We start from the raw sequence: 114,755 nt of genomic DNA on the forward strand, positions 1-114,755 counted from the left end.
GGGTGCTCCCGCCGCCTTCGCCGGTTCAACCCCGTTGCCGCCGCAGCGCCCGCTGCCCTCGGAAACGTGTGCCGCGCGAACAGGGCCGGCGTCCGCGACGCCCGCCCCGGTGTGCGGCGTGTGCAGAGTGTGCAGGCCCTCACGCCGGCACGTGCCAGCTCTCCTTCGTCCGGTCCCGCCCCATGAGGAGTTCCAGCCCCTCGGCGGGCGATTCCCCTTCGAAGAGAACGGCATGCACCCGCTCGGTGATCGGCATCTCCACCCCCACCTCCCGGGCGAGCTGCACGGCGGCGCGGGCGGTGGGCACGCCCTCGACGGTCCCGAGCGTCCGCAGCGCGGCCTCGGCCGCCTCCCCTCGCCCGATGGCCAGGCCAAGGCGGCGGTTGCGGCTGAGGTCGCCGGTGCAGGTCAGCACCAGGTCACCGACGCCGGAGAGCCCGGCGAAGGTGAGCGGGCTGGCCCCCAGGGCGACGCCCAGGCGGCCGATCTCCGCCATGCCCCGGGTGATGAGCGCGGCCCGGGCGTTCTCGCCGGCGCCCAGGCCGTCGCTGATCCCCACCCCGATGGCGATCACGTTCTTCAGCGCGCCGCCCAGCTCCACCCCGAGGACGTCGTCGTGGGTGTAGACCCTGAGGCGCGGGCCCATGAAAGCGTGCTGCCAGGCGGCGGCCACCGCGGGGTCGCCGGCGGCCACCACGGTGGCGGCGGGGAGGCGGCGGGCGACCTCGACGGCGAAGTTCGGGCCGGAGAGGACGGCGAGGCGGCCCTCCACCTCGGGGAGCTCGTCGAGGATGACCTGGCTCATCCGCAGGTGGGTCTCCGGCTCCAGGCCCTTGGTGATCGACAGTACGAGGGCCCCGGGCGGCAGGTGCGCCCGGATCGCCCGGCACGTGTCCCGCAGGCCCCGGCTGGCGCTGCCCAGGATGACGAGGTCGGCGTGGTCGAGGGCCTCCTCGGGGGTGGGGAACGCCTCGACGCCGTCCGGCAGCGGAGCGCCCGGCAGGTGGCGCGGGTTCGTGCGGGTGCGGCGGAAGACGTCCACGTCTTCCGGGCGCCGCAGCCAGAGCCGGACCGCGTGACCGTTCTCGGCGAGGGGGACGGCCAGCGCGGTGCCCCACTGGCCGGCGGGGACGATGGCGACGCGCATCGGCAAGGAAGGGATCAACTCCCGGGTGAATGCGAAGTCGGCAAGGGGATGGGGGGCCCGGGGGCGGGGCCGGTCAGGCGGCTCGCTCGCCGAAGCGGCGCTCGGTACCGGCGAGAAGCCGCTGGACGTTGCCACGGTGCCGCCACAAGACGATGGCGCCGGCAATGGCGGCCGTCAGCTTGTGCGGCAGCGGTGCGGTCGCCGCGATCCACGACGCCAGCGCCAGGGTACCGGCGATGGAGCCCAGGGAGACGTAGCGGGTCGGCACGATGAAGGCGGCGGCCACGAGCACCGCCACTCCCACCGCGGCGGGGTGGAGCACGAGGAGCGCGCCCGCGCCGGTGGCGACCGACTTGCCGCCCCGGAAGCCGAGCCACGCCGGCCAGGAGTGTCCCAGGACGGCGCCCAGGCCGGCGGCGGCGTAGCCCCACTCCCCGCCCAGGCGGAGGCCCAGGTAGGCGGCGAGGAAGCCCTTCAGGGCGTCCAGCGCCACGGTGAGGAGGGCCGGGCCGAGCCCCAGCGTGCGGGCGACGTTGGTCGCCCCGGTGGCGCCGCTGCCGTGCCGGCGGACGTCCACGCCGCGGAGGCGGCCCAGGAGGTAGCCGAAGGGAACCGAGCCGAGGAGGTAACCCAGGACGCCGGCGTACAGCCAGACGGTGTGCAACGCTCGTTCCTCCCGGTGTTCCGGATCGTCTGCTGATTCGCCAGTGACAGGCGCGTTCCTGCCGGACCACGCGGGCGCCCGGCGCGGGTGCCGCGGACCGGCCTGCGTCCGCAAGTAGTATAGTCGGTTCGTGAGGGTGCCGGAAGAGGGCCGAGCGAGCACGAACGCAGCGCCCCTGTCGGCCGGTGGCTAGTCGCTGTGAAGCTCCGAGGCCGTGCGGGCGCCCGCGCCGCGGGCGGCGGCCACCCCGGCTGCGCCCGCCGTGGCCGCGGGCGGGGTGGAGCGCCAGAAGTCGAGGAAGAAGACGGTGAACACGCCCGCCATGGCCCCCAGCACGCCGGCCAGGGCCACGTTCAGGGCCTTGCGCGGCGCCACGGGCCGGCGGGGCGGGATCGCCTCGCCGGCGACGGTGAGGGTCGTCTCCGCGATCCGGGCCGCCTCGCTGATGCGGCTCTCCTGGTACTTCTGGGTGAAGGCCTTGATGGCTTGCTTCGAGATGTCGACCTGCGTCTGGAGCTGCTCCTGAGCAGTCTGCTTCTCCGCCAGCTCGGCCCGCAGGGTTTCCAGCTCTTTCTCGGTGCGGGCGATGGCCTCCTGGAGCGCCGCCTGCTCGGCCCGCAGCTGGGCGAGGGCGACCTCCTTCGCCGACAGGACCTTGGCGGCCTCGACCCAGGCCGGGTTGATCTCCTCCGAGTCGAGCTTCAGGCCGCTCAGCCGGGCGATGTCGGTCCGGCCCAGCTCGGCGGCGAGCTGCTGGAGGTACGGGTCGTCCACGATGCGCCGCGTGGTGGTGAGCTTGGGGACGAGGGCGGCGACCTGCGCCCGGGCCTGGTCGACCTCGGCGGCGGCGGCGCGGATGCCGACGGCCAGGTCGGTCTGGCGGGCCTTGTACCGGGCCAGGAGGTCGACCTTGGCCTCGACCTCCTTCGACAGCTCGTCCACCCCGCGCGGCTGCTGGAGGAAGGCCTTGAGCCGGTCCAGGGCCTGCTGGAGGTTCTGCTGCTCGGCCTCGATCTGATCCCGGATGAACTCTGTCGAGCGCTCAAACCGCCCCCGGGTCAGGACGTTGACGTGCTCCAGGTAGCGCTGCACCAGGGTGTTGGCGATGCGCGCCGCGCGTTCGGGGTCCGTGTCCCGCACGGCGATCTGGATGAGGTTCGTGTCTTTCGGGACGGTGGCCTTGATCTTGCCGGCCAGGTCGGCCTTCGTCATGTTGAGTTTCAGGTCGTCGATGACCCGGGCCAGCACGGCGGAGTTCGTCACCTGCTGGCGGAAGGTCTCCAGGGTCATCTCCGGGTAGGGTGCCAGGCGTTCCAGGACCGACTGCACGCCCTGCCCGCTGGGCGGCCACTCACCCGGCGGGAGATTGACGAGGAAGGTGGGCGGAGCGCTCCTGGACGGGAGGTTAACCAGGAGGGTGGTCGTCGCCTCGTAGGTGGGCGCGAGGACGAAGAAGCTCACCACCCCGCTGACGAGCATGGCGACGGCCGTGATGGCGGCGATGAGCCACTTGCCCTGCCAGAGGACCTCGATCAGGTGCCGGAGGTCGATCTCGTCTTCCATCCGCGGGGCTTCATCCTTTCTCCACGGGGCGCTCACGGCCCGCGCCCCCCGGGGGCGCGGCGCCCCGTGCGCATCGGGATCGTAGATCAGGGCTTCATTCGCTTCAGTGGGTCGGAATTCCTGGTCGGGCAGGGAATGGCTCAGACCGGAGCGGGCCGGGTCGGACTGCCCTGACCATGCGCGGATGCCATGAGTGCCTGCGGAATCCTGTGGCGCCACGGGAAATCCCCGTCTCAGAGAGCCCGAGTGGGGGAGCGCATTCCGCCAGACGGAACAAAACGCACATCTTGACCCTTGGAAGCTGACTTTGCGTGTCAAGATCTGCGGCCCGGGGCCCGCGCAAGGCATCGAACACCGAAGGTTTGGCGGCTGGGTGGGCCCAGGTTGACCATAATCTGGCGCTATGTCGACGCCGTCGGGGCCGTGAGCGGCGCAAAACGCAAAAGGTGATAGGGGAAGGTGGATCTTACCTGTCAGCTCATGCGTCTGGCGGCGACGAGCATCAAGGACAGCCAGCCCTCACCCGGACGCCACGGCCCCGTTGCGGGGGAGGCCGCGGAGTCCCTACAATGCACGGCAGATGAGGCTGTCCAGTTCCGCCGGCCGCCGGACGCCGGCGTGTTGGAGGTCGTGAACCGTGCCCCTGTACGAGTTCCGCTGCGATACCTGCGCCGAGACCTTCACCCGGCTGATCTCGTGGGACCGCCGGGGCGACGTCCGCTGCCCCCACTGCGGCGGTGCCGTGCGGCAGCTGCTGAGCACGTTCAGCACGGCCGGGACCCAGTCCGGGGGCGAGTCCCCCGGAGGCGGGTGCTGTGGTGGGTCGTGCGGCTGAAGCGTCTCCTGAACCGGGCCGGTCGGCCCGGTTTTCCACTTCCGCCGGCACCTGAGGCTACTGACCTGCCCGGCGCCGCAACGACCTCGACGGCTATGCGGGCCCTCCCCACCGGGCCCGCCTTTTCGCGCGACCGGCAGGATTCTCGCATTCGATGACGAATGAAGGTCGCGTAGACTTTCTTAACCTAAGTAAGTTAGAGGTGCCAGCGCCTGTGCCACTCTCCGGCAAGCCCCGTCTCATACGTGAGATCAACCGCACGCTGATCCTCGACGTCCTCCGCACCGAGGGGCCGCTCTCCCGGGCGGCGCTGGCGGCCCGGACCGGCGTCAGCGCGCCGGCCATCTCCCGGGTGGTGGCGGACCTCCTGGAGAGCGGCTGGATCCGCGAGGTGGGGACCGGGGAATCCACCGGGGGCAGGCGGCCGGTCCTCCTGGCGGTGAACCCGGAGGCCGGGTTTCTCGTGGGGCTCGACGTTCGCCGCCAGGCGCTGCTCGGGGCGGTCACCAACCTGGAGGGACGGGTCGTCGTGCGCGACCGGGAGCCCGTCCGCCGCAGGGGACCGGCCCTGCTGGACCAGGTGGTCGCCTTCGCCCGGATGCTGGTGGAGCGGGCGGGGATCCCCCGTGAGCGCCTCCTCGGCGTGGGGGCCGCCGTCACCGGCGTGTCCCGGGACGACGGGACCGTCACGCACAGCCCGGGTCTGGACTGGGCGGACGTGCCGCTCGGCGCCACGCTCGCCGCAGCCCTGGGCTGCCCGGCCTACGTCGAGAACGACGTCAACGCCCTCCTCCTCGGTGAACAGTGGCAGGGCGCGGCCGTGGGCGCGCGGGATGCCGCGGCCATCCTGGTCGGCACGGGCGGGGTGGGCGCCGCGGTGCTGGTCGGGGGCCACCTGTACACCGGCCGGAGCGGCGAGGCCGGGGAGATCGGCTCCTGGCTCGTGGGTCCGCCGGCCACGGCCGAGCCTCTGGAGGACGTCGCTGCGGTCATGGCCTGGGTCCGGCGCTGGGGCGCCGCGGACCTAGACCCGGTGGAGGAACGGTCGGTCGAGGCGCTGCTCGCGGCCCTGCAGGCAGGCGATCCGAAGGCGCGGGCCATCCTCGACGGCGTGCTACCTTACCTGGCCCAGGCGACGGCCAACCTCGTCACGCTGCTCAACCCGGAACTGGTCGTCCTGGGGGGCGAGGTGCTGGCGGTTGCCGACCGGGTCGTCCCGCAGCTCCAGGCAGCCGTGGATCGCCACTGCCCGTCCCCGGCGCCCGTGGTCCCGGCGCGGCTGGGCGACCTGTCCGCACTCCTGGGCGTCGTGCGGGGCTTCCTGGATCGGCAGCGCAATTCGGTCACATTCGTCCGGCACGAAGGGAGAAGGACTCTGTGAGTGAACTCGAACGCGACATCCGGGCCCAGCCGGCCGCGTTCCGGGAGCTGATCCGGAGCGGCCCGGATCGTTGGGAAAGGGCCCTCACGGCCCTGCGGGGGGCGGGCGGCCCGGGGCCGAGGCGGATCGTGCTGTGCGGGATGGGAAGCTCGTACTTCGCCAGCGTGGGCGCAGCGGCGGCGCTCCGGCGCTGGGGGCTTCCCGCCGCGGCCGCGCTCGCCTCCGAGCTCCTCTACGACGGCGGCCCGGACCCCGAGCCCGGCGACTGGCTGGTGGCGGTCTCCCAGTCCGGCGAGTCCGTCGAGGTGGTCCGGCTCCTGGAGCGCCTCGCCTCCCGGGACGTCACGGTCCTCGCGGTGACGAGCCGGGACGGGAACCCCGTCGCCGGGATGTCCCGTGCGGTCCTCACCCTGGAGACGCCGCCCGACCACGGCGTGGCCGTCAAGTCCTTCGGCGCCAGCCTCCTCACCCTCCTCTACCTGGGCAATCGCCTGGCGGGCCGGCCCCCCGCGGAGTGGCTCGAGCCTGCCCGCGACGCCGTCGAGGCGCTCGACTCCCTCATGCCCAGCGCCGCCGAGTGGCTGGCCCTGGGCCGGGCGATGGACCCCCGCCTCCACGCCATGGTCACCCTGGCCCGGGGGCCGGTTGCCGCCGCGGCCCGGGAGGCGGCGCTCCTCGGGAACGAGGTGGCGAAGTTCCCGGCCTGGTTCGAGGAAGCCGGGGAGTTCCGCCACGGGATCATCGAACTGGCCGGTCCCCACACCCTGGCGTGCCTGCTGGTCCCCAGCGGGCCGACCGGCCACCTCCAGGTGAGCCTCGCCCGGGAGCTGGCCCGGACCGGCGCGCCGGTCCTCGCCACGGCGCCGCCGCGCCTGGCCGATGCCCTCCGCGACGCCGGAGCCCGCGCCATCCCCGTTCCCGACGTTCCGGAGGACTACGCGGCCCTCCCGCACCTGCTGCCCTTCCAGTGGCTCACCGTGGGCTGGGCGGAGGCACGCGGCTTCGTCCCGGGACGCTTCCGCTACATCCCCAGCGTGATCCGGAGCGAGGGGCCGGAACCCGGACCCTCCCCGGATCCGGGAGGGGGCGAGGGCCGCTGACGCGTGCGGGGCGCCAGCAGCCCGCCGGCCGCCCCTCCCGGGGGCGCGCCGGGTCCGCCACCCGTCGGACCGGCAGGAAGCCACGCCCGGACACACGGAAGGAGGAGACCCGTGAAACGCACGCTCACCGCCGTGCTCCTGTCCGCCGCCGTCCTGTCCCTGGCGGCGTGCGGCGGGAAGAAGGAGGCCGCGCCCCCCGCCGGCGCCCCCCAGGCGAGCGCGCCGGCCGCCGGGGCCGGCGGCACCCGGGAGACCGTCACGCTGCGGATGCTGGCCATGAAGCAGGCCGCGTACAGCGACGCCAGCGTCCAGGCGATGGTCAAGAAGTTCGAGGAGAAGAACCCCGGGATCAAGGTCGACGTGACGTTCGTGCCCTACGAGGCGCTCCACGACAAGATCGTCACGGACCAGGCCTCCGGGGCCGGCGAGTTCGACGTCGTCCTGGTCGACGAGATCTGGCCCGCCGAATTCGCCGCCGCCGGCTTCATCCGGGACCTCTCCGACCGTCTCACCCCCGAGATGAAGGAAGGCATCGTCCCCGCGGTGGCCAGGATCCTCGAGGTGAACGGAAAGACCTATGGGATCCCGTGGATCCTCGACACGAAGTTCCTCTTCTACAACAAGGACATGCTGGCCAAGGCCGGCTTCTCCGCCCCGCCCAAGACGTGGGACGAGCTGCTGGAGCAGGCCCGGGCGATCAAGCAGAAGGGCATCGTCGAGTACCCCATCATCTGGAGCTGGGGCCAGGCGGAGGCCGTCATCTGCGACTACACGCCCCTCGTCTACAGCTGGGGCGGCGAGATCCTGGCGCCGGACGGCTCGCCCCGCTTCCAGTCGGGCCCGGCCCTCGAGGCCGTCAAGTGGATGGTCAAGACCCTTGACGAGAAGCTCACCAACCCGAACTCCACCTCGGCCCTCGAAGAGGACGTGCGCCAGGTGTTCTCCCAGGGCCAGGCCGCCTTCGCCCTGAACTGGACCTACATGTACGCCCTGGCCAACGACCCGAAGGAGTCGAAGGTGGCCGGCCAGGTGGGCATCGCCCCGTTCCCTGCCGGCCCGGCGGGCGCCTACGGGGTGTCCGGGTCGATGGGCCTCTCGATCACCAAGTCCTCCAAGCACCCCGACGAGGCCTGGAAGCTCATCGAGTTCCTCACGAGCTTCGAGAACCAGAAAGAGTACGCGTCCGAGTCCCTGCCCATCTGGAAGAAGGCCTTCGACAACCCGGACCAGATCAAGGCGCCCCGGGAGCTCGTCGAGGCGGCCAAGACCCAGTTCGCCTCCATCCGGGGCCGCCCGGAGTTCGTCCCCTGGTACAACAACTTCTCCCTCAAGGCCCAGGTGGCGCTCCAGAACATCCTCCTGAAGCAGAAGACCCCGGAGGCGGCGCTGTCCGAGCTCGCCGGCCAGGTCGAGTCGCTCCGGAAGTCCTGACGGCTCGGGTGCCCACGGGCGCCGCGGGGAACCGGGCCGGGGCGCGGCACCGAGGACGCCGCGCCCCGGCGGCGGCTCCCGGCCGGACACCTGCGGAGGGATGGAGATGAAGAGGACCCCGGCGCATCGCCTGCGGGGTGCCGGCGAGAGCGGCACCTTGCTGCTGGTGCTGTTCCTCCTGCCGGCGATGGTGGTCACCTTCGGGCTCATCGTGGTCCCGCTGGCCGACTCCTTCTGGACCAGCCTGCACCGCCTCAACCTCACCGCGGCGGACCGGCCGTTCGTCGGCTTCGGCAATTACGTCGAAGCCATCCGGGACGCGGGGTTCCGTCAGGCCCTGGCGCGCACCCTGTACTTCACCGTGGTGTCCACCCTGCTGGAGCTGGTGCTCGGGCTGGCGGTCGCCCTCCTGCTCAACCAGGACTTCCGAGGGCGCGGGCTCCTGCGCGCCCTGGTCCTGATCCCCTGGGCGCTGCCCACCATGGTGAACGGCATGATGTGGCGCTGGATCTACCACCCGCAGTACGGGGCGCTCAACGCCCTGCTCACCCAGACCGGGCTTCTCGACAGCTACCGCAACTGGCTGGGCTCGCCCGCCCTCGCCATGAACATGGTCATCCTGGCCGACGTGTGGAAGATGACCCCGCTGGTGGCCATCATCCTCCTGGCGAACCTGCAGACGATCCCCGGCGAACTCCTCGAGGCGGCGAGCATCGACGGAGCGGGCGCCTGGCAACGCTTCTGGCACGTGACCCTCCCGTGGCTGCGGCCGGGCATCCTCATCGTCCTGGTCCTCCGGACCATGGAGGCCTTCAAGGTGTTCGACATCATCTACATCATGACCCGGGGCGGCCCGGCCAACGGCACCCAGACGGTGGCCTACTACGCCTACACGGAGGCGTTCAGCAGTCTCCAGTTCGGCCGCGGCGCCGCGCTGAGCTTCCTCATCGCGCTGGCGGTCGGCCTCATGGCCGTCCTCTACTTCCGGCTGCTGGGAGAGGAGGGCGCGGGCGCGTGAGAAAACTCGTGGCCCGTCTCGCGCTGTACCTCGCGGCCCTGGCCGTGGCGGCGTTCGTGCTCGCGCCGTTTGCCTGGCTGGTGATCTCGAGCATCGCCAGCGGCGCCGACCTTCTCTCCCGGCCGCTACGCTGGTGGCCCGAGCACGCCAGCTTCGAGCGGTACTGGACCATCTTCACCAGCACCGACACGGGCGCGCCGGCCTACACCTTCCGGCACGCGATCTGGAACAGCACCCGGGTGGCGGCTTACGCCACCCTCGTCTCCCTGGGCGTGGGCATCCCGGCCGCCTACGCCCTCGCCCGGTTCCGCTTCCGGAGCCGGCGGGCGCTCACGCTTCTCTTCCTGGGCTCCTACATGCTGCCCCCCATCGCCCTCGTCGTGGCCCTGTACCTCCTCCTGGGCCAGCTCCGGCTCCGGGACACGGTCGGGGGGCTGGCGCTGGTGTACAGTTCGTTCATCACGCCCTACGTGATCTGGATCATGCGCGGCTACTTCCTGGCCATTCCACCCGAGCTCGAGGAGGCGGCGCGCGTCGACGGCTGCAGCCGCTTCGGCGCCTTCCTCCGCGTCGCCCTTCCCCTGGCCAGGCCCGGGATCGTGACGACCGTCATCTTCGCCGTGCTCACGGCGTGGGACGAGTTCCTCTACGCCCTCATCCTCACCTCCAGCGTCCGGGCCAAGCCGATTCCCGTCGCCATCGCCGAGTTCAGCGGGCAGCACATGATCGACTACGGCATGATCGCCGCCGGCGGCGTTCTGGCCGCCCTGCCGCCGGTCCTCCTCTCCCTCGTGCTTCAGCGGCACATCATCCGCGGTCTCACGGCGGGGGCAGTCAAGGGATGACGCACTTCACCATCCATGTCCTCGGAAACGTCGGGGTCGACCTCAGCATGGGGCCCGTCGGCCGGTTGCCCACCTGGGGCACGGAGATCCTCGCCGGGGAATCGGTGTACCGGCCGGGCGGAGCCGCGGTGAACGTCGCCCTCGCCCTGGCGGGACTGAGCCGCGCCCGGCGGGGGCTGTCGCTGGCGGAACTGGAGCGGTCTGCCGGACCGGCCGCTACGTCCGACGGCTCGACCCCGCCGGAAGCCCCGGTCCGCGTGTACTGCACCCTGGGCGACGACCGGGACGGCAAGGCCCTGCGGGACCAGCTCCTGCGTGCCGGCATTCCCGCCACCGGCCTGGAGCTCGTGGCCGGGGAGAGGACCAGCCTCGGCCTCGCCCTCGTGCGGGCCGACGGCGAGCGGGCCTTCGTGACCGACCTCGGCGCCCTGCGGCGCGTCGACAAGGCGTGGGCCCTCTCACGCCTCGGCGACGCCAGCGGGCCGGGCTGGCTCCTGGCGACGGGCATGACGCTCTTTCCCGGCCTTCCGCCCGACGCGCTGGCGGAGGTGTTCCGGACGGCCCGGGCGCGCGGCCTGATGACGGCGCTCGACACCGGGTGGGACGTCGACGACTGGCCCCCGGCGCGGGTCGAGGCCTGGCGGGAGGTGCTGCCCGCCGTGGACCTGTTTCTTCCCAACGAGTCCGAGGCGGCGCGGCTCAGCGGACAGGACAACCCCGCCCTGGCCGCCAGGGCCCTCCAGAAGCGGAGCGGCGGCACCGTCATCGTGAAGACCGGAACCGCCGGCGCCTGGGTCGCCACGCCGCACGGGGCCTGGATGGCGCCGACGGAGCCGCTCGCGGTTCCGGATACCACCGGCGCGGGGGACGTCTTCGACGCCGGCGTCCTCTACGGGCTCTCGCTGGGATGGCCGGTGGACCGGGCCGTCCGCTTGGGCCACCGCCTCGCCGGCACCGTCCTGCAGAACCGGCGCTCGTACTTTCCGTCGTTGGCGGAGGTGCTGGCCTGAGGCACTCGGTTCGGGCGTCGCCCGCCCGGCCGGCCCTGTTTCTGGTCGTGGGGGACTTCCGGCTCACGGTCAGGCCTGCTTGGCCCTGCGACGCTTCACCTGCACCTTGGAACCCTCTCGCTCCTCCGCCGCCGGCGGACGGAGGGCGAGGCGGGACTCCCGCTCCCGGTAGTACCACCGGATCGGCGTGCCCCGGAAGTCGAACGCCGCCCGCACCCGGTTCTCGAGGTACCGGGCGTACGAGAAGTGCATGAGCTCCCTGTCGTTGAGGAACAGGACGATCCCCGGCGGCCGGGTGCGGGGCTGGGTCGCGTAGTAGATCTTGAGCTGGCGGCCCTTCTCGCTCGGCGGCGGGGTGAGGAGGACGGCCTCCCGGATGCACTCGTTGAGGGGGCCCGTCGGCACCCGGCGGCCGTGGTTCTCCCAGACCATCCGGATCTGCGGGAGGAGCTTCGGGAGCCGGGCCCGGGTGAGGGCGGAAAGGAACGCCACCTCGACGTAGTCCATGAACCGGAGCTGGTAGCGCACGGAATCGGTGTACTCCTGCATCGTCCGGTCGGTCTTCTCGACCAGGTCCCACTTGTTCACCACGACGATGGCGCCCTTGCCCTGCTCCCGCGTGTAGTCGGCGATCTTCTGGTCCTGGTCGGTGACCCCCTCCCGGGCGTCGACGAGGAGGAGCACGACGTCGGACCGGTCGATCGCCCGGAGCGACCGCAGCACGCTGTAACGCTCGACCGGGGCCTCCACCTTGCTGCGCCGGCGCATGCCGGCGGTGTCGATGAAGAGGAAGCGGTCCCCGTCCCGCTCCACCAGGACGTCGATGGGGTCCCGGGTCGTCCCCGCCACCTCCGAGACGATCACCCGCTCCTCGCCGGCCAGGGCGTTCACCAGGGTCGACTTCCCGACGTTGGGCCGGCCCACCACCGCCACCTTGATGAGGGAGGGGTCCTCCTCCGCCTCCTCCCCGGCCCCCGGCGGCGGCAGCAGCCGGACGACCCGGTCCAGGAGGTCGCCGGTGCCGGTGCCGTGCAGCGCGCTGATCGTGACGAGGTCGCCGAGGCCGAGCTCGTAGAACTCGCCCGCCGCGTCCTCGTGCTTGAGGTTCTCCACCTTGTTGACGGCCAGGATGACGGGCTTCCGGGCGCGGCGGAGGCGCTGGGCGACCTCGTGGTCGTCGGGCTGCACGCCCTGGCGGACGTCGACGAGGAACACCACGACGTCCGCCTCACGGATCGCCAGCTCGGCCTGGCGGACGACCGCTTCCTCCAGCTCGCCCTCCGGGCCGGACTGCAGCCCCCCGGTGTCGACCACGGTGAAGCGCCGCCCCGCCCACTGGGCGTCTCCGTAGATCCGGTCCCGGGTGATGCCGGGCTGGTCCTCGATGATCGCCCGCCGCTCGCCGATGAGGCGGTTGAAGAGGGTCGACTTGCCCACGTTCGGCCGGCCCACGATCGCCACGATGGGCTTCACGCACACACCTCCCGGCGACTGCGAAGCTAGTCTCCCCCGCGATGGACGGGGGAAGCGGGCGGTTCAAAGGCCCTGGCACGGACCAGGGCCTGACAGGAGGGCGGAGGCCGCACCGGTCAGGGCTGCGCCTGCCGCTTGAGGAGATAGACGTCCCGTTCCAACCGTGCGGTCTTGTCCATCAGGTACTCGATGCTGCCGTTCACGCCGCCCACCTGAGACCGGAACTCACCGACCGCGGCCACGACCTCACCGATCCTGCGCTCCACCTCGTCGAATCGCTGCTCCACCCGCTGGTCGAGGGCGTCCACCCGCTGTGCGAGAACGTCCATCCGCTGTGCGAGCCGGTCAATCTGCTGTTCGAGGCCGTCCATCCGCTGTTCGAGCCGGTCAACCCGCTGTTCGAGCCGGTCGAGCCTTTGCTCGACCCCGGCCAGCCGCTCTTCGACACGATCGAGCCTCTGCTCGACCCCGGCCAGCCGGTGGTCCAGCGCCTCAAGCCGGGCAGCGTGCAGGCGCTGCCCCTCCAGTATCGCCTCCAACATGCCCCGGAGCTCCGCGTCCACGGCCATCCCCCCGCCACGGTCATACCTCATTTTACCAGCCAGCGATCGCCGGCGCAAGTGCACCGGCGCCCCGGCGAGGGGGCGGGGCCTGGGGACGCGCGGTTCAAGCTTCGCCGCGTGGCCGCCACCCGGTACCGGTACGCGAGGGAGGCGGCGACCGCGCCGAGCACGGGCCCGAGCCGGTACACCCGGTGGTCCGCCCAGAAACCGGCGGCATGGACGGGGCCGAAGGTGCGGGCCGGATTCATCGAGCCACGCCGGCCAGCCCGACCTTGCCACCCGTGGCGGCGTCGGTGAAGATGGAGAGGGCACCGATGAAGACAGCGCGAAGGTGCCGATGAACGCCGCGACGAGCCCCCGGGCGCGCAGGGGAACCACGCTCGTTCGGGGGAGTCGGGGGATCGGGCCCGTCGGCCGGCCGGCGCAGAGGCCAGCGGCGACCGGCCGCCGCCACGCCCCCAGCACGACCGCCAAGGAGGCCCGTACCGTGTCTGCCACCACCCTCACCCTCCTCCTCCCCGGCCCGCTGCGCGCCGTGGCTGAAGACCTGGTCGCGGCCTACCGGCAGGCGCGCCGGGCAGAGGTGACTTTCCGCTTCGGCCCCTTCACCCCGGCGGGCGACCTGGTCCGCCGCATCCGGGCCGGGGAGACGGCGGACGTGGTCGTGGCGGACTCCGTCGACTACCTTCGCGAACTGGAGGAGGCAGGCGACATCGACGCCGCCTGGGCAGTCGCCGGCAGCCGGCTGGCGGTGCTCGTGCGGCCGGGGCTGCCTTTGACTCTGGTGACGGGCCGGCGCCAGGTCCCGGGAGAAACGCCGCCCTGGCCCGACCCTCTCGACTACGGCGAGGTGTGCCCGGCGGACCTCGTCCGGCGCGACCTCCGGGTCGTCCTGCCGGACCCCGCCGCCGACCCGTGCGGCGAGTATGCCGTGGGCATGTTCGAACGGGCCGCCCTCGTGGAGGCGGCCCGTGAGAAGGTACAGGCGGGTCACTGGGCCTTCGCTCCGGGCACGGTGGAGTTGCCCGGCTATCTCGTCCGCGGCGAGGCGGACGTGGGGATCACGTACGAGTCCGCCGCCCGGGACCTCCTCGGCCGGGGCGTGCGGGCGCTGCGGCTCCCCCCGGAGCTCACGATGGAGGACGAGATCGTCTTCGCCGCCGCTACCCTCCGCCGCGGGCCGGCCCCCGACCTGGCCGAGGACTTCGCCGGCTTCCTCCTGGGCCCGGACGGACAGGCCGTCCTCCAGCGCGCCGGCTTCCTCCCCCCGCCGGCGTGGGCGGTGTAGGCCAGGCGCCGCCGTCCGGTCAGCCCCGGAGGCGGGAGGCGGCCGTCCCGGGCGCGGCCGCCCGAGCCGGGTCGGAGCGGGCGGCACGGGCGCGGACGTCGGTCACGAAGAGGACGCTCACGAGGATGAGGACGAGGCCGCCGACCATGCCGGGCGTGATCGGCTCGCCGAGGAAGATCGCCCCCCAGAGGATGCCGGAGACGGGAACGAGGTAGGTGACGCTGAGCGTCCGGGTCGGCCCGACCCGGGCGATCAGGGGGAAGTAGATGAGGTAGGCGACCGCGGTGCACAGGAAGGAGAGGCCGAGGATCGAGTAGACCGCGGCCGGGCCCGGCCAGGCGTCGGGCAGGGTGGCACCCGCCAGCGGCAGGAGCACCGTCGCCGCTCCGAGTTGCTGGCCCACGGCCAGGACGAGCGGCGGCACGTCCCGGGACATGCGCGCCGCGTACACGCTCCCGAAGGCGTAGAAGACGGCCGCCAGGAGCGACGCCCCGACGGCCAGGACGACCTTCAGCGTGAGGGGCACCGGGCTCCAGCCCATGAGCGTGGCGACCCCCACCACCCCCAGGCCGAGGCCCAGGATCCGGCGCGGCGGGAACGCCTCTCCGAGCCGCAAGGCAGAGACGATGGCGGTCCAGATGGGCGTGGTGGAGTTCAGGATGGCCGCCAGCCCGGCCGGGATGTGGAGCTCCGAGGCGGCGATGAGCGTGAAGGGCACCGCGGCGTTCAGCGTCCCCAGGACGAGGAACTGCTTCCACCGGGACCGCAGCGCCCCGACCGGGAGCCGCAGTGCCACGACGCAGGCGAGAAGCGCCAGCCCGGCCAGGAGCACCCGCAGCTCCATCAGGAGCGCCGGCCCCACCGCCGGCGCAGCCACGCGGATGAAGAGGAAGGACGCCCCCCAGATCGCCCCGAGGAGCACGAGCCCGGCCAGATCCCGCAGCGACATCCGGTTCGTACCTTTCCCGCTGGATTGGGGCGGCGGCGTTGGCAGCCGGCCCCTTCTTGAGGATAGGTGCCGGCTGCTGTTGAGTCAACCGGAATTCTCGTGCGACGGAAGGATCGGGTACCAGGCCGCCCCGCCCCCTCAGAGCCCCGTCACCTCCCGCCACCGCCGGTACGTCTCCTCCGCCGCCTCGCCGCCGCCGGGCTCGTACGCCTGCGGCGGGAAGGAAGACCGCACGACGGCAGGGTAATCGGCCGGAGAGCCCAGGTGGCCGAGGGCAGTGAGCTGCACCAGCAGGTTGCCGATCGCGGTCGCCTCCGCCGGCCCGGCCCAGACGGTGCGGCCGGTGATGTCGGCGGTCAGGCGGCAGAGAAGGGAATTCCGGGACCCGCCCCCCACGACGTGCACGGCGGTGAGCCGGCGGCCAAGGAGCTCCTCGAGCCGGTCGAGGACCCAGCGGTACTTGCAGGCGAGGCTCACCAGGGTCGACCGCACCATCCCGCCCACCGTCTCCGGCGCCGCCTGGCCTGTGCGCTGACAGGCCTCCCGGATCCGGGCGGGCATGTCACCGGGGCGCAGGAACGCAGGGTCGTCGGGGTCGAAGAGCGCGGGCGCCCCGGCCGCCTCCCCGGCCAGGCGGGTGAGCGCCTCGTACGTGTACTCCTCGCCGCCCCGGGCCAGGGCCCGCTGGATCTGCTGGACCAGCCACAGGCCCATGACGTTCTTCAGCACCCGGTACGAGCCACCCAGGCCGCCCTCGTTGGTCACGTTGATCCGCAGCGCGGCCTCCGTGACGGCCGGGCGGGAAGCCACGACCCCCACGAGAGACCACGTGCCGGAGCTGACGTAGGCGACGTGCTCGCCCTCGCCGGGTACGGCGGCCACGGCGGAGGCCGTGTCGTGCGTGGCCGGGACCACCACCCGGGCCTCTCCACACCCCGTCTCCTCGGCGACGGCCGGCGCCAGCGGCCCCAGGTCGGTGCCGGGCGGACACAGGTCGGGCAGGAAGTGGGTCGGGATGCCGAGCCGGCCCAGGAGGTCGCGGTCCCAGGTACCCGTCTCCACCGAGACGCACTGGGTGGTGGTCGCGTTCGTCCACTCGTTGGCCATGGAGCCGGTGAGCCAGTAGTGGAGGAGATCGGGGATCATGAGGAGGCGGTCCGCCGCCTGCAGGGCGGGCGCGCCGCCCCGGGTCATCGCCAGGAGCTGGTACAGGGTGTTGATCTCCATGAACTGGATGCCCGTGCGGCGGAAGATCTCCTCCCGGCCGACGGCCGCTTCGGCAACCGCCACCATCCCCCCCGTGCGCGCGTCCCGGTAGTGGAAGGGCAGGCCGATCAGCGCCCCGGTGCGATCGACCAGGGCGAAGTCGACTCCCCAGGTGTCCACTCCCACGCTCCGCACCGGCGAGCCGTCCTCGCGGGCCGCGCGCCGGAGCCCCTCCAGGATGGACTGGTAGAGGCCGGGCAGGTTCCAGTGCAGGCCGGTGGGGAGCCGGAGCGGCGCGTTGGGGAACCGGTGCACCTCCCGCACGGTGAGCCGCTCGCCGTCGAAGGCGCCCAGGACGACCCGGCCGCTCTCCGCACCCAGGTCGACCGCCGCCGCCCGGATCGGTTCCGTCACCTGTGGTCACCCCGCCGGCCAGGCCATGGTGGTCATGAGGGTGAGTGCCGTCTGGCTCGTGTCCATCCGGCTGGCCTGGACCACGACGGGCCGGTCGGACTCGACGAGCAGGGCGTAGGGCACCCCGCGGGGGATGGACTCCCCCGCGGGCGTGCGGATCCGGTCGAGCCGGACGTGAAGGGTCCGCTCCGCGGGCACCGTGACCGTGAAGCCCCGCAGGGGTTCGCGGTCCTCGAAGTAGACCGTGAGCGTGAGGCGGGCGTCGTCCGCGCCGGTGTTCAGGACGCAGACCGCCTCGTGGCTCTCCAGGTCTCCCTGGCTGCGGTCCGGAAGAAACCCGTCGGGGATGAGCCAGACGTGCCGGCCATGTGCGCGGGAGGCGCCGGGCCTCCCGCCGGAAGCCGCTGCAGGCACGGTATCCCTCACCTCCCTAGCCGCCCCAGCCGGTGCCGGGACCGGCGCGCTCCGCTTCCAGGCGCTGCTGGATCCCGCTGCGGAGGTAGGCGGCGAGCGGGTCGGGGTCCAGCCCCATCTCCTGCCGGACCCGGGCGAGAAGCGGGCGGACGTCGGTCTCGAAGGCGTCCCGGAGCACGCCGGCGGCACCCAGGACGTCTCCCTCGGCCTGGGCCCGGGCGAGCGCCTGCCGGTCGACCAGCAGCGCCTTGGCGTAAGCCGCCTGGATGTTCATCACGGTGCGGATCATGGCCGGGATCTTGGGCTCGATGTTGTGGCTCTGATCGACCATGAAGGCGACCCGCCGCGCCGTCTCGGCCGTGGCCGGGTCGTGGGCGGCGTCCACCAGCTCGTTGTAGATGAGGAAGAGCTGGAACGGGTCGACGCTCCCGGCGATGAGGTCGTCGTCGGCGTACTTCCGGTCGTTGAAGTGGAAGCCGCCGAGCCGGCCCTCGTGCAGCAGGAGGGCGACGATGTGCGGGATGTTCGTGCCCTGCGGGTGGTGGCCGGTGTCCACCAGCACCTGCGCCTGGGGGCCAAGCGCCTGCGCCACGGTCAGCGCGGTCCCCCAGTCGGGCAGGTCGGTGTGGTACCAGGCCGGCTCGAAGAACTTGTACTCGATCAGCATGCGCATGCCGGGGGGCATGGCCCGGTAGACCTCGGCCAGCGACTCCTCGAGCCACACCCGGCGCCGGCGGATGTGCCCCTGGCCGGGATAGTTCGTGCCGTCGGCGAACCAGAGGCTCAGGAGGTCGGAGCCGACCTGCCCGGCGATCGCCACGCACTCGAGCATGTGCTCGACGGCCTTGCGCCGCACGGCGGGATCGTGGTGGGTGACGCTGCCCAGCCTGTACTCGTCGTCCTGGAAGAGGTTCGGGTTGACCGCCCCGATCGCCACGCCCTGCTCCCGGGCGAAGGCGGCCAGAGCGGCATAGTCGTCCGTCCTGTCCCAGGGGATGTGGATGGCCACCGTGGGGCAGACGCCGGTGAACCGGTGCACGGTGGCGGCGTCGGCGATGCGCTCCTCCACCGTCCGGGCGGCCCCCGGCGCCCGGAACACCTTGAACCGGGTGCCGGAGTTGCCGTAGCCCCACGAGGGCGTCTCGATGCGCTGGGCCTTGAGGGCGGCCTTCACGGCCTCCACGTCGACGCCGCGGGCCGCCTGGACCTCCGCCCAGACGGCGTACTCCTTCTCCAGCAGCTTCGGGTCCATGAGAGGGCCCCCTTCCGGGTTGCCGCAGCCCTAGCGGGTGTACGCGGCGGTGACCCCGCCGTCGACCGTGAGGATGCACCCGGTGGTCTTGGCCGACCGCTCCGACGCGAGGAACGCCACGGCCTCGGCCACGTCCTCGGGGTAGACGCTGCGCTTGAGCACGGTGCGGTTCCGGTAGAACTCCTCCAGTTCCTCGGGCTTGATCCCGTAGGTGCGGGCGCGCTCCTCCCGCCAGGCGGAGTTCCAGATCTGCGAGTTCTGCAGCACCGCGTCCGGGGCCACGGTGTTCACCCGGATCCCGGCGCTCCCGCCCTCCTCGGCCAGGCAGCGGGCCAGGTGCACCTCGGCCGCCTTGGCGGCGCTGTAGGCGCTGGCGTTGCGGCCCCCCACGAGGGCGTTCTTGGAGGCCACGAAGACGATGCTCCCGCCCAGGCCCTGCGGCCGCAGGATCCGGAACGCCTCCCGGGAGACGAGGAAGTAGCCGGTCGCCAGCACGCCCATGTTGCGGTTCCACTCGGCCAGCGAGGTCTCCTCGATCGGGTTCGAGGTGGAGATGCCGGCGTTGGAGACCACAACGTCGACCCCGCCGTAGGCCAGGACCGTCTCCTCGTACGCCCGGACCACGGCCTCCTCCGACGTCACGTCGACCTGCACCGGCACCGCCCGGCCGAAGCCGAACTCCCGGGTGATCTCCTCGGCGACCTTCCGGGCGCCCTCCCCGTTGAGGTCGGCGATGACCACGTGGGCGCCGTCCTGGGCCAGCCGCCGGGCCACGGCGCGACCGATGCCGCTCGCCGCCCCCGTCACGAAGGCGACGCGGCGGGAGAACTCCCGCTCGGGCGGCGCCAGGGTGAGCTTGTACAGCTCCAGGGGCCAGTACTCGACCGCGAACGCCTCCCGGGGGGTGAGGGAGACGAAGCCGCCGAGCGCCTCCGCCCCACGGATCACGGCGATGGCCCGGTGGTAGAGCTGGGCGCTGATGTCCGCGGCCAGCGCGTCCTTGCCGGTGGTCACCATGCCGACGCCGGGGATCAGGATGACCCGGGGGTACGGGTTCACCGTCTCCGGATCGACCGGGACGGTTTCGCCCGCCCCAGGGGCCTCCTCGTGGGAAGCTGCCGGCTGCTGGCTCGCCCGCACGTAGTCACGGTACTCGGAGGCATAGCGCTCGAGGCCCGCGCGCAGGGCGGCTAGGAGGCCCTCGGCGTCCCCGGCGTGCGGGGTCCAGTCGACCCACAGGGGAACCCGCCGGGTGTGCACCAGGTGGTCCGGGCAGGCGGCGCCGATCTGCGACAGCCGAGCGCCGTCCCGGGAGCAGACGAACTCGAGCACGTCAGGCGACTCGTCGACCTTCAGGATCACCCGCTGCTGGCTGCCGACGATGCCCCGCAGGACCGGCAGCACCCGGGTGAGGAGGGCCCGGCGCTCCTCCGGCCCGAGCGGCCCGACGGCCGGACCGCCGAAGGCCGGCCGGTCCCCGAGGCGCGCCACGATGTACCGCTCCGCCCGCTGGATGACCTCGATCGTGTTCCGGTAGCTCTCCTCGTGCGTGTCGCCCCACGTGATGAGGCCGTGCTTCTCCAGGATCACGAGCCGGGCCCGGGGATTCGCCGCCACCGCCTGGGCCACCCGCTTCGCCAGGGCGAACCCCGGCCGCAGGTAAGGCACCCAGACCAGCTCGTCGCCGAAGATCTCGCGGGCCGCCGCCTCCCCGCCCACGGCAGTGGCCAGGCTGATGATCGCGTCGGGGTGGGTGTGGTCGACGTGCCGGAAGGGCAGGAAGGCGTGCATCAGGGTCTCGATGGACTGGCGGGGGTACCCGGTGCCGGCCACGCAGTGGGCGAGGTAACCGACCATCTCCTCGTCGGACATCGCGTCCCGCTCCAGGAGCGGGAGGACGTCATCCAGGTAGATGGGGGTGAAGCCCTTGCGGGTCACCGTGGCCAGGTCGGAGCCGCTGCCCTTCACCCACATGACCGGGCGCCGGCGCCCCCGGAAGTCGGCCATCTCCACCTTGGCCGACGTGTTCCCGCCGCCCCAGTTGCACACCGCCCGGTCCCGCCCGAAGAGGTTCGAGCGGTAGACCAGGAGCTCGAGGTCGTCACGTCCGGTGGCTTCGTCGTGTCGCCAGAGGCTTTCCACCATGAATGCTGTCACCTTTCTTCATACCAGCAGGACTTCGATCCCCCGCTCCCGCAGGCCCGACACGAACTCGGCCGGCGCCTGCTCCTCCGTCACGACCTTGTGCACCGAGTCGAGGGAGCAGATGAGGGAGAAGCCGACGTAGCCGATCTTCGAGGCATCGGCCAGCACGATCACCTCCCGCCCGGCCTCGACCATGAGCTTCTTCAGCTCCACCTCGAGCTCGTTCGAATCGGTGAGCCCGTGCTCCAGGTCGATGCCCTTGCAGGAGAGGAAGACCTTGTCGACGTGGTAGTTGCGCAGGGCCCGCTCGGCCAGGGGGCCGACGAAGGAGAGGGAGCGCTCGCGCACCATGCCCCCGAGGCCGATCACAGTGAGGCGGTCCCGCGTCACCAGCTCCTGGGCGACGGGGATCGAGTTCGTCAGGACGGTCACCCGCAGGTTCGGGAACTGGCGTGCCATCTGGAGGGCCGTGGTGCTCGCGTCGAGGATGCAGGTATCCCCGTCCTCCAGGAGCTGGACCGCGCGGGCCCCGATCCGGGTCTTCGCCTCGACGTTCTTGATGGACCGCTCGAGCACCGGGGCCTCGTAGCCCGTGCCACGCAGGCTGACCGCCCCGCCGTGGGTGCGCCGGAGGAGCCCCTCCCGCGCCAGCTGGTCCAGGTCGCGGCGAATGGTCTCCTCGGTCACGCCGAAGAGGCTCGCCAGTTCGGCGACCCGCACGCTGCCGCGGGTCTCGACCAGGCGCACGATCTGGCTCTTGCGGTCCAACGCCAGCACGGGGATCACGCTCCGGGAAGGGGATGGGGCCGGGCCCCGGGGCCGGCGGACGGCCGCGGCGTCCGGGGCCCGGCAGACGTGCAAACGGGGGTGGTCAAGAGAGGCGGATCCGTGCGAGGGAGGCGGATCCGTGAGGGTTAGAAGTTGTAGTTGCCGATGTTCTCCTTCGTGAAGATCGTGGGCGGGCCGAGCAGGACCTCGTCGCCCTTGACGTCCTTCTCGCCCAGACGGCCGGCCTTGATCTTGCCTTCCTTCAGCTCGCCCTTGACGAGCAGGTCGGCGGCGTAGACGGTGAGGTACCCGAGGTCGACGGGGCTCCACAGCACGAAGGAGGGGACCACGCCGCCCTCGACGTAGGGCCGCATGGCGTTCGGGGTGGCGAGGCCGGTGATGCCGATCTTCCCGGCCATGCCGGCCTGCTTGATCGCCTCGGCGGCGCCGGGCAGGGCCACCGAGGTGATGGCGAAGATGCCCTTGAGGTTCGGGTAGGCCTTAAGGAGGTCCTGGGTCACCTGGAAGGCGAGCTGCTGGTCCTCCTCGGAGGGCTTCACGTCGACGATCTTCAGGTTCGGGTACTTCTCCTGGACGTGCTTGCGCATCCACTCCATCCAGGCGTTCTGGTTGGCGGCGGTGAGCGACCCCGTCACGATCGCGGTCTCGCCGCTGTCACCGACCTGCTGGACCATGACGTCGACGAGCGTGCGGCCGATGGCCTCCTGGGTCGCCTGGTTGACGAAGAACTCACGGGCCTGCTTGGCGGCGTCGGCGTCAAAGGTGAGGACACGGATGCCCTGCTGCTTGGCCTTCTCGAGCACCGGGGCGATCGCCTGGGGGTCGTTCGGGGAGACGGCGATCACGTCGACCTTCTGGGTGATGAAGTTGTCGATCAGCTCGATCTGCTTGGTGACGTCCGCCTGGGCCGGACCGTTGTAGATGAGCTTGATGCCGAGCTCCTGGGCCGCCTCCTGGGCGCCCTTCTCCACGGCGTTGAAGTAGTCGATGCCGGCCACCTTCGGAATCATCGCCACGGTGATCTGCTTCTTCTCGCCCGATCCCTGCGCCTGCTGGCCGGACTGCGGTGCGGCCTGCGCGGCGGGCGCCTGGCCGGAGGACTGGGGCGAGGAGCCGCAGCCGGCGAGCAGGCCCAGAACCAGGGTGAGCGCGGCCGCCCGGATCAGAAGCTTGCGGGTCAAGTGCGGGTACCCCCTCTGTCAGGACTGGGTTGGTCGGAGTTTGCGAGAGGAAACGGGGACACGGGTCCGTGAACCCGTCCGATCACCCCCTCCTGCGGTGGGCCCGCCCCGGGTGCGGGCCGCCGCGCCCGAGTCCGGCGGGTGGAGACCGGCGCGCTACCGGTTCCGCCACACCGTCTGGTTGATGAGGATGGCCAGGATCAGTGCCGCCCCGAGGGCCACGGTCCGCCACACGGACGGGATCCCGGCCAGGTCGAGACCGTTGCTGATGATGCCGATGAGCAGGAGCCCGAGGACGGTGCCGGCGATGCTGCCCTCGCCGCCCGTGATCTTCGTGCCGCCGAGCACCACGGCCGTCACCACGTCGAGCTCCAGGCCGGTGCCGGCGTCGGCCCGCGCGGTCGCGGTGCGGGCCACCAGGATGAGCGCCGCCAGGGCAGAGAGCAGGCCGGACAGGGTGTAGATCCAGACCTTCACCCTCGCCACCTGGATGCCGGAGTAACGGGCGGCCGTCTCGTTGAGGCCGAGCGCGAACACCCGGCGGCCGAAGACGGTGCGGGTGAGGAGAACGTGGAAGACCACCGCCAGGACCAGGAGCACCAGCACCTGCACGGGTACGGGGCCCACGTACCCCTGGCCGATCTCCAGGAACGGGCGAGGGAAGCCCGACACCGGCCGGGCCTGGCTGAGGGCCAAGGCGAGGCCCCGGTACCCGGTCATGGTGGCCACCGTCACCACGAGCGGCGGGATGCCGAGGCGGGTGATGAAGAGCGCGTTGAGAAGGCCTGCCGCTGCCCCGGCCACGAGCGCCAGGAGGGCGGCGACCCAGATGTCGACCCCGGCCCGCCAGAGGATGCCCATCACGAGGCCGCTCAGGCCCAGGATGGAACCCACCGAGAGGTCGATCCCGCCCGTGATGATGATGAGCGTCATGGGCAGGGCGATGATGCCTGTCTCGACCAGGTAGCGCAGGACGTTCATCAAGTTGGCGGCCGTGAGGAAGTGCGGGGACAGGACCGACATCCCGGCCCCTGCGGCCACGAGCAGGATCGCCAGGAACGTCTCCCTCGGCCACGGGCGCCGGCGCGCCGGCGCGGCCTGCGGCGCGGCCCCGCCGCCGGGCCGCCTCTGCTGGGGGGTCCCGGACTCCGCCGGGTCGGCCATCGCCATCCTCGCGGTGAGCTTCATACTGCCGCCCTCCTCTGCCCGGCCTGGAGCCGCAGGCTCCGGACGCGCGCCAGGTGGTCCACCACCACGGCGACCAGGATGAGGGCGGCCACCACCACCCGCTCCCAGAACGCCGAGATCCGCAGGAGCACCATGGCGTTGGCGATCACCCCCATGAGCACCGCGCCCAGGACGGTGCCGGCCACGGTCCCGCTGCCCCCGGCGATGTTCGTCCCACCGATCACGGCCGCCGCGATGGCGTTCAGCTCCAGACCGAGCCCCGCGGTGGTCTGCACCACCCCGAACCGGGCGGCGAAGAGGGCGGCCGCCAGGCCGGTGAGCAGGCCAGAGGCGGTGTACACGAAGCCGAGGGTGAGCCGCACGGGCACCCCGGAGAGGCGTGCCGCCTGCGGGTTGCTCCCGGCCGCGTAGATGCCGCGGCCGAAGGCCGTCCGGTTCAGGAAGAGCCCGACCAGAACGGCCACGGCCAGCAGGATCCAGATCGGGATGGGCAGCCCCAGGACCCGCCCCTGCCCCAGAACGGTGAAGTTCCTGGGGAGGTTGTAGATCCACTTGCCGCCGGTGATCCCCATCACCAGCCCCCGGTAGACGCTCATCGTCCCGAGGGTGACGATGATCGGCGGCAGACCCGCCCGCGCCACCAGCAGCCCGTTCAGGAGGCCGGCGGCGCCGCCCGTCAGGGCCGCGGCCACCGTCGCGGCCGGCCACCCGAGCCCCTTCTGCGCCACGTAGCCGGCCGCCATGGCGGCCAGGGCCAGGATGGACCCGGCCGAGATGTCGATCCCGCCGGTCAGGATCACCAGGGTCATGCCGATCGCCACGATGGCCAGCACCGAGATGTTCAGCAGGATGTCCGTGAGGTTGCGGACCTCCAGGAAGGCGGGCGACGCGAGGCTCAGCGCCGTCCCGCCAAGGACCAGGACAGCGAGAAGCCCTGCGCCCCGGGAACCCCCGAGCCGGACCACCCACGTGCCCCGTGCGGCCATTCCGTTCCCCTCCCTACGCGCGGATGCCGGCGGAGACATGCGGTCCCGGCTCGCTTCCGGCCGGACGCACCCGGGCAGCGGCGCTGCCCGCCAGGGCGGCCGCCATGATGCGTTCCTGCGTGGCGCCGGCCCGGTCGAACTCGGCCACCAGGCGGCCGTCGCTCATCACGAGGATGCGGTCGGACATGCCGAGGATCTCCGGCAGGTCGGAGGAGATCATGAGGATGGCCAGACCCTGCCGCGCGAGGGCGTTCATCTGCACGTAGATCTCCGCCTTGGCGCCCACGTCCACGCCCCGGGTGGGCTCGTCCAGGATCAGCACCCGGGGCCGCCCGGCCAGCCATTTCCCCAGCACGACCTTCTGCTGATTGCCGCCCGACAGGGCCAGCGTGGGCTGCTCGGGGCCGGTGCACCGCACCGCGAGCCGGTCGATCAGGCCCGCGGCGAGGTCCGTCTCCGCCGGCTTCCGGACGAAGCCTCGCCGCGCCAGACGGTCCAGGGTCGCCATGGTCATGTTCTCCCGGATCGACATCGGCAGGATCAGGCCCTGCAGGTGGCGGTCCTCGGGCACGTACGCGACACCGGCGGCGATCGCGTCGGCCGGGGTGCGGAAGTGCACGGGCCGGCCGTCGAGGAGGATCTGCCCTTGCTCCGGCCTCGTCACGCCGAAGATCGCCCGGGCCAGCTCGGTGCGCCCCGCCCCGATCAGACCGGCCACGCCCACGATCTCGCCAGCCCGCACCTGGAAGGAAACGTCGCGGAACTCACCGAGGCGGCTGAGGCCGCGGACCTCCAGGACGACCTCGCCCGGCGGAACGTGCTCCTTCGGGAACAGCTGGTCGAGGGGGCGTCCCACCATGAGCCGGATGAGCTCGTCCCGGGGCAGCCCGGCCGCCGGGCGGGTGGCCACGTAGCGGCCGTCGCGCAGGACGGTGATGCGGTCGGCGATCTCGTACACCTCGTCGATCCGGTGGCTGATGAAGACGATGGACACGCCGGCCTCGCGCAGGCGCCGCACGATGCGGAAGATCTGCTCCACGTCCTGGGGGGACAGGGAGCCCGTCGGTTCGTCCATGATGAGGACCCGCACGTCGACCGTGAGGGCCCGTGCGATCTCGACGAGCTGGCGGTGCGCGATGCCCAGGTCGCCGACCCGGGCGTCCAGGTCGACCGACGCCTGCAGCGCGTCCAGGATCTCCCGCGCCTTGCGGCGCATCAGCCGCCAGTCGATCCAGCCCAGCGGTCCGCGGCGGGGGTACCGGCCCACGAAGAGGTTCTCGAACACGCTCAGGTCCGGGAACAGAGTGGGCTCCTGGTACACGATGGAGATCCCCAGCGCCCGGGCCTCCTCCGGGCCGCTGAACCGCACGGCCCGGCCTTCGTACCGGTACTCGCCGGCGTCCGGCTCGTACACGCCGGCCAGGATCTTCATGAGGGTGGACTTGCCCGCCCCGTTCTCTCCCACGAGGGCGTGGACTTCGCCGGGGTAGAGCGTGAACTCGACGTCCTCCAGCGCCGCCACAGGGCCGAATCGCTTGGCCACCCCGCGTAGCTCCAGTCGGTACCCCTCAGGCATCCGCTCGTTCCCCGCTTTCCGACTCACCCGGGGGTGAGCGTTTGGATTCTGCTGGAATCCAGTTGTGTTTTATTGGGTTCGTGTTTGACATTCTGCGTTTTGTGTGGTGTTCCTGCTGGGGTTTCAATCGTTTTTGGGGAAGACCAAATTATGAATGAGAGAACAAGAACATGACTCCGCGTGGGCGCGTAGGGGTCCTGATGCCGTGCTCCGGGGGATCCCAACCGTGGGTGCCTGCCGGCGAGTTCACGAGCCGCTGTGGCTCGACAACCGCCCCCCCGCAGCGTGCGCGGGCTCGCATGGATAGCCGTAGTCGCCCCCACCTGCCGGTCCAGGCGGTACGGCCGGTGACGCCGGCGTGTGTGTTCTGGTGGACGGCACGAGTCGCAAATCTTGCCAGGCAAGCCGGTGGCTTACCTGTCAAGATTTGCGTTTCTGCCCCCGGCCGCGGGGGATCGAAGGGGTCTCAGGTACCCTCGGAGGGGGTTGCAGGTGACAGAATGCAATTATTATGTCACACTGATCGCCTCCACGGAGCGGAGTGAAGGCAGAGGGTCGCAGAACTTGACAGGCAAGCCCAGTACTTTCCTGTCAAGATTTGCGTTTTGCTCCCTGGCCGGGTGGACCCGCGGCCGCGGGAAGCCACGCCGCGGGGTCCACCGCCGGTGCATGCCGGAGCCGCCATACCGGCGCCGCCATACCGGCACCATACCGGCGCCGGCTTTGACACGGAGCCGGGGCGGAGTTATACTAACGTCACAAGGCGAACACCAGTTCGACATGACCCCGGCCCGGCCTGCGCCGGGCCGGCTGCACCGGGGCATTGGAGGAACTGACATGGCGGAGGCGCGCGGGCAGTGGACCGGCTACATCGAGCTGCGGGGGCTGTACGCGGCCGTGCACCGGGGGCAGCGCGGGGGCATCGGCCCGGACACGCCGCTGGTCGTGCTGCGGGATGGGGCGGCGGCCGACGGCTGCCCGCGCGCCTACCGCCTCGGCCTGCGGCCGGGGATGCCGCGGCGGGAGGTGCTGCACCACGTCCCGGGCGCCGCCCTGGTCGACTTCGGGGAGGCCGAGTACGGCCCCGCCGGCCGGGCGCTGTGGTCGGCCTGCGCCCGGTACAGCCCGCTCGTCGAGCCCGCGGGGCCGGACCGGGCCTTCGTGGGGCTGACGGCGCCGGCCGGGGTGCCGCCCCGGGAGGAGGTGGTCTCGCTCCTGCACCACGCCGTCCGGGCCGTGGCGAGGGCGGCAGGCGTTCCTCCTGCCGAGATCGAGGGGATGGCCGGGCTCGCCCGCTCCAAGCTGGTGGCCCGGGCGGCGCTCCACGCCGCCGGGGAGAGGCGGCCGGTCGTGGCGGTGCCGGCGGGGCAGGAGGCGGAGTTCCTGTCGCCCTTGCCCGTGGAGGTTCTCTGGAAAGCCCCGCCAGAGGCGATGGACCGCCTGCACGCCCTGGGGGTGAAGCGGGTCGGGGAGATCGCCGAGTTCGGGGAGGCGGCGCTGTGGCCGCACTTCGGCCCCCTCGCGCGGGACCTGGTGCGCTGGGCCCGGGGAGAGGACGGCGAGCCGGTGCGGGCCCTCTGGCCGGAGCGGGCGCATACCTGGCGGCGCGCCTTCCCCGAAGGCGTGGGGTCCGAAGCACTGGTGCCGGCGCTGGGGCTGGCGGCAGACGCACTTTCGGCCCGGCTGCAGGCCGCCGGCGAGGCCTGCCGGGCCGTGCGCCTGCGCCTGGAGCCCGCCGAAGGGGTCGCCCGCGCCGGGGAGCGCCGTCTGGCCCGGCCACAGGCGCGGGCGGAGTCGCTGAGGCAGACCCTGCTGGCCCTCTTCCGGGAACTCACGGCGCCGGACGCCGGGACCCCCTCCCGCACCTGGATCGCGCTGCAGGCCCAGGTGGCGGACCTGGCGCCCGCGGGGCACCGGCAGCTCGACCTGTGGGGGCAGGCGGGGCGGGACGAGGAGGCCCGCCGCCGCCTCGCCGAGGCCGTCGCCGCAGGAGGGGAGCGCTTCCCGGTCCGGGTCCTGCGCCGGGGGATGCCGGTGACGGGAATCGAGCTGCGGCGCGAGCACATGCTGCACCTGTACGACCCCATGCGCTGGACGCCGGGGGAGCGGGCCACGTGGGAGCGTGCGGCGCGGTGACCCGGCTGGTCCGGCGGCCGATCCCAACCCCCGAGCGGGACCCCGCGGGGGTGCCGCGGGCCTTCGTGTGGCGCGGGCGGCGCCTGGCGATCGCCGCCGTCCTGGACTCCTGGCGGGATGCCGGAATCTGGTGGGAAGGAGAGGCCGAGAAAACGTTCTGGCGCGTGCAGGTGGCGGACGGGGGGATCTACGAACTCTGGGAGGACTCCACTGGCCGGTGGGCGGTGTACCGGGTCTGGGACTGACCGGGTGGCCGGAGGAGGCCGGTGGTCGGAGGAGGAGCCTACATGGGACGGGTGCGGGTCGGGACCTGCGCGTGGTCGGATCACGAGGCGTTCTATCCGCCGGGGCTGCCGGCGCGCGAGCGGCTGTCGTACTACGCCCGGTTCTTCCGGCTGGTGGAGGTCGACAGCACGTTCTACGCGCTCCAGCCGGCCCGCAACTTCGCCCTGTGGGCCGATCGCACCCCGGAAGACTTCCTCTTCAACGTCAAGGCGTACGGGGCCCTCACGCGCCACCACCGCCAGCCCCGCCCCGGGGAAGAGGACCTGGGTCAGGTGTTCCGCCGTTTCTCGGAGTCCCTGGCCCCGCTCCGGGCGGCCGGCAAGCTCCGGGCCGTGCACCTCCAGTTCCCGCCCTGGTTCACGGCCACCCGGGAGAGCGAGTCGTACCTGCGCTACTGCCGCGAGGCGCTCCCCCACGACCTGCTGGCGGTGGAGTTCCGGCACCGGAGCTGGTTCCACCAGGGGCGGGCGGAAGAGACGCTCCGCTTCCTCCGGGAGCACGAGATGGTCCACGTCGTCTGCGACGAGCCCCAGGTGGGCTGGGGCTGCGTGCCGCTCGTGCCGGCGGTGACCCACCCCGGGCTCAGCATCCTCCGCCTGCACGGGCGCAACGCCGCCACGTGGTACAAGTCGGGCAAGACCAGCGCCGAGCGGTTCGACTACCTCTACTCCCGGACGGAGCTCGCCGGCCTGCTCGGCGTGGTGCGCCGGCTCGAGGCGGACGCCGGCGAGGTACACGTCCTGATGAACAACAACCGCAGCAACTACGCGGTCCGCAACGCCCTGGACATGCTGGAGCTCCTGGGCGAGCCGGTGCCGCCGCGGGACGAGAGCGGCTCGCCGGTCATGGCCTAGCGCGCGGGCAGAGCCGGCGCACGGACGGTGCAATCGAGGTGAGAGCGGTGCAGGGATTCGTCCATCTGCACTGTCACTCCCCCTTTTCCTTCCTGGACGGGGCCTCCCGCATCGGCGCCCTGATCGAGGAGGCGGCCGCGCTGGGGATGCCGGCCATCGCCCTGACCGACCACGACAACGTCTCCGGGGCGGTCGAGTGGCAGCGCAGGGCGCAGGCCGCGGGGATCCGGCCGATCCAGGGCGCCGAGCTCACCCTGGAGGGCGGGCACCACCTCACGCTCCTGGCGACCGGCCCCGAGGGGTACCGTAACCTCAACCGGCTCCTGACGGCGGCCCACCTGGGCTACGTGCCCGGGCCGGGAACCGGCCTGCCGCACCGCCCGCCGGACTGGGACGAGCGCCGGCGCAGCCCCCGCTGCCCCATGGAATACCTGGAGCGGTACTCGAGCGGGCTCATCGCGCTCTCCGGGTGCCGGCGCGGGGAGATCCCGTCCCTGATCCTGCGCGGGCGGCTGGCCGAGGCAGAGGCGGCCGCGCGCCGCTACCTGGCGATCTTCGGCCGGGGCAACTTCTACCTGGAGCTGCAGGCCACCCGGCTGCCCGGGGACCGCGCCCTCCACGGCGCCCTGCGGGACCTGGGCGAGCACCTGGGCATCCCGCTGGTGGCGACGGCGAACGTGCACTACCGCCTGCGCGAGGAGTTCCCCGTCCACGACCTCCTCACGTGCGTGCGCACGCGCACGCGGCTCGACGAGGTGCACCCGGAGCGCCGCCTCAACGCCGAGAACTACCTGAAGCCGCCGGCGGAGATGATCGCCGCGTTCCGGGACTACCCCGGGGCGACGGCGAACACGCTCGCCATCGCCGAGCGCTGCGAGCCCGTCCTCGACCTGGGGCGGCGCCGGCACCCGGCCTTCCCCGTGCCCGGGGGGAAGCCGGCGATGCAGTACCTGCGCGAGCTCACCTACGCCGGGGCGCGCCGCCGCTACGGCCGGGTGGAGGGCGAGGTGGCCGCCCGGCTGGAGCACGAGCTGGGGATCATCGAGCGCCTGGGGTTTGCGGACTACTTCCTCCTGGTGTGGGACGTGTGCCGCCACGCGCGGGAAGAGGGGATCCGCTACGCCGGCCGCGGCTCGGCGGCCGACTCCGTGGTGGCGTACTGCCTCGAGATCACGGACGTCGACGCCCTGCGGCGCGGCCTCCTCTTCGAGCGGTTCCTGAGCACCGAGCGCGCGGAGACGCCCGACATCGACGTGGACTTCGACGCCCGCCACCGGGACCGGGTCGCGGCGTACGTCTTCGAGCGGTACGGAGCGGACCGGGTGGCCGCGGTGGCCACGTACAACACCTTCCAGGCCCGGTCGGCCGTCCGGGACCTGGGCAAGGCGATGGGCCTGCCCGCCGGGACCGTCGACCGCCTGGCGCGGCGCCTGCCCCTGTTCGCCGGCGCCGGCGACATCGAGCGGGTGGCGGCCTGCCTGCCGGAGCTGCGCCGGTCGGGAATCCCCTGGGAGCGGCTCGGCGCCCTGGTGAAGGCGGCGGCCGCGGTCGCCGGGCTGCCCCGCCACCTGGGCACCCACCTGGGAGGCCTGGTCATCAGCCGGGAGCCGCTCGTCGCCGTCAGCCCGCTCGGGTGGGCGGCCAAGGGCGTGCCCGTGGTCCAGTTCGACAAGCGGGACGTCGAGGACCTCGGGCTGATCAAGCTGGACCTCCTCTCCCTGCGGACCCTGTCGGCGGTGGAGGACGCGCTCGGCCACCTGGAGCGGGCCGGCCGGCCACTCGACTACGAGCGGCTGCCCCTGGACGACCCCGAGACCTACCGGATGCTGCGCGCCGGCGACACCGTCGGCGTCTTCCAGCTGGAGTCCCCGGCCCAGCGGGCGCTCCAGGCCCGCCTGGGTGCGGAGCACCTGGAGGACATCGTGGCCAGCGTGGCGATCATCCGCCCGGGGCCCATCAAGGGCAACATGGTCGAGCCCTTCCTGGCCCGCCGCCACGGAAGGGAGCCGGTCACGTACCTGCACCCGTCCCTGGAGCCGATCCTCCGCAAGACGTACGGCGTGGTGCTCTTCCAGGAGCAGGTGATCGAGATCGCGGCCGCCGTCGCCGGCTTCACGCCCGGCGAGGCGGACCAGCTGCGCCGGGTCATGACCCACGCCCGCGACCGGGAGGAGATGCGGACGATCGGGCAGCGGTTCGTCGAGAAGGCCGTGGCCCGGGGGGTCGACCCGGCGGTGGCCGAAACCATCTTCTCCTACATCCGGGGCTACGCCAGCTACGGCTTCTGCGAGGCCCACGCGGCCGCCTTCGCCACGACCGCGTACAAGACGGCGTACCTGGTCCGGCACCACCCCGCCGAGTTCTTCGCCGCGGTGCTGACGAACCAGCCGATGGGGTACTATCCGCCGCGGGTGATCGTCGAGGAGGCGAAGCGGCGCGGGGTGGCCGTGCTGCCGCCGGACGTGAACCGGAGCCGGTGGGAGTGGACGGTGGAAGCGTGGCCGGAGAGCCCCGCCGGCGCGATGCGCTGCGGCCTGGGCCAGGTACGGGGCCTCTCCCGGGCCGTGGCCGATGCCGTGATCCGCGAACGAGAGGCGGGCGGACCGTACCGGAGCCTGGCGGACCTCTGCGCCCGGACCCCGGCGCCGCGCGACGAGCTCGAGGCGCTCATCCTGGCCGGAGCGCTCGACAGCCTGAACCCCAACCGCCGGCGCCTCCTCTGGGAGCTCCCCGGGACGCTGGCCGCCGCCCGGGCGGCGGGCGGCGGCCGGCTCCCCCTCCCCGGCGTGCCCCCGGGCGGCACCGCCGCCGCGGTCCCCGACTTCTCCCCCTGGGAGCGCTTCGTGAAGGAGTACGAGGTCCTCGACGTGATGATCGGGCGCCACGCCATGGCGCTGCACCGGCCCAGGCTGGAGGCGCGGGGGTACCGGACCGCCGCGGCGGTCCGCTCACTTGAGACGGGAACGCCCGTGCGCGTCGCCGGGCTCGCCATCCGCCCGCACCGCCCGCCGACCCGCTCGGGCCGGATCACCGTGTTCCTGTCGCTCGAGGACGAGACGGGCTTCGTCGACGTCACCGTGTGGGAGGACGTGTACCTGCGGTACGGGCACGTGATCTTCCAGGAGCCCATCCCGCCGCTGGCCGTTCAGGGCCGGGTGGAGCGCCGCGGGCAGGGGGTGTCGGTCATCGCCTCGCAGGTCTGGGAACTGGAGACGTAGCGTCGCCTACACCGTGCCGGGGGCCTCGCCGGAAGGCGCCGGGCGGTTGAGCCCCTGCACCACCTGCGCGGCGTGCTGCCCGCAGGCGGTCCGCTGCTGCAACACGGGCTCATACGAAGGGCCGCGCGGCTCCGGCCGGGCGGAACGCCTGACGTCATGCCGCCGGCCCGCGTCCTCCCAGAGGAACTCGCCCGGGACCACGAGGAGCCGGTCGGTCTTCTCCAGCACCGCCCGGTCGAAAGATGTCCGCGGGAAAGCTTCTGCCAGGGCAACCGGGGCAGGGGGCCAGCCGGCCGTCCCGTCGCCGGCCGCCGTCGCGGCCTCGCCCTGCGGCGCCGGCACCTCCAGGAGACGCCCGGCCTGCGGCAGGTGGCGGCGCACCTCGGCCAGGAGGCGGCGGGCCGCTGCAGCCAGGATCCCGCTGTACCACAGGTACTGGCCGCTCTCCACGAGCCAGCGGGCGAGGGGGCGCTCCGGCTTCTCGATGAAGTCCAGCACGCGGTGCACCCCCACGCCGCGGAACTGCGCGATCCGCGGGCCGCAGTGGAGGTACCCCAGGCCGGTCTCGGCACGGGTCGGCCGGACGCCGATGGCCACCAGGTGCTCCCCGGCCAGCGCGGCGTGGGCCGCGCCCACGACAGCCGCCCGGAAGGCGTCGCCGTCCTCAATCCGGTGGCCGGCCGGGACCGCCACCACCACGCACCCGGGGTGGACCCGCTCGAGGTGGAGCCCGGCCAGGGCCAGCGTGGCGGCCGTTCCCCGGGGCCGGGCCTCGACGAGGAAGTGCTGCGGCGGCACCTCCGGCAGTTCGGCCCGCACCCGGTCGTACAGCCCGGCCCCCGTACAGACGTAGATGTGCGCCGGGTCCACGAGCCGCGCCATGCGCGCGTAGGCCTGGCGCAGGAGCGTCTCCCCGCCACCGGGAGCAACCAGCCACGCGGGCGGGTGGGCCCCGTCGCCCGGCCGGGACCGCCCTGCGGTCTCCCCGGCCAGAAGAAGGATCCGCGCCCGCCCGTTCGCCAGCATCCCCATATCCCCCTACTGGCCCAGGATGGTCCGATCATGACGTTGCCCCGACGCACCGGCTCCCGGGTCTCTTTCTCTTGCCGGCGGACGCCCCGTGCGAGACGGGACGGCAGGCCCCGCCCGCTCGCCGGACACGCCCGCCGCGCACGAAGGCGCCTGCGATGGGTTCGCCTCGCATCCGGTCGTTGGTCCGTGTGGCGTCGAGGAAGTTTTTGCTTGGTTGAATTCGTCAAGGGGAGTCAGCGCCCCTGCCAGTCCACGCCCTTGTAACGCCGTTGTAACATAACCGGCGTGCGGGCTCTCGTCCCGCTCGCGCCCGGCGTGCCGGGTACGGGGTGCTAGCGGGTCCGCTCCGCCGCCCGCGGCCCCTCCACGCTGTAGTACCCCGGCTCGGCGGCGCCCAGGGTGAAGCGCAGGCGGCTCGGCCGGCGGCGGAGCCGGCGCAGCCGGCCGCCGGTGGCGAGATCCGCCAGCTCGGCCGGCGTCCCCGCCGTCACCACGGGGGTGCCGCCGATGCGCTCCCGGATCATGCCGGCCGTGTAGTCGTCGATGGTGCGGCCGTCCCCGTCGCGCATCGACACCGCCGGGAGGACGACCAGATCGCCCAGGCCTCCGGGCCGGCCGGCCGCCTCCAGGAGCGCCATGGTCATGTCCCAGCCCGTGAGGAGGCCGGCGCAGGTGACGGTGTGCCCGTAGAACTCGTTGCGGACGACCAGGACCTCCACGTCCAGCCCCTCGACCTGCCGCAGGTGCCCGGCGGCGCGCTCGAGGAGCGGCCCTGCCAGCACGCCCGTCACGACGGTGACGCGGCGGGGCGCCGGGAGCTGGTCCGGCAGGCGAGGCACCACCGACCCGAGCTCCTCGAGGAACAGCCGCACCATGCCCACGCCGTTCTCGAGCTGGTCGTAATTTCCATAGAACGAGGCCGGCGGCACCTCCTCGCCGGCGAGGAGGTACCACTCGTCGGAGGGGTACACGACCGGGAACCCCCACTCCGGCTGGAGCCGGCGGTGCCAGGCCTCGACCTGCCGCAGGAGCCGCCGGGCCTCGTCGGGGGTGTAGGTGCGCAGCGGGTAGAGCTTGTCCCGGTAGCGCGTCAGGCCGACGGGCACCACGGAGATCGACAGGAGGGCCTCCGGGCCCAGGGTGACGAGGTCGGCGATCGACCGGTCGAGGTGCTCGCCGTCGTTCACCCCCGGGCACAGGACCATCTGGGTGTGGTACGAGATCCCGTGCCGGGCCAGTTCCCGCAGCTTGTCCATGATCCCCCGCGCCTTGTCGGTCCCCATGACGAAGGCGCGGAGGTCGTCGTCCGTGGCGTGGACGGAGATGTAGAGGGGCGACAGCCGCTGCCGGATGATGCGCTCCCACTGGTCCGCCGGCATGTCCGTGAGGGTGATGAAGTTGCCGTGCAGGAAGCTCAGGCGGAAGTCGTCGTCCATCAGGTTGAGGCTCGGACGCAGGCCCCGCGGCTGCTGGAAGACGAAGCAGAAGATGCACTTGTTCCGGCACGTGTAGATGCCGTCGAACGTCGGCTTGCCGCCGAAGTCGACCCCCAGGTCCTCGTCGGCGTCCTTGACCACCCGGGCCGTGACGGTGCTGCCGTCCGGGCGCTCGAAGGTGAGGGTGACCTCCTCCTCCGCGGAGAGGAAGCGGTAGTCGAGGATGTCCCGGACCGGCTCCCCGCCGATGTGGGTCAGCTTGTCGCCGGGCCGGACGCCGGCGGCGTCGGCCGGGCTTCCGGGCCGGACGGACTGGACGACGGGACGGGCGATGCGGGCCACTCCGCTCCCTCCTCGCTGCGAATCCCATTATCGGCAACGGCCCCCGGACCGTCAACGGACCGCAGGGAAGCGGGCCGGCACCGGGCGACCACCGGCCCGACCAGCGCCCGGAACCGGGGCAGCGCCAGCCATGCCCCCAGGCCGACCAGGGGCCGGCCGGGCCAGACCAGGCCCAGCCGCCGCGAGAGGAAGCCGCCGATCCGCATCAGGACGTTCGCACACGGGAGGGCCGGGTGCAGCAGGAGTCCGTCCGGCGCCGCGCCGAAGGCGGCCGCGAAGTCGGCGAGGGCGCGGGCGAGCCGCTCCTTGCCCGCCTCCAGCCCGACCGAGTAGACCGCGTGCCCGGCGGCGTCGACGCCCATGAAGAGGAAGGTCCCGATCGATCCGTGCGCCAGCTGGTCGAAGTGCGGCTGGGCGAGGATCTGCCGGTAGGTCGGGCGCGGCGGCAGCCGGCCGAGGTGGAGGTTCGCGGCGGTCACTGACGTGTGGGCGCCGCCGAAGCAATAGTAGACGTGGATCATGCGCCGGCGCCGCCGTCCCCCCGGCCCCGGCGCACCGCCTCCGCCGCGGCCCGCCCGGCGAGACGGGCGTACGCGCTGACGGCCCGGCGCGCGCCGGCGAGCCCCAGCGCCGCCAGCACGGCCCCGGCCCACGGCGGCTCGTGCACGGCGACGAGGCGGTACGCGGACGGCGGGATGCCGCACACCCGGGCCATGCCGGCAAAGGCCCGCTCCACCACCGCCGGTGCCGCCCCGGTGGCGCAGGAGTAGACCCGCGTCCCGGCCGGGTCCACCCCCTCCAGCCGCATCCCCGCCTGCGGGCGGAGGAGGTCGGCGGTGCGCTCCTGCCCGGCCAGGTCCGGCAACAGGGAAGCCGGCGAGGCGGGGGCGTCGCCGGCCGGGCACAGGTGCAGCGCGGCCGCGATCCGGGCGGGAAGCGGGCGGACGGCGTGGTAGATGACCACCAACCTATCCCTCCGCATACAGGTTGTCTCAAAACTTCTACCGAAAGGCCCCCATCTCGGCAGGGTCGTTTCCTCCGGGCGCCGAATAGTTGCGTTCAGACCGCGCCGGGGTTCCGGAACCGTTCCCCGGAATCGGCAGTCCAAGTGCTTGGGACCGCGAAAGGGCCGGTGATCCGCCAGTCATGCCAGCCATGCGGTATCCGTTTCCGGGTCTGCCGCCACCCGGCCCGGGCCGAGTCCTGGCGCAGTAGGTCAGGGCGAAGGGTGTCCCGTCGTTCGCCATGGCCACTCGTTCCCGGCGAGGCCCGAACAGCAAGAGACGGAAAGGGCCCGCCGGGGTGCGGTCAGACGCAGTTTGCGCCGCCGTCCAACCGAATAACCAGGCCGGGCCGACAGGCACCCTAGCCGGAGGAAGTCAACGCTTCCTGCGGGAGGGCTTTTATGTTGCGCGCCGACCTCAGCGTGCCACAGTACCTGTACCTGGGTGTCGTGGCCGCCTACCTCCTGATGTTCGTCCTGTTCCTGCGGCTCCTGGTTTGGAAACGCTATGCCGATCGCTACTACTGGCGGCGCCGCCCCCCGCTGAGCGTCGAGGGGGTGCGCGCCCTCGCCCGGTCGGCCGGCCGGGACCTCCCGTATTTCAGCATCCTGGTCCCCGCCCGCAACGAGGCGGACGTGATCGAGCGCACGGTCGACCACATGGCCCGGCTCGACTATCCGCCCGACCGCTTCGAGATCATCGTCATCACGGATGAGAAGGAGTCCGAAGCTGCGGACCGGATCCGTCCGGACACGGTCGCCGCAGCGGCCCGGTTCCTGCGGTCGGCGCTGAGGCCTGCCGCCGGCGGGCCGGCTCCCGCCGAGCCCTCCCGTCCCGGGGGGCCGTCCCGGGCCGGCGCTACCGCTCCGACCCGAACCGAACCCAAGGTGATCGCCCTCGCCGCACGGAAGGCCGTGGGCGCGCGCCCCGCCCCCGTGGCGGCCGCCGCCCGCCCGGGGCCGGGGGCCGGCACGGGCGTGGCGGTCTTGCCGCGACCAGCGGCCGTCGCCGCGACGCTCCCGGCCGCCGAGCCGGAGGCGGCGGTAGCGGCGGCGCCCGCGGCGGTGCCGGAGCCGGCGGCCCCGCTTCCCGAACCGGCGCCGGCGGGGCCGCTGCCCCACGTCGAACCGGTGTCCCCGTCAGCCGCCGGGGTCCCGCTGTCGCCGGCCGCCGAGGGCCTGGTGCTCGGCCTCCTGGGCCGGCTTGCCGGGGAAGGCGGGGACGAGATCCGCCGGCGGTACCTGCGCGAAGGCGAGCCGGGCGCGCTGCGGCGGCTGCCCCAGCCCGTCGTCCGGTACCTGGTCTGGGAGGCGGCGCACCGGCTCTGGGCCGGGCGCGGCCGGACCGCCGGCCCCGGGGCGGAGGAACTGCTCCGGCGCCGCCTCCCGGGGGCGACCCGCGAGGAGATCCTGGCGGCCCACGCGGCCCTGCTCGGACGGGCGATCCCCGCCGTGGTGGCGCTCGCCCAGCTTCGCGACGAGCCGCACCGCCGCCGGCTGGTCGACCGCATGGCAGCCCACGCCGCCCGGGCCAACCACACGCTGACGCGGGAGATCCTGCGCGGCATGAGCGAGGCGCTGGCGGCCGACATCCTCGGCCGTCTCGCCCGTCTCGCCCACGGTCCGGACGGGCAGCTCGAGCGCCTGCTGGAGGAGACGTACCGGGAGATCTACCCGACGACGCAGGACATCCTCCAGCGCAAGGTGGCCGAGTTCGCCCGGCGCCGCGACGTGCCGCGCCTCAAGCACGTCGACGTGCCGGTCGACTTCGACGGCGAGCTCGGCGGGCGGCGGCTGGGCCGCCCCGTGCCCTCGACGAAGGGCCGGGCGCTCAACTGGGGGCTCGGCTTCGTGGATCCCCGCACGCGCTGGTGCGGCTTCTACGACGCCGAGTCCCGCCCTGACCCCCGGGTGCTGCTGTACGTCGCCCGGCGGTGGCTGGAGGACCTCGGCCCGGCCCGGCCGGGCTGGCGGCCCCCCCGGGTCGAGCGCCCGGTGCGGATCTTCCAGGGACCGGTTTTCCAGGTCCGCAACTTCTTCGAGATGGGGCCGTTCTGCAAGATCGCCTCGCTGTACCAGGCGATCGCCCACGACTGGTACCTGCCGTCGCTCTTCCGGCGCCTGCCGTTCGTCGGGGGCACGAACCTGTTCGTCGACGTCGACCTGCTCCGCCAGATCGGCGGCTACGACGCCCGCACGCTGACGGAGGACCTCGAGCTGGGCACGCGGGCCTACCTCCGGGCCGGGGCGTGGCCGGAGTACCTGCCGCTGCCGTCCTCGGAGCAGACCCCGCCCACCTTCAGGAGCTTCTTCCGCCAGCGCCTCCGCTGGGCGACCGGCCACCTGCAGGTCATGGCGAAGCTGCAGAGCGACAGCAGCGCCGACCCCGCCCGCCGGCGCGAGCTGCTCCAGGAACTCTGGCGCAAGGGACAGTTCGAGTGGGTGTTCTACCAGACCGCCACCCTGGTTCCGCCGATCGCCACCGTGCTGTACTGGGCCGGCTGGCTCGACCCGAGCGTGCTGTGGGCGCCCGCGCGCTCCGCCCTGTACGTCCTCTCCCTGATCTACGTGGCGTTCACCGTCTACGCCTACTTCCGCTACCTGCCGTACCTGGACCGCTCCCTTCCCGGCCTGCACCGCCTGCGGCAGCAGGCCGCCGCGGTGGCGAGCCTCCTGCTGCTGCCCCTCGCCGCCTTCCTCTTCCCCGTGCCGTACTCGACCGCGCTTGCCCTGTACGCCGCCGGCCGGGGACCGAGGGAGTGGGTGAAGACGCCGCGCACGCGGGAGTGACACCGCAGGAGCGACACCGCCCGGACCGAGCCCGTCCCACCGCCGGACCCGCAGGACGGCCGATGGGCACGCGAGCTCCCGGCCGCCCGCGGCGCCGTCCCCCCGTCCTCCGTGTGAGGCTCTCCGTCTCACGCGCCGCCGGGGGGACGAGCTCGCTTCCGGGCGGCCGGGCGCGCCGGCCCGCGGTCCCGCCTTGAGGGGGGAAACTCGAACCGGACCTCCGCGCCGTCGAGGACGAGGTAGGCGTCAAACGGCTTTCCGCCCCGGGACCGGAAGCCGGTCAGGAGCGGCGTGCGGCCTTCCCGGAGGATCACTCCGGCCACGTCCGGGCCGATCGGCCGCCCGCAGAGAAAGCCGGGGACGCGCAGGCCGCAGCCCCCGGCACACCGCCAGTCGCGCCCGTCCCGCCGCACAGGGCCGCCGCACCGGGGGCACGAGCCCGCGACCAGGCCGGGGGCCGCCGGGAGCTCGCCGGGGATCGGAGTCGCCTGCGCGGGGGGCCGCCGCGTCCCACGGGCGGCGCGGGCGGGCGAACTGCCGGCGGGATCGGCTTCGCGGGCAGCGGTGTTCGCATCGCCGGCGCGACGGGTCGGGGAGGAGCCCCCGCGCACCGCCCGGCGGACGCGCTCGACCACTCCGACGGCGAGGTCACGCATCTCGTCCAGCAGCCGCGCCGGCTCGTAGGTGCCGGCCTGGATGTCGGCGATGCGCTTCTCCCACTCCCCGGTGAGCTCGGCGGAGAGGAGCACGGCGGCCTGCACGTGCTCGGCCAGGTCCACCAGGCGCTCGCCCTTCTCGGTCGGGAACAGCACCTTCCCCCGGGCCCGGACGTACCCCACCTCCTTGAGCCGCTCGATGATCGCCGCCCGGGTGGCCGGGGTCCCGAGTCCGTGGCCCTTCATCGCCTCCCGGAGCGCCTCGTCCTCCAGTTCCCTCCCCGCCCCCTCCATGGCGGCCAGGAGGGTCGCCTCGGTGTACCGCCGGGGCGGCTGGGTCTCCTTGCGCACCGACTCGGCGGCCTCGACGCGGACGGGGTCGCCCGGGGACACGCGGGGCAGGGGAGGCGGCTCGGCGGCGGCGTCCTGGGGCGCGGCGGACGTCCGGCCGCGGCGCCGGCTGCGGGCTGCCGGGGCGTCCGCCCCGTCGCCGGCCGGGCCGGGGCCCGTGGCCGGACCCGGGTCGCCGGCGTCCGCGGCGGGGCCGGCGCCGGCGTCGCCTGCCGGCGGCGGCAGCCCCGGGGCGTCGGGGTCGGCGAGGCGCCAGCCCGGGTCGACCAGCCGCCGGCCCCGGGTGACGAACCGGTCGGGGCCGGCGGCCGTGACCACCCGGCCCTCCCGGTAGACCGCATCCGGGTACAGCTGGGCGAGCAGGCGGCGGGCGACGAGGTCGAAGACGCGGGCCGCCGCGCCGCTCAGGGCGGGGACCGCTTCCCCGGTCGGGATGATGGCGTGGTGGTCCGTGACCCGCGCCTCGTTGACGACGCGCCCCGTCCAGATGCGCTGCAGGTCGCCGCCGGCGGCCAGGGGCGCGTAGGCGGGGACGGCGCTGAGCGCCGCCACCACCCGCCCCAGCGTGCGGGCGACGTCCCGGGTGAGGTACCGGCTGTCGGTGCGCGGGTAGGTGATGAGGCGGGCCTCGTACAGCTCCTGGGCGGCCCTGAGCGTGGCAGCGGCGGTCATCCCCCAGCGCCGGTTGGCCTCGCGCTGCAGGCTCGTGAGGTCGAACAGCGGGGGCGGCTTCTGGGGGACGTCCTTCTCCTCGGCCTCCTCGACCGTCCCCGTCCCGGCCGCCAGGACCCGCTGCCGGATGGACTCGGCCTCCTCCGCCGACCGCAACCGGTCGCCGTCCGGACCGCTCCACTTGCCGGCGTACACCTCCCCGCCGGGCGTGCGGAAGGTGGCATACACCTCCCAGTACGGCTCGGGCCGGAAGGCACGGATCTCCCGCTCCCGCCGGACGAGGAGCGCCAGCGTGGGCGTCTGCACCCGGCCGACGGAGAAGAGTTCCCCGAACGCCGTCGTGAACGCCCGGGAGGCGTTCATCCCGACCAGCCAGTCGCCCCGGGCCCGGCACAGGGCCGACTCGTACAGCCGGTCGTACTCCTCCGCCGGGCGGAGGTCCTGAAACCCCTTGCGGATGGCCTCCCGGGTGAGGGACGACACCCACAGCCGCCGCACCGGCAACCGGTGCGGGAGCAGGGAGGCGATGTAGCGGAAGATCAGCTCGCCTTCCCGGCCGGCGTCGCAGGCGTTGACGAGCTCGCTGGCCCGGGCGGAGAGGCGGGCGAGCACCTGGAACTGCGACCGGGTCTTGTCCGCCACCTTCAGCCGCCACTCCGACGGCAGGATCGGCAGGGTGTCCAGGCTCCAGCGCCGCCAGCGGGCCTCGTACTCCTCCGGCTCGGCCAGCTCCACGAGGTGGCCGAGGGCCCAGGACAGGAGGAAGTCCGGGCTCTCCATGTAGCTGCCCGCGCTGCGGAATCCGCCCAGCGCCTGGGCGATGGCCCAAGCCGCGCTGGGCTTCTCCGCGATGATGAGGGGCTTCTTCTCTGGCATACTCAGGAAATTCGGCGCCGGAGTCCGGTCCCCTTCCCGTCTCCCTCGAATGTGGCTGCCCCGGACACGGCTCCCCTTGACACGCGGGGGCCGGGTTGGCACACTCTAACCAGGAGTTTAGATCAGTCTAATCCCGGGATTCGACGCATCACATTTCGGCAGCCCACCCCGGGACTCAGGAGGGGACGGCCTCGAGCGCGGCGCCCGGCAGGCGCGGAGCGGCCGCACCCCTCCGGAAAAGGGGGGCGAAGGCCCAGTGGCCAGCCAGGGGGGCAAAGAGCCGGTGAGCGCGATGCCGGCCGGGCAAGCGGTGCGGCCCGCCGACGTGAAGACCGTGACCACCGCCCTCGACGTGCTGCAGGGGGAGGGGCCCAAGGGGGGCCTCGCCCGCCTCCTGCCGTTCCTGGGGCCGGCGTTCGTGGCGGCGGTGGCGTACGTGGACCCGGGGAACTTCGCCACGAACATCCAGTCCGGCGCCCGCTACGGCTACCTCCTCCTGTGGGTCATCGTGGCCAGCAACCTGATGGCGATGCTGGTCCAGGCCCTCTCCGCCAAGCTCGGCATCGCCACCGGCCGCAACCTGGCGGAGCTCTGCCGGGACCACCTGCCGCGGCCGGTCGTCTGGGGCATGTGGGTCCTCATGGAAGGCGTGGCCATGGCGACCGACCTGGCCGAGTTCCTGGGGGCCGCCCTCGGCTTCCAGCTCCTGTTCGGGATCCCGCTCATCTGGGGCGCGGTCCTCACGGCGATCGCCACGTTCGGGATCCTTGCGCTCGAACGGTACGGCTTCCGCCCCCTGGAGGCGGTCATCTCGGCCCTCCTGGGGGTGGTGGCCGCCGCGTACGTGATCGAGACGATCCTCGACCGGCCCGACTGGGGCCGCATCGCCTACCACGCCGTGGTACCGGCCTTCGCCGGCACGGACAGCGTCCTCCTGGCGGCGGGCATCCTCGGCGCCACCGTGATGCCGCACGTGGTGTTCTTGCACTCCGGCCTCACACAGGGTAGGGTGGTGACACAGAGGCCCGACCTGATGAAGCGGCTCTTCCGCTTCGAGCTGGTGGACGTGATCACCGCCATGGGCACGGCCGGCCTCGTGAACGCCGCCATGCTGATCATGGCCGCCGCGACGTTCCACCGGGAGGGGCTCGTGGGGGTCGGCAGCATCGAGGAGGCCCACGAGACGCTGGCGCCGCTCCTCGGCCCGGCGTCGAGCTGGGTGTTCGCCGTCTCGCTCCTGGCCTCCGGACTCTCGTCGTCCATCGTCGGCACCATGTCCGGGCAGGTCATCATGCAGGGGTTCCTGCACTGGCACATCCCGGTCTGGGTGCGCCGGGTCGTGACGATGGCGCCCTCGTTCGTCGTGATCCTGATGGGCCTCGACCCGACCTACACGCTGGTGCTCAGCCAGGTGGTGCTGAGCTTCGGGCTCCCGTTCGCGATCGTGCCACTGGTCTGGTTCACGGCCCGGAAGGACATCATGGGGCCGCTGGTGAACGGCCGCCTGACGACCTTCGCCGCCGGCGTGGTCGCCGCCCTCATCGTGAGCCTGAACGTGTATCTTCTGTACCGCACGCTCTCTGGAGGCTGAACGATGTTCCAGCACCTCCTCGTCCCCCTCGACGGCTCGGCACTCGCCGAGTGCGTCCTGCCGCCCGTGCGGGCGCTGGCCGCCCGCCTGGGCGCGGCCGTCACCCTCCTGCACGTGCTCGAGCGCAACGCCCCGGCCCAGGTGCACGGCGACCGCCACCTGGCGGCCGCCGCCGAGGCGCGGGCGTACCTCGACGCGGTGGCGGCCGGGCTGGGCCAGGAGGGCGTGCGGGCGAGCGTCCACGTACACGAGGTGGCGGAAGGCCGGGTCGCCCGGAGCATCGCCGACCACGCCCGGGAGTTCGGGTGCGACCTGATCGTGCTGGCCACCCACGGCCGCGGGGGCGTGCGGGGGTTCTTCCTCGGCAGCATCGCCCAGCAGGTGGCAGGCAGCGGCGCCGCCCCGGTGTTCCTCGTCCACCCCGATGCGGTCCCCGACCCGCTCTGCTGCCGCCACCTGACCGTTCCGCTCGACGGCGCCCCGGACCACGAGCGGTGCCTCCCCGTGGCGATCGGGCTGGCACGGGCCTTCGGCGCCTCGCTCCACCTCGTGACCGTCGTCCCGAGGCGCTCCGACCTGACCGCCGAGGAGGCCGCCGCCGGCCGCCTCCTGCCGGCCTCGACGCAGCTCCGCCTGGAGGTGCGCCGGCAGGAGGCGGCCCGCTACCTGGCCGACCTCCGCCGGCGCCTCGAGCCCGAGGGGGTCCCCGTGACGGTCGAGGTGCGGCGGGGGGAGCCGGCCGCCCAGATCCTCGCGGCCCTGCGCGCCGCCGGCACCGACCTCGTCGTCTTCGGCACCCACGCCACGAAGGGCTGGGAGGCGTTCTGGGCGGGCAGCGTCACGCCCCGCGTCCTGCCCCAGTGGCGCCGCCCGGCCCTGCTGGTTCCCGTCTGAGCCGGTGGGTACGGGTCCGCACGCCTCGACATAATGTGGGGCAAGGGGGTGAACCCTTTGTCCTTCGGCGTCTTCGGCGGCTTGCCGGGTGCCCTGGGAGGGTTCCCGAGGGGTCTTGGCGGGGTGGGCGGCTTCCCTGTGGGCTTCGGCGGGCTGCCCTTCGGCCTGTTCGGTCCGGGCGGCTTCCCGGTGACGGCCGGCGGCTTTCCGTTCGGGTTCGGCGGCTTTCCCTTCGGATTCGGCGGCTTTCCGGTAGGCTTCGGCGGGTTCCCGCTGGGGTTCGGCGGCTTCCCGTCCGGGTTCGGGGGCCTGCCCTTCGGGATCCCCGGCACCGCCGGATTCCCCCTGGGCTTTGGGGGCACGGCCAGCGCGCCGTTCTGAGAGGCCTGCCCGGGCGCGCCGGGTGGGCGTGCGACGTGAGCCAACCGGGCCGCCGGGGGGTCGCCAGCGGCGCCGGGATCGCGCGACAGCCGCCGGGTCACTGCCCGGCGGCTGTCCGTGTCCTCGCGTGTCGGTTCGGGCTCATCCCTGCCCCTCGGCACCCTCATCCGCCGGTGCCTCTTCGGGGGCGGCGGGTACGGGCTCCTCCGTGGCGCGCGCCCCGGCGCCGCCGGCCTCGCCGCCCTGCGGGGCCTTCTGGCCCGCCTGCAGGCGCTCCTGCAGCGGGGTCTGGTCGACGTCGCGCAGCGACAGGCTGATCCGCCGCCCCTCCGGGTTCACCTGGGTGACCCGGACGAGCACGGGCTGGCCCGGACGCACGACCTCGTCGGGGCTGGCCACCCGCCAGTTGGCAAGCTGGGAGATGTGGATGAGTCCGTCGACGCCCGGCTCCAGCTCGACGAAGGCGCCGAAGCTGGCGAGGCGGGCAACCCGGCCCTCGACGATCGAGCCCTCCGGGTACTTCTCCGCCACCGTGTCCCACGGGTCGGGCAGGACCTGCTTCAGGCCCAGGGAGACCTTGCCCTTCTCGCGGTCCAGGCGCAGGACCTTCACCTTGATCTCCTGCCCCTCCTGCAGCACCTCGGACGGGTGCTTCACCCGGCCGTACGACATCTCGGAGACGTGCAGGAGGCCGTCCACCCCGCCCAGGTCGACGAAGGCGCCGAAGTCCGTCAGGCTCTTGACGGTACCCGTCCGGATCTGCCCCTCCTCGACCGACGCCCAGAAGGCCTGGCGGGCGCGCTCCCGCTCCTCCTCCAGGACCTTCTTGCGGCTCAGGATCACCCGGTTCTTGTGCCGGTCGAGCTCGATGATCTTCACCCGGATGATCTGGCCCACGTACTTGGACAGGTCGTTGACGTACCCGCGCTCCACCTGCGAGGCCGGCAGGAAGGCCCGCAGGCCGAGGTCGACCTCGAGACCGCCCTTCACGGCGCGGACGACCTGGGCCTCGACGATCTCGTCGCCCTTGTACCAGGCCTCCACGTTCCGCCAGGCCTCGATCTCGTCGGCCCGCCGCTTGGACAGGCGGAGCTGGCCCTCGCCGTGGGCGTCGACGGAGAGGACCATCACCTTGATCTCGTCGCCGGGCCGGACCACCTGCTCGCAGGACTCGATCGGCCGGTGGGTCAGCTCGTGCTTCGAGATGGTCCCCTCGGACTTGTAGCCCACATCGACCAGCACCTGGTCGGGGGTGACCTGGACGACGCGGCCGGTGACGATGTCACCTTCCTTCAGGACGGTCAGGGCAGCCTCCAGCTGCTGCTCCGCGCTGCCCTCCGGGGCGGCGCCCGCCGCCGCACGGACCTCGCCCTCCGGCCGGGCTCCCGCCTGCCCAGGAGCCGCCTCGGCGCCGCTCCCGGCCGGTCCGGCCCCGGCGGCCGCCTGCCCGGGCGACCCATCGCCCTGGTGCTTCTTCTGCTCGTCGTCCCGGTTCCATTCCTGCACTGCAAGAGACCTCCTCGGGGTGGCTGCTGGGTACCCGGCCGGCAGGGCCCGCGTGTCAGGATGCACGGGGCCGGCCGACCTTTGACGGCCGCAGGTGCTCGGTGACCAGAAGCCGGTCCACTTCCTGCATGAGGCGGTCGCTCAGGGCGGCCAGTTCCGCCTGACCGGGCCTGTCGCCCCACCCGTCGGGGTGGACGGGCTTGCCAATCCGCACCGTGACCGGTCCAAACCATCGGTATGGGCTTGAGATGCCCACGGGCACCGCCGGGGCGCCGGACTTCCACAGGAGGTAGGCCAGACCCGGCTCCGCCTTGCCCAGGCGCCTGTCCCTCACGCGGGTCCCCTCCGGAAAGATCCCCAGGATCTCCCCCCGCTCCAGCGCCTGGAGCGCCTGCCGGATCGCGTGCCGGTCCGGAAGTCCCCGCTTGATGGGGATTCCCCCCACCAGCCGGAGCACCGCCCCGACGAAGCGGTTGTGAAACAGCTCCTCCTTGGCCAGAAACCGGACGGGCCGCCGGACGGAGATCGCCAGGATGGGGATGTCATGCCAGGACGCGTGGTTGGCGTACAGGATGATGCCGCCCGCGGCCGGCACGTTCTCCGCCCCGTCGAGCCGCCAGCGGTAGAAGAGACGGTAGTAGAGGGAGAACACCACCCAGCCGAGCCAGTACACGACCCTAGCGGCAGTGGTCAAGGACCCGGGTCACCACCTCGTCCACCGTGAGGCCGGTGGTGTCGATCACGATGGCATCCGGCACCTGCACCAGCGGGCTGTGCGGGCGGGTGGAGTCCAGGTGGTCCCGCCGGGCGATCTCCGCCTCGACCTCCTGAAGGGAGGCGTGCACGCCCGCCTCCGCCAGTTCCCGCTGCCGGCGCCGGGCCCGCTCGGCCAGGCTGGCCGTGATGAAGATCTTGCGGTCGGCCCACGGCAGCACCCGGCTGCCGATGTCCCGCCCGTCCATGACCACTCCGCCCTGCCGGGCCAGCGCCCGCTGGAGCTCCAGCATGCGGTCCCGGACCGCCGGCACCGCGGCCACCGCCGACACCGCCCGGGACACCTCCGGCCGGCGGATCTCCGCGGTCACGTCCTCGCCGTCCAGGCGCACCCGGACGCCCTCAGCCCCCGGCTCCAGCACCAGGTCGATGTCCCGCACCAGCCGGGCGAGCGCCTCCGCATCACCCGGGTCGACCCCCTCCCGGAGCGCCTTGAGCGTCACCGCCCGGTACATGGCCCCGGTGTCGACGTACAGGTAGCCGAGGCGGGCCGCCACCAGCCGGGCGACGGTGCTCTTCCCGGCTCCCGCCGGCCCGTCGATGGCGATCACCAGGCGCCTCCCGGCCCCGGGTCCGGTCAACGGCGATCCCCGCTCCAGTCGGGCCGCAGGACCACGGCCCGGCGGAGGTACACGTGGCGGATGGCCTCCGGGGGCCGATCCGTGTTGACGTGGATCAAGACCCGAATACACATAGGTAGGCTGCCCGGCACGGGGATCTCCGTGGCACACAGCATCGGGACCAGGTGCCATCCCCGCTTCCGGGCGGCCTCCGCCGGGAAGGTCGCGTTGAGTTCCGAGGTGACGGTGAAGAAAACGCTGGCGATGTCGTCAGGGCTGATCTCGTTCTGGCGGGCCATCTCCTCCAGCAATTCTTCCGTCGCCCGGATGATTTCCTCACTATCGTTCCGCTCGACCGTCGTGGCCCCGCGAATCCCGCGGATCATGAACGACAAAGCACCTCAATTCCGCAAGGGCGGCTCCCTCTCGAATTAGCTTAGCAGGGTGGCAACCGCCCGTCAAAGGGCTCTCGCGCCCCTGTGCACCCCTGCGGCTCTCGCCCCCATCTGCGGCCTCGGGCCACAGGCTTCCTCGGGGCCGGTACCCCTCCTGTCGCCTGCGGAGGTCAGCGGGGCGCCGGGCCGGAGTCATCGTGGTTCCCAGCGTTCGCCAGACCCCCGCCGCCCGCGTGAGCATCCGGGCCAAGCGTGGCGATGCCCATCGCCGCGAAGTCCTCGTCGAACGCGAACGCGGCCCGGCAGACGTGCAGGCGAACGACCTCGAAACTGACACGGTCGACGAGGCTCACACCACGCCGGCCAGAGGCGATGGTCGCCGCGAGCGCGCGCTCGTGAAGCGCCTCGTCGACCCAGACGACGGTGACGAGCGGCAGGAGGGCGTCCCGCAGCGCGCGGACCGCCTCGAGGCCAAGGCGTCGCTGGACCAGGGCGACGGTCTCCACGAGCACGTAGTTGTGGGTGAGCAACGGTTCGCGCCGGTGCCGCAGCTCGAGCCACGTGGCACGAGCCCGGGCGTGGTTGGCGTCGTCGCGGTCGAGCAGCGCGTAAAGCGCCGAGGTGTCGACGAAGACGCTCACGACGAGAAGGCCTCGTCCAGATGGAGGTCATGCTCGACGGAGACGTTCCGCTGCCCTGAGGCAAACCGGCCGATCACGGCCAGCGCCCGGGCGTCCAGCTCCCCCTCGTCGGCAGCACCCGCCTGCTGCATGTATCGCTCGACGGCCTCGCGGACGATCTCCGCCATCGAAACGCCCCTGTGGGCGGCCAGGCGGCGCAGGCGAGCCGCCTGCTCCTCGGTCAACTGGATCTGTGTGCGCACCATGGCGAATCACCAACATCATGATAACATGCACTGCATCTTGATGGCCACCGCCCCCGAATCCCGCCCCGCGCGGAAAGCCCTGTAGCCTTCCGGTCGCCGGGCGCGTACAATATCGGAAACGATCCCGCAGGCGCGCGGGGGGTGACGCAGCCTTGTACGTGCCTGACATCACCGAGACCTGGCTTTCCCTGATCTCCGAACGGGCCGCCGGCGAGCACCTCCAGGTCGACTTCACCTTCATCCAGCGCTACGGCCACCTGTGCCCGGTCTGCGGCCAGGAGCCCCGCAGGCGGGAGCCTTACCCGGGCGTGGTCCTCGAGACGTACCACGACGCGGCCCGGCGGCTCGTCATCCCCTTCTGGGCGTGCCAACCGTGCTCCCGGCTCCTCCGGGACGGGGACGAGACCGGGCGCGATCTGCTGGCCCTGCGCGTCCGGCACCGGCTCGAAGAGTTCCTCGTGTGAACGGTACGCCCGGTGGGCGCCCCGCCGATGCGGCGGGCCCACCGGGCGCCTCACAGCGGCCGCATCCCGTCCCTGCCGGCCCCCCCGGCGGTGCCGACGAGCACGCGCAGGCGAGAGCCCGGCGAGCCGGCGCGGTCCGCGGGGCCGGCGCCGCCCGTGTCGGGGGCCAGCGCTTCCTCGAGCACGCCGTCGACCTCGACCCGCTGCCCCGGGTCGAACGCCCACGAGTACAGCGCCTCGAAGGACCAGACGGGGAGGTCGGCGTCCGGCGCCAGGCCCGCGGGGGCGCCGCCGGCCCACTCGAGATCACGGAGCCGGTACAGGGCCGGCGTGAAGCAGCCGTCAGCCGCATCGGCGACGGTGCCCCGGACCCGCACCCGCCCGAGCGCGCGGCCCGGGCCAGGCACCGGCGGGGGCGGACCGGCGGGGTCGCGGACCGCCTTCAGGCTGAACTCCCGCCCCCGGTAGTACCCGTAGTGCCAGCGCCGCTCGATGAGGTACAGGGCCTCCGCCGGGCTGTGCGGGTGGTGGACCGTCATGCGGCGGAGCCAGCGGGCCCGGTGTTCCGGCGGGACGCGGGTGACGTGCGGCAAGCACCCGCCCACGATGGCCTCCCGGGCGCGAAGGGCCTGCTCGCGCCCGTAGATCGCGAGGTCCATGTCGGAGGTCGCCGGGTCGTGGACGCCGAGGAGCAGCGAGCCCGTGATCCCGAGGCGCTCCGGGGGAATCCCGGCCGCCCGGGCCAGGAGGTCCGTGAACTCCAGGAGCGTCTCCTCCAGCGCGTCCCGGGGCCCGCGGCGGCGGATCCCGGCGAGCCCTTCAGCCGGCCGGAAGTAGGCGCCGACCCGCCCGGCCGGCACCACCGGGAGCGGGCTGCCCCGCCCCGGCCGGACGTAGTGGGGGTAGTGCTCGGCGAGCCAGCGGGTCGTCTCCACGACCGCCCCGCCGTGGGGGTAATCCATGGGCTTGGCCCCCCGGCCCGGATCGCCGGGGACCGGGACGTACTGGAGGAAGCACGCCGCCCCGCCGGGCGGGTGCTCGTAGCCGTAGACGGTGAAGTACAGCCCGTCGACGCTGCGGATGAGGTCCCGGTCCCACGGCCGCCACACGGGCGTCACCTCTCGCTGCCTCCGGCGACGCCGGCCCGGGCGAGCCACCGCTCGACGTAGTCCCGGACGAAGGCCATGGCCTCCAGTTCGGGCGGGTCGCCCGTCTTGCGGACGATCAGCGCCAGGCGCTCCAGCTCCGCCACGACCTCGGCGGGCGGCAGGACGTGCAGCCGCGTGGCCAGGATCGTCGCTTCCAGGAGGGCGTGACGGGCCCGGTTGAACCCGATGAAGTCCCGGAGGCGTCCCTCGGCGACCACACGGCACAAGATCTCCGCACGGTCGGGCGTCCCGTCGATCGACTCCACCTCCACCTCCCAGTACCGGCACGCCCCGGCCAGGATGGCCCCGTGCACCCGCCGGGCCGGCACGAACGGGGGGCGGACGTCGCCCAGCGCCGCGTGGGCGAAAAGGCAGGCGTCGTCCGTGCTGTTCACCACCGCCTGGCGGGTGGCCACGAGGTTGCGGTAGGTCGTCGTGTCCCGGAACGGCCGGAGGACCATGGCGTCCCCCCGCGGCACCACCCCCATGGGGGCGACGTTGATGCACCCGGCGGGGCTCCGGGTGGTCACGATGCACTCGAGGATCATCCTGCCGCCTCCCGCGGGGCCGTGTCGTCGGGCGCCGCCGCGCCCTCCTCCCCGGGCGTGAGATACCCGAACCGCAGGGGCTGCTCCTGCCGGTACCGCTTCCCGAGCCGCAGGGCGATCGCCGCCCGCTCCAGCTCCCGGCCCAGGTAGAAGGCGTGGCCGGCGTCGCTCACGTTGAGCTCCCGGAAGATGGCCGCCGGGTCGGTCCCGCGCACGAAGGTGCGGGCGTTGAAGGCGTAGATGTACAGCCCGTCCGTGAAGATGCGGAAGTTCGGGTCGCGCACCTGGGCGTGGAAGGCCCGGATCTCGTCCTCCGTGTAGTCGGCCGGGCGGCGGTCCTTCAGCGCCAGGAGCGAGTCGTCCAGGTGCTTGGGCAGGACCCCCCGGCGGTGGCTGAAGTGCATGAGCCGCCGGGCGCGGTCGAGCTCCCGCACGCACCCCCGCGCCCACGGGATCACCTCGGTGGTGAGGATGTGGCCGATCCCCAGCTCCTGCGCGAAGCCCATGATCACGGCGTTCACGCCGGTGCTGTCGGCGTCGAGGAGCTCCGTCAGGTGGTGCGCCCCCAGCATCATGGGGGCGTCGGGGAAGCGGCGTCGGCACTCGACGTAGCGGTGGAGGGACGCGGCGAAGCCGAAGTTGATGGGAGCCAGGAGGGGATCGAGGATGAAGGGGATGTCCCAGTCCCGGAGGCGCTCCACGGCGCGGGCGAGCCCGTCCAGGGCCGGGTCTGCGGGCGGGTCGGAGTCCGGGACCACGACCACGGTGGCGCCGCGCAGGTCCCGCGCCAGGTGAACGGTCGACGGCGTCACGCTGAGCACGTACTCCGCCCCCGCCGCCACGCCCTCGCGCATCTCCCACGGGTCAAAGGTGTCGACGCTCACCCGGAAGCCCCGCTCGCGGAGGGACGAGACGGCGCGGCCGATCCCGTCCCACCGCCGTCCGGGCACGCAGCCCAGGTCGACCACGTCCGCCCCGCTGGCCCGGTAGTACTCCGCCTGCGCGAGCAGGCGCTCCCAGGGTAACTCGGGGGCCGACTGGACCTCGGCGAAGAGGAGCGCGCTGTACTCGCCGTAACCCACGAGGCGCCTCCGGCGGCCGAAGAACTCGGGCAGGTCCTTGAGGTCGGCCGGCCCCCGCTCGACCGGCACCCCGAGGCGGGCGGACAGCGCGCCCACGTCGCCCCGGCACAGCCCCGGGATGAGGACACGGTCCGTCCCCGGCGGCACCGTGAGGCGGGGTGCCATCCACTCGGTGGTCATCAGGGAGGCGACGGTGATGGGAAGGACCTGCACCTCCCACTCGGCCTCCCCCGCGAGGTCGGCCAGGGTGGCCCGGAGGGCGCGCTCGGCCAGGGTGCCGGTCACGCAGAGGATCCGCTGCATCCCGTCCCCTCCCCTCACCGCATGACGGTCCCGCCGTTCACCACGATGGCCTGCCCGGTGATGAACCGCGCCCCCGGCGAGGCGAGGAACACCGCGGCCTCCGCCACGTCCTCGGGGGTCCCCCAGCGCCCCAGCGGGGTCGAGCGGGCGATCCGGCTGTACGTGTCCCGGTCCATCTCCTGCCCGAACCGGGTCTCGATCCACCCCGGGGCCAGCACGTTCACCCGCACGTGCGGGGCCAGGCTCCGGGCCAGCGACCGGCTGAAGGCCCAGACCGCCCCCTTGGCGGCGGCGTAGAGCTCCGCCTCCGGCCCGGCCATCCCCGCCTCGACGTGGTCCCAGCCCATGTTCAGGATGAGGCCCTCACCCTGGCGGCGCATCACCGGTGCCACGGCCCGGCAGCAGAGGAAGGTGCCCCGCACGTCGGTGCGCCAGAGCATCTCCAGCTTGTCGAGCTCCGGCAGGCGGGGGGCGTCGCCGGTGAGGATGTCCGCCCCGGCGTTGTTCACCCAGACGTCGATCCTCCCCCAGCGTGCGAGGGCCGCCGCCACCAGGCGATGGGCGTCCGCCGGCTCGCCCACGTCGGCCCGGACCGCCACCGCGTCGGCCCCGGCGGCCCGGGCTGCGTCCACCACCTCCGCGGCTGCCGCCTCCGACCGGCGGTAGTTCACCGCCACGGCGGCGCCCGCCCGGGCGAACGCCAGGGCGATCGCCCGGCCGATTCCGCTCGACGCCCCGGTGACGACGGCCACCTGCCCCTTCAGGATCATGGCCTCACCCCATCCGCCGCGCATCGACGGGGTCCCGCGCCGCCCCGTCCTTCACGAGGCGGGTCCCCGCGCCGCCGCCCCCCTCGAGCAGGGCGATCACCTCCCGGGGTCGCCTCCCGTTCACCAGCCACGCCTCCACGTGGGGCGGGAGGACCACCGGCAGCGCCGGGTCGACCAGCCCCCGCCGCGCCGCCTCCCCCGCGCTCATCGCCGCCCCCGGCCCGTCCGTGGACTTGACCAGCACGAGGGCCGGCGTGCCCGTCGCCCCGGCCAGCCAGGCCGCCAGCGAGTCGGAGGTGACCCGCCACGAGTTCTCCAGGGGATCGACCCCCCAGAGCACGGCGGAGGGCAGCAGGACCGGCAGCCGGCCCGCCGCGGCGGCGGCGCGGGCGTCGCCGACCGAAGGCACCGCCACCGCGCCCGCCGCCCGGTCGGCCAGGAGGAGGCCGTACTGGTCCATCGCCAGGAGCGCCATCCGGTGCGCGGCGACCTCGCCGAGCCCGTGGCGGCCGTCCGCCTCCCGGACGGCGTCGGCGAAGGGCCCCCCGCCCGGCACCACGAGGAGCGCCACCCGGGTGGCCAGCGCGGCCAGGGCGGCCACGAGCTCCCGCACGGTGCGGGGGTCGGCGGCCAGGCTGCCGCCGACCTTCACCACCGCCCGGAAGGAGCCGTCGGGCGCGCCCGGGGCGGTCACGGCCCCGTCACCGCCCGATCCGGGCGCCTCGCACCGCCCGCCAGGTGCTGCGCCAGGAGCGCCGCCACCGCCGCGGCGGGTGCCGCCTGTCCCCGGGCGAGGGCCCCGCCCTCCGGCGCTTGCTCCCCCGCGGCGAGGAGGTCGTCGAGGTCCCGGTACGGCAGGCCGAGCCAGCCCGCGACGTCCCGGGCCAGGAAGCGCCCCAGGCCCGTCCCGATTACCGGCAGCGGGCCTGCCGCGCCGTCACGGCCGGCAAGCCGGGAGAGCACCTGCAGGACGGCCGCGGCGATGCGGTGCGCCTGGGCCTGCGCGAGGAACCGGGCGGCGACGAGGACCTGGGCCTCCGCAAGCGTCTCCAGGTCGGCGCACACCGCCCGGGCCAGACGGGCGAGGCAGCTGCGCCGGTCGCGCCCCCGGCCGTCGGGGGTCTCCCCCGCGTACGCCTCCGGGGCCAGGTGCCCCAGGGCGACGTGCACGTCCCCCGTCACGGCGAACGTCTCGGCGGCGAGCCGGGCCCAGCGCCCGCCGATCGGCACGGCGTCCGCCAGGGTCGCCACCGGCGTGCGCAGCACCCCCGTGTAGACGAGCTCGCCGGTCGCCAGCCGGGAGGGGTCGTCCCACCCCGCCGCCGCCACCCGCCCGCCCACGATGGGAATGATGTCCGCGGTGGTGCTGCCCACGTCCACCAGGAGGCACGCGGGGACCTGTCCGGCCAGCCAGGCGGCGGTCGCCACCCAGTTGGCGGCCGCCGCCTCCAGGGGGCGCCCGCGCGCCTCGGGGGGCGAGCAGAAGCGGCCCCGGGTCGTCCAGACGTGGATCGGAGCGCCGGGGCCGAGCGCCTCCTCCACCGCCGCCAGGACCGCCAGCACGCCTTCGCGCCGGGTGGGGAACACGTCGGCGAGCTCCGCGGTCATGGTCACCGCGTGGGCGTCCGCCCGGCCGAGCTCGGCCGCCAAGCCGGCGAGGACCGCCGGCAGGCGGCCGGGATCGCGCCACAGAGCGAAGGGCACGGAGACGCTCCGCTCGACCCGGACCGAGCCCGGCCGGCCCGGTCCCGCCGGGTCGACGGCCAGGCGGGCCGCCTTGACGTTCGCCCCGCCGATGTCCCAGCCGATCAGCGCGGTCACGGCTCCACGTCCCCCACGGGCGAGCCGGCGGGCGCGCGCCGCACCCGGAGGCGGCCGTCCTTCCGGAAGGCGACGGACCCCGCCAGCGCCGGCGGCGCCGCGGGCAGCTCGCCCCTGGCAGCCCCCACCAGGAGGTCCGCCAGGTTCCAGGGGAGTACCTCCCGCAGCCCCACGACGGCCGTCGTCAGTCGGGGGTTGACCTCGATCACGTACGCCTCCCCCCCGCTCAGCACCAGGTCCACGCCCACGTACCCGCCGAGCCCCGGGATGGCCTCCGCGGCCCGGCAGGCCACCGCCAGCGCCCGCTCCGCCAGCGGGTGCGCCAGCGGCACCCGCCCGCCCAGGTACACGTACCGACCGGCGGAGACGCGGACGTGCTGGGCGTTCAGGCTGAGCGCCACGGCCCGCCCCCGGGAGACGAGGAGCGAAGCACTCGCGTGCTTGCCGCGGATGTGCGGCTGCACCACGTAGCCCGCCTCGCCCTCCCACCGCCCGGCCTCCCGGACCAGCCGCACGCCCTCGGCCCCGCAGCCGTCGCGCGGCTTGACCACGACCGGGAGCGACCAGCCCGGGGGTGGCAGCGGGTCGCCTGGCGCCAGCTCCAGGCACGGTGGAACCGGCAACTTGGCGTCCGCGAGTCGCTGGAAGGTGAGGAGCTTGTCCCCTGCCAGAGCCGCCGCGGCGGCGCTCGAGCCGAGGTTCAGCTTTCCGGCCCTTTCGATCACCGCCGTGAGATCGGCCAGTACGCCGGCCGTCTCCGGCGCCACCACCAGAGCGGCATCAGCCCAGAGGATCCGCTCCGCCAGCTCCTCGCGGAGCTGCCCGGGTTCGATCGCCTCGATGCGGGCCCCGGGCGCCGCGGAACGCAGGCGGCGGGCGGAGTCCCGGTCCGTGCGGCAGTCGACGAGGCTCAGCAGCTCGTATCCCTCCGACCGGGCAAAGTCGGCCAGGAGTGCGGTGAGCATGGCGAGACCCTCGGCCAGGAGCCCCGCCTCCAGCGGCCCTCCCGGCAGCCCCCCGCCCGTCGCGTACTCCGCCAGGAGCACCCGCAACCGGACCCGACCTCCTCCGGGCGGCGCTAGCCCTCCGCCCCTGCGGTCTCCTCAACGGCGTTCAGCGTACCCTCGGCCAGCTTGCGTACCTCCTCGGCGACCACGGCGAATCCCCGCCCTTGTGCTCCCGCCCGGGCCGCCTCGATGGTAGCGTTCAGCGCCAGGAGGTGGATCTGGCGGGCGATACCCTGGACGAAGCCACTCACCCGGGTGATTTGCTGCGCGTGGGCGATCAGCCGCCCCACGCCCCCGACCAGGCCGCTCACCCGGTCCTGGATCTTCGACATGGCGGAGAGGGCCTTGGCCGCCACCTCGTACCCTTCGGCGGTCACGTCCCGCATCCGGGCCGCCACCCCGGCCCCCTCTCCCGCCGACTGGGCCGCCGCTTCCGCCGCAGCCCGCGTCTCGGCGAGCGAGGCGCTCATGGACTCGGTGCTCGCGTGGATGCCTCGCACGTGGCGGCTCGCGGCCTCCACGCGCAGCGAGTTGCGGGCGGCCGCGACGCGACCCGGCTCCTCATCCGGCCCCGGCGTGGCCATGCGCCCCGGAACCGGGAACCCAGCGGCCGTGCTCATCTCGGGAGCACCTCCCCGACAGCCAGCCGAGGCGAAGGGACAGGGGGATGGAGCCGGGCGCTCCGCCCGAGGACCAGGTGGACGAAAAGCCCCGCCGCGACCAGGTCGGCGGTGGTCCCGGGGTTCCGGCGGTTGGCCGGGTCTCGCAGGAACCGGTCGAGAGACCGCATGGCTGCCCGCCCCCGCCGGGTGCGGACGCCGCCGGCGACGAGGACCCAGCGGGCACGCTCGGACACCTCTGCCGCCGCCGACGGGCCCAATTTGCGGGCGATCAGGGTATCCGGCGTGGTGGCGAGCACCCGGAGGAACGCCTCGGCCACCGCCTGCCGCACCTCGAGGCCCGCCGCCAGCGCGTCCTCCAGGGCCGGTAGCACCCGGTCGAAGGTGAGCCCGTAGCCGGTCGCGTATTCCCCCGCGACGTGGTCCCGCCCTGCGGCTGCGGCCATGGCTTCCCTCAGGTTGACCTGCGGCTCTTCCCGCACGTCGTGATCGGGGGCAGCCCCGAGCCCGCCCGGCGCCGCGAGGCGGATGGCTTCGTAGGCCAGCCGGGCGTCGTCCACCGTGAGCTCGCCCAGAACCTCCTCCGTCGCCCGCCGGAGCGTCGCCGGGTCGGGATCGGCCCCCGGACGCCCCGCGGCCCGGGCGTACGCCCGGGCAAGGGGTGCCAGCAGCAGCACGATGCCCAGGTTCGTGTTCGCCTGGACCACCCGTCGGGTGGCCCGGACGGCCTCCAGGACGAGCTGTCCCGGCCGGCGCTCCACGGCCTGCGCCATGACCGGAGCGATGGCCAGGGCGCTGGTCACGAAGTCGGGATAGGATACGTCGGCAAAGCCGCGCGTGGGCGTCACGTTGCCGGGCTTCTCCGCACTGGCCTCCAGGATGCAGGCCAGAGCCGTCGCCCACTCGATCCGGCGGGCCGCCCCGGTGGCTCGGTCGGCGGCGGAGGCGGTCATCGGATCACCCCCCTGGACCGATCCGCCGGTCCCCGGCCGGGCTAGCCGGCCTCAGCAGCCCTGCTCGCCACGGCTCCGCCCGCCTCCGTGGAACCCGTGCGACCGGTGAGCTCCAGCACCCGGTCGGCGATGCGCCGCACGACCTCCTCGTCCGGCGGGTAGGGCGAGGGCAGGGCAGGGCGGAGCGGCAGCGGGATCTCGTCCATCCGGTAGACGGTTCCGCCCACGCTGATTCCGTACGGGGCCGTGGTGATGTGCACCCGGGCGATCCGGGACGTCTCGTTCACCTTCGGATCGAGCACGATGGTCGGGATGCGGGCCAGGTGCTCCCGGGCAGGGGCCGGGAAGTTGGCCGCCGGGTCGGAGGCGAGGATCAGGGCGGCGTCCGCCTCGCGGCGCACCAGGACGTCGACGGCGGTGAACTCCCCGGGCCCGAAGCGTGGGTAGCCCCGGCTGAAGTTCACCGCGAAGGGATAGCCCGTCTGCCAGGTGAGCACGGTGTCGGCCCCGGTCACGTTGCCGTGGCCCCGGAGGGGCATGGCGAGGAAGCGGGTGTACTGGTTGAGGTCGGCCGCCAGGGTCAGGAGCGCGGCGGAGTTCAGCTGCTTGCCCCGCGTCATCGAGATGCCCATGCCGAAGAAGATCACGCCGAAGCGGGCCTTCTTCATCCGCTCGGCGAGGGACCGGGCGCGCTCCAGCGGCACGCCGGTGGCCTCCGCCCGGGCGACGTCCACCGGACGGCCCCGGACGAGCGCCCGCAGCACGGCGATCAGCTCGAAGTCCTTGCCGGGGCGGATCTGGATGAACTCGTCCGCGGCCCGGGCGCTGGCCGTCCGGCGCACGTCGACGAGCACCATGTACCGGCCCTTGCGGCCTTCGGGGACGAAGCGGCCCCGGGGGGTCAGCGTGTACCGGGTGAAGTGCCGCGGGTGGCCCTCGGCCGGGTTGCAGCCCCAGTACACGATGAGGTCGGCCCGGTTGCGGACCTCCCCCAGGGTGGCCGCCGGCTTCCCCACCGCCTGGAGGGCGAGCTCGGTCGGCCCGTGGCAGACCGAGGTCGTCGTGTCGATGCAGGCGCCGGTCACGTCCGCCAGCCGAACCGCCTCCCGCTGGGCCTCGGACGTGGTGTTGCTGAGGCCGAAGATGAGCGGGTAGCGGGCTCCGGCGAGAATCCGGGCGGCCTCCTCCACCGCCGCGTCGAGCGAGGCCGGCTCGCCCCCGATCCGCGCGTCCGGCGCGTGGCGTCCCGCCGGGTGGTTCTGGAACCACGCCACCCCGAGAACGCAGGCGTTCTTCGCCCGGGTGATGCGGTCCCCCTCGACGGTGAGCTCGATATCGTCGCACACGCAACCGCAGAACGTGCAGACCGCGTTCGGGACCACCCGGTCCGGCACGGCGCCACCCCCTGTGGATCGGCCGTGTTGTCGACCGGCCGCGCCCCGGGAGCGCGGGCGGGGGCCCGGCACCCCCCGCCCGGGCCCCGGCGGCCGGAGCCCCCGCCGTCCCGGCGGCGAGCCGGGACGGCAGGCGGCACGTCAGTCGGCCGGGGCCGCCTGCTGCGCGGGCTCTGCCGCGCGGGTCCCGGCGAGGGCGTCGTACGCGAAGGCCGCCGCCCCGCCCCCGATCAGCGGGGCCAGCGTGTAACCCAGGAGAAAGTCCACCCAGTTCACGGACCCGCCGGCCAACGTCTCGACCAGGTAGGGTCCGAAGCTACGGGCAGGATTGATGCCCTGTCCGGAGACGCTGCCCATCGCGACGATGACCCCGGCCACCACCAGGCCGATGGCCAGTCCTGCCCAGCCCTTGGGCGCCCGCCCGTCGACGGCGGTCCCGAAGATGGTAAAGACCAGGACGAAGGTACCGACCGCCTCGGCCAGGTAGGCCTGCACCGCGGTGTAGCCGGCTCCCACGGCCGGGGCACCCAGGGCACCCACCGCCTTCGAGCCGAATACGGCCCAGAGGGTCAGCGCACCGCCCGTCGCGCCGGCGAGCTGCGCGACCACGTAGGCGATCGCCTCGGACCAGGACATCCGGCCGGTCAGCGCCAGGGCCACGCTGACCGCCGGGTTGATGTGGCACCCGGAGATGTGCCCGATGGCGTAGATCATCGTCGTCACGGCGATCCCGAAGGTCATGGCGATGGCGAACAGGGCGCCGACGCCGATGTTCGCCGCCCCCGCCTTGCTCGCCGTGACCGTCGCCGTGACCGCACCGCAGCCCACCAGGACCAGCACCCAGGTGCCGATGAGCTCCGCCCACAGGCGCCTGCTCAGGCTCATGTTCGTGCCTCCTCCCCCGAAGGACGTGGGGGACGTGCCGGGCCGGGAGGGCGCCCCGCCGGGACGGGGCGCCCCCGCCGCCCCTCCGTTCCGTCCGATCAGCTGTGAACCGGCACGGCGTAGCCGTCGTAGCCGCTCCTGGGGTTGGCGCCGAACCCCCGCACGAGGCCCATGTTCGTGATGCGGTAGTCGGTGACGCCCCAGTCCTTGTCGATGCGGAGCGGGGCGATCGCGGTCTCCTTGTGGAGCGCGGCGACGTGGGTGAGCAGCGTGGCGGTCACGGGCTCGCTCGTGAGCAGGCACGGGAAGTCGGACAGCTTCATGATCGCCGCCGCCCGCTGCGTGATCGCGCAGCCGGGGTACGTCCAGCGGTGCGGGTTGGCGAGGATCTCGTGCTCGTCGAGCGGGCGGAAGTCGACGGGCACGCCGCCGATCTCCCCGCCGCCGCCCATGGGCTTCGGCTTGAGGATCCGCCAGCCGCGGTGCAGCGACATGATCATGTCCACGTTGTGCAGCTCGGCCACGGCGCCGCGGCCGGGGTTCATGGCGACCAGGTTGTGGTAGCGGTCCACGAGGAGCTGGACGAAGCTCGGGATCGGCATGGCGTCGCGCAGCAGCTCGTAGGCGAGCAGCGCGGCGCCCGTGCCGGTGGCCAGCGACAGGACCCCGTACTCGTTGTTGAAGCCCTTCTCGAGCCCCCGGTTCAGCGTGTTCTCGAGCGCCTGGGTGTGGGCCTCGAGCATCGCCATGACGATGGGGTCCTGGGCGAAGTTGAACATGGACTGGGAGTTGTGGTGCGCCACGTCGCCGACGCAGTACGCCGGGATCGCGCAGATGTTGCCCGGGTGCACGCCCGCCGCCAGGGCGGCCTGGACCACGGGGCGCATCCGCTGCTTGTACTGCTGCATGTAGGCGTTCGTGTCGAAGGAGCTGTGCGGGCCGTGGCCGCCCAGGTTGTGCGAGGCCATGAGCTTGTTCTGGGCGGCGATGGGCTGGTCGTAGATCAGCTGCAGCATCTCGATCTCGGCCTTGATGGCCTCCCCGAGCGTCTTGCCGGACTCGATCGCGCCCTGGAAGGCCTCGCCGAGGCAGTAGGAGGTGTTCATGCCGAACGACTTCGAGGCGAGGATCGTCTCTTTGTGGACCTTCGGGATGTCGAGCTTGCTCAGGATCGCGTTGAAGACGTTGGCGGTCGACCCCGGGCTCAGCGCGAAGTCCACGCCGGCCACCGGGCCGTACACGCCGCCGTACCGGCGCACCGACTCCCGCCCGATGAGGGCCTCCTCCTCGGCGATGGCCTGGATGAAGCGCTCGACGGACTGGCGGAACGCCGGGTCCTCCTCGTAGAGGATCTCGAGGATCGCGGGCGTCTGGTAGTGCTCGACGAACGGGTCGTCCTCCGGGCGAACGGTTTCGGTCAGGCTCTTGAGGATCTCGTAGTGGGCGTTCACGGACTGGATGTGCAGGTCGAAGACTTCCTTCGACTGCTCCTCGGTGGGCACCATCTGGTTGACGGCGTCCACGTAGGGCTGGGCGTCCGTGATCTTGAACTGCGTGCCCCGGCGCTGCTTGATGTTCTTGACGTCCGCCCACACCGCGGCCATCGCCTGGCGGACCATGTTCTCGAACAGCTTCTGGCTGGCCATTGGCGACGGTCTCCTCCCTTTCGGGTTTGTGTGGATCCCGGGTCCCTCCCGCACCGGTTGCCGATGCCCGCCTTCCGCGCCGGGGCATCCCTCCCTTCCTGACCGGAAAAGGAGCGGAAGCAAGCCGCCAGGGCTGCCGCTCAAGGAAGGAGACGGATGAGCGCCGGCTCGTCGAAGCCGACGACCACGCTCCTCCCGATCACGACCACGGGCCGGTCCGCTCGCCCCGCGAGCCGCACGCGCTCGCCGTCCGACCCGGCCACGACCTGGTACAGCACCCCGCGGCCGTCCAGGAACCGGCGGAGCGCCTCCCACTCGGGTAGCTCGGGCTCGGTGTAGACGGTGACACCCTCGAGCGGCGTCGTGTACCCTGCACAGATGCACATGGCGCCTGCCTCCGGCGTGCTGTCGGCCTGCACCCGCGGGAGAAGGCCTAACAAGAACCGTGCCAACCGGTCCGCCGGGGCGGAGCGTCCGCAGGCGCGGACACCGTGGCGGAGCGTGTAACGATCCCTCGCACCGGGACCGAGGGCCCGTCATGAGACGTTACACTCGCCCCACCGGGCGCCCAGGTACCTGTAAAGCGTTGAAACGACATGTCCAGCCTCAATTCGTCGTTCTCCGAGTTTTCGTGGCCAAGCGCCCGCTCCCGCGGTACAATGGAGGTCGCCGATGGACAAGAGGGGCGTCATCCGACCGGTCGGCCCAGCGGCCGGCACAGCGAAGGGACATTCGCGCACTCGAAGCAGCCTGCCCGGACTGGAGGGAGGTTGCGTGCGGACATCGTCTGTCTTCGCCCCGAGCCACGCCCAGGTGCTGGCGGGCTGGGAGGCCTTCCGCGACGGGCGGGAGCTGCCCCCCGGCGCCGTGCGTCCCACGATCCTGCGTTCCTGGGTCCGCTGCCGCAAGGCGGGACTCGAGCCCGAGCAGCTCGGCCGGATGCCGCCGATCCTGGACCGGGAGGCGCTCCGCCAGGCGCGCGAGCAGAGCGCCGCGCTCCTGGCCATCGCCGGCCCCGTGCTGCGCGACCTGCACGACATCGTTCGCGGCACCGGCTTCATCATCGCCCTGACCGACGGCCACGGCGTCGTCCTGGAGGTGCTCGGCGACCGCCAGAGCCTGGCCTACGCGGCCTCGATCGACCTGGTGGAGGGCTCCGACTGGAGCGAGCGCGTCTCCGGCACCAACGCCATGGGGCTGGCCCTCATCGAGCGGCGCCCGGTCCAGGTGGTCGGCTGCGAGCACTACCTGCGGCCCCTGCACATCCTCACCTGCTCGGCCGCCCCCATCTTCGACGCCGCCGGCGAGATCCTCGGCGTCCTCGACGTCACGGGACCCCGGGACCTCGCCCACGCGCACACCCTCGGCATGGTGATCGCCGCCGCCCGGGCCGTGGAGCGGCAGCTGCGGCTGGTGACGGTGACCAACGAGGTGGAGCGGCAGAGCCGCACGCTCGACGTTGCCCTGAACGCCATGCGCGACGGCATGCTCGTGGTCGACCAGCGCGGCCACGTCCTCCAGCTCAGCGCGCCGGCGGCGGCCCTGCTGGGGCTCGACCGCCAGTCGGCCGCCGGCTCCCATCTCTCCGAGCTCTTCGGCCCCCAGCGCTGGGTCACCGACCTCCTTCGCCGGGGGCTCGCCTTCCAGGACGAGGAGATCACTCTGACGCGAGAGGAGCGTACCCTGCGGCTCCTTGCCAGCGCCCGCCCCATCGCCGCCGAGCGGGAGGGCCTGCAGGGCTTCGTGATCACCCTGCGGGAGGCCCGGGAAGTGAGCCGGCTCGTGCAGCGGGTGCGGGGGGACGTGGCCCGGTTCGAGCTCACGGACGTGCTCGGGATCTCCGAGGCCATCCACCGGGTCCGCCAGGAGGCGCAGCGGGCAGCGGCCTCCGACCTCACCGTCCTCATCATCGGGGAGAGCGGGACCGGGAAGGAGCTGCTCGCCCACGGCATCCACAACGCCAGCCGCCGCCGCGGGGGCCCGTTCGTGGCGGTCAACTGCGGGGCGATCCCGAAGAGTCTCCTCGAGAGCGAGCTGTTCGGGTACGAGGGCGGCGCCTTCACGGGAGCCGACCGCCAGGGCCGGCCGGGCAAGTTCGAGCTGGCGGACGGCGGCACGCTCTTCCTGGACGAGATCGGCGACATGCCCCTGGAGATGCAGGCGAGCCTCCTGCGGGTGCTGCAGGACCGCCGCGTGGTCCGGGTGGGCGGGTCCCGGGTGATCCCGGTTGACGTCCGGGTCATCGCCGCCACCCACCGCGACCTGCACCGGGAGGTCGCCGAGGGCAACTTCCGGGCCGACCTCCTCTACCGGCTCGACGTGCTGACCATCCGCGTTCCGCCCCTGCGGGAGCGGCCCGGGGACGTACGCTTCCTGCTCGAGACCCTCATCCGGCGCCGGACGGGCGGCCGGCGGCGCTTCTCGGACGAGGCCATGGAGGCGCTCTGCCACTACCACTGGCCCGGCAACGTCCGCGAGCTCGAGAACGTGCTGGAGAAGTGCCTGCACATGGCGGAGGGCGACGTGATCCGCCTGCGCGACCTGCCGCCCGACGTCCTGGAGGCCGCCGGAGGAGCCGGGGAGGGCAAGGCGCACGTGGCCCCCATCAGCGAGCTGGAACGCGAGGCGATCGCCCGCGCCTGCTGGCAGGCCGGCGGCAACCTGGCGGAGGCCGCCCGGCTCCTGGGGATCAGCCGGCCCACCCTGTACCGGAAGATCCGCAGCTACGGCATCCGCCTCCCCCGTCCGCTCCGCGCGTGACCGCCGGCAGGAGGCCCCATGACCGACCTGATCTTCCTGCCCGTGCCGCTGCCCCCTACGCCCGAGGCGGCGCTCGACGCGCTGCCGGAAGGGCCGGGGCGCGTGCTGCTGGAGAGCGCCGGCGGCCCCCCGGACATCTGTCGCCACTCCTTCGTCGCCGCCGCTCCGTTCGCGATCCTGCGGGGGCGCGGGCAGCGGTACACGCTGGCGACCGCCCGCCGGAGCCGGCGCATCGCCGGCCACCCCTTCCGCATCGTCGAGAGCCTCCTGGCCGAGCTCGCGGGAGATCCCGGGCACCGCTCCTGCGGGCTCGCCCCGCCCCTGGCCGCCGTCGCCCCGGGCGAACCCGTCCCGCCCTTCGCCGGCGGGGCGATCGGCTACCTGGCCTACGACCTGGGCCGTCAGGTGGAGCGCATCCCGGTGCAGGCCCGGGACGACCTCGGGCTCCCCGAGCTGTGGCTGGCATGGTACGACGCGGTGCTGGTGGTCGACCACGTCCGCCGGGAGGCGGCGGTCGTCGCCCGCCCCGTGCCCGGCCGCCCCGGGGCCGCGGTGCGGGCCGCCCGCCACCTGCGCGACCGGATCGAGCGCGCGGCCGCCGCCGGATGGCCACAGGCCGGACGGCCGGCGCCGAGGTCCGGAGAAGTGTCGCCCGGCCCGCCCGCGTCCGGCGTGGCCACGCCGTGCGTGCGCTCCACCTTCACCCGGGCAGGCTTCGAGGCGGCCGTCCGCCGGGCCCGGGAGTACATCGCCGCCGGCGACATCTTCCAGGTGAACCTCGCCCAGCGCTTCTCCGCCCCGTGGGCCGCCGGCGCCCGGGCGCTGTACCGGCGGCTGCGGGCGGTGAATCCCGCCCCGTTCTCCGCCTACCTGGACTGCGGCGACCTCGCCGTCGTGAGCGCCTCCCCGGAGCGGTTCCTGCGGGTCGACCCGGCCACCCGCCGGGTGGAGACCCGGCCCATCAAGGGGACGCGCCGCCGCAGCCCCGTGCCCGCCGAGGACCAGCGCCTGGCCGCCGAGCTCCTCGCCAGCGAGAAGGACCGGGCCGAACTGGTGATGATCGTCGACCTCGAGCGCAACGACCTCGGGCGCGTGTGCGAGTACGGCAGCGTGCGGGTGCCGGACCTCCGGCGCCTGGAGGGCTACCCCACGGTCTGGCACACCGTGGCCACCGTCGAAGGCCGCCTCCTCCCCGGCGCCGGGCCGGCCGCCCTGCTGGCCGCCACGTTTCCCGGGGGCTCGATCACCGGGGCGCCCAAGGTGCGGGCGATGGAGATCATCGAGGAGCTCGAGCCCGTCCGGCGGGGCGTGTACACCGGGGCGATCGGCTGGTTCGGGTGGGACGGCGCGCTCGACCTGAACATCGCCATCCGCACCTTCACCGTGGTGCGGGGGGAGGCGCACTTCCACGCCGGGGGCGGCATCGTGGCCGACTCCGACCCGGCGGCGGAGTACGAGGAGACGCTGGCCAAGGCGCTCGGGCTCCTGCGGGCGCTGAGCGCCACCGGGCCGGCCGGAAGCGAGGTGGGCGGCGACGAGCCGGTTCGTCTGGCTGAGTAGCGCCGGCGGCCTCGTCCCGGCGGAGGAGGCCGCGGTCTCCGTGCGGGACCGCGGCCTCCTCCTCGGCGACGGCCTGTTCGAGACGGCGCGGATCTACGCCGGCCGCGTGCCGCTCCTGGAGCGGCACCTGCAGCGCCTCCGCGAAGGGGCGGCCGTCCTGGGGATACCCGTCCCACGCGGGATCGAGGAGGCAGCCCTGCGAACCGTCGCCGCCTGCGCGGTGCGCGACGGGGTCCTGCGCGTCACGCTCACCCGGGGACCGGGCCCCCGGGGCCTCGACCTGCCCCCGGAGCCCGCTCCCACCCTGCTCGTGCAGGTCGAACCCTTCGCCGGCCGGGCCCCAGAGCCCCTGCGCGCGGCCCTCGTCTCCCTGCGCCGGGACAGCCGCTCGCCCCTCACCCGCCTGAAGACGACGAGCAGTCTCGCCTCGGTGCTGGCCCGGGCCGAGGCGCGGGCGGCCGGCGCCGGAGAAGCCCTGCTCCTGAACACCGACGGCTTTGTGGCCGAGGGAGCGGCCACCAACCTCTTCTGGGTGCGGGACGGGGTCCTGCGCACGCCCGCCACCGCCGCAGGCTGCCTGCCGGGGATCGCCCGGGGGCTCGTCCTCGAGCTGGCCCGGGCTCTCGGCCTGCCGGTGGCCGAGGGGCTGTTTCCGCCGGACGACCTGGCCGCCGCGGACGAGGCCTTCCTCACCAGCGCCCTCCTCGAGTTGGCCCCCCTGGCCGGGGTCACCACGGCCCCGTCCGTGAGCGCCCCGTGGGAACGGGCGCCGCGCTGGCCGGCGCCCGGGCCCGTGACCGCCCGGCTGGCCGCGGCCTACCGGGAGTACACGACGTCCGTGGCCTGAGGCCATCGCTCGACCACCACGGCGGCCCCGCCGGGGCTCACGGCAGTGACGAACGCCCAACCGCCCTGCGGCCAGGCCTCAAGCACCCGCCGGGCGGCTGCGGCGATGCGGCGGGCGGCCCCGGGGCTCTCCGCCAGCCCGAACAAGGCCGGCCCCCAGGAACTCTGGCCGGCGGCCCACGCCCCGGCGGCGCGCATCGCCCGCGCCAGGCGCTCGCCCAGCGGATGGCGGTAGCGGCCGCCCTGGACGGGGGCGAAGTAGTCGCCCACCCGGGCCTGGATCACCTCCAGGGCGGCCCCCACCCCGGCGACGTCGCCCGCCCGGAGGGAGGGCAGGAGGAGGCGGTCGATGGCCGCGGTGATCGCCTCGACGTCCGCCCGCTCCATCGGGGGCAGGTCGGCGAAGGCGCGCGCCTCGTCCGGTCCGGCGAAGCCCGAGGCGCCGCCCGGGATGGCGACCACGAACCGCCAGCGGGCCGGCACGTCGAGCCGGACGGCCGGCGGCTCGGCCCCGGCGCGGTAGAGCACCAGGCCGCCCCCGGCGAAGGTCTCGGTGCCGACGCGGGTCCGCTGCGCCCGCCCGACGAGCGGCGCCAGTTCCCGCGGCCCGGCGCCCACCCCCCAGAGGCGGGCCACTGCCACGGCGGCGGCGAGGTCGATCTGCGTGCCCGACCCCAGCCCGACGTGGGACGGGATGTCCCGCACCACGGCGAGCGCCGCGCCCGCCCCGGGCGCACACCGCTCCGCTACCGCGCGCGCCGCCCCCAGCGCCCGCTCCGCCTGCGGCCCCGAGGCGGTGAGGTCTCGCGCCGGACGGGCCACCACCTCGGCCACCGGCCGGCGCAGGGCGACCCCCAGCCCCCCGAAGCCGCCCCCCGGCAGCGGGAAGATCCCGAGGTGCAGGCGGGCCGGCGCCCGCACCCGCACGGAGGCCGCGCCGGCAGCTGCCCCGGGCCTCACCGGCGGACCCCGGAGACAGTCCCCCCGGCCCCGGAGACCACCCCTGCCAGCGCCGAGACGAGCGCCCGGACCCGGCCCGGGTCGATCCGGCCGCCCAGGCGGTCCCCGCCCGTGCAGGCGGCTCCCCGCACGCCGGCGATGTCCGGACCCAGCGCCGCGACGCGGGGAAGGTCGGCCGGCGTGAGCGAGCCGGCCAGGGCGCTCGTGAGCCCGTGCCGCCGGCACGCCTCGACGAAGGCCCGCGCGCGGGCATCCGTCATGTGGGCGAAGAGGCCGCCGGCGCCCTTGTGCAGGGTGTCGACCATGGCGCCCGCGCAGCCGGCGGCGGCCGCGGCGGCCGGCACGTCGAGGGGGTCGACCGCCCCTACCCGCGGGCCGTCGGCGTACGCGCACGCGATGAGGCGCACCCCGGGGGCCAGGTCCCGCAGCGCGGCCGCCACGGCCGCCAGGAGCCGCCCGGCCGCCTCCGCATCTCCCGGGCCCCGGAGGCCGACCTTCACGTAGTCGGCGCCGAGGCTCGCCGCCCCCACCGCCGCCAGGGCGGCGGTCCCGGGGAGGTCGGGGAGGTCGCCCAAGGCGACGCTCAGGGCGACCCTTCCGGGCAGGGCCCGGCGGATCGCCCGCACGACCGCCGGCGCGGGGGCCCCCAGGGCGCCTTCGGCCGGGTTCTTGACGTCGACGATGTGGGCGCCGCCGGCGAGGGCCGCCGCCGCCTCCTCCGCATCCACCACGCTGACCAGAAGCCGGACCAAGCCCGTTCCCCCTCCTCACACGGCCCGCCGCCGGCCGAGCACGTGCCCGACCAGCACGTCCGCCACGTCCACCCCGGTCGCCTGCTGGAGCCCGCGCCACCCGGGGATGCCGTTCACCTCGTGCACCAGGACCCGGCCGCCCGGGGCCGGCAGGAGGTCGACCCCGGCGTGCTCGGCGCCGACGGCGGCCGCCGCCCGCACGGCCAGGTCGGCCCAGCCGGCGGGCAGGGCGAAGGGCACCGCCCGGCCGCCGGCGGCCACGTTGGTCTTCCAGCCCTCGGCCCGCCGCTCGATCGCCGCCACGACCTCGCCCCCCACCACCAGCGCCCGCACGTCCCGCCCGCCGTGCGGGACGAACTCCTGCATGTAGAAGACCGCCCCGATCCCCTCCCAGGCCCGCAGCACGCGGTACGCCGTGTCGGGGTCGGCGAGGCGCACCATGCCCCGGCCCTCCGACCCGAAGAGGGGCTTGAGGACCACGTCCCCCATGGCGAGGAACGCCTCCATCGCCTCTGCGAAGCCCTGCACGACGCGGGTGGCCGGGGTCGGGATCCCCGCCTCCTCGAGGAGCGCCGAGGTGTAGAACTTGTCCACCGTCCGCTCCAGCGCGGCGGGGTGGTTCACCACCCGCACGCCGTGGCGCGCGAGCCGGTGCAGGGCGTCCATCCGGAAGACCACCTGCTCGAGCGACCCGGCGGGCAGTGCCCGCACCAGCACGGCGTCGTACGCGTCGAGCGGCGTCCCGCCCGCGCGCACCCCGGAGCTCCGGCCGCCGTCCCCCACGGCAGCGGCGATCGCCTGCACCGGCAGCACGTCGCACTCGACGCCGCGCCGCCCGCACGCGAGGGCGATCTGCGCGACGTGCCAGCTCGCCCTGCGGCCCAGGACCGCCAGCCGGGCCATGGCCCACGCCCCCTACCCGGCCCCGGCGGCGCCGAAGAGCGAGCGCCGCAGCAGGTCGGGGTCGGTGGCGCCCGCCGCGAACGTGCGCCCCGTGCGCGTGCTGGTGAGGGCCACGGCGGCGGGGCTGAAGAGGAAGGGGTCGACCCGGTAGAAATCGCCCCGCTCCCGGAAGATCTCGGCGAAGGGGCGGCCGTGGTCGGGCGAGGCGCCGGAGGGGAGGCGTGCGGCAAGGCGGGCGAGGTCCTCGTCGGGGGCGTCGACCAGGAGGGCCACGCGGCCGCCGTAGAGGAGGCAGTCGTTCGTGCGCCCCATGGCGGTGAGGTCGTCCGCCGCCACGGGGGCCACGGGGGCGGTGCCCCAGGCCGCGCGCACGCGGGCCGGGTCGAGGCCGAGGACGCCCAGCTTGTGGAGCGCGGTCTCCACCACCCGGGCGGCCACCTGGACGGCTCCGGCGGCGCTGGCCGTGCGGGCCACCAGGATGGTCAGCGCGCCCGGCTCCACCCCGCAGCGGCGGGCGATGGCCGCCACCGCCGCCGGGGGCGGCAGCGCCGGCGCCTCCAGGGCGATGAGCGCCTCGCCGGGCGCCTCGGCGACGGGATACCGGTCAAACAGCGCCTCCACCCGCGCGAGCGCACGGCCGGGTCCCGACGCCATGGCGGAGAACCCCGCCTCCCGCAGCGCCCAACCGGCGTACTGCGCCAGGAGGCAGGCCTCGAGGGGGCGGTCGGTCACGACCTGTACCCCGGGCAGGTGGAGGCCGCCCTCGGCCCACGGCACCAGGGTCACGGAGCCGAGCCCGGCCATGGTGGCCTCGGCGAAGAGGCGGCCGGCCTCGAACCCGCCCGGGGCCCGCACGCCGCAGTCGAGCACCTCGGCGCCGGCCACCTCGTGGCGCTCCACCCCCAGGGCCTCGGCCCGCTCCGCCAGCGCCGCCGCCCGGGCGCGGGCGCGCCGGTTCAGGTTCAGCCCTCCCCCGCCCACACGAGTACCTCCCCCCGGCCCCCGACGGCCTCGTCGCCGCTGTACAGGTGGTACGGACCTTCCGTTCGGCCCGGGGGCAGGGTCACGCCCAGCCCGGCCAGGTGCCGGAGGTAGAGCGGAACCCAGGGGGGCCGGAAGGTGCAGGCGTACCGCTGGGTCGGCAGCAGCTCGGCCTCGCCCGAGAGCACCACCACGCTGCCCCTGTGCATCCAGGCGCCGCTGCGGAGGCCGGGCCGGCCCCCGACGATCACCGTCCCCGCCGCCATGGCGAGCCCGGCGAAGTCGCCGGCGTCCCCCAGGACGGCGATGAGCCCCCGCGCCATGAAGGCGCCCACCTCGTTGCCCGCCCGGCCCCCGACGACGATGACGCCCCCCGTCATCCCCGTCGCCCCGCCGCGGTAGGCCGCCCCGACCAGGTGCCCCGCGTCGCCCCGCACCCGGATGAGGCCCCCGGCCATCTCGGCGCCCAGCCAGTCCCCGGCAGAGCCCTCCACGAGGATCTCCCCGCCCGCCATCCGGCTGCCGAGGTGCATCCCCGCGCCGCCGCAGATCTCGATCCGGCCCCGGGTCATGCCGGCGCCGATCCACTTCACGTGCGAGACGTCGCCCTCGATCCGCAGGACCCCGTCGCCGGCGTCCCCCTCGGCGGCGAAGAAGTCGCCCAGGCGGGCCGGCCGGTTCCCGTGCCAGACGGGGAGGGCCCGGACCGCGTCGGGGGAGAGCCCGGCGAGCCGCTCCGGAACGAGGCACTCGGCCTCGACGGGGACGGCCGTCCGGCCCAGGGGGGTGAGCGTCAGCACGGCACCTCACCTGCCACGGCGGCGCGCAGGTCGATGCGGTACGGCCCCAGCTTCCCGCCGTAATTGCCGGCGGTGATGCGGAGCACCCCCGGCCGGCAGGCGGCCCGCACCCCCACCCGGACGGCGGCGGTCACCGCCTCCAGGGTGAGGCCGTCGACCACCACCTCGTACACCGCTCCCACCCCTTCCGGCAGGGCGGTGTCCTCCACCCGGGCCCGCAGGGTGGGGCAGAACCGGTGGTTCGTGGAGGCGGGCACGTGCCTGTAGCGGGAGCCGACCTTCGACCCGGCGCGGACGATCCCGCCCGGGAAAGGCAGGATCACCCCCGGCACCTGCTCCCGGATGGCCCGGACCGCCGCCGCGGCCGCCTCCAGCGCCGCCCCCTCGTCGGCCCCCAGCACGAGGAAGTTGCCGCCGCCGACGGCCGGCACCGCCCGGACCGCGTCCTCCACCAGGAACTCCCCGTCCATCACCGGGATGCGGTTGTACCGCCGCCCGCCGAGCTGCTTGGCGCTCTGGTACCCGTCGCCGAAGAGGCGCAGCGCCCGGCCGAGGGGCACGCGGCTGCTCCCGGCCGCGCCGCCGGCGTCCGCCGCGGGGCCGTCCCGGGCCGCCTCGCCGTCGCCGGCGAGGCCGTCGAAGCACGCCGTAGTCGGGCAGGTCATGATCGCCTGCCCCACCCGGCGGACGAGCTCCCGGGCCAGCGCCTCGCGGGTCGGGGCGAACACCAGGAAGCTCACCCCCGGGCGGCCGTCCGGGGTTTCCTCCACGGGCCCCTCCACCCCTGCCTCGGCTCCGCAACCGATCACCGACGTGGCCATGCCGGTCGCCACCCGGGCGGCCGTCATCGCCCACTCCAGGTCCCGTGCGGTCACGACGAGCCGGGCCGCCCACATCGGGAACGCCTCGGCGAAGGTGTCCTCGACGGTCACGCCCTCGAGCTGCATGGGATCACCTCGGGCCGGGGAAGGGTGTGGAGGTCGACGGGGTAGTTCTCGAACCGGACGGTGTAGTAACGGTCGAAGTGCTCACGGATCTCCGCCAGGACCTCCGGGTCGTAGGAGGGGGCAACGTAGAACGTCCGGCCCTGCGGGCTCGCCCGGATCTCGCCGTCCTCCACCACCACCTCCCCGTCCTTGATCACGTAGCGCGGGTTGGCGAACATCGCCTCGATGTCCGGGTTCCGGGCGTAGATGGCGACGTCGGCGTCCGCCCCGGGGCCCAGGTGGCCCTTGCGGGTGAGGCCCAGGAGCCGGGCCGGCGCCGCCCGGGTGATGATCGCGATCTCGTACAGGCTGTACTCCCGGTCGAGCTCCGGCAGGTGCGAGCGCCGCAGCGCCCTCGGGTTCACCTGCCGCATCGCCTCCCGGCGGGCCTCCCGGTCCATGAGGAGGCGGATGATCTGCGGATAGGCGGTGAAGGCGCCGCCGTTGGGGTGGTCGGTGGTGAGGGCGATCCGCCAGGGGTCCCTGGCCAGGAGCAGCCACTCCAGGCCGATCGCCCACTGCAGGGTGTTGACGTAGCTCTTGTCCTTGTACTCGTAGGGGACCACCCCGCAGCCCGACTCGACCTCCACGTCCTCGTTCGACCACTTGTGCCCGGTGAGCCGGTACAGGAGGTACTGCCAGGGGCTGTCCGCCGTCATCGTGGCCGCCGGGCCGAAGACCACCTGCCCCACGTCCACCGAGAGCTCAGGGTGGGTATCGACGTACTCGACCAGCCTCGGGACCGCCGAGGCCATGTCGTGGTAGTCCGTGCCGCCGTAGCTGTGGAACTGGACGTGGGTCAGGTGGGCCCGGAGGCCGGAGAGTGCCTCCATCGTGGCCAGGGTGGTCTCCCAGTTGCCGGGCACGCCGAGGTTGTTCGCGTGCACGTGCACCGGATGGGGCAGGCCCAGCTCGTTGCCCGCCCGGGCCAGGCCGGTCAGGATCTGCCGGGCGCTCACCCCGTAGGGCGCCAGGGGCTCGTCGAGGACCTTCACGTTGCCGCCGAACTTCCACGCCTCGGTGCCGCCGGGGTTGACGATCTTGATCGCCGCCCCCTTCGCCGCCCCGAGCAGCCAGGCGGCGAAGTCCCGGACCCGGTCGTGCCGGCCCTCCGCCAGGCGGTCGAGCACGAACTCGTTGTTGCCCATGAGGATGAAGCCGAGCTTGTCGATCACCGGGGTGTCGGCGAACTCCTCGTGCGTGTGCCGGGCGCCCATCGGGATCACGGCGGCGTCCACGGCCGTGGTGTACCCGAGCCCCGCGTAGAGGTAGCCCGTGGCGAAGGTGGGCGGCACCACGCTGGCGATCCCGGAGCGGGTGCACGCCGTCCGGGGCATCGGCCGGCCGCGGCGGTGGTACTCGGGGAACATCTTGCGGGCGAGGTTCACCTTGGGCCCGGCGATGTGCGCGTGCATGTCCACCCCGCCCGGCATCACCACCATGCCCCGGGCGTCGATGGTCCGCACCGGCTCTTCCCGTGCTCCGGGCGGACCCGGCGGGGGATCGACCACCCGCCCGTCCCGGATCCAGATGTCCCGGATCTCCCCGTTGACGCCGTTCATCGGGTCATATACCTCGCCGCCGGCAATTCGTAGCATGGACCCTGGCCTCCAGTAGGGTGCTGCCTCGGGCGCGCCGCCTGCCGCCGGTGGATCTCCACGCAGACGTCGGCGAAGGTCCCCGGGATCGGCGCCCGGGGCTTGTGGACGCGGACGGTCACGGCGTCCACGGGGAAACGCTCCAGCAGCCGGCCGGCGATCGCCTCGGCCAGCGCCTCGACCAGGCGCACCCGGGGCCCCTCGACCACCGACCGCACCTCGGCGAAGACGGCCCCGTAGTCCACGGTCCGGCCGGGGTCGTCGGCCACCCCGCCGGCGGCCAGGTCGAGGTGGAGTTCCACGTCGACGCCGAAGACCTGGCCGTGCGCCGCCTCGTGCGCGTGCACGCCGTGCCGGCCGAAGAACTGCATTCCGCTGATCACGATGCGGTCCACGTCCCGTCCCTCCCCGGCCCGGCCGCGCTGCGGGCCGTCAGCGGGCCGCCGGCTCGAGCCAGACCGGGATCCCCTTCGAGTCCGGCATCCCGGTGCCGTGGGTCTCGCCGCCCATCAGGCGGCTGGACGGCGTGCCGTAGGCCACGAAGGCGAGCCCCGGCGGCAGGTCGGCCGGCGGCCGGGCGCGGGCCACGAGGACCACGGAGCCGTGGGCGGAGGTCACCCGCACCTGGTCCCCGTCTCTGCACCCGATCGCCTCCAGGTCCTCCGCGCAGACCTCAACCGTCTCCGTCGCCTCCCGGTACTCGGCCGTGTCCTTGCCCAGGTTGGCCGCCACGCCCTGGCGAGAGGTGCGGCCCGGAACGAGCAAGAGCGCGCGGCGCAATGAGCTCCCCCCTCACCGCCTGCACCCGGCGCACCAGGTCGGTCAGGCACGTTTCCCGGTCCCCGGCGGCGGCGAGCACCGTGCAGACGGGGTGTCCCCTGCGGACGGGGGCGCCGCCGGACGGGACGTCCCGGAGCCCCGCCGCCGCCCAGTCCCCGTCCAGCCGCCAGACCCCGTCCTCGGTCGCGTAGACGACCGCCTTCCCGAAGTAGCCCTCCCACCGGGGCCGGCTCGCCGGCAGCCGGCCTTCGAGGGCGGCCAGGTGGGCCGGGAACAGGCTCTGGCCGGTGGCCTGCTCCAGCAGCTCGACCGCCGCCGTGTACCGGGGGTTGACCTCGATCGGCACCGGGCCGTCCGCCGTCAGGACCAGGTCGACCCCGCCGATCCCGGCGAGCCCGGACGAGCGGGCGAGCCAGCGGACGAGGCGGGTCAGCTCGCCCTCGACGGACGGGCTCACGCGGGGCAGGAGGATGTTGCCCGCGTACGCGAATCCCGGCGCGCCCAGGGCCTCGCGCCCGGCGAGCTGCTCCGTGACCGCCAGGAGCACCGCGTCGCCCCCGCCGGCCAGGTACAGCGCCGAGGCGGGCGTGCCCGGCACGTACTCCTGGGCGATCCGGCCCCGTGGCACCGCCTCCCCCGGTTCGGCGAACCGGATCCCGGCGCCACCCGCGCCCCGGAGCGGCTTCAGCAGCCACCGGCCCCGGAGCGGGACCCGGTCGCCGGCCGGGAGAGAGCGGGGCACCCGGAAGCCCTCCCCGGCCAGCCCGGACGCGAGGGCCGGCCAGTTCCGGACCGCCCGCAGGGCCGCCGGCGGGTTGCCGAGGAGCGCCCCCGTCCGGGCCAGCCGCCCCACCACGTGGGGAGCGTTCTCGAGGCTCCCCGTGTAGGCCACGGCGTCCCAGGCGACGCCCCGCGCCCGCAGGCGGGCGGCTGCCACGGCGAAGGCGGCGTGCCGCGTCGGGAGGCCCAGGTCCGGACCCAGCGCGTAGGCCTCGCACGTCTCGCGCAGGTCCCGGTCCCCGAAGTAGTCGACCGCCACCGGCTCGTGACCGGCCGCCCGGACCGACTGCGCGAGCGCCCGGACCGAGGCGCCCACCACCAGGACCTTCACGGCGCCCTCCCCCGCCCCCGGCCGGGCTGCCCTCCCGGTTTCACGCCACTTCCCTGGCGATGGCGTAGACCGCCTCCGCCTCCAGCACCTGGTCCTTGCGCTCGAAGAGGGCCGCCACCGCGGCGCGGTGGACCTTCATCTTGAAGTTGCCGATCCCGATCGGCCCGAAGCACCGCTTGCCGTGGCGCAGGGCGCCGTCGTCCCCCAGTTCGATCCCCTCGATGCCGGAGGGCGGCGCCGCGTTCAGGTCGGCCACGACCTCCAGCGTCGGGTTGTCCTGCCAGGCGGCCAGCGGCAGGAGGCGAACCCCGGCCGCGGCCGCCCCGAACGCCACCTTGGCCCCCTCCAGGGCCTCGCGCCAGGCCGGCACGTCCTCGTTGGGGACGAGGCGGCCCCGCACGGTCACCCCGAACCGCTCCCGGACGTGCTCCAGCGCAGCGTCCAGCCAGTCCTGACGGATGGTGGTGATCGTCACGTCCGCGCCTTCCCGGGCGAAGAGCGCGGCCACGCGCTGGCCCACCGGGCCCGCCCCGCCGACGACCACGACTTTCTCCCCCCGCACGGAGGTCGCCCGGGTGACCTTGGCGACGGCCGCGGCCGCCGTCGTGTTGCAGCCGTTGCAGTCGAGGATCGCCGAGACGCGAAACCCGCCGAAGAACGTTTTCTGGACGGTCGCCAGGACGCGCTCGCCCAGCGCGACGTCCCTGCCGCCGATCCAGATGGCCGTGTTCCTGAGGTCCTCCCCGCCCCGGGTGAAGATCGCCCCGTAGACGATCTCCCGGACGCTGTCCGGTGTGACCCCGCCGTAACTCAGCACCACGTCGGCTCCGGCGTCCAGCGCCGCGATGGCGTCGAAGGAACTGTAATGGGGATCCGTGTCGACCTGGATCAGCACCCGCCGCATGTTCGCCCCCCTCCCGCGCCCCTGGGATACTCGCCCCGCGCCCGAGTCAGATCCCCTTGCCGGCCACCTGCAGGACCTGCCCCGTGATGCCGGCCGACTCGTCCGAAGCCAGGAACAGGACCACCGCCGCGATGTCCTCCTTGCGGGCCCAGCGGGACGTGTCCTTGGGCTTCATCTGCTCCAGGTTCTGCTCGGTGTCCGTCAGTCCCGGCCCGACGGCGTTCACGCGGATGTTGTGGTCGCGCCCTTCCAGGGCGAAGGTGCGGGTGAGGGCCTCCACGCCCGCCTTGGCGCAGTTGTAGGCGACCATGTTCGCCTGCGGGAGGCCCGCCCGGGTGAAGTTGATCACCGAGCCGCCGCCCCCCTCCCGCATGAGCGGGAACAGCGCCCGGGTCGTCAGGAAGGCCGTGGTCAGGTTGTTCTGCAGTTCCTTCTGCCAGTCGGCCAGCGTGTGGTCGACCGCCGGCCGGTACACGGTGAGGCCGCCCGCCAGGTTGACCAGCACCTGCGGGGACCCGAAACGGCTCTGCACCTCCCGGGCCAGCGCCGCGGCGCCCGCCTCGGTGGCGAGGTCGACCGCCACCCCGACCGCCTCGGCGCCAAGCTCGCGGCACTCCCGCGCCCGGGCCTCCACGTTGGCGGCCGTGCGGGCCGCCAGCACCAGCCGTGCGCCCGCGCGGGCGAAGGCCAGCGCCACCGCCTGGCCGATCTGCCCCGGCCGGCTCACGCCGGTGATCACCACCACCCGGTCCTTCAGGCTCATTCACTTCACCTCCGGGGTTCCCGCATCCCACCGGCATGCGATGCGAGACCTACAAGAACCGTGCCAGCGCGCGGACACGCCCGGCAGGGCGGCGGGGCGTTTCCGCACCGCGCTGCCGGGCGTTTGTCTGTTACAACCGGTCGCACTGATCCCGCCGATCTGTTAACGTTCATGCCAGGGGGCGGGCCACCACGGCCAACGAAGTGTAATAATCCGATACACAGCGGTCCCGGCCCCTACGGATCCTCGCAGCACCGGGGCGGCAGCCGGCCGCCGCACTCGGGGCAGTGCAGCACCCCCTTCCCCGCCCGGGTACCGGCCACCGGGACGAGGAGCATCGCCCCGCACCAGGGGCATTCCTCCACGTCTCCCGGCGGAGGGCGGCGGCTGGAAACCCCCATCCTCGGCACCTCCCCGTGCTCAGTCCCCGGGCCTCCCCGTCATGGGTGGTGTCGGGCCCGCTCCTTCCGGGTGAGCGAAGACTTGCGGTAAGCTTCCACGCGTGGCGCTTCACTCTACCGCGAAGAAGTCCGCGGCCGCCACGTCCAGGCCCGGAAGCTGGGGGTCGGCTACGGTTTGGTCTCGCTCGAAGACGCGGGGTCTGTCCAAGGCCGTGTAGACCGTCACCCGCTGGCGGCCAGGCTCAACGATCCACACGCTCTTGCTCCCGGCCCCCAGCCACTCCTCGATGCGGCCGTGCACATCGAGATACGTGTCGTTGGGCGAGATCACCTCGACCGCTACATCCGGGGCACCGTCGAAGTAGCCCTTCGGGCGGGGCTTGGCGAGTCGTTCCCTGGAGACGAAGGCCACGTCAGGCGCCCGAACGGTGTCTGGATCCCGGCCGAGCAGGAACCCCGCTTCGGTCACCACGGAGCCGGACTTCCGGGTCACGACGAAGTTGCCCAGAATACGGGCAATGTTGGCCACGATTTCCCCGTGCTCGAAGCCCGGCGGCGTCATGCGGACGAGTTCCCCCTTGACGAGTTCGTACCGCTGGCCACTCCGGGGGAGCTTCAGCAAATCGTCTGCGGTGAGGACCGTCCGCGTGGCCATCCCGATCCCTCCGGGCCCATTGTACCATTGACGCCGGCGGCCGCCGTCACCGGACCGGGGAAACCCGGCAGAACACCTCCAGCGCCCGCAGCATGGCGCGCCCCACGGACTCCGGGTACGGGCAGATGCCCGCCCGGCGGGTGAGCAGGTGCGCCTGGTGCCGGGCATAGGCCAGGAGCTCTGCGGGGTCCGCGAAGGCCGGCAGAGCCGCCGGGGCGCCGCCCTCCGTGCCGCCGGCCAGACCCGCCAGGGCGGCCAGGTAGCCGGCGAGGGCCCGGGTTCCGTTCGCGCAGCCCTGGCACTGGCCGCACGACCCCTCCGCGAGGACCTGCATGATCTCGGCGAACTGGACCGGGAGCGACGCCTCCGGCCCCAGGACGATCACGGTCCGGTTCCCCAGGACGGACCCGGCCCGGCCGAGATCCGCCCACGACAGGGGCACATCGAGCTCCTGCGGCCACAGCGGCGGCGACGCCAGCCCCCCCGGCAACACCGCCCGCACCGCAGCCGGGTCGGCCCCGGCGAGCCGCAGGAGGTCAGCGAGGCGGGTGCCCAGCGGCAGTTCGTACACGCCGGGCCGCCGGACGGCGCCGGTCACGGTGAACAGCGCGCTGCCGGGCTCGTCCGCCGTCCCGAGCGCCAAGTGGCGGTCGAGCCCCTCCCGGAACACGGCCGCGACCGCAGCGAGGGTCTCCACGTTCTGCACCAGGGTCGGCTGCCCGAAGAGCCCGCTCGCCTCGGGGTCCGGGGGCCGGATCTGGGGCCGCCCCTCCAGCCCTTCCAGGGCGTCGATGACCGCCGTCTCCTCCCCCGACACGGGCCCGGTGGCCGACGGCTGGAGGCGGACCTGCACCCCGGTGACGCTCGCCTCCCCGACGAGGCCGGCGCGCGCCGCCTCCTCGAGGGCCGACCGGAGGCCGGCGAGCGACTCCGGGGAGTCCCCCCGGACGTAGAGGTAGGCTTCCCGGGCCCCCACCGCACGGGCCGCGATCAGAAGCCCCTCCAGCACCCGGTGCGGGTGGTTGGCCATCAGGTAGCGGTCCTTCCGACTGATCGAGAGGCTCTCGGCCCCGTTGCCGATCACGTAGCGCGCGGCCGACGGGCCGGCGGCGACCCGCCGCCAGCGCTCGGCGACGGGCCGGCCCAAGGGGCCCCGGCCCCGCAGGCGGGCCCGGGCCACGACCTCCGCCGCCCAGCCGGCCCCCCGGGCCAGGACCTGCTCGAGCCCGGTGTACCCGCCCCGGGAGCGATACTCCTCCAGGCCCTCGGGGGTGCTCCGGCCCGGGTCGATCAGGAGCCCCGCCGTGCCGGGGCTCGCCGCGCAGACTCCGGCGCTCAATGCGCCCGCCCCCCTCGCCGGAAGCCCTCCCGCTGGGCCAGGAGATCGAGCTGGAGGGTGCGGGCGTCCTCCACGAAGAGGTCGACCCCCGGCATGGCGAGCGGGCCGCCGCTGCGCTGGTCGAGGGTCTTCATGTACCCGCCGCAGACCTCGCACGTGTCGACCCGCCAGGGTTCCAGTACCTCGAGGGTGAAGAACTGCACCTTCTTCGGGTCGTCCGCCCCGCACCAGACGCAGGACAGACGGGTCACCGGCCACTCGGTGTCGCACACGGGGCAGTGGAGGAAGCGGAGGTTGTCCGGGCGGATCCGGGCCACGTCGGCCTCCCGGCCGCAGACAGGACAGAAGGGCCGGCGCCACGCCGCCAGGCTTCGCCCCGCCACCAGGGTGGCCGCGAAGGGCCGGAGGACCGGCTGCAGGGCCAGCTCGGCGAGGGTGAGGAAGGTCTCCCCTTCGCCGTCCACCTGCGCCCACTCCAGCAACTCGGGCACCTGCCGGAGGACGGCCGCGGAGTAGAGGCGCTCGCGCTCTGCCTCACGGGCCGCCTCCACGCGGGGCTTCAGGCGCTCCCAGGTGGGCCCGAACCGGGGCTGTAGCGAGGCGAGGAGGTCACCGGCAGAGCGGAGGGCAGCGGTGAACTCGTCCGCCCCCGGCGGGGGCGGGACAGTGAGGATGAGCGGCTGCTCCAGGGGCGCATCGTCATCGCCGGCGGGCGGGCGCTCCGGCGCCGCGCTCGGGACGGGCGCCCGGCCGTCGACGTAGCGCCGCCACGCCTTGACGAAATCCATCCAGGACAACGGCGCCACCTCTCGCACGGAAGACGGCCGGCCGTTCCTGAAAACGTAAGCATTCGTGGGTAAAACGCCGTACTGATGGGAGAGTGAATGCTTACTTACGCCGGGCGAACAGCGCTCCCGACGGTTCGCGCCGGGGGGTCGCACCCCGGGACCCAAGCCAGACCATCCCGCTCCGGGCCGTGCGAGCCTACACCCGCCGGTACCGTGGCGGATAGGGGTACCCCCCTGCCTGGGCCTCCCTCGGAGGGACGCTCGTATAAAGCGTGCGTCAGCTTCCGCCCCCGCACGCCGGGGAGAATCCGGCGCCAGTCGCTCCAGACGTGCCGCCCGCGATTCCTTGCAGGTAGCGGACGGGCGTTTCCGGACCGGAGCCGCTCCCCAAACCTCAGGCCCCGCCGGGCGATCGCCACCGCCGCCGCAGCGTGCGGCGACAGCCCGTACCGGGCCATGAACTTGACCTTTCCGATCACGCTGGTGAACGCCGGGTTGACGGTGATCACTTCCACGCCCTCCCGTTCCGCACGGGACAGGAGCAAGGCGTGGAAGCAGGCGTAGGCGAAGTGCGACAACCGCCGGGCGTGCCGGTCGGAGACCTCCCGCAGCCGGGCCTTCTTCGTCCGGAAGTCCAGGCGTTCCACCACCACGGGCTTTCCGGCGGCCTTCGCCCAGGCCACCACGTCCGCCACAGCCTCTCCCAGTGTGGCCAGGACCTGTTCCCTGCGCCGGCCCTGGATCTGCAGCGGAATGTGCCGGGTTCCCACCGGGTTGCCGGAGCGGTCGATCTCCGCCACCGCCACCAGGCCGGGGTTCAGGTCCACCCCGACGGCCCCCGCCTGCCGGTGCGTCACCACCGGTGCAGGCATCCGCTCCGTGGTGGCGTAGAGGTACCAGGTACCGTCCTTACGCACGAACCGGTACGAGATGGCCTGCCCGGCCGCCAGGGCGGCGCCCAGCACGTCCTGGCCGTAGGCGAAGCGCACGCCCCGGATCAGCACGTGGGTGCCGTACTCGCCGGCCAGGGCGTTCGGGACCCGCAGCCGCAGGGTCCCGTCCGGAAAGAGGGTGCAGGTCTGGTTGCCGCCCGCCTCGTCCTTCGACCCGAGGCAGAAGAACGAGTCGCTGCGGGCCTTCCGCCAGGCCTGAAGCCACTCGTCGTGGGAGGCATAGCCATTCTCCGCCAGGTGGAACTGGGCACGGAACAGCTTGCGGGAGCCGAAGCAAAGGGAAGGCGGTCCCTGGTGGTTTTCCGCCGCCTCCAGCCGGGCCCGGAGCATGGCCAGGCGCCGGTTTTTTTGATGCAGGCGGAACCGGACCCGCTGGCGGCGCTCTACCCGCTCGTGGGGCGGCAGCTTGCGCGCCTGCCCGCTCCCCTTGGCCAGGGCCACATCCTCCCGCTGCAGCTTACGGATGGCCTTCTCCGTGGACTCGATCTGCCCTTGCAGGGTGCGGGTCCGCTGCTGCCGGGTCTCCTCGGCGGCCCGGACCTTGCCCTTCAACTTAGGCCATGGCGTTGAACTGGCGGGCCGTGAGGCCATGCCGGGCGATGTACTCCCGCTTGCATTCCTCTACAGGGCGGCGGCGGAAGTAGAGGTCCACGAACAGAAGCCGCTGCAGGCGCTGGTAGAGAGCGGCGATGGCGTCCAGGAGCGGGTACAGGGCCTCCTCCCGCAGGCGGGTCTGAAACGTGACCTGCACCTGACACCACGCTCCTGGAGGGCAGAATGGTAGTGTGCGCCAGACACGGAATAGCTTACCATAGCACACACGTTTGGGTCAAGAGGGATCTCGATTCAGAGGGGCCCCGATTCAACCTGTGTGGGGACCCCTCAAGAAAACTGACCTATACTGGCCTTTACTTATGAAAACAGCGAAAGGTTACAAACCCAATCACTCTCCGAACTGGACTTCGAGGTTGAGGGCCGGTAGCCCGAGCGGCTGCACGGCGAGGAGCCGCAGCGTCCGGGGCCCGTCGAGGCGGTAGACCGCTCCGTGCACCGACTGCTCGACCGAGAAGCCCGCCGGCAGCTTCAGAAGGCCGAAGCGAGAGGCGGGGACGAGGACGATCCACTCCGTCCCCTCTGCCGCCTCCAGCCGGCTCCGCACCGCGATCTGGAACCGGTCGGAACCGGCAGGCCGCTGAAAGCGCACCTCCACCGCGCCGGGACAGAGGATGTGGGCCACGCCGCTCCCGGCTTCATCGCCCCAGTCCGGCTCCCAGGCGACCGGCTCGTATTCGGGCGTCACGAGCCTTCCCGGGGCGTAGCGCCCCCGGCGGGCCGTGATGCCCGTGAGGTCCGGGCCCACCGTGCCGGGCGGACGGGCGGGCACCATCAGGCGGCCCCGGCTCCGGGCGGGGCCTCGCGGAGCTCGGCCGTGCCGCGGGCCAGTTCCTCCTCCACCCACTGGCGGTGCTCCATCCGGGCGTAGGACAGTTTCACGTAGCCGCTGATGACGGCCGAGAGCGCCTGCCGTGTGAACGGGTGCAGGAGCGTCAGGTAAAGATGGATTAACGCCATGGGGACGCCCACGAAGAACGAGAGGCTGTGGATGAGGAGCATCAGCCGGAAGGTCTGGACGCTGACCGCGCCCCGCAGGAGCCACATGACGGTGCCGGAGACCACGAACCCGATCCACGTCAGGATCACGATCCAGTAGTTCAGCTTGTGGCCCCCGTTGTACCGGCCCTGGGGGGGCACGTGCCCTTTCCCGGTGGTGTAGAAGACCGGGCCGGTCACGAAGAAGCGCAGGTCGTTCCGGGTGATCGTCACCAGTTCCTTCAGGTCCCGGAAGAAGCCCCGGGGCTCGAGGACGATGTAGAGCAGCGGCGCCAGCATCAGCCCGACCGCGGCCACCCGGTGGACGGTCCGGAGGGTCTGCCCGACGCTCCCCTGGAGGTAGACTCCGAGCCCGGTGACCGTTCCGTGCGGGTCCGGGCGCCACAGGAACAGGGCACCGGTCAGCGCCAGCACGAGCCAGGAGATCCCGAAGAGCCAGTGCACGAAGATCTGCCTGCCGGTGAACTTGCGGATCCACGCCTCGCGGGCCACGCCGTCACCTCCTATTCACCCTCGTGTCCGGAGTCGCCCTGGCCGGCCCGTGCGCCTGCGGAGGCGAACGCCCGGCGGGCCGCCAGCCAGTTGATGGCCATCCCGAACAGGGCCGCCCCCATCACGGCCTTGCCGATGGGCTGCACGGCATACTTCCACGCCTTGACCTTCCAGTCGACCCTGGGGTTCACGGGCAACCCGTAGACCTCGGGGGGCTCCGTCAGGACGTACAGCTCGTGCAGGCCGCCCAGCTCGTGCTCGCCGTACAGGTTCGCGTTCTTGAACCCCCGCGCCTTGAGTTCCTCGACCCGCTTCCTGCCCCACTCGATCAGGGCCTGCCGGTCGCCGTACTTGATGCAGTCGGTGGGGCAGGTCTTCACGCACGCGGGCTGGAGGCCATTCGAGATGCGGTCGTAGCAGAGCGTGCACTTGCCGGCCTTCTGGGCCTTCTGGTCCCAGGCCGTCCGGTCGACGTGGATGGCGTCGAACGGGCACGCCTGCTCGCAGTACGCGCAGCCGATGCAGGCGTCCTGGTCGAGCGTGACCACGCCGTAGTCGCCGTACTGCAGGGCGTTCGTCGGGCAGGCGGTCACGCAGCCCGCCTCCGTGCAGTGCATGCAGTTGTGCTTCTGGAAGAGCCAGCGGATGTCCCCGCTCTCCGGGTCCTCGTACTCCGTGAACTTGATGAGCGTCCACGTCTTGGCGTCGAGGTTCGAGTGGCTCTGGTAGGACCCGGTGAACCCCTCGATCCGGGCCTCGTTCTGGTTCCAGTGCTTGCAGGCGACCTCGCAGGCCTTGCAGCCGATGCACTCCGAGACGTCGACCAGCATGGCCACTTCCTGCTTCGGATTCCGGGGATCCGGCTGCCAGGCCTCCCAGGTTCCGACACGACCCACCGGTCACTCCCTCCCCTGCGCGGCCCCGATCAGCCCACGGGCGCGAGCTTGCGGACCCGGCCCAGGAACGCCTTCGATTCCTGGATGGCGACGTTGATGTCCGTGGCCTGCGGTGTCAGCGAGTTGACGATGTCGCCCTGGACGAACCCGCTCAGGGGCGCCCAGTGGATCGGGAGGCCGATCTCGTGCACGATCCGGTCCCCGAGCCGCAGGGGCCTCAGCCGCGGCGTCACGATGGCCTGCACCCTGACCTTGCCCCGGGCCGTCTCCACCTCCACCCAGTCGCCGGTCCGGATCCCGAGCTCCTGGCCGAGCTCCCGGGAGATCTCCACGAACGGCTGGGCGAAGGCCTCGGCCAGCCACGGCAGGTTGCGCGTCATGACCCCGGAGGTCTGGTGCTCGGTGAGCCGGTAGGTGGTCACCACGTACGGGAACTCCTCCGGCTTGCCGTAGTGGTCGTAGGGGGACTGGAACACGCGGGCGGTGGGGATGGACTGCTGCTTGTAGAGCCGGTTCTGCACGGGCGACTCCCAGGGCTCGTAGTGCACGGGCACCGGCCCGTCGGGGAGCGGCCCCCAGATGCCGCCGAGGCCCCACGGCTTCATGATGAAGGGCGTGTTGCCGGGCACGCCGACCGGCGAGACCTCGCCGGGGGCAACCGGGAGCATGTCGGGCACGTCGACGCCCTTCCACTTCTTCTCCGCCTCGTCCCACCACACGAGCGGCACCTTCGACCAGGGCCGCCCCTGCGGGTCGGCGGAAGCCCGGTTGTACAGGACCCGCCGGTTGGCCGGCCAGGCGAAGCCCCAGCCCAGGTGCAGGTAATCGGCCTTCCCGTCCGGACGCGCCTCCGTCCAGCCGTCGGGCCGGTTCGGGGCGGCCGGCTTGCGGCTGTCGGCCCGGTTGCCGGATTCGGGGTAGACGCCCGAGTAGATCCAGCAGCCGCAGGCGGTCGAGCCGTCGTCCCTGAGCTGCGCGAAAGTGGACAGGCGCTTCCCCGTGGCCACCTCGTACCCGTTGATCTCCGCCAGGACCTTGAGGTGGTCGATCTCGCCGGGATGCTCCTTCGACTCGTAGTCCCACACCAGGTCGAGGATGGGCCGGTCCTTGGCGGCGGTCGACCCGGCGTAGAGCTTCTTCAGGCGCAGGCCGATCTGCCAGGCGTACCAGGCGTCGCTCTTCGACTCACCCAGTGGCGCGATGGCCTGGTGCTTCCACTGGATCAGGCGGTGGCTGTTGGTGAACGAGCCCTCCTTCTCCAGCGGGCCGGCCGCCGGGAGGAGGAAGACCTCGGTCTTCACGTCCGCGGGGTTGTTGCCCTCCATCTTCCAGAACTCGGCCGTCTCGTTGTCGAAGAGGTCGACGACCACGAGCCAGTCGAGCTTGGGCATCACCTGGGGGATCTTCCGGGCGTTGGCCGAGCCCACGGCCGGGTTCTGGCCGAAGTTCAGCAGGCCCTTGATGACGCCCTCGTGGATGCCCTGGAAGATGTCGTAGTGGCTGTAGAAGCCCTTCCCCTTGGGCAGGTACTGGTAGGCGAACTCGTTCTCCGGCTGCGCGGCGTCCCCCCACCAGGCCTTGAGGAGGCTCACCATGAACTTGGGCTTGTTGACCCAGTAGCTGTCCTTGGCCGTGGTCCTCTCCAGGAAGTCCTTCAGCGTCTTGTCCTGCACGAGCGGGGTGCCGAGGTACCCGGGCAGGTCGTGGTAGAGCACGGCCAGGTCCGTGGCACCCTGGACGTTGGCGTGGCCGCGCAGGGCCGCGATGCCGCCGCCCGGCACCCCGATGTTGCCGAGGAGCATCTGCAGGATCGTGGCAGCCCGGATGTTCTGGACGCCCTTGGTGTGCTGCGTCCACCCCATGGCGTACGCGAACACCGCCGCCTTGCCGGGCTGGCCCGTGGACGTGATGATCTCCGCGATCTCCTGGAACGTCTCCACGGGAATCCCGGAGATCTCGCTGACCACCTCGGGCGTGTACTGCCCGTAGATGCGCTTGATGTGCTGGAAGACGGTGTTTGGGTCCTCCAGCGTGTCATCGCGCAGCGGCTTCCCGTCCTCGCCCTTCTGGAAGGCCCACGTGGCCTGGTCGTACTTCTTCTTCTCCGGGTTCCAGCCGCTGAAGAGGCCCTCCTCGAACCGGAAGTCCGGGTTCACCAGGAGTGGTGCGTTCGTGTAGTTGACGACGTAGTCCCGGTGGAACTTGCCGTGCGTGATCGCGTAGTTGATCAGCCCGCCGAGCACGGCGATGTCGGTGCCCGAGCGGAATGGCACCCACTTGTCCGCCTTCGACGCCGTTCGGGTGAAGCGCGGATCGATGACGATGACCTTCGCGCCCTTCTCCTTGGCGCGCAGGAACCACTTGAAGGAGATCGGATGATTCTCGGCGGCGTTGGAACCCATGAAGACGACGACGTCCGCGTTCTGGATGTCCCAGAACGACGTGGTCATGGCGCCACGCCCGAACCCCGTGCCCAGACCGGGCACCGTGGAGGAGTGTCATATCCGGGCGTGGTGCTCGAGGTACACCACGCCGAGGGCACGCATCAGCTTGGTGAGGAGGTACGCCTCTTCGTTGTCGATGCAGGCCGAGCCGATGTGGGCGACGGCCTCCAGCCGGTTGACCGTGACCCCGTCCTCCGTCTCGATGAAGTACCGGTCACGGGTCTCCTTGATCCGCCGGGCGATCTGGTCGAGGGCCCAGTCGAGCTCGACCTCTTCCCAGCGGTCGGAGTTCGGCCGGCGATACTTCGCCTTCAGGACCCGCTTCGGGTTCGGCCGGCCCAGAGCCTCGTACGCGAACTGGTACGAGGCGGCGCCCTTCGGGCACAGGGACCCCTCGTTGATCGGGCTGTCCGGGTTGCCCTCGAGCTGGAGCAACTGGCCCTCCTTGACGTAAGCGATCATCCCGCACCCGACGGAGCAGTGCGGGCAGACGGTCGGGACCTCCTTCGCCCGGGCGATGCGCAGCTCCTTGAGGTCCCTGGCCATGGCTCGCGTTTCGTCCGCGAACAGGAGCGCCGCCGTCGCAGCCGCCGAGAAACCGCTGATCCGGAGGAAATCTCGCCGGTTCAGTTCCAACCGCCCTACCTCCCCTCCCGGGAATCCTCTCTCTACCCGATCGGCCACCGGGCCTGCGCCCGATGGTCACTTTCTCATCCGTTATATGTACTCGGCGTCCTCTCTGAATCCTTCTCCATCCGATCGTTTGTCTGAGAAATGACGGAACGCCCCCCGCCACGCAGGGCGGGGGGCGTTCGTGCCGCCCCTCAGAGCCATTCCCCGCCGGTGTAGACGACCGGGCGTCGCCGCCCCAGATAGCCCACCAGGGTGATGCCGAGCCGCGTGGCCAGCCGCACCGCCAGATCCGTGGCGGCGGTGAGCGAGGCGCCCACGGCGACCCCGAAGCGGCCGAGCTTGGCGCACATCTCGTAAGAGATGCGCCCCGAGGTGAGGAACACGAGGCCGCCGGGATCCCAACCCCGGCGCAGGGCGGCGCCGATCACCTTGTCGGCGGCGTTGTGCCGCCCGATGTCCTCCCGCACGACCATGTCGCCGTCCGACAGCCGCACGAGGGCGGCCGAGTGCATCCCGCCGGTGGCCTCGTAGAGCCGCGCGGCCGCCTGCATCCGGGCGGCGAACGCGGCGAGGTCGGCCCGGCCGGGGGCGACCTGCCGGCGGACGGGCCGCAGCGACATCGCGTCGAACACCGACGAGAAGGTGACCCCCCGCCCGCAGCCGCTCGTGAGGTACCGCCGCCCGGCGAGGTCGGGCCGCCACCCGGGAGCCGGCCGGGCCTGCACCCGGACGAGCGCCGCGGAGACCGGGAACCCGGTGCCGACCACCGGCGGCGCGCCAGCCGGATGTACTGTGAGATGCTCGATCGCCTCGGGGCCGGTCACGATCCCCTCGGCGAAGAGAAAGCCGAGTGCCCAGTCGTCGAGGGATACCGGCGTGGTCTGAAGGGTCACGAGCGGGCTTCCGTTCAGTTCCAGGACGGTGGGACGCTCCACCGGATTCCCGGGCCGCCGCCCCGCCGTCCGGCGCCGGAGAAGTTCCGCCCGCAGGGCTCCGGCCATGATGCCCGCCTCCGCTGGGATGCTCCGCGTGTCAGGCGACCTCCTCTGTACAACCCGGTGGAAGTCGAGTAGCATTTCTGTGCAAAGCCACTTCTCTCCTGCTCGGGGGGGTTCGGCATGCGCACGCCCGGCCCCGACGGGCCCCCCGCCCCGGTGGAGTACCCGGTGACCCTCTACCTGGACGACGAGGAGCACGTCACCGTCCAGGCCACCCCCCTGGACCTGGAGGACTTCGCCATCGGTTATCTCTACGCCGAAGGGCTCATCGCGGGGCCGGAGGACATCCGGCGCCTGGCCGCGGATCCCGAGCGAGGCCTGATCTGGGTGGACCTCCGGCACCCCGTCGCCGGCGCGACGGGCCCCGGCGGCCCCAGGCCGGTGCAGGGCGCCGAGCGCGGCGTCCTGCCCGGCGGACTGGACGCCCTCCGGCCCGTGCCGGAGGGCGTCCGGGTGGCCCGCCGGGACCTCGTGGAGTGGCTGAAGGTCATGGGCCGCTCCACCCCGCTCTACCGCCGGTCGGGCGGGGTGCACGCCGCGATGCTCGTCCATGTCCCCTCCGGCGAGCACGTCATCCGGGAGGACATCGGCCGGCACAACGCGGTCGACAAGGTGATCGGCGCCGCGCTGCGGCGCGGCTGGACCGGCCCGGAGGCCGTCCTGCTCACCTCCGGCCGCATCTCCTTCGAGATGTGCGCACGCCTCGTCCGGTTCGGCGCCGGGCTGGCGGCCAGCCGCACCACCGCCACCGACATGGCGGTGGAACTCGCCGGACGGATGGGGGTCGACCTGATCGGCTACCTGCGCGGCGAGCGCGACCTCGCCCTGTTCACGTCAGGGCGCCGGCTCCTGGACCCCTGACGGCGCCGCCGGCTCCTGGATCGCCCCGGGCACCGTCTCCTGGCCGGTGGCGGTGACGTGCGTGTCGAGGCCGACCCGGTAGTGCTCGCGCAGGATCACGATGTCCACCCGGCGGTTGCGGGCCCGCCCCTCCGGGGTCGAGTTGTCGAAGGCCGGCCGGAACTCGGCGTAGCCCACGGCGATGAAACGCCGGGGGTCCAGCCCCTCCACCTCGGTGAAGTACCGCACGACCTCGGTGGCCCGGCGGACGGACAGTTCCCAGTTCGACGGGAACATGGGCGTGTTGATCGGCCGGTCGTCCGCCGACCCCTCCACGCTGACGTCGTTGGGGATGCCGCGTAGCCGGTCGGCGATGGCGTGCAGCAGCGGCCGGGCCTCCGGCCGGATCGACACCTCGCCCGGCCCGAAGAGGGCCGTGCCGACCAGGCTCAGCACCACGCCGCGCTCCGACGTGTAGACGGCGAACCGACCCTCGCCTTTCAGGGTGATCGCCAGGTCGCGGCCCAGCCGCACCAGGGGGTCCTCCTCAGGCAGCGCGCCCGGGGGGACCGCCGCCCCGGCGGTCGGCGGCGCGGCCGGGCGCCCGGGCAGGACCGGCAGGTCCGCCGGCATGGGCAGCTCGGCGGTGCCCGTGCCGCTGCCGTCCTGACCCGTGGTACCCGGCAGGATCCCGCTGCCGCCGCTGATGGCAATCTGCAGTGACCGGGCCAGGGCCGCGTACTTCTGCTTGTCCACGCTGGCCATGGCGAACAACACGATGAAGAAGACCATCAGGAGCGTGATCATGTCCGCGTAGGTGAGGAGCCAGCGCATGCTGCCTCCGCCGCCGTGTCCGCCGCCCGCCACCGCGCATCAGTCCCCCTTCGCCGCCGCGGCCGCCTTCGCCGCCCCGGGAGCGCCGGCGCGCGCCCCCTTGCGGCCACGGGCGGGAGACCCGGACGTGCCGGACGGGGCGGCCTTGTCCCTGGCGTGGTCGACCAGGAAAACCTCGAGCTTCTCCCGCAGGGCGCCGGGGTTCTCCCCCGTGTGGATGCCCGCCACCCCGACGAGGATCATCTGCCCGGTCTCGACCGCCCGCTGGGCCTGCGCCTTCACCTTCGCCCCCAGGGGCAGCCAGAACAGGTTCGCCGTGAAGATGCCGTAGAAGGTCGCCATGAAGGCCACGGCGATCGCAGGGCCCAGCTTCTCCGCCTCCGAGAGGTTGCCGAGCACGTGCACCAGGCCCATCACCGTGCCGATGATCCCCACGGTGGGCGCGTAGCCGCCCGCCTGCTCCAGGATCGCGGCCATCTCCTCCACCCGGTGCCGCTCGAGCTCCATCTCCTCGAGCAGGCTCTCCCGCACCTTCTGGGGGTCGTTGCCGTCGATCGCCATCCCCAGGCCCCGCCGCAGGAGCGGGTGGGCGATGGCCGGCAGGCGCTCCTGCAGGGCGAGCACCCCGTCCTTGCGGGCGATCTCGGCCATCTTCACCATGTCCTGGATGAGCGCCCGGCGGTCCTCGTCCGGCGGCCGGAACGCCCGGGCGATCGCCCGGGGCAGCTGCGCGAAGCTCTTCAGAGGGAAGGTCGTCATGGTGAAGCCGATCGTCCCGCCCACGACCAGGATGAAGGCGGAGGTGTTCCAGAGCTGCGACACCTCGCCACCGTCCAAGATGATGGAGGTGACGAGCGCCGCGATGGCGACCAGCATGCCCGCGGGGGTGGCCCAGTCCAAGGGGAGACCCTCCTGGATCGTTACGAAGGTGTGACAGGGAGGCGCTGTCTTTTTTATTGCGCCGGCCATGGCAAAGTTTCCTGCCTTTGGCGTAGGGAATGGACAAAAAAAGCAGCCCGGGGCTCCCCCCCGGGCCGCCCCACCGGCGTGGAGCCGTCAGCGGCCCTCCTCCGTCCCCACCCCGGCGATGCGCTCCGCCAGCCGGCGGCGCTTCACCCAGTCGAACAGGCGCTGCACCACGACCTTCTGGGCCTGCGGCGAGCCGGCACCGTGCATGCACTCGATGATCGGCGTGGCCCCCGTCATGTTCTCCACCAGCCGCCCCAGGCGGATGCGATCTTCCGCCGGCACGTCGGCCCGGGTCTGGTAGTACTTGCGGATGAATTGCCCCACCCGCGGGTTGTCCAGTTCCCGCTCGGAGGGCATCGTCGCCACGAACCCGCCGGCGATGTCCTGCGCCAGCCGGGTCACCTCCGGGTAGTACCGCGCCGTGTTCAGCTTCGCCGTGTTCGCCAGCAGCGGGTTCACGAACGCCGTCCCGCAGGCCAGCTTCGTGCACTCGTAGCTGCACGCCAGCGCCCCGCCGTACATCGTCTCCACCATGTGGGCCATCTCGGCCAGCTTGTCCCGCACGTGCGACGCCTTCGCCGTGCCCTGCATCTCCGCCAGCGCCAGCGTCGCCCCGATCAGCACGTCCAGGTTCCCGCTCTTGCACCCGCCGTAGTTCTGCCGGTGGTAGGCGGTGAACCGCTCCACGATCGTCGACGCGAACTCCCACTCCCCCAGCAGGAACACCCGCTCGTACGGCACGAACACGTCGTCGAAGATCACCAGCGCCTCCCCGCCCACCACCCCGTACGTCGGGTTCCCCTGGTCGATCTTCCCCTCCCACTTCCGGCTGTCGTTCACCTGCCGGCCGAAGACCTGGATCACCCCGGGGGCGTCGGCCGGCACGGCGAACGCCACCGCGTAGTCCTTGTCCTCCGGCCCCAGCGACTGCCCCGGCAGCACGATGAACTGGTGCGAGTTCACCGCCCCCGTCTGGTGCATCTTCGCGCCCCGGACCACGATCCCGTCCGACCGACGCTCCACCACCCGCACGAACAGGTCCGGGTCGTGCTGCTCGTGCGGCCGCTTCGAGCGATCGCCCTTCGGGTCGGTCATGGCGCCGCCCGACATCAGGTCCCGGTCCTGCGTCTCGATGAGGAAGCGCTTGAACCGCTCGTGGTAGTCCGTGCCGTACTTCTTGTCGACGTCGTGCGTGACGCTGTAGAGCGTGATCAGCGCGTCCATCCCCACGCAGCGCTGAAAGCAGGTGCCCGTGATCTGCCCGGCCACCCGCAGCATCTTGACCTTCTTGACCAGGTCCTCCTGGTTCTGCGGGATGTGGGTCCACCGGTTGATCCGGCGGCCCGTGAGGTGCGAGACCGCGGAGGCCAGGTCGGCGTATTCGGGGTCGTGGGCCAGGTCGTAGGTGACGGCGGCCGTGTTGACGTGCGGGCGGATGGCCGGGTGATCCACCACGCTCTCCACCCGCTGCCCCATGAAGTAGACCTCGGTCTTCAGCCGGCGCAGGCTCTCGATGTACTCCGCTCCGGTCATCATGCTGCGGGGTCCTCCTCTCTCCGGGCAAGCCCCAGGTGCACTTACACCGCCAGGGCGCGGACGACCTCCTCCGAGCGCGCGCACACCTCCATGGGTCCTTCCAGGAGCACCTGGCCCTTCTGGAGCACATAGCCCCAGTCGGCCACCTGGTTCGCGAAGCCGAGGTTCTGTTCGGCGAGGAGCATCGTGACCCCTTCCCGCTTCAGGGCCTGCACGACGTCTGCCACCGCCTTCACCATGACCGGCGCCAGCCCCTCCGTCGGCTCGTCCAGGAGGAGCACCTCCGGGTTGCCCACCAGCGCCCGGGCCACAGCCAAGAGCTGCTGCTCGCCCCCGGACAGGAGCCCGCCCTTGCGCCCCATGAGCCGGCCCAGGAGGGGGAACAGCTCGAGCACCTTCTCCACCGTCCAGGTGCGGCGCCCTCCCGGGCCAGGCCGGCTGGCGATGGCCAGGTTCTCCTTCACCGTCAGGTCCGGGAAGATCCGGCGGTCCTCCGGCACGTAGCCGATCCCCAGGCGCGCCAGGGCGGACGGGCGCCGCCCGGTCACGTCCTGCCCGCGCAGGCGCACCTGACCGCCGCGCGGCGGCAGGATCCCCATGGCCGCCTTCATGGTCGTCGTCTTCCCGGCCCCGTTGCGGCCGAGGAGGGCGACCACCTTTCCCTTCGGGACCCGCACGGTGACCCCGAACAGCACCTGGCTGGGGCCGTAGGCGGCCTGCAGGTCCACGATCTCCAGCACCGGCTGCTCCAAGCTGCGCGTCCTCCCTTTCCGGCGGCTGCCCCGTGGGTCCCCTCCGCCGCCGTCAGTTCCCCAGGAACGCCGCCCTCACGGCCGCGTTGGCCACGACCTCGGCGGCAGTCCCCTCGGTGAGCACCTGGCCCTGGTGCAGGACCGTGATGCGGTCCGCCGTGGCCAGGACGGCGTCGACGTCATGTTCGGACAGGATGACCGTCTTCCCCTGGTCGCGGGCCAGCCAGCGGATGAGGTCGAGGATGCCCGTCCGCTCGGCCGGCGCCAGGCCCGCCAGGGGCTCGTCGAGGATCAGCACGCGGGGCTCCACCGCCAGGGCAATGGCGATGTCGAGCCGCTTCTGATCGCCGTAGGGGAGGGTGCGGGCGGGGGCGTCCGCCCACGCCCCGAGGCCGACCGCCTCGAGGACCTCGAGCGCCCGCCGGCGCTCCGCCGCATAGCCGGCCACGTGCCGCCAGAGCCGCCGCGCGTGGCCGGCCCGGGCCAGCACCGCGGCCAGCACGTTCTCCAGGACGGTGAGCCCCAGAAAGGCGTTCGAGCGCTGGAACGATCGCCCGAGGCCGGCCCGCGCGAGGCGGGGCGCCGTCCATCCGGTCACGTCGCGGCCCAGGAGGGTGACCGTGCCCCCGTCAGGCAGGATCCAGCCGCTCAGGAGGTCGAAGCAGGTGCTCTTCCCCGCCCCGTTGGGGCCGATGACGGCGCGGATCTCCCCGTCCTCCACGTCCAGGCTCACGCCGCCCACGGCCACCACGCCGCCGAACGCCTTGCGCAGGTCACGCGCGGACAGGACGGTCATGGCTCGCCCCCCTTCCGGCCAGCCGCTCCGCCAGGGCGGCGAGGCCCCCCGTGACCCCTCCGGGGAAGAACACGAGGACGATCAGGATGAGTCCGAGCGTGAGCGACCAGTACTCCCAGATGCGCCGGATGTACGTCTGCAGCCCCAGGTACACCAGGGCGCCCACGGCCGGCCCGAGGAAGCTGCCGTGGCCGCCGAGGATCGCCACCGCCACCGCGTCCGCCGACTGGCCCCAGTGCACCACCGTGGGAAACACGCTGTGCTGGTACCAGGTGCGCATCGCGCCGGCCACCCCGGCGATGGCGGCCGCGATCACGAAAGCGGCGAGCTGGTGCCGGCGGATCTCGACGCCCAGGAAGGCCGTGCGCTTCGGGTTCTCCCGGATCGCCCGCAGGGCCAGGCCGAAGGGCGAGTTGACCACCCGCCACAGCACGTAGAGCCCGGCCGCCAGCACGACCAGGGTGAGGCGGTAGAATGCGCCCGGCGAGGCGAAGGAGAGCGGGCCGATCGAGGCGGCGGGCAGCCCCACGATGCCCGTGTCCCCGTTCGTGAGGCTGTACCAGCGCGCGGCCAGTGCGTAGAGCATCTGGCCGAAGGCGAGCGTCAGCATCGTGAAGTACACCTGCGACAGGCGCACGACGAAGAACCCGATCACCAGGCCCGCCAGCGCGGCCGCCAGCGCCGCCAGGGCCGTGGTCCCGAGGAAGGAAGCCAGCCCGGCCTTCTTCACCAAGAGCGCCACGGCATAGCCGCCGACCCCGTAGAACGCGGCGTGCCCGAGCGAGAGCATGCCGCCGTACCCCAGGAGCAGGTTGAAGCTGGTCGCGTAGAGCGCCAGGATGGCGGCCTCCGTGGCCAGCTGAACCGCGTACGCGGAGCCGAACGCCGGCACGAGCCAGAGGATGGCCAGGGTGGCCGCCCCGAGGCCGACTTGCACCGCCCGACCCACGTCAATTCCTCCCCACCGGCGGCACCCCGAGGAGTCCCCAGGGCCGGACGATCAGGATGACGGCCATGGTCAGGTACACGAGCGCCAGCTCGAACACCGGGAAGTAGGCGATCCCGAACGAGCGCAGGAGGCCGATGAACACCGCCCCCACGAGCGCCCCCCAGATGCTGCCGAGCCCGCCCACCACCACGACGATGAACGCCTCGATCACGACCTCCACCGCGAAGCCGGGCGAGACCGTCTGAATCGGCAGGATCAGGGCCCCGGCGAGGCCGGCGAGGGCGCTCCCGGCGGCGAACACGGCCGCGCCCAGGGCCGGGACGCTGTACCCCAGCGCCTCGGTCATCTCCCGGTCCGCCGACGCCGCCCGGATCACGGCCCCCACCCGGGTGCGGTAGAGCACGACCCACAGCAGCACCGCCACCGCGGCGGCGATCGCCATCAGCGCCAAGTAATAGGAAGGAAAGAGCGCCGAGCCCACCTGCACCGGCCCGGCGAAAGGGGGCGGGAACGAGAGGGACTTGTAGTCGCGGCCCCAGATGAGCTTGACCGCGTCCTCGGACACCAGGACGAGCCCGTAGGTCAGGAGGATCTGGTACAGCTCTTCCCGGGCGTAGAGAAAGCGCAGGAGCCCGCGCTCCAGGGCGATGCCCAGGGCTGCGAGCACGGCGAGCGCCGCCAGCGTGCCCACCCAGAACCTCCCGGTCACCCCGCCGGCCGCCGCGAAGGCCACGTACGCCCCCAGCATGGCCAGGGACCCGTGGGCGAAGTTCACGATCCGCATGACCCCGAAGATGAGGTTCAGCCCCGTCGACAGCAGGAACAGGAAGGACGCGAAGGTGAGCCCGTTGAGCACCTGCAAGACGAGTGCCACTGCGGCACCTCCTGGGACGACGAACCGGGGCCGGCACGCGGGCCGGGGACGGCCGGCCCCGCCCCCGGCCCGCGCCCCTCACCCCGTTCAGCGCTTGTTCTGCGGCGGATAGGTCACGTCGGCCGCCGGCACGACGGTGATCCGGTCGAGGATGGCGAACGGGTACTGGTCGGTGTGCTTGGTGTAGCCCCAGACGAGGTCCTCGAAGACCTGGTGGTCCTCGGGGCGGATCGTCTTCTTGCCCTCCGGAGCGTCGAAGGAGAGGCCCTCGAGCGCCTTGACCACGGCGTCGGCGTCGGTGGTGCCGGCCTTCTCGACCGCCGCCTTGTACATGTAGAGCGCCGCATAGCCTTCCTGGGCCACGTAATCCGGGTACTCCTTGAAGCGCTCGTAGTACGCCTTCACGAAGTTCTTGTTCCGCTCGGTCTCCGGGTACAGGAACCAGTAGCGGGTGGAGACCAGCAGGTTCTCGGGCATGTCCTTGCCCAGCGGGACCAGGACCGAAAGCGAGGCGCCGACGGGGTCGACGAAGAGCTTCACCTTGTCGAAGAAGCCGAAGCCCTTCGCCTGCCGGATGAAGGTCACCAGGTCGCCGCCCCAGATCACCGAGAAGACGGCCTCGGGCTGGGCGTTCAGGATGGACGTGATGTGGCTGGTGTAGTCGGGGGCGTTGAAGGGCGGCCAGGCCTCGCCCACGACCTCCACGTCGGGCTTGAGCTGCTTCAGCCGGGTGATGAAGTCCTGCCATGAGACGCGCCCGAACTCGTAGTCAGGCCCGATGTTGGCCCAGCGCTTGTAAGGCAGCTTCGCGGCGAGGGCCGCCGCGGCCCATGCGTCCATCCGGGCGTCGTTGTTCACCCGGAACACGTACGGGTTCCAGGCCTCGCCCACCAGCTTCGGGGTGGCGGCGTGGGTGACCAGCAGGGGCTTCTTCAGCTCGCCGACCACCTGGGCGACGTTGAGGACGCTGGAGCTGGAGTCGACCCCGATGAGGGCGTCCACCTTCTCGTCCAGGATGAGGCGCCGGGCCTCCTGGGCCGCCACGTCCGGCTTGCCCTGCTCGTCGATCACCTTCACCTCGACCGGCCGGCCGAGGATGCCGCCCTGCTTGTTGATCTCTTCGGCGGCGAACTGGAGCCCCTGGCTGCCCGCCTTGCCGTAGAGCGCCAGGCGGCCGGAAAGGATGTACAGGGCGCCGATCTTGATCGGCTGGGCCTGCTGCTGGCCGCCCCCCGCGCCGCCACCCGACGGCTGGGCGGCCGCCGGCTGCTGCTGTGCACCGCCCGCGGGCTGGGAAGACGTCCCCGCCCCTTGCCCACCGCAGCCGGCCGCCAGGGCCACCAGCCCCAGCGCCAGCACGAGGGCCAGCCGGCGCGTCAGACCTGTTCGAGACACTTCGCGACCTCCCCTTTCTTCGCTGTGCCTGCGCGGGGCGCAGGCCGGTCTACGCATCGCCCGCGCCGGCCGCCGGTCCGGCCGCCGCCAGGCGTACGACCCGCTTGGCCTTGAACTCGGTGCGCTGCAGGGTCCCCGCCGGCACGAGGCGCACGTCGGGGGTGACCAGGCACTCCTGCTTGAGCCGGGCCCGGAGCCTCTCGGACACCTGCGCGGGGTCTCCGGCGCCCGGCAGGATCTCGGCCACGACCGTACAGCGCTCCACCATGCCGCCGGAGCCCGCCACCTCGATGCGGTACTCGTCGGTCAGCTCGGGGAGCGAGCGCACCGCGTTCTCCACGTTGCTGGGGTAGAACTTGGCGCCCCGGTACACGATCATGTCGTCGTGCCGGCCCAGGATCCCGCCGGGCGAGCGGGCGTGGGTCCGGCCGCAGGCGCACGGCTCGGGGTCGAGCCGGGCGTAGTCGTTCGTCCAGTAGCGGAGCATCGGGGTCGCTTCCCGGGTGAGGTGGGTGATCACCAGGACCCCGACCTCCCCGGGGCGGACCGGCTCCATCGTGGCGGGGTCGATGACCTCGATCAGGTGGTGGTCCTCGCTCCAGTGCAGGCCGGCCTGGGCCGTGCACTCGGAGGCGAAGGTCGGCCCGATCTCGGCCAGCCCGTAGTAGTCGTACGCGGCCCCGCCGAGCCGGGCCTCGAGCTTCGCCCGGGTGGCCGGCGCCTCGGTGCCGGCCTCGCCCCCCAGGGCGACCGCCTTCAGGTGCAGGTCTTCCGGGCCGATCCCGGCCTCGGCCAACTTCTCGGCGATGTACAGGCCGTACGAGGGCGTCGCGGTCAGGACCGTCGACCGGGCGCGGGTGAGGAAGTCGATCTGCCGGTCCGTGAGCTGCGCCCCGATCGGGATGACCAGCGCCCCCAGCCGCCGGCCGGCGTAGTGGACGGCCATCCCGGCCACCCAGAGGCCGTAGCTGAAGGCGTTCTGGATGACGTCCCCCGGCCGCGTCCCGAAAGACCAGAGGGTGCGGGCGGTGAACTCGGTGATGTTGCGGATGTCGTTCTCGCTCCAGATCGTCAGGACCGGCGCGCCGGTGGTCCCCGACGAGGGGTGGATCTCCCGCCACGTCTCCGGGGGCGCCACGGTGAAGCGGCCGTACGGGGGGTGCGCCGCCTGCTCGTCCCGCAGCTCCTGCTTGGTCACGAAGGGGATGCGGCGGATGTCGTCCAGGGTGCGGATGTCCTCCGGCCGCACCCCCGCCCGGTCCATCCGCTCGCGGTAGAACGCCGAGCCCTCGTAACAGCGGCGCACCTGCCACCGCAGGCGCTCGAGCTGGAGCCGGCGCAGCTCCTCCCGCGGCATCGTCTCGATCTCGGGGTGGAGGAAGGCGCGTTCCACCCGGCCGACACCTCCCACATCAGGATCGGAGGCCCTGGAGGATCAGGCTGCTGAACATCTCGCCGACCTGCCGGGGCGTCAGGGGCCCGTCCGGACGCAGCCACTGGTAGGTCCAGTTGCACATGCCGAAGATGGCGAAGGTGACGATGCGCGGGTCGAGGTCCTGGCGGAACTCGCCGCTCCGCATGCCCTCCTCGACCAGTTCCCGCACCAGGGCCTCGTACCGGTCGCGCTTCTGCTTCACCAACGCGAACTTTTCCGATGACAGGGAGCGCCTTTCCTCGAAGAAGACGGTGACATGCGGACGGTACAGGGCGATGCTCTCCACCAGGTCCACGATGACCTGCCGGAGCCGTTCGGCCGCCGGGCCGGGCTGGCTACGGACCGCCTCGCCCCGCTCGAGTTCGTAGGTGATGAAGGTCTCGTGGATGAGGTAGAGGAGGTCGTCCTTGCTGGCGAAGTGGTGGTAGAACCCACCCTTGCTGCAGTTGGCGGCGGTGATGATGTCCTGGAGGGAGGTGGAATGGTACCCCTTCTCGAGGAAGAGCTGGAGGGCTGCGCTCACGATCTGGTTTCGCAGCGACTCGGCAGCCGTCTGCAGACCCATACCTCCCGCTGCAATCGACTGGGTTCTCCGAATGGGTCCTTCCGACCGACCGGTCTGTCTTGGGTTTCATTGTAGCGAACGGGCCAAGTCTGACAAGTGCCGGTTGGCAAGTTACGACGAGAACTATCCGCCCAGTGAATCGACAGACAAGTGAGGCATCCGCACGCGCGGGTCGTGGTGGCCGTCTTCCTGACACACGGTTCGCTGGAGCCGGGGCGGTGGGTCACACGGGGACTGTGGCCTGGGTGGGCGAGGTGCCTCCCTCGCAGCCGCCGCCGTGGTCATCGGCTCCTTTGGGAATGGCGCGCACGACGACAGGGTTCGTCTCGTGATTGCCATGAAGCATCGGTCATGGTATTGTAGTCCCGAAGTGGCACCCGTATATTCTTGTACCACGACGGAGGTTCGGCTCCATGTTGGACAGAGAGCGGAGCGAAGTGCGGACGAAGGTTGCCGACGGAGGCCGTCTCGTCATCCCGGTGGAATACCGAAAGGCTCTGGGAATCCAGATTGGAGACGACGTGATCCTTCGCCTCGAGAAGGACGAAATCCGCATCATGACCCTCGAGGGAGCCATCCGGCGAGCGCAGGAGGCGGTGCGCCGTTACGTCCCCGAAGGGCGGTCGCTCGTCGACGAACTGGCGGCTGAGCGCCGGGTAGAGGCCGCGCATGAGTAAGTGGGTCCTGGACGCCTCCGCCCTGCTCGCGCTGCTGAACAACGAGCCCGGAGCCGAGCAGGTGATGGCGGCGCTCCTCGAGGGTGCCGTCATCAGCGCAGTCAACCTGTCAGAGGTCACAGCCAAGCTTGCGGACGTCGGCATGCCGGAAGCGGAGATCCGGCAAGTCCTTGGTCCGCTGCCCATGGATGTGGTCCCTTTCGACGCGGAATCCGCGTACCAAACCGGCCTCTTGCGAGTCCATACCCGGGAAGCAGGTCTTTCGCTCGGCGACAGGGCTTGCCTCGCGCTGGCGAAACAGCTTGGAAGACCCGCGCTGACCGCAGAACGAGCATGGGGACAGCTCAAGTCTGACGTCGAGGTCCGCCTGATCCGCTGATCGGGCCGGGGGATCGCCCTCACCGCGCCACGGCGAGGACGGCCAGGTCCCCGTCTGTCGTGATCTGCTCGCCCAGCTGGGGCTCGTCGAGCCCCTCCACCATCGTCACGCGAAAGGTCAGGGAGGCCTGGACGGCGCGCCCGTCGACCTCTACCCGCTGCCCGGCGCGCACGCGGGTCGTGAGCGCGCCGCGGCGGAAGTCGCCCGCCGCCCGGCCGTCGACGAGGAGGCGCGCCCCGGGTGCGGACGGCTGGCTGATGAGCGTCACGGTGATTCGCCCCTCACGGACCGGCCCCAGGGCCGGGGCGACCTCGCCCTGCCCGGCCGCGCTCGCACCGGCCGCCCGCTCCCGTGCCGGGGAGGTACCGTCCCCGGTTCTCGGCAGGGAGGGGCCGCCCCCGGTGCCCCGCTGGGACGTCCCGCTTGTGGCGCCCTGCGGCGGCGTCCGGCCCGTGTCCGGCGTCACGGTGGGAATCCCGGCCAGATCGCGGCGCGCCAAGAGAGCCTCCCAATCCACGCCTTCCAGGCGGTCGGCGAAGACCGCCAGCCGGCGCAGGGGAGGCTGGGTGAGAAGCATCTGGACCAGCACCAGCGTGACCAGGCCGAGGATGGTCAGGTGCAGCAGGAGCCGCTCCACGTGCTCCAGCCACGACGGGGCCGGGGAGGGTGGCCCGTCGTCCCACGCGGGCTCCTGCGCGCGGCGGTAGCGCTCCCAGCGGTCGTCCTCCACCGGCGCCACCCCCGCTGTCCAAGATGTCCCCCGGGTATTCTTATGTCCTGCGGGTCCGTTTATCCCGGACCGGCCTCAACCGGCCTGGGCGCCCGCCCGTTCCTCCTCGCGGGAGGGCCAGCGGTTCAGCTCCTCCAGGGCCTCCTCCTCAGAGGAGAAGATGGCGTCCGTCCCCACCGTCCCGAACCGGTGGATCCCCTTCTTCACGCCCTCCTTCTCGAAGGGCTCACGCTCGAGGATGTACCAGCGCTGCGCCCCCGGCGCCTTCCAGATGATCAGGTCCTCCCGGTACAGCTTTGCCAACCCCAAGACCCCTCTTCCGTCCCCGCGCAGGTCGGGCGTGTTCCTGGTCCACTACTGTATCAGACCGCCGGCAGCGCCGGCAACGGGCCCGACGGGAACGTTGACGCCCGGGCGCAGGAAGGCGAGCCATACCTCCCGCACAGGGCGCCGCAGCACCTCGCCCAGCACCCGGGCGTAGGTCAGGACCTGCGGCCGGTGCCGGTCGGCAGCTCGCCCGGCCTCCTCGGGACCGACGTCATCCGTCTTGAAGTCGATGATCACGAGGCCCCCGTCCGGCTCCTCGAGCACGCAGTCGACCATCCCCTGAAGGGTCACCCGCTCGCCGGCGGCCTGCTCCGGATCCAGGTCGGGGAAGACCTCGGCGGCCGGCACCCCGGCCGTGAACGCCACCTCCCGCCGCACCCGGTCGGGTGCCGCCCGGAGGCGCGCGCCGAGGGGGGAGGCGAAGAAGCGGGCGAGGTCGGCGACCGGCACCGCGGCCGCCTGCTCCGCCGTCAGCACTTCCCGCTCCACCAGCACCCGCACCTGGCGGGCGATGTCCGCCTCGTCGAGGGCAGCGCCCAGGTCGAGGAGCTGCAGCACGCGGTGGGTCGCGGAGCCCGCCTCGGCCGGGGTGAGGGTCGCGGGCTGCGCCTGCAGGAAGCGGGGCCGCGCGGGGGTGAGGGCGCGCAGGCGGGCCGGCTCGGGATGGACGGCCCCGGCCCACTCCGGCCCCTCGGCGTCCTCGTCCGGGCCCGAGGGGCCGGCATCCGGACCCCGGCCCCAGTGGACGAGGTCGGACACCGTGGTCTTCGCGCGCCGGCGAGCCACATCCGCGTACGGGTACGTCCAGCGCAGGCGCAGAGCGGCGTCCCGGTGAGGGCCGGGCCCGTCGAGCGTCACCCCGGGCAGCGGCTCGAGGCCGCAGAGGCGCTCCCGGAGGTCGAGGAGGTCGGACCCCTTGCCCCCGGGCGGCGCCACGACCGGCTCGCGAGGGGCGCCGCCTGCTCCGGCGGCCACCGCCTCGGCCGGCGACAGGATCGCCACGTGCCAGCGGGACGGGTCGGCAGCCACGCCGGGGTCGGCGGGAACCCCGGCCGCTTCCGTTCCGGCCGACCCCGCCCCCGCCGCCCACCGCCGCAGGGGCGCGCCGCCGGCATGGCGGCAAAGGGCCGGCCCCAGCCAGTCCAGGTAGGCGTTGGCGCCGGCGAGGAGCCCGTCGGGCAGCGGCCAGCCCGTGTGGCACGCGGCTAGGTCCGCCCAGGCCGGGATCGAGCGGGCGGGCGACGCCACCGTGCCGACGAGCACCAGCCGCTCGCGGGCCCGGGTGAGCGCCACGTACAGGACGCGCATCTCCTCGGCCAGGGCCTCCTGCCGCAGGCGGGCCGCGACCGCGCGGTGGGCGAGCGAGGGGTAGCGCAGGCGGAGGTCCGGGTCCACGATCCGGGGCCCCAGTCCCAGGTCCCGGTGCACCAGCAGGTCGCCCTGCGTGTCCTCAAGGTTGAAGCGCCTGCCCAGGCCCAGCACCACCACGACGGGGAACTCGAGCCCCTTGGCCTTGTGGATGCTGAGGATCCGTACCACGTCCTCCCCCTCGCCCAGCGGCGAGGCCTCCGCCATGTCCTGGCCGCGCTCGCGCAGCCGCTCGACGAAGCGGAGGAAGCGGAAGAGACCCTGGCGGCTGAACTGGTCGAACTGGCGGGCCCGGTCGTGCAGGGCCAGCAGGTTCGCGTGGCGCTGCGCGCCCTCCGGCAGGCCGAGGGCGTGGTGCACGAGCCCCGTCTCCTCGTACAGGTGCCACAGGAGGCGGCTCAGCGGGAGCCGCCGGGCCAGGCCCCGCCACGTCTCCAGGCGCTCCAGGAATCCCCTCAGCCGATCAGCGAGGGCTGCCGGGACGGCCTCACCCCCCTCGCCCGCCGCCGCCGCCCGTACCGCGCCGTAGAAGTCGGCTCCCGGCGCGGCGAGGCGGATGCGGGCCAGGTCCCCGGCGTCGAGCCCCACCACGCTGGAGCGCAGGACCGCCGCCAGCGGGATGTCCTGGCGCGGGTTGTCGATGACCGCCAGGAGCGACAGGACGGTCTGCACCTCCACCGTACCGAAGTAGCCCGAGCCGGCGTCGGCGTAGGCGGGGATCCCGGCGGCCTCCAGGGCGGCCGCCACCACGGCGGCGGCGGGGCGGAGCGACCGCAGGAGGATGACCACGTCCCGGGGCCGGAGCGGCCGGTAGCGCCCCTCCTCGCGATCCCAGATGAGGGTACCGCCATCGAGGAGGGCCCGGATCCGCCCGGCGGCGAGGGACGCCTCCCGTTCGAGGGCGGTCATCTCCGCCTCCTCGTCCGCACCGGCTGCAGCGCCCTCCGCCGGCTCACCGCCTGCGGGCTCCGCCCCCTCCGGATCGTCCCCGCCGCCCTCGCCTGCGGACCCCTCCTCGCCGGCGGAGCCGCCCTCGCCCCGCGTTCCGGCGATGAGGTACATCTCCACCGGCGCCTCGCCGGCGGGCGGACCCGGGGGCCACGGCGCCGGTGCGGCCCCCGGCGGTGCCGGGGCCGGCCCGTCCGGGCCACCGGAGGGCTCGGAAGTGGCGGGGGGCTCCGGATACTCGGCACCGGGCACGAGCTCGGCGGCCCGGTCGTAGGCGACCTCGCCGGCGCCCGGGGTCATGATCTGGCGAAAGAGGAAGTTCACCGCGCGGAGGACGGAGGGACGGCTGCGGAAGTTGGCCTGGAGGTCGATGCGCCGGCCGGGTCCCTCGCCGTCCCGGGAATACCGGTGGTACTTGTCCAGGAAGAGCCGGGGCTCCGCGTGGCGGAACCGGTAGATGCTCTGCTTGACGTCCCCCACCATGAACAGGTTCGGCGGCCCCGCCTCGCCGCCGTCCCGGGAGACGAGCGTCAGGATGGCGTCCTGCAGGGGGTTGATGTCCTGGTACTCGTCCACGAGGACGGCGGCGTACCGGGCCTGCACCTCCCGGGCGACCGCCGAGGGCGCCAGCGTCCCCTCGGGCGCCCCGGGGTCGAGCAGGACCTGGAGGGCGAGGCGCTCGATGTCGTGGAAGTCGACGAGCCCGCGGGCCGACTTGGCCGTCGCGTACTCCCGGTCCAGCTCCCGGACCAGCCCGACCAGCGTCCGCACCAGAGGCGCCAGGGACCGGAGCTCCGCGAGCAGGTCCCCCAGCGGCCGGCCCGGGACGCCGCCCGCCAGCTCCTGCCGCACGACCTCCTTCACCCGCTCGCGCAGATCCGTGACGGTTTTCTTCAGGTCGCCCCGCACCGCATCGGCGCGCAGCCGCGGCAGGGTGCCGAACTCGAACCCCAGAAGCCCCTGCCGGAGGTCCTCCCACGTCCCGGATCGGGCCGTGCGGAGGAGCACCTCCAGCCGCGCCAGGTCCCCGGCCAGCACGTCTCCGTAGGCCGCCGGACCCCCGGGCAGGGCGGCGAGACGGAGGGCCCGCCGCAGGAGCCACACCGCCTCCTCGAGCCGGCCCGCCACCTCGGCCTGCACCGACGGTACCCACGGCTCTCCGCTCCCGGGCGGGTCCTCGAAGCGCGCGGCCACCTCCTCCAGCCACCGCCAGGGCCACGGCATCTGGACCGCCTGGGACCAGAGGGCCTCCACCGCCTCGCGGAGGCGCGCGTCGCCCCGCAGCCCGCCGTACCGGTCCACCAGCGCCAGGAAGGGCTCCGGGTCGGGCGCGGCGTACGCCGCCTCGAAGACGGCGTCCAGCGCCTCCTCCCGCAGGAGGGCGGCCTCGTGCTCGTCGGCCACCCGCACGCCGGGATCGAGGCCCAGGCGGTAGAAGTGCTGCCGCACGAGCCCGAGGCAGAACGCGTGCAGGGTGCGGATGGACGCCCGGTCCAGGAGCGAGAGCTGCCGGCGGAGGAAGGCGCTGCCGGGGTCCCGGGCGAGGGCGGCCTTCACCTCCCTCGCGATGCGCTGCCGCATCTCAGTTGCCGCCGCCTCGGTAAAGGTGACCACCAGGAGCCGGTCCAGGTCGAGCCCGCCCAGCACCCGGCGCAGCACGCGCTCGACCAGCGTGGCCGTCTTGCCGGCCCCCGCGGCGGCCGCCACCAGGACCCGGGTGCCCTCTGCCTCGATCGCCAGCTCCTGCTCCGGCGTCCAGCCCATCGCCCCTCACCCCTCCTCCGCCGGGTCCGGCCTGCTCGCCGGGTCAGCCCCGTCTGCATCGTCCAGGAGCGCCCACACGTCCCGGTCCCGGGCGCGGGGGAGCGTGCGGAACCGGTCGCGCTCGGTGCGGGGGTCGAGCCGGCACACCGCACGGTACGCGCAGGTGGCGCACGGGGTGGCATCGCCCAGCCGGTACGGGGCGATCCGCACGTCGCCGGCGAGCATCTGCCCCACCAGACCGGCCAGGCGCCCCCGCACGTGGCGGAGGAGCCGCCGCAACCTGGCAGGCGGCAGGGCCCCGGAGCGGCTGTCGACCTGGCCGTCCTTCTTGATCCGGGCGGGTACCAGCTCCCCGGCCCCCTCGGCCTCCATGAGCCGGACCACGGCCGGGTCCGCCAGCACCACCCCCCGCATGCGCAGCGCGCGGCGCCAGGCGGCCAGGGCCTCCTCCGGACTCACCGGGCCCGACCCGGAGAGCGGCGCGGCGGCCAGCGGGAAGTACAGCAGGCCGGCGGGCTCGGCCGGCGCGCCCACGAGCCGGTCGGCCCCGGCCAGGGCGACCAGCAAGTAGACGGCCAGCTGCAGGGACAGCCCGTGATACAGCTCCGCCGCGCGCAGCGCGCGGGCGGTGCTCTTGTAGTCGACCACCCGCAGGTACAGGCGCCCGCCCGGCCCCTCGGCGGCGTCGACCCGGTCGATCCGGCCCCGCAGGACCACCTGCCGGCCGCCCGGCCCCGCCACCGCGAGCCCCGGCAGTCCGTCCGCCTCCCCGAAGGGCAGCTCGACGGCCACCGGGCGGAAGCGCCCGCGGCGGGCGTGCTCGGCGAGCACCAGGACGGCCCCGGCGAGCGAGCGGCGCACCTGCCGCATGAGGTAGCGCTCGAGCCCGGTGGGGACGAGCCCCTCCCCCCGCAGGCGCGGCGCGAGGTCGTCCAGGAGCGCGCCGATCCGGCGCTCCGCCTCCGCCGCATCGAGCCCCTCCCAGCCGGCGGGGTCCCGCTCCAGGTCGTGCGCCAGGCGCTGCAGCGCCGCGTGCTGCACGAACCCCAGCTGGGGCGGCCCCACCTGGAACACGGCGCGCTCCCGGAGCCCCAGCCCGTGGGCGGCGAAGTGCTGGAACGGGCAGGCGGCCAGGCTCTCGAGGCGGGTCACGCTGGTGCGGATCACCGGCCCCCCGTACAGGCGCCCGGCCACCTCGGGGTCTACCGGCGGTGGGTCGTTCCGGTAGGCGAGGCTCGACAGCACCGGGCGCGCGAGGGGCGCCGCGGCCGGGTCCGTGACCAGCCACTGGTACACCTTGAGCCAGGGTTCCAGGGATTCGCCGGAGACCCCCATCGGGCCCGTCCCGGTTGCCGGAAAGCCTGCGGACGAGGGTTCGAGGGCGCGGCGCAGGCGCGCCGCCACCCGCCCCGCCAGCTCCGGGATGGTGGCGGCCCCGGCCGGGTCGTCCTCGCCCGCCGCTTCCATGTGGCGGCGCGGGGCCTCCGGCAGGAGTTCCTGCACCCGCACGAACACCGACGACGGCCATACCGCGCGGCCCCGGTCATCGGCCAGGGGGCAGCTCAGCCAGAGGCGCTCGCGGGCCCGGGTCAGGGCGAGGTACACCCGGAACTGTTCCTCCAGCGTCACCTGCCGGGCGGTGGGGCCGAGCTCGAGCCCGAGCTCGGCGAGCCGGTCCCGGTCGGGGTCGCTCAGGATCACGTCCTCCGACCCCGCCCGGGGGAACACCCCGTCCGCCACGCCGAGGACGAACGCCGCCCGCAGGTCCGGGTGGCGGGACCGCTCCACCGACCCCACGACGACCTGGTCGAGCCCCGGGGGGATGAGGCCGACCTCCAGCCCCTCCAGGCCCGCCTCCACCACCTCGAGGAACTCCGCGAGGGTCATCGCCTGGTCGCCGAGGCTCTCGACCACCTGGTCGAGCAGCTCCAGCACGCCGCCGTACACCTGCATGTGTTCCTGGGCGGCGTCGGGGTCACCGCGGGCGTCGGCCTCGGCACTCCAGTGGAGGAGCTGCCCGTGGACGCCAAGGGCCTCAAGGAAGCCGTGAAGGGCTTCCGCCAGGGCGCGCACCGGCGCCGGTGCGCGCCGCGCGGGCCCGAGCCGCTCCTGCAGCTCCCGCAGGGCCGCCGTGGCCCCGTCCCGGATCCGGTTCACCTCGGCCAGCCAGGCCGCCTCCGCCTCGGACGGTCCCCCGTCCTCGTCGAGCGTGAAGCGGCGCCGGAACCGCCACGGCTCGGGCCGGTACCAGGCCGGCCCGCGGATGCCGTGCTCCAGCACGTAGTTCTCCAGCACGTCCACGTCGGCCCGGGGCACGGGGACCAGGTCGGTCTTGAGCAGGCGGAAGACCGGCTCGTAGGCCCAGTCCGAGATCACCACCTCCAGGGCGGAGCGGACGAGTTCCACCAGCGGGTGGTGAAGCACGGGCCGGCGCCGGTCGACGAAGTGCGGGATGCCTTGGGAGGCGAAGACGGCAGCGACGAGGTCGTGGTACTCCCCCAGGTCCCGGACGATGACCGCGATGTCCCGGAAGCGGTACCCTTCCTCCCGGACGAGCCGCAGGATCTCGCGGGCGGCCGCCTCGACCTCGGCACGGCGGTTCCGTGCCGTGACCAGGGCCACCTCGGGCGCCGGACCGCTGAGCGGCACGGCCCCGGGATCGAAGTACGCGCGCTCGAGGTGGGCCAGGGCCGGGGCGGCCCGGAAGCGCACGGGAGGGTCACCGCCGTCCAGCACCCGCGGCGGCTCGACCCGGACCCCCTGCTGCCGGGCGATGCGGCGCAGCCGCACGTACGTGGCCGCGGTCGGGTGGAAGACGTCCTCCGGCGCCGGCTCCACACCGGCGTCGAGCCGGTCCAGCAGGCGCCCGTCCAGCGTGAGGGCGACCTCGACCCGGCGCGCCACCGGCAAGAGCGCCTCCAGCACGGCGAACTCCTGGGGGGTGAAGCCCTGAAAACCGTCGACCCGGACCTCGGCGCCCCGGACGAGCGACGAGGAGGGGAGCTGGCGGGCCAGGAGGGTCAGCGAGTCGTCCGGGTCGGTGAAGCGGCCGGCGAGGTACGCCCGGAAGTCGGCGAAGAGGAGGGCGAGGTCGTGCAGCTTGGCGGCCAGGGGGCTGTCGCCGGCGCCGGCCTCCTCGAGGGCCCGCCGGGCGGCTTCCAGGCGGTCCGGCGTGACTCCGTACGCGTGCATCTCGCTCAGGCTGCGTGCCAGGCGGCCCGGGAACCCGGGCCGGCCGGCCACGCGGCGGAAGAGCCGGAGTTCCCCCGCCCGCCGGGCCAGCAGCGCGCGCAGCACCATCCGCCGGCCGAGTTCGCCGATGGCAGGCCGGGCGGCGCCGCCCACCTCCGTGAGCACACGCCATGCGAGCCGGCGGAAGCTCAGGACGTGTGCGCGCACGAAGCCGGGCACCCGGGCCAGGAGGGCCTGTTCCATCTGGAAGGTGGCCTGCTCGGGCACCAGCAGGATGAGCGGCGGGCCGTCGGGGGCCCGCTTCAGCTCCGCCTCGATGGCGTCCAGGAAGAGCCGCGTCTTTCCCGTTCCCGCCCGCCCCACCACGAACCGCAGCGCCAAGGCGATCCCCCCTTTCCGCGCGTGCACCGGCGCACCCGGCAGAGTCGGGTAACAGGGCGCGTCCGTCAGAGCGGTTCGTCCGAGGCGTCCGGGTCCGGCGCCGCGAGCACCCGGCGAAGGACGGACGCCACCACCTCCGGCTCGAAGCCGCGGCGGGCCAGGAGCCCACTCAGCCGCCGCCAGGCCGTGCGGCGGTCGGCACCGCCCATCCGGGCGAGGCGCGACCGGGCCAGGGCCTCCGCCTGGGCCTCCAGCTCCGCGCTCCCGAGGTCGCCCACGACCTCCGCGACGATGTCCGGCGGCACCCCACGCCGGCGCAGCTCTGCCGCCAGCCGGCGCGGCCCCTGCAGGGCCCACCCCTGGCGGTGGGCCGCCACGTACTGGCGCGCGTACTCCCGGTCGTCCAGCCAGCCGCGAGCGGCCAGGTGGCTCAGGGCTGCGGAGACGGCCGCCTCGGAGAACCCACGCCGGGCCAGCCGCCGGCTCAGTTCCTCCGCCGTCAGCGCTCTCCGACCCAGATGGCGGAGTGCGGCCGCCAGGCAGCGCTCCGCCTCGCCGCCCTCGCCACGGCGGTCCCCGGCTGACCCGGCGTCGGGTTCCTCCGGCTCACTCCGCCACGCCATCCGCATCCACCGCCGGCTGGGCCTTGATCGCGCCCGGCAGGAGACGCTCGCGCACCTTCTGCTCGATCTCGTCGGCCAGCTCCGGGTGCTCCTTGAGGTAGATCCGGGCCGCGTCGCGCCCCTGCCCGATGCGGTGGTCGCCGTACGAGTACCAGGCCCCGCTCTTCTGGATGATGGGCGGGTTCAGCTCGGTCGCCACGTCGAGGAGGCTCCCCTCCCGGGAGATCCCCTCCCCGTAGATGATGTCGAAGTCGGCCTGGCGGAAGGGCGGCGCCACCTTGTTCTTGACGACCTTCACCCGGGTCCGCGACCCGATGACCTCCTGACCGGACTTGAGGGTCTCGATCTTCCGCACGTCCAGCCGCACCGAGGCGTAGAACTTGAGGGCCCGGCCCCCCGGGGTCACCTCCGGGTTCCCGAACAGGACCCCGACCTTCTCCCGCAGCTGGTTGATGAAGATGGCCACCGTCTTGGACTTGGAGATCGCGCCGGTGAGCTTGCGCAGGGCCTGGGACATGAGCCGGGCCTGCAGGCCCACCTGCGCCTCCCCCATCTCCCCCTCGATCTCCGCCTTGGGCACCAGGGCCGCCACCGAGTCGACCACGACCACGTCGATCGCGTTCGACCGCACGAGCGTCTCGCAGATCTCGAGCGCCTGCTCGCCCGTGTCCGGCTGCGAGACCAGGAGGTTGTCGATGTCCACCCCCAGGTTGCGGGCGTAGACCGGGTCGAGCGCGTGCTCCGCGTCGATGAAGGCGGCCACCCCGCCCCGCTTCTGCGCCTCGGCGATCACATGCAGCGCCACCGTCGTCTTGCCCGAGGACTCCGGCCCGAAGATCTCGACCACTCGGCCCCGCGGCAGCCCGCCCAGCCCGAGGGCGATGTCCAGGGCGATCGACCCCGTGGGGATGACCTCCACCTGGGCCGTGCTGGACTCGCCGAGCTTCATGATGGCGCCCCGGCCGTACTGCTTCTCGATCTGGGCCATGGCCATCTCGAGCGCCTTCTGGCGGTCAAAGCCCATTGTAAATCCTTCCCTTCAATTCCATCTGATTACCACTATACATCCGGGCCGTTCCGGGGACAAGCCGGGAGCTACAGCGGGAATCGGGACAGCGGCGTGTACACGGGGCCGTCCGGCCGGAGGTCGCTCCGGTAGAGCACCACCTCGGTCACCGGCTGCCGCCCGAACGACGGCCGGGCGCTCCGGCGCAGGGCGCCGGCCACCTGCGGGGTGCTGCCACCGGCGGGAAGCCGCCCCAGGGTGAGGTGGGCCGTGAAGGGCCGGGGCTCGGGGGGGAAACCGGCCGCCACCAGGGCCGACTCGACCCGGAAGGCGAGCTGGATCAGCCGCGCGCCGCCGTCGCCGCAGCCGGCCCACAGCACCCGGGCGGCATCAGGCCGCGGGAAGGCGCCGAGACCGGCGATCTCCAGGTCAAAGGGCCCCGCTCCCGACACCGCCCGCTCCAGCGCGGCGCGGGCGACCTCAACCTGCGACGCCGGGATCTCGCCGAGGAACTTCAGGGTGAAGTGGAACTGCCCGGGCCGGACCCAGCGGGCGCGGACGCCGGCCTGGCGCAGGGTCGCCTGGGCGGATTCGAGCGCCGCCACCAGGGCGGGCGAGTGGACGGGCACCGCGACGAAGGTGCGGATGGGCTGCGCTTCCTTGTCGGAGATCGCACACATGTTCGCATCAACCATTTTAAGGCAGCCGGGCGCCCGTCGCAAGAGGGGGCTGCCCGGCCCTCACCGCTTCCTGGCCGGCTCGATGTTGATGGTCCGGCCCTTGATCGTCGACTCCTGCATGGCCGCCATGACCTGGCCGGCGACCTCCTTGGGCACCTCCACGAAGGTGAACCGGTCGTAGATGTCGATCGTCCCGATGACGTGGCCCGGGATCCCCGCCTGGCCGGCGATGCTGCGCACGATGTCGGCCGGCTGGACACCCTGGGCGCGGCCGATGTTGATGAAGAAGCGCACGAACCCGGGCTCGGCGCCGGTCTCCCCGAAGTCGGTGGGCAGCGGCGCCGGCGGAGCCTGGTCGCCCGCCGCGACCTTGAGGGCGGCCGCCAGGAGCTCCTCGGCGGCGTAGTCCTCCTGCAGGAGGTCCCGAGCGACCTCCCGGAAGTAGCCCAGGTGGCCCTCCTCCAGGGCCTTCAGGACCCGGGACTTCAGCGTTTCTCTCTGGCGCTCGGCGATGTCGGCCAGGGACGGGAGCGGGCGCCGCTGGATGCGCTGGCGGATGCCCCGCTCGATCAGCCGCAGCTGCGGGAACTCCCGGGACGTGATGAGGGTGATGGCCGTCCCCGACCGCCCGGCCCGCCCCGTGCGGCCGATGCGGTGCACGTACGACTCGGGGTCCTGGGGGATGTCGTAGTTGATGACGTGCGTCACGCCCTCGATGTCGAGGCCGCGGGCGGCCACGTCCGTGGCCACCAGCAGCTCCACCTGACCACCGCGGAAACGCTCCATCACCCGGTTCCGCTGGGCCTGGTTCATGTCGCCGTGGATCCCCTCGGCGAGGTAGCCCCGCCCCTGCAGGGCCTCCGTGAGCTCGTCGACGCCCTTCTTCGTACGGCAGAAGATGATGGCCCGTTCCACGTTCTCGGCGTCGAGGATCCGGGTGAGGGCCTCGGTCTTGAGGGCCTGCCGGACCTCGTAGAAGAACTGCTCGATCTGCGGCACCGTCAGCTGCTGCGGGCTCACCTGCACGAACTCCGGGTCCCGCATGTACCGCTGCGCCAGCCGGCGGATCTCCTCCGGCATGGTGGCCGAGAAGAGCATGGTCTGCCGGTCCTGCGGCGCCTGCTGGATGATCCACTCGATGTCCTCGATGAAGCCCATGTCCAGCATCTCGTCGGCCTCATCGAGGACCAGGATCCGCAGCCGGTCGAGGCTCAGGACGCCACGGCGCATGTGGTCCATGATCCGCCCGGGCGTACCCACCACGACCTCCAGGCCGGCGCGCAGGAGCCGCACCTGCCGCTCGATGCTCTGCCCGCCGTAGATGGGGCCCACGCGCACCCGGCTGAACCGCCCGATGCGTCCGATCTCCTCCGCCACCTGGATGGCGAGCTCCCGGGTCGGGGTGAGGACCAGGGCCTGCGTGGCCCGCACCCGCGGGTCGATCTTCTCGACGATGGGCACGCCGAAGGTTGCCGTCTTGCCCGTGCCGGTCTGGGCCTGGCCGATCAGGTCCTTCCCCGCCAGGAGCAGGGGGATCGCCCGCGCCTGGATCGGCGAGGGCTCCTCGAAGCCCATCTCCGCCAGGGCGCGCAGCACCCGGTCGGAGATGCCCAGATCCTGAAAGCTCGTCTTCTCGTAAGATGTAGCCTGGTCCATGTGCCCTCGAATCGCTCCCGTCGCCGGACCGTGTCTTGCCTTCGCATCCCTCCTAAGTCTAACCCAGCCTTTCTCCCGCTGTCACCGGCGCGTCGAACGGCGGGTCATGACCCCGCCCGTGCCCTGGCTGTCCCGTGGAACAGGACATCGTTCTGGCGATGAGGAATGCCTTTGCCCAACTCGCAAAAGTTGCGAGTCAAGATCTGGCAACGAGGTTCAATCTGTGCGACTGGACCGGCCGAAACGGCCTGATACGTTGACATAACACCTTGTTTCGGCAAACCTGGGCCGCCTCCCGCCCCCCGGACCCCCCTTTCGCCGACCGATGCCACCGCCCCCACCCGCAGATCCTGATACAAAGCGGCAAGCCTCACCTATCAAGATGTGCGTTTCGTTCCATCCAGGGTGACGGCGTTTCGGCCAGAGGGCCCGCCTGCCAACGTACACGGGCCACGCCGGCGGGTCCGGCCAGACCCACCCCGGTCTCCCCTGCCCGGCAGCACCAAACCACCCGCTCGAACTCTCCCCGGACAACCCGGTCGAGATGGACCTGCGCCGACAGGCGGTCTCGCACGCTGTCCGAACCGCCGCGGTGCGCTGCGCGGAGACTCATGTGCCCCGTCCGGCCCGGCACACCACGAAGGACGGCGTCCGTCCGCCGGACGCCGTCCCTGATCCTCACCCGCCTGCGCAAGCCGGGCTCAGAACCTCGTGGGAACCAGGCTCGACTCGACCGTGATCCGGTTGCGCTGCCCCCCGGCGTCCTGGACCGTGAACACCCCGGCCACCGACATCTGCGACTGCTGCACCGGGATGAGCTTCTCGTCCTCCCAGGCCGGGTCCTGGATCGATACCTTGAACCGCTTCGTCTCCCCGGGTCCCACCGTGCCTTCCGGCTCCACCGCAAACAAGTGCGGGTACCCGGGGTCGGCCGTCGCCCGGTTCACGAAGGTCAGGTTCGATGTGGTGAACTCGACCAGACGGACGGGCTCGTTCCCCAGGTTCGTCACCTCAACCTCCATGGCCAGCGTGTCCGTATCGGGATCGTACGTGGCCGCCGTTGCCCTGGCCTCGGCAAAGCGCAAGGGCTGGGCGATCTCCGGTGGCTCGAACCGGATGACCTGCTGGGGGATCCGCACCGGGAAGGCCCGCTGGATGTACATCCAACCGGCGGCAAGGAGAACGACCGCCAGGAGAGCCACCACGTTGACGAACCGGTGATCGGCCTTCGTGATGAGGCCGACAGCCGCGCCGTCGTCGTTGATCGGCAGTTGGCTCGTGACCGCTAGCCGCGTCACCGTCGGCTTCGGCCCGGTCCAGTACCACATCCACCATAGCCCCAGGACGAGGCCGAAGAGGGCCCACCCCACCACGAACCCGGTCTGGTAGCGCTCCAGGTCCACGGTCCTGCCGTCGAAGAGCGTCACCAGGTTCCGGAATCCGCCCGCCGCCTCCTGCACCGTGATCC

105 protein-coding genes (1 of these 105 cut by a window edge) are annotated in these 114,755 nt (G+C 73.0%); 23 read left to right on the forward strand and 82 right to left on the reverse strand.

The features are described 5' to 3' along the window. Positions 1-139: 139 nt before the first annotated feature. The 3 genes from caldi_RS07225 to caldi_RS07235 all read right to left on the reverse strand — a co-directional run bounded on the left by caldi_RS07225 (position 140) and on the right by caldi_RS07235 (position 3,374). Positions 140-1,147, reverse strand: a complete 1,008-nt coding sequence (locus tag caldi_RS07225) for an NAD(P)H-dependent glycerol-3-phosphate dehydrogenase (RefSeq protein ID WP_264844750.1) — start codon at positions 1,145-1,147, stop codon at positions 140-142. Between the two features lie 73 nt (positions 1,148-1,220). Then, positions 1,221-1,811 (reverse strand): glycerol-3-phosphate 1-O-acyltransferase PlsY, encoded by a 591-nt coding sequence (gene plsY, locus caldi_RS07230; protein WP_264844426.1) that lies wholly within the window; start codon positions 1,809-1,811, stop codon positions 1,221-1,223. A 189-nt stretch (positions 1,812-2,000) separates the two neighbouring features. Continuing rightward, positions 2,001-3,374 (reverse strand): GumC family protein, encoded by a 1,374-nt coding sequence (locus tag caldi_RS07235; protein ID WP_264844427.1) that lies wholly within the window; start codon positions 3,372-3,374, stop codon positions 2,001-2,003. 637 nt (positions 3,375-4,011) lie between these two features. Between caldi_RS07235 and caldi_RS07240 the strand changes: the two genes are divergently transcribed. From caldi_RS07240 to caldi_RS07270, 7 genes are all read left to right on the forward strand, one after another. Further along, positions 4,012-4,209 carry an FmdB family zinc ribbon protein gene (locus caldi_RS07240; protein WP_264844428.1) on the forward strand — a complete coding sequence of 66 codons (198 nt, stop codon included), beginning with the start codon at positions 4,012-4,014 and terminating at the stop codon, positions 4,207-4,209. Positions 4,210-4,423: 214 nt separating this feature from the next. Beyond that, positions 4,424-5,590: an ROK family transcriptional regulator gene (locus caldi_RS07245; protein WP_264844429.1), complete on the forward strand. Its 1,167-nt coding sequence runs from the start codon at positions 4,424-4,426 to the stop codon at positions 5,588-5,590. Further along, positions 5,587-6,690: an SIS domain-containing protein gene (locus caldi_RS07250; protein ID WP_264844430.1), complete on the forward strand. Its 1,104-nt coding sequence runs from the start codon at positions 5,587-5,589 to the stop codon at positions 6,688-6,690. Before caldi_RS07245 ends, caldi_RS07250 begins: the two co-directional genes overlap by 4 nt. A 111-nt stretch (positions 6,691-6,801) precedes the next feature. Beyond that, the gene (locus caldi_RS07255; protein ID WP_264844431.1) at positions 6,802-8,121 is read left to right on the forward strand and encodes an ABC transporter substrate-binding protein; all 1,320 of its coding nucleotides are present in this window, start codon (positions 6,802-6,804) and stop codon (positions 8,119-8,121) included. A gap of 106 nt (positions 8,122-8,227) precedes the next feature. Next, the gene (locus tag caldi_RS07260) at positions 8,228-9,139 is read left to right on the forward strand and encodes a carbohydrate ABC transporter permease (protein WP_264844432.1); all 912 of its coding nucleotides are present in this window, start codon (positions 8,228-8,230) and stop codon (positions 9,137-9,139) included. After that, entirely contained in the window at positions 9,136-9,984 is an 849-nt protein-coding gene (locus tag caldi_RS07265) for a carbohydrate ABC transporter permease (RefSeq protein ID WP_264844433.1), read from the forward strand. Before caldi_RS07260 ends, caldi_RS07265 begins: the two co-directional genes overlap by 4 nt. After that, positions 9,981-10,994 carry a carbohydrate kinase family protein gene (locus tag caldi_RS07270; protein ID WP_264844434.1) on the forward strand — a complete coding sequence of 338 codons (1,014 nt, stop codon included), beginning with the start codon at positions 9,981-9,983 and terminating at the stop codon, positions 10,992-10,994. Before caldi_RS07265 ends, caldi_RS07270 begins: the two co-directional genes overlap by 4 nt. A 69-nt stretch (positions 10,995-11,063) precedes the next feature. On the opposite strand, the gene der is transcribed toward caldi_RS07270, so the two are convergent. The 3 genes from der to caldi_RS17785 all read right to left on the reverse strand — a co-directional run bounded on the left by der (position 11,064) and on the right by caldi_RS17785 (position 13,278). Continuing rightward, complete coding sequence (gene der, locus caldi_RS07275; RefSeq protein WP_264844435.1) at positions 11,064-12,467, reverse strand: ribosome biogenesis GTPase Der; 1,404 nt, start codon at positions 12,465-12,467, stop codon at positions 11,064-11,066. A 116-nt stretch (positions 12,468-12,583) separates the two neighbouring features. Beyond that, on the reverse strand, positions 12,584-13,030 hold the full coding sequence (locus caldi_RS07280) for a coiled-coil domain-containing protein (protein ID WP_264844436.1): 447 nt from the start codon (positions 13,028-13,030) through the stop codon (positions 12,584-12,586). Between the two features lie 26 nt (positions 13,031-13,056). Beyond that, the gene (locus caldi_RS17785) at positions 13,057-13,278 is read right to left on the reverse strand and encodes an aquaporin (protein ID WP_406568110.1); all 222 of its coding nucleotides are present in this window, start codon (positions 13,276-13,278) and stop codon (positions 13,057-13,059) included. 239 nt (positions 13,279-13,517) lie between these two features. On the opposite strand from caldi_RS17785, the gene caldi_RS07285 reads away from it, so the two are divergent. Beyond that, entirely contained in the window at positions 13,518-14,318 is an 801-nt protein-coding gene (locus caldi_RS07285; protein ID WP_264844437.1) for a molybdate ABC transporter substrate-binding protein, read from the forward strand. Between the two features lie 19 nt (positions 14,319-14,337). Here the strand turns inward: caldi_RS07285 and caldi_RS07290 are convergent, their stop codons facing one another. The 10 genes from caldi_RS07290 to caldi_RS07335 form a co-directional block, all read right to left on the reverse strand. Then, positions 14,338-15,267 (reverse strand): DMT family transporter, encoded by a 930-nt coding sequence (locus tag caldi_RS07290; RefSeq protein ID WP_264844438.1) that lies wholly within the window; start codon positions 15,265-15,267, stop codon positions 14,338-14,340. Between the two features lie 138 nt (positions 15,268-15,405). Next, entirely contained in the window at positions 15,406-16,887 is a 1,482-nt protein-coding gene (locus caldi_RS07295) for a rhamnulokinase (RefSeq protein WP_264844439.1), read from the reverse strand. 6 nt (positions 16,888-16,893) lie between these two features. After that, positions 16,894-17,301, reverse strand: a complete 408-nt coding sequence (locus caldi_RS07300) for a sensory rhodopsin transducer (protein ID WP_264844440.1) — start codon at positions 17,299-17,301, stop codon at positions 16,894-16,896. A gap of 16 nt (positions 17,302-17,317) precedes the next feature. Next, complete coding sequence (gene rhaI / locus caldi_RS07305) at positions 17,318-18,553, reverse strand: L-rhamnose isomerase (protein ID WP_264844441.1); 1,236 nt, start codon at positions 18,551-18,553, stop codon at positions 17,318-17,320. A 30-nt stretch (positions 18,554-18,583) separates the two neighbouring features. Then, positions 18,584-20,698 (reverse strand): bifunctional aldolase/short-chain dehydrogenase, encoded by a 2,115-nt coding sequence (locus caldi_RS07310; protein ID WP_264844442.1) that lies wholly within the window; start codon positions 20,696-20,698, stop codon positions 18,584-18,586. Positions 20,699-20,716: 18 nt separating this feature from the next. Next, the gene (locus caldi_RS07315; RefSeq protein WP_264844443.1) at positions 20,717-21,475 is read right to left on the reverse strand and encodes a DeoR/GlpR family DNA-binding transcription regulator; all 759 of its coding nucleotides are present in this window, start codon (positions 21,473-21,475) and stop codon (positions 20,717-20,719) included. Between the two features lie 137 nt (positions 21,476-21,612). Next, positions 21,613-22,668 (reverse strand): substrate-binding domain-containing protein, encoded by a 1,056-nt coding sequence (locus caldi_RS07320; protein WP_264844444.1) that lies wholly within the window; start codon positions 22,666-22,668, stop codon positions 21,613-21,615. A 156-nt stretch (positions 22,669-22,824) separates the two neighbouring features. After that, a complete protein-coding gene (locus caldi_RS07325) occupies positions 22,825-23,856 on the reverse strand; it encodes an ABC transporter permease (protein WP_264844445.1) in 1,032 nt (343 codons plus the stop codon). Continuing rightward, complete coding sequence (locus caldi_RS07330; protein WP_264844446.1) at positions 23,853-24,842, reverse strand: ABC transporter permease; 990 nt, start codon at positions 24,840-24,842, stop codon at positions 23,853-23,855. The genes caldi_RS07325 and caldi_RS07330 overlap by 4 nt, the downstream gene beginning before the upstream one ends. Before the next feature lie 13 nt (positions 24,843-24,855). Next, positions 24,856-26,385 (reverse strand): sugar ABC transporter ATP-binding protein, encoded by a 1,530-nt coding sequence (locus caldi_RS07335; protein WP_264844447.1) that lies wholly within the window; start codon positions 26,383-26,385, stop codon positions 24,856-24,858. A gap of 870 nt (positions 26,386-27,255) precedes the next feature. On the opposite strand from caldi_RS07335, the gene caldi_RS07340 reads away from it, so the two are divergent. Genes caldi_RS07340 through caldi_RS07355 form a run of 4 tightly spaced genes read left to right on the forward strand, consistent with a single transcriptional unit; the run spans position 27,256 to position 32,911 of the window. Beyond that, complete coding sequence (locus caldi_RS07340) at positions 27,256-28,554, forward strand: DNA polymerase Y family protein (protein ID WP_264844448.1); 1,299 nt, start codon at positions 27,256-27,258, stop codon at positions 28,552-28,554. Continuing rightward, positions 28,551-28,799 carry a DUF6504 family protein gene (locus tag caldi_RS07345; protein WP_264844449.1) on the forward strand — a complete coding sequence of 83 codons (249 nt, stop codon included), beginning with the start codon at positions 28,551-28,553 and terminating at the stop codon, positions 28,797-28,799. The genes caldi_RS07340 and caldi_RS07345 overlap by 4 nt, the downstream gene beginning before the upstream one ends. A 42-nt stretch (positions 28,800-28,841) precedes the next feature. Then, positions 28,842-29,693: a DUF72 domain-containing protein gene (locus caldi_RS07350; protein ID WP_264844450.1), complete on the forward strand. Its 852-nt coding sequence runs from the start codon at positions 28,842-28,844 to the stop codon at positions 29,691-29,693. A gap of 47 nt (positions 29,694-29,740) precedes the next feature. Continuing rightward, a complete protein-coding gene (locus caldi_RS07355) occupies positions 29,741-32,911 on the forward strand; it encodes a DNA polymerase III subunit alpha (protein WP_264844451.1) in 3,171 nt (1,056 codons plus the stop codon). Positions 32,912-32,917: 6 nt separating this feature from the next. On the opposite strand, the gene caldi_RS07360 is transcribed toward caldi_RS07355, so the two are convergent. The 4 genes from caldi_RS07360 to caldi_RS07375 all read right to left on the reverse strand — a co-directional run bounded on the left by caldi_RS07360 (position 32,918) and on the right by caldi_RS07375 (position 36,688). Continuing rightward, positions 32,918-33,937, reverse strand: a complete 1,020-nt coding sequence (locus tag caldi_RS07360) for a sugar phosphate nucleotidyltransferase (RefSeq protein ID WP_264844452.1) — start codon at positions 33,935-33,937, stop codon at positions 32,918-32,920. Between the two features lie 338 nt (positions 33,938-34,275). Continuing rightward, positions 34,276-35,721, reverse strand: coding sequence for a DUF512 domain-containing protein (locus tag caldi_RS07365; protein ID WP_264844453.1), 1,446 nt, complete (start codon positions 35,719-35,721; stop codon positions 34,276-34,278). Next, positions 35,634-36,242, reverse strand: a complete 609-nt coding sequence (locus caldi_RS07370; protein ID WP_264844454.1) for a DUF3189 family protein — start codon at positions 36,240-36,242, stop codon at positions 35,634-35,636. Before caldi_RS07370 ends, caldi_RS07365 begins: the two co-directional genes overlap by 88 nt. Continuing rightward, entirely contained in the window at positions 36,239-36,688 is a 450-nt protein-coding gene (locus tag caldi_RS07375) for a DUF3189 family protein (protein WP_264844455.1), read from the reverse strand. The genes caldi_RS07370 and caldi_RS07375 overlap by 4 nt, the downstream gene beginning before the upstream one ends. A gap of 441 nt (positions 36,689-37,129) precedes the next feature. On the opposite strand from caldi_RS07375, the gene caldi_RS07380 reads away from it, so the two are divergent. Beyond that, positions 37,130-39,514: a glycosyltransferase family 2 protein gene (locus caldi_RS07380; protein ID WP_264844456.1), complete on the forward strand. Its 2,385-nt coding sequence runs from the start codon at positions 37,130-37,132 to the stop codon at positions 39,512-39,514. Positions 39,515-39,642: 128 nt separating this feature from the next. On the opposite strand, the gene caldi_RS07385 is transcribed toward caldi_RS07380, so the two are convergent. Further along, a complete protein-coding gene (locus caldi_RS07385; RefSeq protein ID WP_264844457.1) occupies positions 39,643-42,069 on the reverse strand; it encodes a type IA DNA topoisomerase in 2,427 nt (808 codons plus the stop codon). A gap of 292 nt (positions 42,070-42,361) precedes the next feature. Here caldi_RS07385 and caldi_RS07390 point away from each other — a divergent pair, with 292 nt between their 5' ends. The 3 genes from caldi_RS07390 to caldi_RS07400 are packed head-to-tail and all read left to right on the forward strand — an operon-like array spanning position 42,362 to position 44,935. Next, positions 42,362-43,660 (forward strand): Nramp family divalent metal transporter, encoded by a 1,299-nt coding sequence (locus caldi_RS07390; protein ID WP_264844751.1) that lies wholly within the window; start codon positions 42,362-42,364, stop codon positions 43,658-43,660. A gap of 3 nt (positions 43,661-43,663) precedes the next feature. Next, positions 43,664-44,554, forward strand: a complete 891-nt coding sequence (locus caldi_RS07395; protein ID WP_264844458.1) for a universal stress protein — start codon at positions 43,664-43,666, stop codon at positions 44,552-44,554. Positions 44,555-44,611: 57 nt separating this feature from the next. Continuing rightward, the gene (locus caldi_RS07400) at positions 44,612-44,935 is read left to right on the forward strand and encodes a hypothetical protein (RefSeq protein ID WP_264844459.1); all 324 of its coding nucleotides are present in this window, start codon (positions 44,612-44,614) and stop codon (positions 44,933-44,935) included. A gap of 141 nt (positions 44,936-45,076) precedes the next feature. Here caldi_RS07400 and rpsA read toward each other — a convergent pair whose 3' ends face one another. The 6 genes from rpsA to caldi_RS07430 form a co-directional block, all read right to left on the reverse strand. After that, the gene (gene rpsA, locus caldi_RS07405; protein WP_264844460.1) at positions 45,077-46,441 is read right to left on the reverse strand and encodes a 30S ribosomal protein S1; all 1,365 of its coding nucleotides are present in this window, start codon (positions 46,439-46,441) and stop codon (positions 45,077-45,079) included. 55 nt (positions 46,442-46,496) lie between these two features. Then, positions 46,497-47,135, reverse strand: a complete 639-nt coding sequence (locus caldi_RS07410) for a lysophospholipid acyltransferase family protein (protein ID WP_264844461.1) — start codon at positions 47,133-47,135, stop codon at positions 46,497-46,499. Further along, on the reverse strand, positions 47,119-47,766 hold the full coding sequence (cmk, locus tag caldi_RS07415) for a (d)CMP kinase (protein WP_264844462.1): 648 nt from the start codon (positions 47,764-47,766) through the stop codon (positions 47,119-47,121). Before cmk ends, caldi_RS07410 begins: the two co-directional genes overlap by 17 nt. Positions 47,767-47,792: 26 nt before the next feature. Next, on the reverse strand, positions 47,793-48,161 hold the full coding sequence (gene aroH / locus caldi_RS07420; RefSeq protein WP_264844463.1) for a chorismate mutase: 369 nt from the start codon (positions 48,159-48,161) through the stop codon (positions 47,793-47,795). A 179-nt stretch (positions 48,162-48,340) separates the two neighbouring features. After that, positions 48,341-48,811: a type II toxin-antitoxin system VapC family toxin gene (locus caldi_RS07425; RefSeq protein WP_264844464.1), complete on the reverse strand. Its 471-nt coding sequence runs from the start codon at positions 48,809-48,811 to the stop codon at positions 48,341-48,343. Further along, positions 48,808-49,056 carry a ribbon-helix-helix domain-containing protein gene (locus caldi_RS07430; protein WP_264844465.1) on the reverse strand — a complete coding sequence of 83 codons (249 nt, stop codon included), beginning with the start codon at positions 49,054-49,056 and terminating at the stop codon, positions 48,808-48,810. Before caldi_RS07430 ends, caldi_RS07425 begins: the two co-directional genes overlap by 4 nt. Before the next feature lie 152 nt (positions 49,057-49,208). Here caldi_RS07430 and caldi_RS07435 point away from each other — a divergent pair, with 152 nt between their 5' ends. Next, positions 49,209-49,520: a hypothetical protein gene (locus caldi_RS07435; protein ID WP_264844466.1), complete on the forward strand. Its 312-nt coding sequence runs from the start codon at positions 49,209-49,211 to the stop codon at positions 49,518-49,520. Between the two features lie 50 nt (positions 49,521-49,570). Here the strand turns inward: caldi_RS07435 and caldi_RS07440 are convergent, their stop codons facing one another. From caldi_RS07440 to caldi_RS07500, 13 genes are all read right to left on the reverse strand, one after another. Then, a complete protein-coding gene (locus caldi_RS07440; RefSeq protein ID WP_264844467.1) occupies positions 49,571-50,638 on the reverse strand; it encodes a hypothetical protein in 1,068 nt (355 codons plus the stop codon). Next, entirely contained in the window at positions 50,635-51,216 is a 582-nt protein-coding gene (locus tag caldi_RS07445; protein ID WP_264844468.1) for a DUF447 domain-containing protein, read from the reverse strand. Before caldi_RS07445 ends, caldi_RS07440 begins: the two co-directional genes overlap by 4 nt. Further along, positions 51,213-52,601 carry a DUF6513 domain-containing protein gene (locus tag caldi_RS07450; RefSeq protein ID WP_264844469.1) on the reverse strand — a complete coding sequence of 463 codons (1,389 nt, stop codon included), beginning with the start codon at positions 52,599-52,601 and terminating at the stop codon, positions 51,213-51,215. The genes caldi_RS07445 and caldi_RS07450 overlap by 4 nt, the downstream gene beginning before the upstream one ends. A gap of 14 nt (positions 52,602-52,615) precedes the next feature. Beyond that, positions 52,616-53,371 (reverse strand): SDR family NAD(P)-dependent oxidoreductase, encoded by a 756-nt coding sequence (locus caldi_RS07455; RefSeq protein WP_264844470.1) that lies wholly within the window; start codon positions 53,369-53,371, stop codon positions 52,616-52,618. Between the two features lie 4 nt (positions 53,372-53,375). Beyond that, positions 53,376-54,065, reverse strand: a complete 690-nt coding sequence (locus caldi_RS07460; protein WP_264844471.1) for an amino acid kinase family protein — start codon at positions 54,063-54,065, stop codon at positions 53,376-53,378. Then, positions 54,062-55,192, reverse strand: coding sequence for a hydantoinase/oxoprolinase family protein (locus tag caldi_RS07465; RefSeq protein WP_264844472.1), 1,131 nt, complete (start codon positions 55,190-55,192; stop codon positions 54,062-54,064). Before caldi_RS07465 ends, caldi_RS07460 begins: the two co-directional genes overlap by 4 nt. Beyond that, positions 55,189-56,238, reverse strand: coding sequence for an ATP-grasp domain-containing protein (locus caldi_RS07470; protein WP_264844752.1), 1,050 nt, complete (start codon positions 56,236-56,238; stop codon positions 55,189-55,191). The genes caldi_RS07465 and caldi_RS07470 overlap by 4 nt, the downstream gene beginning before the upstream one ends. Positions 56,239-56,270: 32 nt before the next feature. After that, positions 56,271-56,819 carry a methyl-accepting chemotaxis protein gene (locus tag caldi_RS17625; protein WP_319951806.1) on the reverse strand — a complete coding sequence of 183 codons (549 nt, stop codon included), beginning with the start codon at positions 56,817-56,819 and terminating at the stop codon, positions 56,271-56,273. After that, a complete protein-coding gene (locus tag caldi_RS07480; RefSeq protein WP_264844473.1) occupies positions 56,816-57,772 on the reverse strand; it encodes a triphosphoribosyl-dephospho-CoA synthase in 957 nt (318 codons plus the stop codon). Before caldi_RS07480 ends, caldi_RS17625 begins: the two co-directional genes overlap by 4 nt. 41 nt (positions 57,773-57,813) lie before the next feature. Then, positions 57,814-59,166: a formylmethanofuran dehydrogenase subunit B gene (locus caldi_RS07485; protein ID WP_264844474.1), complete on the reverse strand. Its 1,353-nt coding sequence runs from the start codon at positions 59,164-59,166 to the stop codon at positions 57,814-57,816. A 141-nt stretch (positions 59,167-59,307) separates the two neighbouring features. After that, a complete protein-coding gene (locus caldi_RS07490) occupies positions 59,308-60,051 on the reverse strand; it encodes an MIP/aquaporin family protein (protein ID WP_264844475.1) in 744 nt (247 codons plus the stop codon). Positions 60,052-60,149: 98 nt separating this feature from the next. Further along, on the reverse strand, positions 60,150-61,697 hold the full coding sequence (locus tag caldi_RS07495) for a DUF2193 domain-containing protein (RefSeq protein WP_264844476.1): 1,548 nt from the start codon (positions 61,695-61,697) through the stop codon (positions 60,150-60,152). A 140-nt stretch (positions 61,698-61,837) separates the two neighbouring features. Beyond that, positions 61,838-62,083 (reverse strand): hypothetical protein, encoded by a 246-nt coding sequence (locus tag caldi_RS07500; protein ID WP_264844477.1) that lies wholly within the window; start codon positions 62,081-62,083, stop codon positions 61,838-61,840. Positions 62,084-62,471: 388 nt separating this feature from the next. On the opposite strand from caldi_RS07500, the gene caldi_RS07505 reads away from it, so the two are divergent. The 3 genes from caldi_RS07505 to caldi_RS07515 are packed head-to-tail and all read left to right on the forward strand — an operon-like array spanning position 62,472 to position 66,864. Continuing rightward, complete coding sequence (locus tag caldi_RS07505) at positions 62,472-64,457, forward strand: sigma-54-dependent Fis family transcriptional regulator (RefSeq protein WP_264844478.1); 1,986 nt, start codon at positions 62,472-62,474, stop codon at positions 64,455-64,457. Positions 64,458-64,475: 18 nt separating this feature from the next. Further along, a complete protein-coding gene (gene pabB / locus caldi_RS07510; protein ID WP_264844479.1) occupies positions 64,476-66,017 on the forward strand; it encodes an aminodeoxychorismate synthase component I in 1,542 nt (513 codons plus the stop codon). A 40-nt stretch (positions 66,018-66,057) separates the two neighbouring features. Then, positions 66,058-66,864 carry an aminotransferase class IV gene (locus caldi_RS07515; protein WP_264844480.1) on the forward strand — a complete coding sequence of 269 codons (807 nt, stop codon included), beginning with the start codon at positions 66,058-66,060 and terminating at the stop codon, positions 66,862-66,864. Here caldi_RS07515 and caldi_RS07520 read toward each other — a convergent pair. The 23 genes from caldi_RS07520 to caldi_RS07630 all read right to left on the reverse strand — a co-directional run bounded on the left by caldi_RS07520 (position 66,834) and on the right by caldi_RS07630 (position 88,614). Further along, positions 66,834-67,823, reverse strand: coding sequence for a GHMP family kinase ATP-binding protein (locus caldi_RS07520; protein ID WP_264844481.1), 990 nt, complete (start codon positions 67,821-67,823; stop codon positions 66,834-66,836). The genes caldi_RS07515 and caldi_RS07520 overlap by 31 nt on opposite strands. Beyond that, positions 67,820-68,575 carry a (5-formylfuran-3-yl)methyl phosphate synthase gene (locus caldi_RS07525; protein WP_264844482.1) on the reverse strand — a complete coding sequence of 252 codons (756 nt, stop codon included), beginning with the start codon at positions 68,573-68,575 and terminating at the stop codon, positions 67,820-67,822. Before caldi_RS07525 ends, caldi_RS07520 begins: the two co-directional genes overlap by 4 nt. Before the next feature lie 15 nt (positions 68,576-68,590). Continuing rightward, on the reverse strand, positions 68,591-69,478 hold the full coding sequence (locus tag caldi_RS07530; protein WP_264844483.1) for an ATP-grasp domain-containing protein: 888 nt from the start codon (positions 69,476-69,478) through the stop codon (positions 68,591-68,593). Between the two features lie 12 nt (positions 69,479-69,490). Beyond that, positions 69,491-70,459, reverse strand: coding sequence for a methenyltetrahydromethanopterin cyclohydrolase (gene mch, locus caldi_RS07535; protein ID WP_264844484.1), 969 nt, complete (start codon positions 70,457-70,459; stop codon positions 69,491-69,493). After that, complete coding sequence (locus tag caldi_RS07540; protein WP_264844485.1) at positions 70,441-71,259, reverse strand: formylmethanofuran dehydrogenase subunit C; 819 nt, start codon at positions 71,257-71,259, stop codon at positions 70,441-70,443. The genes mch and caldi_RS07540 overlap by 19 nt, the downstream gene beginning before the upstream one ends. Beyond that, a complete protein-coding gene (gene fhcD / locus caldi_RS07545) occupies positions 71,253-72,206 on the reverse strand; it encodes a formylmethanofuran--tetrahydromethanopterin N-formyltransferase (RefSeq protein WP_264844486.1) in 954 nt (317 codons plus the stop codon). The genes caldi_RS07540 and fhcD overlap by 7 nt, the downstream gene beginning before the upstream one ends. Beyond that, positions 72,188-73,843 carry a formylmethanofuran dehydrogenase subunit A gene (locus caldi_RS07550; RefSeq protein WP_264844487.1) on the reverse strand — a complete coding sequence of 552 codons (1,656 nt, stop codon included), beginning with the start codon at positions 73,841-73,843 and terminating at the stop codon, positions 72,188-72,190. Before caldi_RS07550 ends, fhcD begins: the two co-directional genes overlap by 19 nt. Beyond that, entirely contained in the window at positions 73,804-74,238 is a 435-nt protein-coding gene (folB, locus tag caldi_RS07555; protein WP_264844488.1) for a dihydroneopterin aldolase, read from the reverse strand. Before folB ends, caldi_RS07550 begins: the two co-directional genes overlap by 40 nt. A gap of 37 nt (positions 74,239-74,275) precedes the next feature. Then, positions 74,276-74,575: a molybdopterin dinucleotide binding domain-containing protein gene (locus tag caldi_RS07560; protein WP_264844489.1), complete on the reverse strand. Its 300-nt coding sequence runs from the start codon at positions 74,573-74,575 to the stop codon at positions 74,276-74,278. Beyond that, a complete protein-coding gene (locus caldi_RS07565) occupies positions 74,517-75,734 on the reverse strand; it encodes an ATP-grasp domain-containing protein (protein WP_264844490.1) in 1,218 nt (405 codons plus the stop codon). Before caldi_RS07565 ends, caldi_RS07560 begins: the two co-directional genes overlap by 59 nt. 40 nt (positions 75,735-75,774) lie before the next feature. Then, entirely contained in the window at positions 75,775-76,638 is an 864-nt protein-coding gene (locus tag caldi_RS07570; protein WP_264844491.1) for an NAD(P)-dependent methylenetetrahydromethanopterin dehydrogenase, read from the reverse strand. 46 nt (positions 76,639-76,684) lie between these two features. Then, complete coding sequence (locus tag caldi_RS07575) at positions 76,685-77,401, reverse strand: SDR family NAD(P)-dependent oxidoreductase (RefSeq protein WP_264844492.1); 717 nt, start codon at positions 77,399-77,401, stop codon at positions 76,685-76,687. A gap of 236 nt (positions 77,402-77,637) precedes the next feature. After that, the gene (locus tag caldi_RS07580) at positions 77,638-77,802 is read right to left on the reverse strand and encodes a hypothetical protein (RefSeq protein ID WP_264844493.1); all 165 of its coding nucleotides are present in this window, start codon (positions 77,800-77,802) and stop codon (positions 77,638-77,640) included. Between the two features lie 109 nt (positions 77,803-77,911). Beyond that, entirely contained in the window at positions 77,912-78,457 is a 546-nt protein-coding gene (locus caldi_RS07585) for a Uma2 family endonuclease (protein ID WP_264844494.1), read from the reverse strand. Positions 78,458-78,503: 46 nt separating this feature from the next. Then, positions 78,504-79,796 (reverse strand): SLBB domain-containing protein, encoded by a 1,293-nt coding sequence (locus tag caldi_RS07590; RefSeq protein ID WP_264844495.1) that lies wholly within the window; start codon positions 79,794-79,796, stop codon positions 78,504-78,506. After that, positions 79,793-80,584, reverse strand: a complete 792-nt coding sequence (locus caldi_RS07595) for a formate dehydrogenase accessory protein FdhE (RefSeq protein ID WP_264844753.1) — start codon at positions 80,582-80,584, stop codon at positions 79,793-79,795. Before caldi_RS07595 ends, caldi_RS07590 begins: the two co-directional genes overlap by 4 nt. Before the next feature lie 104 nt (positions 80,585-80,688). Beyond that, the gene (locus caldi_RS07600) at positions 80,689-82,089 is read right to left on the reverse strand and encodes an IS200/IS605 family accessory protein TnpB-related protein (RefSeq protein WP_264844496.1); all 1,401 of its coding nucleotides are present in this window, start codon (positions 82,087-82,089) and stop codon (positions 80,689-80,691) included. A gap of 1 nt (position 82,090) precedes the next feature. Then, a complete protein-coding gene (locus tag caldi_RS07605; RefSeq protein WP_264844497.1) occupies positions 82,091-82,288 on the reverse strand; it encodes a hypothetical protein in 198 nt (65 codons plus the stop codon). A 192-nt stretch (positions 82,289-82,480) separates the two neighbouring features. Further along, the gene (locus caldi_RS07610) at positions 82,481-82,924 is read right to left on the reverse strand and encodes a hypothetical protein (RefSeq protein ID WP_264844498.1); all 444 of its coding nucleotides are present in this window, start codon (positions 82,922-82,924) and stop codon (positions 82,481-82,483) included. Beyond that, a complete protein-coding gene (locus caldi_RS07615) occupies positions 82,924-83,640 on the reverse strand; it encodes a formate dehydrogenase subunit gamma (protein ID WP_264844499.1) in 717 nt (238 codons plus the stop codon). Before caldi_RS07615 ends, caldi_RS07610 begins: the two co-directional genes overlap by 1 nt. Before the next feature lie 11 nt (positions 83,641-83,651). Further along, positions 83,652-84,536 (reverse strand): 4Fe-4S dicluster domain-containing protein, encoded by an 885-nt coding sequence (locus tag caldi_RS07620; protein WP_264844500.1) that lies wholly within the window; start codon positions 84,534-84,536, stop codon positions 83,652-83,654. A 29-nt stretch (positions 84,537-84,565) separates the two neighbouring features. After that, complete coding sequence (gene fdnG, locus caldi_RS07625) at positions 84,566-87,616, reverse strand: formate dehydrogenase-N subunit alpha (protein ID WP_264844501.1); 3,051 nt, start codon at positions 87,614-87,616, stop codon at positions 84,566-84,568. A gap of 188 nt (positions 87,617-87,804) precedes the next feature. Next, on the reverse strand, positions 87,805-88,614 hold the full coding sequence (locus caldi_RS07630; RefSeq protein ID WP_264844502.1) for a formate dehydrogenase accessory sulfurtransferase FdhD: 810 nt from the start codon (positions 88,612-88,614) through the stop codon (positions 87,805-87,807). 117 nt (positions 88,615-88,731) lie between these two features. On the opposite strand from caldi_RS07630, the gene fdhD reads away from it, so the two are divergent. Beyond that, the gene (gene fdhD, locus caldi_RS07635; RefSeq protein WP_264844503.1) at positions 88,732-89,472 is read left to right on the forward strand and encodes a formate dehydrogenase accessory sulfurtransferase FdhD; all 741 of its coding nucleotides are present in this window, start codon (positions 88,732-88,734) and stop codon (positions 89,470-89,472) included. On the opposite strand, the gene caldi_RS07640 is transcribed toward fdhD, so the two are convergent. The 10 genes from caldi_RS07640 to caldi_RS07685 form a co-directional block, all read right to left on the reverse strand. Continuing rightward, complete coding sequence (locus caldi_RS07640; protein ID WP_264844504.1) at positions 89,446-90,318, reverse strand: flagellar motor protein MotB; 873 nt, start codon at positions 90,316-90,318, stop codon at positions 89,446-89,448. The two genes, fdhD and caldi_RS07640, sit on opposite strands and share 27 nt — an antisense overlap. Positions 90,319-90,324: 6 nt before the next feature. Next, positions 90,325-91,185 (reverse strand): motility protein A, encoded by an 861-nt coding sequence (locus caldi_RS07645; protein WP_264844505.1) that lies wholly within the window; start codon positions 91,183-91,185, stop codon positions 90,325-90,327. 156 nt (positions 91,186-91,341) lie between these two features. Continuing rightward, positions 91,342-92,790 carry a 4-hydroxyphenylacetate 3-hydroxylase family protein gene (locus tag caldi_RS07650; RefSeq protein ID WP_264844506.1) on the reverse strand — a complete coding sequence of 483 codons (1,449 nt, stop codon included), beginning with the start codon at positions 92,788-92,790 and terminating at the stop codon, positions 91,342-91,344. Between the two features lie 41 nt (positions 92,791-92,831). After that, positions 92,832-93,542, reverse strand: coding sequence for an ABC transporter ATP-binding protein (locus tag caldi_RS07655; RefSeq protein ID WP_264844507.1), 711 nt, complete (start codon positions 93,540-93,542; stop codon positions 92,832-92,834). Positions 93,543-93,594: 52 nt separating this feature from the next. Then, complete coding sequence (locus caldi_RS07660) at positions 93,595-94,338, reverse strand: ABC transporter ATP-binding protein (RefSeq protein ID WP_264844508.1); 744 nt, start codon at positions 94,336-94,338, stop codon at positions 93,595-93,597. Further along, on the reverse strand, positions 94,316-95,287 hold the full coding sequence (locus caldi_RS07665; RefSeq protein ID WP_264844509.1) for a branched-chain amino acid ABC transporter permease: 972 nt from the start codon (positions 95,285-95,287) through the stop codon (positions 94,316-94,318). The genes caldi_RS07660 and caldi_RS07665 overlap by 23 nt, the downstream gene beginning before the upstream one ends. Before the next feature lies 1 nt (position 95,288). Further along, on the reverse strand, positions 95,289-96,161 hold the full coding sequence (locus caldi_RS07670; protein WP_264844510.1) for a branched-chain amino acid ABC transporter permease: 873 nt from the start codon (positions 96,159-96,161) through the stop codon (positions 95,289-95,291). Between the two features lie 87 nt (positions 96,162-96,248). Then, positions 96,249-97,556: an ABC transporter substrate-binding protein gene (locus caldi_RS07675; protein ID WP_264844511.1), complete on the reverse strand. Its 1,308-nt coding sequence runs from the start codon at positions 97,554-97,556 to the stop codon at positions 96,249-96,251. 49 nt (positions 97,557-97,605) lie between these two features. Then, positions 97,606-98,949 (reverse strand): phenylacetate--CoA ligase family protein, encoded by a 1,344-nt coding sequence (locus tag caldi_RS07680; RefSeq protein ID WP_264844512.1) that lies wholly within the window; start codon positions 98,947-98,949, stop codon positions 97,606-97,608. A 19-nt stretch (positions 98,950-98,968) separates the two neighbouring features. Further along, positions 98,969-99,556, reverse strand: a complete 588-nt coding sequence (locus caldi_RS07685) for a TetR/AcrR family transcriptional regulator (protein WP_264844513.1) — start codon at positions 99,554-99,556, stop codon at positions 98,969-98,971. Positions 99,557-99,969: 413 nt separating this feature from the next. Between caldi_RS07685 and caldi_RS07690 the strand changes: the two genes are divergently transcribed. Together caldi_RS07690 and caldi_RS07695 are read left to right on the forward strand one after the other, a co-directional pair. Next, positions 99,970-100,233, forward strand: coding sequence for an AbrB/MazE/SpoVT family DNA-binding domain-containing protein (locus caldi_RS07690; RefSeq protein ID WP_264844514.1), 264 nt, complete (start codon positions 99,970-99,972; stop codon positions 100,231-100,233). Continuing rightward, positions 100,226-100,612, forward strand: coding sequence for a type II toxin-antitoxin system VapC family toxin (locus tag caldi_RS07695; protein ID WP_264844515.1), 387 nt, complete (start codon positions 100,226-100,228; stop codon positions 100,610-100,612). Before caldi_RS07690 ends, caldi_RS07695 begins: the two co-directional genes overlap by 8 nt. A 19-nt stretch (positions 100,613-100,631) precedes the next feature. Here caldi_RS07695 and caldi_RS07700 read toward each other — a convergent pair whose 3' ends face one another. The 9 genes from caldi_RS07700 to caldi_RS07740 form a co-directional block, all read right to left on the reverse strand. Next, positions 100,632-101,342 (reverse strand): hypothetical protein, encoded by a 711-nt coding sequence (locus caldi_RS07700; protein ID WP_264844516.1) that lies wholly within the window; start codon positions 101,340-101,342, stop codon positions 100,632-100,634. A gap of 75 nt (positions 101,343-101,417) precedes the next feature. Further along, entirely contained in the window at positions 101,418-101,645 is a 228-nt protein-coding gene (locus caldi_RS07705; RefSeq protein WP_264844517.1) for a hypothetical protein, read from the reverse strand. A gap of 51 nt (positions 101,646-101,696) precedes the next feature. Then, positions 101,697-105,749, reverse strand: coding sequence for a UvrD-helicase domain-containing protein (locus caldi_RS07710; protein WP_264844518.1), 4,053 nt, complete (start codon positions 105,747-105,749; stop codon positions 101,697-101,699). 6 nt (positions 105,750-105,755) lie between these two features. Beyond that, entirely contained in the window at positions 105,756-109,322 is a 3,567-nt protein-coding gene (gene addB, locus caldi_RS07715; RefSeq protein WP_264844519.1) for a helicase-exonuclease AddAB subunit AddB, read from the reverse strand. Between the two features lie 65 nt (positions 109,323-109,387). Beyond that, the gene (locus caldi_RS07720) at positions 109,388-109,945 is read right to left on the reverse strand and encodes a regulatory protein RecX (protein WP_264844520.1); all 558 of its coding nucleotides are present in this window, start codon (positions 109,943-109,945) and stop codon (positions 109,388-109,390) included. Continuing rightward, the gene (gene recA, locus caldi_RS07725; RefSeq protein WP_264844521.1) at positions 109,929-110,969 is read right to left on the reverse strand and encodes a recombinase RecA; all 1,041 of its coding nucleotides are present in this window, start codon (positions 110,967-110,969) and stop codon (positions 109,929-109,931) included. Before recA ends, caldi_RS07720 begins: the two co-directional genes overlap by 17 nt. Positions 110,970-111,040: 71 nt before the next feature. After that, complete coding sequence (thpR, locus tag caldi_RS07730) at positions 111,041-111,631, reverse strand: RNA 2',3'-cyclic phosphodiesterase (RefSeq protein WP_264844522.1); 591 nt, start codon at positions 111,629-111,631, stop codon at positions 111,041-111,043. Between the two features lie 60 nt (positions 111,632-111,691). Continuing rightward, complete coding sequence (locus tag caldi_RS07735; protein ID WP_264844523.1) at positions 111,692-113,287, reverse strand: DEAD/DEAH box helicase; 1,596 nt, start codon at positions 113,285-113,287, stop codon at positions 111,692-111,694. Positions 113,288-113,988: 701 nt separating this feature from the next. Next, positions 113,989-114,755, reverse strand: the 3' portion of a protein-coding gene (locus caldi_RS07740; RefSeq protein ID WP_264844524.1) for a methane monooxygenase/ammonia monooxygenase subunit B. It continues 448 nt past the right edge of the window; the window shows 767 of its 1,215 coding nt (coding positions 449-1,215); its start codon lies off the right edge, out of view; the stop codon is at positions 113,989-113,991.

This window comes from Caldinitratiruptor microaerophilus, from assembly GCF_025999835.1.
Classification (GTDB): Bacteria; Bacillota; Sulfobacillia; order Symbiobacteriales; family ZC4RG38; genus Caldinitratiruptor; species Caldinitratiruptor microaerophilus.

Bases quoted from the DNA above. Each gene is read 5' to 3' on its own strand.
- caldi_RS07225 (WP_264844750.1), bottom strand. From the start codon at position 1,147: ATGCGCGTCGCCATCGTCCCCGCCGGCCAGTGGGGCACCGCGCTGGCC.
- caldi_RS07235 (WP_264844427.1), bottom strand. From the start codon at position 3,374: ATGGAAGACGAGATCGACCTCCGGCACCTGATCGAGGTCCTCTGGCAG.
- caldi_RS07260 (WP_264844432.1), top strand. From the start codon at position 8,228: ATGAAGAGGACCCCGGCGCATCGCCTGCGGGGTGCCGGCGAGAGCGGC.
- caldi_RS07270 (WP_264844434.1), top strand. From the start codon at position 9,981: ATGACGCACTTCACCATCCATGTCCTCGGAAACGTCGGGGTCGACCTC.
- caldi_RS17785 (WP_406568110.1), bottom strand. From the start codon at position 13,278: ATGAATCCGGCCCGCACCTTCGGCCCCGTCCATGCCGCCGGTTTCTGG.
- caldi_RS07290 (WP_264844438.1), bottom strand. From the start codon at position 15,267: ATGTCGCTGCGGGATCTGGCCGGGCTCGTGCTCCTCGGGGCGATCTGG.
- rhaI (WP_264844441.1), bottom strand. From the start codon at position 18,553: ATGGACCCGAAGCTGCTGGAGAAGGAGTACGCCGTCTGGGCGGAGGTC.
- caldi_RS07310 (WP_264844442.1), bottom strand. From the start codon at position 20,698: ATGGTGGAAAGCCTCTGGCGACACGACGAAGCCACCGGACGTGACGAC.
- caldi_RS07325 (WP_264844445.1), bottom strand. From the start codon at position 23,856: ATGAAGCTCACCGCGAGGATGGCGATGGCCGACCCGGCGGAGTCCGGG.
- caldi_RS07330 (WP_264844446.1), bottom strand. From the start codon at position 24,842: ATGGCCGCACGGGGCACGTGGGTGGTCCGGCTCGGGGGTTCCCGGGGC.
- caldi_RS07340 (WP_264844448.1), top strand. From the start codon at position 27,256: ATGGCGGAGGCGCGCGGGCAGTGGACCGGCTACATCGAGCTGCGGGGG.
- caldi_RS07350 (WP_264844450.1), top strand. From the start codon at position 28,842: ATGGGACGGGTGCGGGTCGGGACCTGCGCGTGGTCGGATCACGAGGCG.
- caldi_RS07360 (WP_264844452.1), bottom strand. From the start codon at position 33,937: ATGCTGGCGAACGGGCGGGCGCGGATCCTTCTTCTGGCCGGGGAGACC.
- caldi_RS07370 (WP_264844454.1), bottom strand. From the start codon at position 36,242: ATGATCCACGTCTACTATTGCTTCGGCGGCGCCCACACGTCAGTGACC.
- caldi_RS07385 (WP_264844457.1), bottom strand. From the start codon at position 42,069: ATGCCAGAGAAGAAGCCCCTCATCATCGCGGAGAAGCCCAGCGCGGCT.
- caldi_RS07390 (WP_264844751.1), top strand. From the start codon at position 42,362: ATGCCGGCCGGGCAAGCGGTGCGGCCCGCCGACGTGAAGACCGTGACC.
- caldi_RS07395 (WP_264844458.1), top strand. From the start codon at position 43,664: ATGTTCCAGCACCTCCTCGTCCCCCTCGACGGCTCGGCACTCGCCGAG.
- aroH (WP_264844463.1), bottom strand. From the start codon at position 48,161: ATGATCCGCGGGATTCGCGGGGCCACGACGGTCGAGCGGAACGATAGT.
- caldi_RS07430 (WP_264844465.1), bottom strand. From the start codon at position 49,056: ATGGTGCGCACACAGATCCAGTTGACCGAGGAGCAGGCGGCTCGCCTG.
- caldi_RS07445 (WP_264844468.1), bottom strand. From the start codon at position 51,216: ATGATCCTCGAGTGCATCGTGACCACCCGGAGCCCCGCCGGGTGCATC.
- caldi_RS07450 (WP_264844469.1), bottom strand. From the start codon at position 52,601: ATGCAGCGGATCCTCTGCGTGACCGGCACCCTGGCCGAGCGCGCCCTC.
- caldi_RS07455 (WP_264844470.1), bottom strand. From the start codon at position 53,371: ATGATCCTGAAGGGGCAGGTGGCCGTCGTCACCGGGGCGTCGAGCGGA.
- caldi_RS17625 (WP_319951806.1), bottom strand. From the start codon at position 56,819: ATGAGCACGGCCGCTGGGTTCCCGGTTCCGGGGCGCATGGCCACGCCG.
- caldi_RS07480 (WP_264844473.1), bottom strand. From the start codon at position 57,772: ATGACCGCCTCCGCCGCCGACCGAGCCACCGGGGCGGCCCGCCGGATC.
- caldi_RS07490 (WP_264844475.1), bottom strand. From the start codon at position 60,051: ATGAGCCTGAGCAGGCGCCTGTGGGCGGAGCTCATCGGCACCTGGGTG.
- caldi_RS07495 (WP_264844476.1), bottom strand. From the start codon at position 61,697: ATGGCCAGCCAGAAGCTGTTCGAGAACATGGTCCGCCAGGCGATGGCC.
- caldi_RS07500 (WP_264844477.1), bottom strand. From the start codon at position 62,083: ATGTGCATCTGTGCAGGGTACACGACGCCGCTCGAGGGTGTCACCGTC.
- pabB (WP_264844479.1), top strand. From the start codon at position 64,476: ATGACCGACCTGATCTTCCTGCCCGTGCCGCTGCCCCCTACGCCCGAG.
- caldi_RS07530 (WP_264844483.1), bottom strand. From the start codon at position 69,478: ATGGCCCGGCTGGCGGTCCTGGGCCGCAGGGCGAGCTGGCACGTCGCG.
- fhcD (WP_264844486.1), bottom strand. From the start codon at position 72,206: ATGCAGCTCGAGGGCGTGACCGTCGAGGACACCTTCGCCGAGGCGTTC.
- caldi_RS07550 (WP_264844487.1), bottom strand. From the start codon at position 73,843: ATGCTACGAATTGCCGGCGGCGAGGTATATGACCCGATGAACGGCGTC.
- caldi_RS07570 (WP_264844491.1), bottom strand. From the start codon at position 76,638: ATGCGGCGGGTGCTGATCCAGGTCGACACGGATCCCCATTACAGTTCC.
- caldi_RS07575 (WP_264844492.1), bottom strand. From the start codon at position 77,401: ATGAGCCTGAAGGACCGGGTGGTGGTGATCACCGGCGTGAGCCGGCCG.
- caldi_RS07580 (WP_264844493.1), bottom strand. From the start codon at position 77,802: ATGGGGGTTTCCAGCCGCCGCCCTCCGCCGGGAGACGTGGAGGAATGC.
- caldi_RS07585 (WP_264844494.1), bottom strand. From the start codon at position 78,457: ATGGCCACGCGGACGGTCCTCACCGCAGACGATTTGCTGAAGCTCCCC.
- caldi_RS07595 (WP_264844753.1), bottom strand. From the start codon at position 80,584: ATGGATTTCGTCAAGGCGTGGCGGCGCTACGTCGACGGCCGGGCGCCC.
- caldi_RS07610 (WP_264844498.1), bottom strand. From the start codon at position 82,924: ATGGTGCCCGCCCGTCCGCCCGGCACGGTGGGCCCGGACCTCACGGGC.
- caldi_RS07630 (WP_264844502.1), bottom strand. From the start codon at position 88,614: ATGGCCGGAGCCCTGCGGGCGGAACTTCTCCGGCGCCGGACGGCGGGG.
- fdhD (WP_264844503.1), top strand. From the start codon at position 88,732: ATGCGCACGCCCGGCCCCGACGGGCCCCCCGCCCCGGTGGAGTACCCG.
- caldi_RS07650 (WP_264844506.1), bottom strand. From the start codon at position 92,790: ATGATGACCGGAGCGGAGTACATCGAGAGCCTGCGCCGGCTGAAGACC.
- caldi_RS07660 (WP_264844508.1), bottom strand. From the start codon at position 94,338: ATGACCGTCCTGTCCGCGCGTGACCTGCGCAAGGCGTTCGGCGGCGTG.
- caldi_RS07685 (WP_264844513.1), bottom strand. From the start codon at position 99,556: ATGGGTCTGCAGACGGCTGCCGAGTCGCTGCGAAACCAGATCGTGAGC.
- caldi_RS07690 (WP_264844514.1), top strand. From the start codon at position 99,970: ATGTTGGACAGAGAGCGGAGCGAAGTGCGGACGAAGGTTGCCGACGGA.
- caldi_RS07695 (WP_264844515.1), top strand. From the start codon at position 100,226: ATGAGTAAGTGGGTCCTGGACGCCTCCGCCCTGCTCGCGCTGCTGAAC.
- caldi_RS07710 (WP_264844518.1), bottom strand. From the start codon at position 105,749: ATGGGCTGGACGCCGGAGCAGGAGCTGGCGATCGAGGCAGAGGGCACC.
- caldi_RS07720 (WP_264844520.1), bottom strand. From the start codon at position 109,945: ATGGCGTGGCGGAGTGAGCCGGAGGAACCCGACGCCGGGTCAGCCGGG.
- recA (WP_264844521.1), bottom strand. From the start codon at position 110,969: ATGGGCTTTGACCGCCAGAAGGCGCTCGAGATGGCCATGGCCCAGATC.
- thpR (WP_264844522.1), bottom strand. From the start codon at position 111,631: ATGTGTGCGATCTCCGACAAGGAAGCGCAGCCCATCCGCACCTTCGTC.
- caldi_RS07735 (WP_264844523.1), bottom strand. From the start codon at position 113,287: ATGGACCAGGCTACATCTTACGAGAAGACGAGCTTTCAGGATCTGGGC.